Raw genomic sequence first — 115,343 nt, forward strand, 5'->3', positions numbered from 1 at the left:
TGCAGCCATTAGACTCTGAACAAATCAAAGCGGCCATTAAACGGGCGCTTGAGGATGAACACAGAGGCCTCGGTTCGTATGATGTTGCCCTCGACGATGAAGCCCTTGACCATATGGCCCGCGGCTGCGGCGGCGATGTCCGCTCCGCTTTGAATGCGCTCGAGCTTGCCGTATTGTCCACAAAGGAAAACAGCGAAGGAACCATCCGCATTACATTGGAAATCGCAGAAGAATGCCTGCAGAAAAAAAGCTTTGTCCACGACAAAGATGGAGACGCGCATTATGATGTCATTTCCGCTTTCCAAAAATCGATCAGAGGCTCTGATGTCAATGCGGCACTTCATTATCTGGCAAGGCTCATTGAAGCGGGGGATTTGGAAAGCCTTGCACGGAGGCTGCTTGTTATCGCCTATGAAGATATCGGCCTGGCGAGTCCGCAGGCTGGAGGAAGAACGCTTCAAGCTATTCAAACGGCGGAACGAATCGGATTTCCGGAGGCAAGGATTCCGCTCGCCAACGCCGTGATCGAGCTTTGCCTGTCTCCTAAATCGAACTCGGCGATCCTTGCGGTTGACGAAGCGCTGTCAGACGTCCGCTCCGGAAAGATCGGCGATGTGCCGAACCATTTAAAAGACGCCCATTATAAAGGAGCCGCAGAGCTTGGCAGAGGCGTCGAATACAAATATCCGCACAATTACGAGAACGGCTGGGTCAAACAGCAGTACCTGCCTGATCCGCTGAAAAACAAAGTTTACTATCAGCCGAAGCAGACAGGAAAATTTGAGCTTGCGCTGAAACAAGTATATGACAAGCTGATGAAACAAAAATAATAAACAGCCTGTTCCCTTTTCATATGGGGAACAGGCTGTTTATTCTTACACTGAGCTTTAAAGGATGACAAAATCCCAAAACGGCTTTTAGTTTTGGGATTTTGTCAACAATCTTAAACGACAGCACCGTTGCCGTCATTTTTGTATTACTTATCTTTCACCCTTTTGATCGGGATATCTTTCAAAAGCTCCATGATCACATGGCCGCCCATGATCAAGCCTGCGACTGACGGAACAAAAGCATTCGAAGACGGCGGCATCTGCGCTTTGCGAATTTTCGCTTCGTCATTTCCGACGATTTGGCGTACGTCTTCGCGGATCACGATCGGGCTTTCGTCAGAAAAGACGACTTTAATGCCTTTCGTAATGCCTTCCTTGCGAAGCCTCGTCCGGATGACTTTTGCAATCGGATCGGTGTGGGTTTTTGAAATATCGGCCACTTGGAACCTTGTCGGATCTGTTTTATTGGCCGCTCCCATGCTTGAAATGATGTTGATGTCCCGCTTCAGGCACTCTTTCATTAAGTGAATTTTATAATGAATCGTGTCTGACGCGTCGATTACATAATCCGGTTCATAAGCAAAAAACTGTTCATACGTCTCTTCGGTATAGAACATTTTTAAAGCGATGACATCACACTCAGGATTAATATCGGCGATTCTCGCTTTCATTAAGTCAACTTTCGGCTGTCCTACCGTTGAAAGTAAAGCCGGCAGCTGACGGTTGACATTGGTGATGTCAACATCGTCTTTATCGACCATCACGATTCTGCCGACACCAGAACGGGCGAGCGCTTCCGCGGCGAAAGAGCCGACCCCGCCGACGCCTAAAACGGCGACCGTGCTGTTTTTTAAAATATTTAAACCTTCTTTTCCAATCGCTAATTCATTGCGTGAAAACTGATGTAACAAGAATCTCACTCCATCTTTATTAACAGTTACCGATAGTATCTTATCATAATCGGGTGATTAAACAAGCGGTCTATTTCATTTTCCCGTCATATTTTTTCGCTTCGCCTCATAGATTATCCTATGTATAGCCGAAAAAGGCCTTTTCAAGCACAAAAAAAGTCCCGATTGTGCCGTTGTCGTATTCCTTCGTTTTGATCCCGCTCTCGGCAGGTGGGTGTTCTGTTCCAAACTTTGCAAGTCCTCCTGAGCACACGAGTGATAAGAGGCATTTGCTCCATTTGGAAACGTCGAACTCCCAAGTAAAAAAATGTTCGGTCAAAACTAGGTGTACAACAAACACATCAGGACTTTATTTGTTAAAAATGATATCATACGTCCCTTTGATTTTCAATGGGATGTACAGCCGTATATTTTACAATTTACTGTCGAACTTTGCGGTTGATTGACAGGTGCAGCTCATCGAGCTGGGCGCTGTCCACTTCGCTAGGTGCTTCCATCAACAAACAGCTTGCGCTTGCCGTTTTCGGGAATGCGATCGTATCTCTCAGGTTGGTGCGGCCGCTGAGCAGCATCACAAGCCGGTCAAGGCCGAGCGCGATTCCGCCGTGCGGGGGAGCCCCGTATTCAAACGCTTCAAGCAGGAAGCCGAACTGCTCTTTCGTCTCTTCCTCAGATAGACCCAAAAGCGCAAACATTTTCTCCTGAACATCTTTTTCAAAAATACGGATTGATCCGCCGCCCAGCTCATAGCCGTTTAAGACAAGATCATAGGCTTGCGCTTTCATGTCTTCCGGATTCGTGTCGACCAGATCAAGGTCTTCCCGGACAGGCATCGTGAACGGGTGGTGTGCCGCATAGAAACGTCCTTCTTCTGAATCATACTCAAGAAGCGGCCAATCAACGACCCATAAAAAGTTGAACAAGCTTTCATCGATCAGATTCAATTCTTTTCCGAGCTTTAAGCGCAGCGCGCCGAGCGCGTCATTGGCGACTTCCAGCCGGTCTGCGACAAAGAGGATGAGGTCCCCTTCCTTCGCGTCAAGCGCTTCAATGAGCACCTGCTGTTTTTCGCCCTGGAAGAACTTCGCAATCGGGCCTTTCAGTCCGTCCGCTTCGGCTTTCAGCCATGCCAGCCCTTTCGCCCCGTAGTTTGCGGCGAATTCGCCGAGTGCGTCAATGTCTTTCCGCGAATATTTAGATGCAGCGCCTTTAACGTTTATCGCTTTAACCGCGCCTCCGTTTGCCACAGCTGACGCAAACACTTTAAAATCGGAATCCTTTACGTTTTCTGATACATCGGTCAAAAGCATGTCAAAGCGGGTATCCGGTTTGTCGGATCCGTAAAGGTTCATCGCATCCTGATATGACATTCTCGGCAGCGGCAGAGAAATGTCCACACCGTGCGTTTCGAGCATGACTTTCGCCATCATTTCTTCAGCGAGCTTCATGATGTCTTCCTGGTTCATAAATGACATTTCGATATCGATCTGCGTAAACTCCGGCTGGCGGTCGGCGCGCAAATCTTCGTCCCTGAAGCAGCGGGCGATTTGATAATAGCGGTCAAAGCCGGACACCATCAACAGCTGTTTGAAAAGCTGCGGAGACTGCGGCAGCGCGTAAAATTCTCCTTCATGGACGCGGCTCGGCACGAGATAGTCGCGCGCTCCTTCAGGCGTTTTTTTTGTCAACACCGGTGTTTCAATATCGATAAAGCCGTTGTCATCAAGGAAGCTGCGGACGGCTTTTGTAACGTTATGCCGCATTTTTAAGGTGTTGAACATCTCCGGTCGGCGCAAGTCGAGATAGCGGTGCTTCAACCTGATGTCTTCAGACACTTCTGAAGCCTGGTCGCTGATCGCAAAAGGCGGCGTTTTGGCCGCACTCAGCACATTGACCGATTCCGCCTGGATTTCGATTCTCCCGGTTTTCAAGTTCGGATTGACTGTTGCTTCTTCACGGGCAACGACTTTTCCTGTAATGTCAAGCACATATTCGCTGCGGATGCTTTCAGCTGTTTCAAGGGCGTCTTTGGAAACGTCGGGATTAAATACAACCTGCACAATGCCGGTGCGGTCTCTCAAATCAATAAAAATCAAGCCTCCGAGATCGCGTCTTTTTTGAACCCATCCTTTTAAAACGACGGATTCTCCGATCGCCTTCTCCGTTATTTCGCCACAATAATATGTTCGTCCAAACAAAGCGGTCCTCTCCTTTAACTTTCAGTGTTTGTTTTCAAGAAATGGATGAATTCATCAAGGCCGATGGCCTGTTGATCTCCTGTTTTCGCATCTTTGACATTCATTTGATTTTGGCTCAGTTCATCCTCGCCCAAAACAGCGATATATTTCGCATTGAGACGGTCGGCGGATTTAAACTGGCCTTTCATTTTTTTCTGTTCATAGTCGATTTCGGCGGAAATTCCTGCTTCTCTCAATTTATAAAGGAGGGATACAGAATAGTCTTTGGCTTTGTCGCCAAGTGTCACGATATAGCAGTCAATGCCTTCATCCGCTCCGACTTTCACATTTTCCGCGTCCAGTGCGGCGAGAAGACGTTCGATACTCATTGCAAAGCCGATGCCCGGCGCTTTCGGTCCGCCGAACTCCTCGGTAAGGCCGTCATAGCGCCCTCCGCCAGCAAGCGTTGTAATCGCTCCGAAACCTTCGGCATTGCTCATGATTTCAAAAGCTGTGTGATTGTAATAGTCAAGACCTCTCACCAGGTTCGGATCGACCTCAAACGCAATGCCGATGTCGGTCAGATATTGCTGCACTTTCGCAAAATAGGCTTTGGATTCTTCATTTAAGTAGTCAAGAATAGAAGGAGCGGTTTTCAGCAGTTCATGATCCCTGTCTTTTTTACAGTCCAGAATCCGCAGCGGATTTTGTCGGAGCCGTTTTTGACAGTCTGAACAAAACTCGTCGATCCTCGGCTCAAAGTGGCGGATCAGCGCTTCTCTGTGAGCGGTTCGGCTCTCTTTGTCGCCGAGGCTGTTAATGACCAGCTTCAGATTGCTGAGACCCGCTTTCCGGTATACGCTCATCGCCAAGGCAATGACTTCCGCGTCAATCGCCGGATCGTTCGAACCGATCGCTTCGATGCCGAATTGATAAAATTGGCGGTAGCGGCCTGTCTGCGGCCTTTCATAGCGGAACATCGGTCCGATGTAGTAAAGTTTCGTCGGCTGAACCGGATTAGCAAAAAGTTTGTTTTCCACAAAAGAGCGTACTGCAGATGCAGTGCCTTCAGGACGAAGCGTCAGGCTTCTTCCTTTTTTGTCAGCGAATGTGTACATTTCCTTTTGTACGATATCGGTCGATTCTCCCACCCCGCGGGAAAATAGTTCTGTATGTTCAAAAATAGGCGTCCGGATTTCTTTATATTGATACGCATGACACGTTTCTCTCGCAATCTTTTCGACGTATTGCCAGCGTTCCGATTCTCCTGGGAGAATATCTTGTGTTCCCCTTGGAATATTAAATCCCATTTTTAAATCCTCCTCATGACTTAAATGCTTTTTTTCATTTATGGAAATAAAAAAACCCCCGAACCTACTATAAAACCAATAGTAGGGACGAGAGTTATACCCGTGGTGCCACCCTAGTTGGAACGATCAACCCGTTCCCGCTCATGCCTTTAACGCAGGTTCACGTCCGCCGCCTAATTGCTCGCAAGTTCTGCCGGGCTTTCAGCGGGAAACCTTCGGAGTGTTCATTCGGTCAAGATACCGTGCAGACCGCTTTCAGCCCAGGGCGGTTCCTCTCTTTTCACGTACTCTTGCCTACTATTCTCCATCTTCAGTTCAACTCATATGTACACTAATTTATATTATAATACGAGTGTTAAGTGTGCATGTCAACCCTATTTGCGGTTCTTTTTATTCTGAATTGATTCTTTGGACGCGAGCCCCAGCTCAGTCGCCGTTTCTTCCATAAAGCCGGCTTGCTCCGGATCCGCATGATCCTTTAGATGCAGATTTGCATCTTGCTCATGGATCGCTCTGCCCATTCTTTGATTATACCTCACACAACAACATCCTTTTGATATCTTTTTTCTATAGTATAAACAAATCATTTTCATTTTATTAAAAAAACGGCAAGGAATATACGATATAGAAGAAGAAGTAGTGTTCCAAGTTTTTTACCGAAAGGAGGAGATGGGTAACAATATGAAAAAAAGAACAGTATTGATCCTATCGATGATGCTGGCAGCACAAGCAGCCTTTTATACATCGTCAAACACAGCTTCTGCAGCCATCGGGGAAGCCGTGATTGCCACCGATGAAATCAATGTCAGGAGCGGACCCGGACTGAGCCATGAAATCGTCAGCGTCGTCAGCCGGAATGAAAGCTATCCGATTCTTGAAGAGCGCGGGGATTGGGTCCAGATCCAGCTGAACGGCGGACAAAAAGGATGGGTTGTATCCTGGCTGATCAAGAAAAAAAGCCAAGTCTCCAACGGCTCTGATTCAGCGGAGGGAAAAGTCACATCTTCCGAAGCAAACCTGAGAATCAGAAAAGGCCCCGGCACTTCATATGAAGTCCAAGGCGTATTCCCTGAAGGAGAACAGGCTGACCTGCTAAAGACCGACGGAAACTGGGTGAAGATTTCCTATCAGAACATCACTGGCTGGGTCCATTCAGACTATGTCAATCAAGGTTCAGGAGCAAAACAGTCTCAATCGTCTTCATCACGCGCTTCATCAACAAAATCAGGAACGGTCGGCGTATCCACCTTAAATGTCAGAAGCACAGCTTCCCATCAAGGACGGATTATTGCGTCGCTTCAACGGAATGCAAGTGTGACGATTTTAAACGAACAGCACGGCTGGTATGAAATCGAATTTAATGGTCAAAAGGGCTGGGTCGCAAGCCACTATATTCTCGAAGGACCCAAACAGAAAAGCGGAACTTCGGAAACAAGCAGCGGCTCCGGGTCAAAACAGCAGGCCACCATCGTGTATGAAGGCACAAATGTTAGAAGCGGGCCTTCGACATCCTCAGCGATCGTCAAGCGCGCAGGGAAAGGCGAGTCTTACCCGATCGTCTCTGCAAAAGGCGACTGGTATGAAATCAAACTGTCAAACGGCGATTCCGCCTATGTGGCAAACTGGGTCGTTCAGACCGCTGACCAGTCTGGCTCAGCCGGAGATTCGAAAAGCGCAGCACCGCCTTTGGCAAAGCGGTCAAGCGCGAGCGGCACAATCAAAAATAAAACGGTTGTCATCGATGCCGGACACGGAGGACATGACAGCGGGACAATCGGAACGCGGGGGACGCTCGAAAAACGGCTGACCATCAAAACAGCAACGCTTCTTGCCGCAAAACTGAGAGCCGATGGCGTCAACGTCTATATGACGCGGAATGACGATTCTTTCGTCAGCCTTCAGTCGCGGGTCGCGACCTCTCATTATCGAAACGCCGACGCTTTTATCAGCATTCATTATGATAGTTTTCCAAACGCGTCCGTAAGGGGAAATACCGCCTATTACTACAGCCCGTCAAAAGACCGGAAGCTCGCAGCAGACGTGCAGTCCGAGATCGAAAAGCACTCGCCTCTGCCAAGCCGCGGCGTATTATTCGGGGACTACTTCGTATTAAGAGAAAATAAACAGGCCGCCGCATTGTTTGAACTCGGCTACTTGAGCCATCCTCAAGAAGAAGCGGTTGTCAGCACGAACGCTTATAGAGAAAGAGTGACAGACGGCATTAGAAGCGGCTTAGAAAACTATTTTAACTAATAAAAAAGCTCCCAAATGGGAGCTTTTTTATGCTTTCGAATCCATAATAAAGGTGACGGGACCCGAATTTGTCAGCTTGACATCCATCATTTCGCCAAATCTTCCCGTTTCGACAGCAACGCCTTTTGCGCGAAGCATGCTGTTCCACTCCTCGTATAATTGAAGCGCCTGATCGGGCTTTGCCGCTTTTGTAAAATTCGGCCGTCTTCCTTTTTTCGTGTCGCCGTACAAGGTAAACTGAGAAACCGATAAAACGGAGCCTCCGACATCTAAAAGCGACAGGTTCATCTTTTCGCCTTCATCTTCAAAAATCCGCAGATTGACTAGCTTTTCCGCCAAATATGCGGCATCTTCGCTCGTATCCTCATGCGTCACGCCGACAAGCACCATCAAGCCGAGGCCGATTTGACCGACAGTCTCGCCTCCTACCGAAACGCTTGCATCTGTGACGCGCTGAACAACTAATCTCATGACGCTTTTCCTCCTAATTCATCACCCTGCGCACGGAGTAGATATCTTTGATCTGTTTGATCCGTTCAACCACTTTATGCAAATGATTAATATTTTGAATGAAGATGGCCATATGGATCGTCGCCACTTTATTGCGGTCCGATTTACCTGACACAGATGAAATATTTGTTTTTGTCTCATTAACGGCCTGAAGAACTTCATTAAGAAGGCCGCGGCGGTCATAGCCGAGAATTTCGATTTCGACGTTATATTCTTTTCTCCGCTGCGTCTGCGGCTCATGCTCCCATTCTACTTGAATCAGCCGGTCGAGCGCTTCATTTGTTAAAACATTCGGGCAGTCCTCGCGATGGACGGATACACCACGGCCTTTTGTAATGAATCCGACGATCGGATCTCCCGGAACGGGGTTGCAGCATTTTGACAGTCTGATCAGAAGGTTGTCAACGCCTTTGACGCGAACACCCGCTTCGCGTTTTTTCCCTTGGTAAGGTTTCGGTTCAGGTGTTACATCTTGAACGCTTTTCACCTGTTCTTCCTGATCTCTGATTTTCCGTTCTTTTTCCGTCAGACGGTTTGCAACTTGAGCAGCTGTAATGCCGTTATAGCCGACTGCGGCATACATGTCTTCTTCATTGGCAAAATTGAACTTGTCGGCGACTTTCTGCAGATTCTCGACTGTTAAGACGTCCTTCACTTCAAAGTCCAGGTTTTTAATTTCTTTTTCAACCAGTTCTCTGCCTTTTTCGACATTTTCCTCTCTGCGCTGCTTTTTAAAGAACTGGCGGATTTTATGCTTAGCCTGAGATGTCTGCGCAAGGTTGATCCAGTCCTGGCTCGGACCGTACGAATGCTTGGATGTCAGAATTTCTACGATATCCCCTGTGCGCAGCTTGTAATCAAGCGTGACCATTTTTCCGTTTACTTTCGCCCCGATCGTTTTATTGCCTATTTCTGAATGGATCCGGTACGAAAAGTCGATCGGCACAGAGCCTGACGGCAATTCAATGACGTCCCCTTTCGGCGTAAAAACGAACACCATGTCGGAAAACAAATCGATTTTTAGAGATTCCATAAATTCTTCGGCATCGCTCGACTCATTTTGAAATTCCAAAATTTCGCGGAACCAGGAAAGCTTTTTATCAAAGCTTGAATCTTCATTGACATTTTTGCCTTCTTTGTAAGCCCAGTGGGCCGCGATTCCGTATTCCGCAATTTCGTGCATTTCAAACGTCCTGATCTGGACTTCCAGCGGATCCCCCTTCGGCCCGATGACGGTGGTGTGGAGGGACTGGTACATGTTCGGCTTCGGCATTGCGATATAGTCTTTAAATCTGCCCGGCATCGGCTTCCAGCATGTATGAATGATGCCTAGAACCGCGTAGCAGTCCTTGATGCTGTTGACGAGGATCCGGACTGCGAGCAAGTCGTAAATTTCATTGAATTGCTTGTTTTGCATCGCCATCTTTCTGTAGATGCTGTAAATATGCTTCGGCCGGCCGGAAAAGTCCGCTTTAATATTGACCTCTTCGACGCGGCTTTTCACTTCGTTTACGACCTCTTCGACGTACAATTCCCTTTCGGCCCGCTTTTTCTTCATCAAATTGACGATCCGGTAATATTGCTGTGGATTTAAATAGCGTAAAGCGGTATCCTCAAGCTCCCACTTTATTTTTGAAATCCCAAGGCGATGAGCCAGCGGAGCAAATATTTCAAGCGTCTCATTTGAAATTCTGCGCTGCTTTTCCTGCGGCAGGTGCTTCAAGGTTCTCATGTTGTGAAGACGGTCCGCCAGCTTGATCAAAATGACGCGGATGTCCTGAGCCATAGCCACAAACATTTTCCGATGATTTTCTGCCTGCTGTTCTTCCTGTGATTTATATTTAATTTTCCCAAGCTTCGTGACGCCGTCGACAAGCATCGCAACTTCTTCGTTGAATGCTTCCTTTAAATCTTCAAGCGTTACGCTCGTATCTTCCACCACATCATGGAGAAATCCTCCCGCTATTGTGGCGGGGTCCATTTCCAAATCGACGAGGATACCCGCGACCTGGATCGGATGGATAATATAAGGCTCGCCCGATTTGCGGTATTGTTCGCGATGTGCGTCTTCCGCGTACTGATAAGCCTTTTTTATAAAAGCAACATGTTCATCGGAAAGGTAACTTTTCGCCTTCTCAATGACTTGCTCAGCGGTTAATACTTGTTCGTTCGCCATGGAATCACCTTTTTTATAATTGAAAACTGTATTGTAATTATTATCAAGAAAAATGTCACAGATGTAAAGAGAAGAAATTCAAAAGGACTTTTGCCGGCCCCGGAATACTATATGAATAGGAAAAAAAGCACCCGCTTTTTATGAGTGCTTTTTATAGTATAAAATTTGTTTAGTATTGCATCAAGGTTAAAATATCATATCCGTCCAGTTTATTTCTTCCTTCAAGATATGTCAGTTCGATCAGGAAAGCGATTCCGGCTACGACGCCGCCGAGCTCTTCAACCAGCTTGATCGTTGCTTCGATCGTCCCGCCGGTTGCAAGCAGGTCGTCAGTGATCAAGACGCGCTGCCCCGGTTTAATGGCATCTTTATGGATGGTCAGGACATCTTTTCCATATTCCAATCCGTAGTCGACTTTGATGACTTCACGCGGCAGTTTGCCTTCTTTGCGGACAGGCGCAAATCCTACCCCAAGCGAATATGCGACAGGGCAGCCGATGATAAATCCTCTCGCTTCAGGTCCCACGACAAGATCGATCTCTTTTTCTTTCGCATACGTTACAATTTGATCTGTCGCGTAGCGATAGACGTCGCCTTTGTCCATCAATGTTGTAATATCTTTAAATTGTACGCCTTCCTTCGGGTAGTCCGGCACAATTGTCACATACTTCTTCAAATCCATCTGTCTTCATGTCCTCCTCATACTTTATAAGCGACGGCGTTTTCCGCCATCCGCTTATCCAGCCACTGTTTAAGCTCATCCGCCGAAGAATAAATGAGCTTTTGCTCCAATTCAATCAGGCGCTGTTTTTCCCGGTAGGTTTCAGAATCTGTCAGATCGCGCTTTTCGGCATGATAAACAACAGATAAAACACCATTCTCTATTGTAACAAAACCGAGCTCAAAAAACACCTTTGTCATAAAATCAATTGTGTCTTTTGTCCAGCCTTTATGTCTGGCAAGCTCCCCGCCGTATTTCGGCAAGTCAAAAGAACCTCTTTTCAGGAGGAAAGCATAGTACCATTTAAAATATTCCCTAGTTGGAAATGTTGAGAAAAAATGTTCGTCTGATTGATAAAAAATCAGATAAATGCGCTCCAGTTTTTTGCCTTTTATCACTTGGTCAAAGATGTCGAGCGACGGCGGAATATCTATAAATACCGCATAGCGGCTCTCAAGGACGAGACGCTCTGCATCTTCAGAACCGCTGATGACGGTCAGCTCTTCTTCAAGGCCTGTCCCCGCAAGCTTCGCTTTGGTTTCCTCACGGAAGCAGATGCACACCCGTTTCGCAGGATCCAGCTGCAATATTTTTTCTTCCCATGACCGTTTTCCCCGCAGATCAAACAGCTGCCATTCATTGACGGCCGCATCTTTGATCATCAGCTGCGGTTTTTTTCTGTTATTCCACTCGTTAATCGACAGTTCCCCGACAATCGAGATCTTTGCTCCAGGAACGATTCCGTCTTCGATGGCGCCTTTATAAAATCCGATGCAATCAAGCTTGTTCTCGCCGTCTGCCAGCACAAGCTTCAAGTGATTCTTGTTGGCGCCGATTTTCCTGGAATCATCAATTTTAACGTCGCTGACAAGGACGAAGGGCTTCGGATTTCCCGTGCCGAACGGCGCCAGCATGTTCATTTCGGCAATGCTGTCAACCGTGATATCTTCGAGCCGGCAGCACAAATCGACGTCTTGAACGGGAATAAAATCTTCCTCGGTCAGAACCGCTTCAGCCTGACGGTTGATTCTCTCCCTTAGTGCCGAAACATCTTCCAGGTTGAGCGTCATTCCGGCTGCCATCGGGTGCCCGCCGAAGTGCGGGAGAATATCCCGGCACTCCGAGAGATTTTGAAATAAATCAAATCCTTTGATGCTGCGCGCAGATCCTTTGGCAATGCCTTTTTCTTCATCGATACCGAGAACGATGGCGGGCCTGTAATACCGCTCGACAAGCTTTGAAGCCACGATTCCGACGACACCGGGATTCCAGCCCGGCCGCGCCGCGACGATCACCGGCCGGTCAAGCCCTTCCTCCTCGATCATCTGAACGGCTTCCTCTGTCATCTGATTGACGATTTTTTGGCGCTCCTTGTTCAAGGCGTTGATATCTTCGGCCAGCTCTTCCGCTTCTGTTTCGTCTTTTGTGTTCAGGAGGTAAACGGCCGGGTCAGCCTGTTCAATTCTGCCGACCGCGTTTAAGCGGGGCGCAATTTGAAAACCGATGGTCTCTTCATCCGCACTATGTATCTCCGCTCCGGCAATTTTGGTCAGCGCCTTTAATCCGGGGCGCTTCGTTCTCCTGAACTGTTCCATGCCGCGCTTGGCAATCTGCCTGTTTTCATCATGAAGCGGCACAAGGTCGGCAATCGTGCCGATCGCACAAAGGTCGAGCAAATCTTCCGGGAGTTCTCCGTTCAAAGCGTGGGCTAGCTTAAATGCGACACCGACGCCGGCAAGCTCTTTAAATGGATAGCCGCAGCCCGGCTGCTTCGGATGAATGATCGCATAGGCATCCGGCAAAACGGGTCCCGGCTCATGGTGATCCGTAATGATCAAATCGACGCCAAGCTCTTTAGCGACTTCAGCTTCATGAACGGCGGCAATGCCTGTATCAACTGTGATGATCAATGAATAGCCTGATTCTTTGATCCCGCGAAAGGCCGCTTCGTTCGGGCCGTACCCTTCTTTAAAGCGGTCAGGTATATAAAAATCGGCTTGTGCTGAACATTTTTTCAACATTTGCAAAAGGACAGTCGTGCTTGTCACACCGTCCGCATCATAATCGCCGTAAATCATAATCTTTTCTTGATCTGAAATTGCCTGTTTGATTCGCTGTACAGCTTTTTCCATATCTTTCAGCAGATAAGGATCGTGAAAAACTGCATCCTTGCCATTTAAAAATGAAGATGCTTTGTCGGCTGTATCGTAACCTCTCATGACAAGCAATGAGGCGGCAAGGGGAGTAATGCCTAATCTTCCGGCGAGCTGCTCCACCTTTTCTTTGTCGGGCGTTTGCACGTCCCAACGCATTTTTGACGCTAACATAAATTCACCCCTCAACCACACTATTATACTAGAGCAGCATGAGGGGATTCAATTTATTTCGTGCAATCTTTCTAGTCTTTCTGATTTTCAGGGGCCGCCGATTTGGCTTCAAGTTCAGGATACTTTACCCGTTCTTCTCTCTTGAGCGCCTTCAGCTCTTTTTTCAGCCGCATGATCTGGAAAGCGCCGGCCGAGCCGATAATGAGCGCCCCCATCAATACCGATACCAAAATGACCAGGATCAAAGGCCATTCTGCCGTTCCAAAAAGAAAATCAACCTTCACCGGTTCAACATTAATGACCGCGAAAACAGCAACAATTAATGTAAAAATAAGTGCAGAGATTAACGTCCATTGTTTGTTCACCATACCCACTCCAATTCACGCAATATTCAAACATCTCGTTCCGATGCGGTCAACTTTTCTTTCATCAGCCGAGTTAATTCATTTCTTTCCCCGGAAATAACCATGGTGTCACCTTCACTTATCACCGTTTCCGAACCCGGATTCAAAATTTTGCCGCGGTCTTTTTTCACTACAGCTATCACTGTTACATGATAGTGTTCGCCGATACCCAAGGCTCCAATCGTCTCCTGGTCGGCCAGTGAACCGGACTCTATTTTAAACCACTCAATCATAAGCTTATCAAGCGCAGCCTCCACAGATTCCAAAGCTTTTGGTTTATATGCCATTCCGCCAAGTATCGCTGATATTTGCCTGGCTTCATCATCATCAAAACGAATATTAGACACACATTCCTCATCATCATTTTCATGAAAATGATACAGTTCTCTTGTCCCGTCTTCATGGAGAATGATTGTGATCTTATCCGCACTCCGCGTAAATATTTCGATCTTTTTTCCGATGCCTGGGAGTTCGGACTCGCGCATCCTCATAAAAAACCTCCTTATAACAAAGATCCTTTATAAATGGCTTTAACACGCACATTTTTTAGAGTTCAGTCATTATAGCAAAAGACTTCTTGAAGTTCAATCTCAGGATTCAAACAATGTTAAAGGCTGCCCAGCAGTGCGGGCAGCCTGGATAGTTAATTTTCTCCTTGCTTTTGTATAGGCTTTTTAAACTCCCGGCCTTTCCAAACAAGCCATAATTGAGCCGCGATGTAGAGCGATGAATACACTCCACTCAAAAGCCCCACTAACAGCGCAACAGAGAAGTTTGTAATCGATGCAGCTCCGAAGATTAAGAGCGCAATGACGACAATGACGACCGTAAGCACCGTATTAATTGAACGTGTGAATGTTTGCTGCAAGCTTAAATTCACAATATGCGACAAGTCGCTGAAGGTTTTCGGTTTGCGCTTTTTCAAATGCTCCCTGATCCTGTCAAATGTGACGATCGTATCATTTATCGAATAGCCGATGATCGTCAGCACGGCGGCAATGAAGGTAATATCAACCTCAAGCCTTGTGAGACTGAAGACGGCAATGATGAAGAACGCATCATACAGCAATGAAGCGATAGCCGCAACCGCCATCTTGTATTCAAAGCGGATCGATACATACAAAATGAGGCCGATCGACGCGATGATCACCGCATAGAACGCGTTTCTCGCCAGCTCTTTACCAACGGTCGGCGAGACGGTGCTGACATTTGGTTCGCTGCCGTATTTTTCTTTAAAATAATTTTTCACTTCAGCTATTTTTTTCTGATTCGGAACGCCGACAAACCTGGCGACTCCGTGATTATTTTTTTCGCCTGAGAGAACGATCGAGTCCGGCTCCAGCCCGACCTGGTCAAAATCCTTTTCAAGCTCCTGGGCTGTAAGCTTATGATTGCTTTGAACTTCGATTCTCGCTCCGCTTGAGAAATCGATGCCGAGATTCAGCTTAAACACAAGCAAGACGATAAGACCAGCGGCCAGAAGAACGCCCGAAAATGCAAAGAACCATTTACGCTTGCCGACAAAATCCCATTTGGTAAACGGAGTCGGAGGCTCAGTATTTTCGTCTGTCTTGCTGATGTCCAGGATGTCTTTTTTGCGCACTCCAAACCAGCCTTTTTTCCGGTCAAGCCAGCGGCTTTCGACCAGCAGGCCGAGCAGGAAGCGCGACAGGAAGACAGCTGTAACAAAGCTTGTCAAAATGGATAGGATCAGCATGGTCGCGAAGCCTTTGACAGAGCTCGTACCAAATATGAAAAGCACGATTCCGGCAAGCATCGTCGTAATATTGGCATCAAAGATCGTTGCAAATGATCTTCTGTTTCCTGCTTTAAAAGCCGAGCGGACCGATTTGCCGAGCTTCAGCTCTTCTTTTATGCGTTCGTACGTAATGATGTTGGCGTCAACCGCCATCCCGACGCCCAATATAAGAGCCGCGATCCCCGGAAGGGTCAGAACCGCATTCATCCAGTCAAAGATCTGCAGTGTAATGTAGATATAGACAGAAAGCGTAATGACCGCGATAAAACCAGGCAAGCGATAGTAAAGAAGCATAAATAAGAAAATAATAGCAATACCGACGATTCCCGCAAACACGGTATCATTCAAAGCCTGCTCCCCAAACTGCGCGCCGACGGATGTCGAATACTTTTCAACGAGTTTGACAGGAAGAGCTCCCGCATTTAAAATGCTCGCCATATCTTTTGCTTCCTGAATCGTAAAGTTTCCTTCAATCATCACGTCTGACGTGTTCAGCACTTGGCTGACATTCGGAGCGGAGATGTATTTATGATCCGCTTTTTGCGATTCTTTTTTAAAGGAGTCGCCTTTTTTGTAATCAAGCCAGATGACGAGCTGGTTGTTCGGCTTCATATCGAGCACTTTCTTTGTCACTTCGCCAAATTTATCGGCATCCTTCAGCTTGATCGTCACGATCGGCTCATTTGTGTCCTGCTTGAACGACTGTTTAGCGCCGTTTTCGACAAGATCTGAACCGTTCAAAAGCTCTTTGTCATTCGTATCCCTGAACGTAAGCTGAGCCTGTGTGGATAAGATTTCCCGCGCCCTGCTCTGGTTGTCGACGCCGGCAAGCTGAACCCTGATCCGGTTGTTTCCTTCGATTTGGATGTTCGGTTCGCTGACGCCCAACACATTCGCCCGGCGGTTCAGCGCTTCAACCGTACTGATGAGGGCGTCCCTGTCAATTTTGTCGCCCTGTTTGGCAGGCTGGACTTCATACAGAACCTCAAAACCGCCCTGAAGGTCAAGGCCGAGGCTGATGCTGTCTGCAGCCGGCTTCGTGAACATTCCCAGTCCCGTACCGATCAAGAGAACGGTAAGGAAAAACGCAATCAAGCGTCCTTTTTTCATTATGTATTTCCTCCTTAAATCAACCAAAATCTACGGCTACCTCAGCAGCTCATCGAGCATATTCTGCCCTTCTTTGCTGTCGAGTAAATTAGACGTTTTAAATGATTCTACGGTTGCATAGTTCATAAATTCGCCAATTTTCACAGATAAAATATCACCGGCGAGCTGGTGAATTTGAACATCCTTCTTTTTCTTCCATTTCTTATTCAATAAGTATGACCACAATTCCTCTATTTCAATATCGTCATAACCGAGTATCCTGAACTCTTCCGTCTTGCTGTGAAGAAAGGGTTTTAAATGATCCTTGTACAGATCAGCCGGATGTTTGCCCATGCCAAAGCCACGCTCCTTTCACATTTTTTCAGAGAGACTTGTCATGCTTGGACGATGTATGCGCATATCTTATTGTATATGATTAAAGGTTGTTTGAGAAGGCAGGGGACTCTAGAAATGACGAAGCAGACGTTTTTAAAAGGAACGCTCATTTTAATAGCGGCAGGTTTGATTACGAGAATGCTCGGCTTTATCAACCGGATTGTCATCGCAAGGTTCATCGGAGGTGAAGGTGTCGGGCTTTATATGATGGCGGCTCCGACTTTTTTTCTGGCGGTCACCCTCACCCAGTTCGGCCTACCTGTCGCCATCAGCAAGTTGGTCGCTGAAGCGGAAGCGCGCGGAGACCACAGAAAGACAAAGCAGATTTTAGTGATGTCTCTTGCAATTACCGGGACGCTCAGCGCCGTCATTACTCCGGTGTTTCTCATCTACGCCCCGCTGATGGCCGACACGCTGCTCACAGACAAAAGAACGCTTTATCCGCTTTTGGCGGTTACACCGGTCGTTCCGATCATTGCTGTTTCCAGCGTGCTGAGGGGCTATTTTCAAGGAAAGCAAAATATGAGGCCGCTTGCCGTGTCCCAGGTTCTCGAACAAATTGTCCGGATATCGCTTGTCGCCGTATGCACGACGGCATTCCTTCCGCTCGGCATCGAATATGCGGCTGCGGGCGCGATGCTGTCATCCGTGTTTGGCGAGTTGGCTTCACTCCTTTATTTGTTCGTCGCCTTTAAATACAAAAAGAAAATCCGCATCAGAAAACGTTTTTTCCAATCGCTGAAATCTGGACGAACCACGTTTTTCGAGCTGATGAGCGTCTCGCTCCCAACAACGGGCAGCCGTTTTATCGGCAACCTGTCATGGTTTTTTGAACCGATTGTCGTAGCGCAAAGCCTTGCAATAGCAGGGGTCGCCGCTTCCGCCGCAACGAGCCAGTACGGAGAGTTGACCGGCTTTGCCCTGACGCTTCTCACCCTCCCGAGCTTTATCACATATTCTCTGTCTACGGCGCTCGTTCCAGCCATCAGCGAAGGAATCGAACAGAAAAAAATGCAAGTCGTGGAATACAGGCTTGAGCAGGCGATGAGGCTTTGCCTTTTAAGCGGCGGAATATCGGCGGTCATTTTGTTTTCGTACGCAGATGAGCTGGTCAGCGTGATGTACGGGTCGTCAAATGCTGCGATTTATGTGAAAATCATGGCTCCATTCTTTTTATTTTACTATTTCCAAGGTCCGCTGCAGGCCGTCCTGCAGGCTTTAAACCTGGCCGGCGCGGCAATGATGAACAGCCTGGTCGGCGCCGTTGTGAAAACAGGTCTCATTTTTGTTCTCGCTTCACGGCCTTCGCTTGGCATTATGGGGGCTGCGCTGGCGATTTTGACGGGGATCATCCTCGTCACCCTGCTGCACGCCGCAACCGTCAGCAAAGTGCTTCCCATCAGCATTAACCTGAAAGAATATATCGTATCCTTCGGCGTCATTTTGATATCAGGGTGGGGAAGCCTTCTGATGAAAGAACACCTTTTTTTAGACCAGTCCGAGCCGATGCGCCTGCTTTTGTGTGTCGCGGTTACAAGCTTTCTTTACGTCTTCCTTCTGGTCGCCTTCAAGCTGGTCAAAAAAGAAGAAATCCAGCGGTTTCCGCTGTTCGGCCGCTGGATTTCGTAAGCTCTCGCTTTAAGGTTTAAATTCATCCTTTATGTCAATAAAAAAAGAACCTTTATTATATGTGCAATAAGAAATTTTGGAAAGATCGCGGTGTCCTCTTTTTTCAAGCTTTTGCTCAAGCCACTCCCGGTCTTTCCCGATCTTTTCTAATTGTTCTTTTTGAACCATTCCGTCAACAATCAACGGCAGTTCGATCATTTTGTTTGGCCCGTCTTTTGTAAACACTGAAAGCTTCCCGGTCGGCTCCAAAATCGCATATGAAACATCCCCGATTCGTTCCACATTCTTATCTCTCAGCTGTGTCATCAAATCATCGTAATTATAGCGCTGTGTCCTCATGGCGTGTTCATCAATTTTTCCGCGGTCTATGATAATCGTCGGTTTCCCATCGAGAAGCCGGCGGATTTTTTGATTTTTCAATGACAGATATGCAAATATAACCTGGATCAGCGTCAAAACGAGAATTGGAATGATCGTATGGAGAAGGTGGTCATCGAGATTTTCAATGGCCAAAACCGCAATTTCGGCCATCATAATAAAAACGACAAGATCCAATATGCTCAGCTCGCCTATTTCCCTCTTTCCCATCAAGCGAAACAAAATAAAGATGATGAAATACAAAACGACCGTCCGAAACGTAAGAGCTAAAATTTCATCCATTACCGCCCGCCTCCTTCCGCCTATCATGATCATAAACATAGCCTTTGTAAAATTGAGGCTTTTATGTATAAAAGGTCGGGGGAGCTAGTCTATTTGCCAAACGTGCAGAATACATTTAAAAAGACGAGCCCGTCTATATTGAAAGGAGGATCGTGATGAACGAACCAAAACAAGTCGGCAAAGGGATTTTATACAGCTTGGCGGTTATTTTCGCTTTGATGTTTGCGGGAAGCCTGGTCATTTCGCTGCTCCTCACCTTCACATCATTAACCGAAAGTTCATTCAGCTGGTTTATTACCGCCATCTCTTTTATTACCTTGTTCATCGGCGGTTTTATTGCGGGAGGCAAATCGAAGGAAAAAGGGTGGCTGAGCGGAGGGTTGACAGCGCTTTGCTTCTCTCTTACGGTGCTTTTGTTTCAATATCTCGGCTTTGGCGAAGCCTTCAATTTGAAGCAGCTGCTCTATCATTCCGGTTTTTTGGGAGTCAGCATGCTGGGCGGGATTTTCGGGGTCAATCTGCAGGGGAGCCGTGCATAAAGACAGCAAAAAGGGAGCGGATGACCGCTCCCTTTTCTCATGCCCATCAGGCTTCTTTTATGCCATGTCACATCAGGAACAACTGCGGCTTCATCAAGACATAAGGAACGGCGCTAGCGCCGTTTTCACGTCCTACGACAGTCTGATTTCCGATGCTTATGTATCAGCCTTTCGGCTATTCTGCTGACGCCTCTCTGATCGCGCGGCGGTCGAATATCAGACGGGTATTGTCGCCTGTTTTGATGACAACCTTGCTTTCGTCAATTGAATCAACGATGCCGTGCAGGCCGCCGATCGTTACGACCTTATCTCCTTTTTTCAGCTCCTCCTGCATCTGGCGGACAGCCTTCTGCTGCTTTTGCTGCGGACGGATCAAAAGGAAATAAAGAACCGCAAACATTAAAATAATCGGAAGTAATGTTCCAAGCATCTCCATTATTTTTTCACCCCTTTCAAATGGCTTTATCGCTTTCTTCGTTTATGTGTCAGAAACTTTTAGCATTTGGTTTATTAAAACCGTAGCGCTCAAAAAACTCTTCCCGGAAATCACCTAAACGATCTTCACGAATGGCATCTCTGACTTGCCCCATTAATTTTAACAGAAAATAAAGATTATGATAAGAAGTTAAACGAATTCCAAACGTTTCGTTACAGCGGATTAAATGTCTGATATAAGCGCGCGAGTAATTGCGGCACGTATAGCAGTCGCACTGCTCGTCGATCGGTCTGAAATCTCTTTCATATTTGGCATTTTTCACGACGAGACGCCCTTCGCTCGTCATGAGCGTACCGTTTCTCGCTATCCTTGTCGGCAGCACGCAATCGAACATATCCACTCCGCGGATGGCTCCGTCAATCAGAGAGTCCGGTGAGCCGACCCCCATTAAATAGCGCGGTTTATCCGCAGGAAGCAGCGGAGTTGTAAACTCCAGCACACGGTTCATCACGTCTTTCGGCTCTCCGACGGATAGTCCACCTATAGCATATCCCGGAAAATCCAGTGAAATCAAGTCTTTCGCACTTTGTTTTCTCAAGTTTTCGTACTCTCCGCCTTGAACGATTCCGAAAAGCCCTTGCTCGTCAGGGCGTTTGTGAGCTTTCAGGCACCTTTCCGCCCAGCGGCTCGTCCGCTCAACAGACCTCTTCATATAATCGTACTCTGCCGGGTACGGCGGGCATTCGTCAAACGCCATCATAATATCTGATCCGAGGGCGTTTTGGATGTCCATCGCTTTTTCAGGAGATAAAAACAGCTTGTCTCCGTTTAAATGATTGCGGAAATGAACGCCTTCCTCTTCGATTTTGCGGAACTCGCTCAGGGAAAACACCTGAAAGCCGCCTGAATCCGTCAAAATGGCGCGGTCCCAATTCATAAACTGATGAAGGCCCCCCGCCTCTTTGACGATGTCATGGCCCGGTCTCAGCCAAAGGTGGTACGTATTGCTTAAAATAATGCCTGCACCCATTTCTTTCAGCTCTTCCGGCGCCATCGTTTTAACGGTGGCGAGCGTTCCTACGGGCATAAACACCGGCGTTTCAAATGAGCCGTGCGGGGTGTGCACTCTCCCCAGCCTTGCTCCTGTTTGTTTACATGCTTTTATGAACTCATAGCGTATCGGTTGCTGCGACAAATTATGAGCCCTCCAATCTTTTTGAATTTTATTTGATCAACATGGCATCTCCGAAGCTGAAGAAGCGGTATTCGTGTTCCACTGCGGTGCGGTAGGCAGAAAGCACATGCTCTCTGCCTGCGAGCGCGCTGACAAGCATAATGAGGGACGATTTCGGAAGATGAAAATTGGTAATCATCCCGTCAATCGCCCGGAATGTGTAGCCTGGATAAATAAAAATCGATGTCCAGCCTCTCGCTTCCCGGAAGCGGCCGTCATGTTCGGAAGCGATGGTCTCAAGCGTCCTCGTCGATGTCGTGCCGACGGAAATGATTTTTCCGCCTTCCTGTCTGACGCGGTTTAACAATGCTGCCGTTTCTTCCGACATTTCATAAAACTCGGCATGCATATCGTGTTCCTCTACATTTTCCGCACTGACAGGCCGGAATGTCCCGAGCCCGACGTGAAGGGTAATAAACGCAATATGCACGCCTTTTTTCCTGAGCGCATCCAGAATCTCTTCCGTAAAATGCAGCCCGGCCGTCGGCGCAGCCGCCGATCCTTGTTTCTTTGAGTAAACCGTCTGATAGCGCTCTCTGTCATCGAGCTGTTCTTTAATATAAGGAGGCAGAGGCATTTCGCCGAGCGATTCGAGCACCTCGTAAAAAATTCCTTCATAGCGGAATTCAATTTTTCTTCCGCCGTGCTCGAGCTCTTCTGTGCAGACCGCCGTTAGACGGCCGTCTCCAAACGAAAGAACGGTTCCGCGCTTGACCCGCTTTGCGGGCTTGACAAGCGTTTCCCATACGTCCCCTTCCTCCTGTTTTAACAGAAGAACTTCAACCTTTGCGCCCGTCTCTTCCTTGACTCCGTACAAGCGGGCCGGTAGCACCCTCGTATCATTCAACACGATGCAATCGCCCGCGTTCAGAAAATCAATCACGTGCTTAAACGTGCTGTGAGTGATTTCTCCTGTTTTTTTATCCAGCACCATCAGCCTGGACGCATCCCGCTCTTTTAAAGGAACCTGTGCGATAAGGCGTTCAGGCAAGTCAAAATCGAATAATTCTACTTTCATCTTTTTTCACCTTACTCTATCTATAGACTTGAATGTCGCGTCATTTCATTCGTCCGAAAAACGAAAACACCACGGACAGAATGATGCTGATGACAATGCATGTAACAACCGGAAAGAAAAATGTCACGTTTCCCTTTTTTACAAAAATATCGCCGGGGAGCCTGCCGATGACTTGCATGAATAAACCGATGCCAAAAATGACGGCGCCCAGCACCATTAAAATCTTTGGAAATTCAGTCACGGTTCGGAACCTCCATTTTAAAGTGGCTGTATACATCAGGGGTTACGATGCGCCCCCGCGGCGTTCTTTGAATAAAACCGATTTGAAGAAGATACGGCTCATACACATCCTCGATCGTGTGAGACTCCTCACCGATGGTAGCCGAAATCGTATCGATGCCGACTGGACCGCCGCCAAATTTTTCGATCATGCCCATTAAAAGCTTGCGGTCGATATGATCAAGCCCGAGTTTATCAACCTGGAGGCGTTCAAGCGCATCCACCGCCACTTCCTCCGTGATGGAGCTGTTTCCAAGCACCTGGGCAAAATCTCTGACCCTCCTCAAAAGCCTGTTGGCAATCCGCGGCGTCCCTCTTGACCGTCTCGCGATTTCGAGAGCCGAGAGCGAATCGATGTCAACCTCAAACAGCTCCGCCGTTCTGATCACGATGTCTGAAAGCTCGTCACGCGTGTAATACTCAAGCCTTGACAGAACGCCGAACCTGTCCCTGAGAGGCGCGGTTAAAAGCCCGACCCTTGTGGTCGCGCCGACAAGGGTAAAAGGAGGAAGATCGAGCCTCACAGAACGCGCCGACGGCCCTTTACCGATCACGATATCAAGGCAGAAATCTTCCATCGCAGGATACAGCACCTCTTCGATCGAACGGTGCAGACGGTGGATCTCGTCAATAAATAAAACGTCACCTGGCTCCAGAGCCGTTAATATCGCCGCCAAATCGCCGGGGCGCTCGATCGCCGGACCTGACGTCGTTCTGAGATTGACTCCCATTTCGTTGGCGATGATCGCAGCGAGCGTCGTTTTTCCCAATCCCGGCGGCCCGTACAACAAGACATGGTCAAGCGTTTCTTCCCGCATTTTCGCAGCTTCAATGAATACCTTGAGGTTGTCTTTCACTTTTTCCTGGCCGATATACTGAGCCAGTCTTTGCGGACGCAGACTTTGCTCGATCGCTGATTCATGGTTGTCTAGTTCACTTGATACAAGCCGCTCATCCATGATATCACCTTACTTTAACAATTTTTGCAATGCTTTTTTAACGTATTGATCCGTCGAAAGCGCCTCTTCCTTTTTCAAATGAGGCTGGACTTTTTTAATTTCCCGGTCGGAATAGCCGAGCGCTCTTAATGCTTCAAGCGCCTCCTCAAGAGCCGTTTCCGCTTCATGAATTTGCTCCCGCTCTTCATGGTTAAACAGATCGGCCGCGATTTCAGGAACGGCGTCCGCAAGCTTCCCTTTCAGATCAAGGATGATCTGCCTTGCCGTTTTTTTGCCTACGCCGGGGAACTTGACGAGAAACGCTTCATCCTCATTCTCGATCGCTTCAATCACCGCTCCCGGATCGCCGGAAGCGAGGATCGCAAGCGCTCCTTTCGGGCCGATTCCCGTAACATTCAGCATTTTCGTAAACAGCATTTTTTCTTCCCTTGTCGAAAAGCCGTACAGCGCATTCGTATCTTCTCTTACATAATGGTATGTATAGATTGTTTCGTTGCTGTTTTTCTTATAAATAAACGGATTTGGCGTAAAGATCTGATAGCCGATCCCGCCGTTTTCAATGACAATATATTGGGGCGATACATAATCAATCGTCCCTTTTACGAATTCGATCAACGTTCATTCACCTCTTTGACTGCTCTTCATTGTAACACAAAACAGGCAAAGCTAGAATGAAAAAGTTAACATATGTTCGCTAAAAATGGCTTCTGTCTGCAGCTGAAAAAAGACATAACAGCGTCATGTCTTCATATCTTTTACATGATGTTGGCTTCCGGATGATTTTACGGCTTCAATGACATGTTCAAATTCCTTTTTCGTGCGGTATGGGATCCCTTTGCGCAAATCATCCACCATCCGGCTTTCCAGGCGCTTTATATCAATCTGAAAAAACGATTGAATCGGCTCTGATAATATGCCCGGGCGGCCGTGAAAAGTCGAAATCACGCCGTCTTCCGTCACTCCGATATAACCGTTTGTTTTGCTGAGGGGAGAAATGTCGTCCACCTGTTTGCGAAACAGAATAAACCCCTTTTTCTGATCGATGAGCTGCCACCCTTTATAAGCAGCTTTAAAGTCTTCCAGTGTTCGAGCGGCCTCTACTTTATTTTCGATTCCAACGTCCCCGTCCAGATAAACCTTTTCAAGCTGGATTTGAACTTTAGCCGGCTTTTCGGCCAGGGCCTCCAGGTGAAAGCTGAGCGCGGCCAGCAGACTTCCAATAAGCAATAAACCGATTTTGAACTTGCTTTGGCTGTTCATCAATATCACCTTCTTTTTTGCCTTAACGATCATATCCATAGTTTGACCAACGCTTTTAAAAATTAATCTAAAAAAGCAATTAGATGACAACCGGTTTACGAATGTTACATTTTTAAACCAATATGAAGAACTCAAAAGCATTTAAGGTGCAAAACCCCTCGTTCTCATGTATAAACAACATTATAGAGAGTTTTTCGTTTGACCAGCCCTTAAAAAGAAGGTGAGTTCGGCGTGAAAAAGGCGCAAACCTATGCAGAGGCCGTAAAGTATAATACGAAAAAAAAGTTCAATAAACTTATCCAAAAACCCGATGACTTAGAGTTGATCGGGAAAGGCAGGAGCGCATACGTTTTTAAGCTGACTGAAGAGGGCAGGGAAATGGCTCTTAAAGTCTTTTTTCCCGAATTTAAGAACATTGCCGCAAGGGAAGCGGAGATTTACAAAAAGCTTTCTGATTCGAATTATTATCCTGATATATATGAAACAGGGCCATCATATATTTTAATGGAGTATATTAAAGGATACACTTTTTATGAGTGTTTAAACAAAGGCATTCCGATCGATGATGACATGATCTGCGAGGTCGACCGCGCATTGAACGATGCGAAGCGGAAAGGATTGAATCCATCCGATATCCACCTCAGAAACCTGATACTGACGCCGGCTGGGACAATCAAAGTCATCGATGTGGCCAGGTTTTTGCAGACGAAAGAATGCAGACAGTGGGATGACTTAAAAACAGCCTATCAAACCATTTATAAAAAAAGCCGTTTCCCGCAAAGGCTTCCTAAGCTGTGGATGGAATTGATCGCTTATCTTTATAAAAAAAACTGGCTTCAGAAACAATGGGCCGCCAGAAAAAACAAATTTCACCCGTAATTTGAAACTTAAAGAAGGCGCGCCCGTATATGAAATAACCCCATTAAAGTCAGGAAGGGAGAAACAGCTGTTGAAGAAAAAGAAGAAACGAAATGATGATAAATGGGATTATCTTTATCTCGTTGATTTGCTTGAGCCGTTGTTTTATGTGCTGAGGCTGGCAGTAAGAGGACTTGCAAAAATCATAAATTAAACACTCGGGCTTTCGGGTGTTTTTTTTGATGGCCGAGTGATAAGACAAATACAAAACCCCTTCATTTGAAGGGGTTGCTTTTTAATGTTCTTTCAAATTTGCGAGCGGTACTTCCTGCTCGTTCTCCGGCTGGCCGAGCGGAAAAATTCTTGCGGTTTCATTTTGTTCGTTGACATGCTGAATATAAATCGGCCTGCCGTTATAAGTAACATCAACCATGTCGGGTGATTCGACGATTTCCTGGGCACGATGCGTATTCATGCTGACACCCTCCTTTTGCTTTTACTCATAATGTGTACACCCGGCTGCTTTCGTATTCCTTTTGAGCCGGTTTTCTTTCAAGGAGGGGTGATCTTCAGGCTCCCGTAATCAATGAATCTTTACGTACAAAGGCAGATCCGTGTGTCCCATTTCACGCACATAAACAAACAGATTGCCTTTGTGATGAATTTCGTGTCCGATCGCTAGCTGCAGCAGCTGTTCACCGGCTACTTTCCGTCCGAAGACGCCGGTCAAATCGACTTCACGATCCAATTCTTCATCCGTAAAAGATTCAAGCAGCTTTTTTGTTTTTTCTGTATACGTTTTGGCGAGCTCGCTCAGGCTTGACCCTGTTTCTTCCGGCTTCTTTTTAAAAGACTCTCCGTTTCCTTCTTTTGCCGCCGAAGCAAAGGCATAGAAAGATTGCAGCATATGCGTGACAAGTTCCTTCGCTGACATCGACGTTTCAGTCGGTTTGTAATCGAGATGTTTTTCATCAATCTTTTGAATCAGTTCTTCTGTCACCAGGCGGTGGGACATAAATTCCTGAACGATGCGGTCTTTTCGTTCCATTTTTTATTCCTCCTTCGTGTTTTAGCAGTTCATACACAGAATAACACGAGTTTCCATTTTCAGCATCTGTCCTGCAGCACCCTTCGGACCGCCTTGACATATTTGCGGAATGTTCTCGTTTTTGTTTCCTCCCTCTCTTTATAGGAAAAGTCTTCGAAAAACTCTTTCCTTTGAGCCGTGCTGATTTCAAGCTGCACGCTCATTCCTGACTGGCTTTCATTATTGATGTTTTCCTCGGCAGTTCCGGCAAATTTCCCGTCCACTTTGACCAATTCTGCGGAAAAGTCAGACTTTTTCAGAGATTTGACGATGGCTTTTGCCAGCTTTCTGTCCGTTCCTCCCACAAGCGTGTGCGGGCGGTCGCCGGAATAGCCGTGGAATGCGATGGTATAGCGGTGTTCTTTTATTTTCTGCAATGCCAGAGGCTCGTCAAAGTTTGTGCTTGTAATATGAAGATCCGAGTTGTTCTCATCCTTTTTTCCTTCGAATAAATAAGTTGAATAATCATCTTTGAAAGCTCTGACAAGCTCGCTTACTCCGCCTTCTATTCTTCCTCCATGAGGCGAAAAAATTAAACAGTCGCTTCCCGCTTTTTCGTGGTACTCAATGTCATAACCGCTTTTTTCGTGTTCCTGCAATTCCTTGAAATTCATGTATCTGTCCCCGGCCTGGATCTGAAAGTTCTCCCGGGTTGTTTTTTCGAACCACCTGTATGCGCCATTTATCATCACTGCTGCGATCACCAAGTAGATGAGTACTTTTTTCTTCATTGATTATTCCCCTTTTACACTACCTTTCGATTTCTAAGCATGTCCTCCAAGCCTCATTGTATTTTTGGCTTTTTTGTGACACAGTTATTTTACGCTTTAGACATGACGCGTTCAATTATGAATAAGTTTGATAAAAAATAAAAATTTAAATAAAATGATGCTTTTTCATTAGTTTAAAAGATCGATAAATTTTAAGAAAAAAATCTCATAAGAATAGGCGTCTCTTGTTGCACGACTTTCCCTACAGCCTATCCCGCTTGAGAATAAGGCATTCTATCAGAAACGGGGTATACGGTTTGATAAAAGTAACATCTGCGGGGTGCTGATGTTATATTTTCTTTTCATCCCCGTTCTGTTATCCTATTACCGACAATAAAAATGCAGGTGATAAAACATGGAAACAGAATATGAAACAAAAGGCTACGACCTGACAAAAGTTTATGATTACAATCAATATCCGGATGTCCGCCACGGACGGTGCGACAATTGCGATTACACCCTTTTTAAAAGCTCTGTAAAAAACGGGCAGTTTTTGCGTGAATGCCGGCGCTGCGGCATGAAAAAAAGCATTTAGCGTTACAGTACATTCTCATATGTATAAAAAAACTTGCCGACAAGGCTGAATGGAGCTTTGCCGGCAATACACGTCATGCTGTCAAATGCTTAAACATCTTTTTGATCTTTGTTTGTGACGATGCCGTTGATCGATTCACCGATCTTTCCGCTAAGATCAGCATTCAGGCTGTTGATATTTTGAATGTATTCGCTGATGATATTTTTGACCGCTTGATTCATCTCTGCATTTTCACTTTTTGTGAGGTCGGCCTCTCTCAGATCGATGCCGCTGTTTTTCTGAACCAGCTCATTGATGGATTGACCAAATCCCGTGATAAAGCTGTTGATTTTTTCGATGACTTGAGCGGTTTCCTGATCTTGCGCACCCGCGTCTATAGCCGTGAAAGGCTTCTCATTTTCGCGCTGTTCAGCCATTTATAGAACCTCCTCTCATGATGACAGATTCCTTCACAATATATGATGAAAAATCAAATCTTGATTCCGCAGCAGCTTGATACGGCTGCTAAATGGTTGAATGTATAAAAAAACGCCGCGAACCTGGTGCGGCGTCCTTTAATGAACGTTCGTATACACTTCCTGCACATCGTCATCATCTTCAAGTGCGTCAATGAGTTTTTCGACTTTTTCCTGAAGTGTTTCATCGACCTCTGCATAGGTTTGTGGAACCATTGTCATTTCGGCTGTCGCCGTTTCGTAGCCGCGCTCCTCCAAGTTTTTCTTTACTTCTTCAAACTGTTCGGGCTCTGTATAAATCTCGAACAGCTCTTCGCTCGTTTCTAGCTCCTCGGCACCGGCATCAATGACCTCAAGCATAAACTCCTCTTCATCTATCTCAAGATCTTCACGCTCGATTGCAATATATCCTTTCCGGTCGAACATATAAGAAACACATCCTGTTTCCCCCAAGCTGCCGCCGTTTTTGCTGAAAGCAGTTCTGACGTTTGTCGCCGTCCGGTTTTTATTATCTGTCAAACATTTGACCATGACAGCCACACCGCTTGGGCCGTAGCCCTCATACGTAATTTCCTCGTAGCTTTTTCCATCCTGGCTGCCGGAAGCTTTTTTGATGGCGCGGTCGATGTTGTCGTTTGGCATGTTTGCATTTTTGGCTTTATCGATAACGAGACGCAGACTTGCGTTAGATTCGGGATCGGGTCCCCCTTCTTTTGCGGCTACATATATTTCTTTGGCAAGCTTCATGAAAATTTTGCCGCGTTTAGCATCTTGGGCATTTTTTCTTCTCTGAATATTTTTCCATTTAGAATGGCCAGCCATATCTTTCTACCTCCAAAAAAATTCTCGTCTCTATGTACACTTTATACGGTTTTCCCCGTTTTTGTAAAGAAATCGGCCGAACGCTTACAAAAAAATTGCCGGGGCATCCCCGGCAATTCCCTGCTTATTGGTTGCGCAAGCGGTTCAAATTGTTATTCGTCGTGTCTCCGCGATCCCTAATGTTCTGAGGGTCGTCGTTCATTTCGCGCAGCCTTGTAAATGCGCCGTCGTCCTCGACAACTTGAACTGTCCGGTCTCCAGCAAACGTTTTGGCTGCTTTTCTAATTTGAGTTCTCTCATTATTTGTCAGCTGTTTATCTGACCGTACCGCGATGATGACCGTTTCATTCGTTACGACGGCCTGACTCTCGTCAACATAATTCAACTTGTTGACGCGTCCAGTGATATTCCTGGAGATTTTACGGTTTTCCGGTCTGTTATAGCCCGTGTCCGCCGTGTTCACCAAATGATTGTGATAATTCATGTCTCCCCGGCTGAAAGTTCCATCGCCTGTTGGAACGGGATTGCCGTTGCCCGCTCGATTGTTCACGTTCGTTGCACCGTTTCTCCCGTTCATGTTTTCAAGCATTTCTGTAACAGGACCGTCATTATCAAGACCGTTATTACGATCTGCATCATTTGAATAATATCCGATCGGACGCGTATTGTTTCCATTATCTATAGCGTCGTTCGTTCCGCAGGCAGATAGACCAGCTGTCAAAAGCAAAATACCCGAAAACACTTTCAGCTTGCTGTCCAATGGTAATACCCCCCGTGAAAACCGCTGAATTTGAGCATTGCGCTCTTTTTTAGGATGTGCGAGATGTGAAGAGTTACCCTTGACAGTTATAGACAGTCCCGTGAAAAAGCATGAAAGTGTTTATAGCGGCCCACAATAAAAAAGGAACGATAGATCATCGTCCCATTCCGAATCAGTCTTCTTCATCTTCCGGTCTGTTAAACATCTGTCCGCCTGCGGGCTGCTGTCCGTATCCGCCCATACCGTACGGAGCTCCCATTTGCGGCATCTGTCCATATGGCGCTGCACCCGGAAAACCTCCCGGGAATTGGCCTGGCCCGCACCCGCAGTCATCTTCTTTGCCGTGTGCCATATTGGGATCGTGTCCGACGTTTGGCGATGCATATCCCGGAAACGGCTGATAAGGCGCATATGCCGGAGCAGTCATCGGCTGATGATGATATCCGTGATGACCGGCATTGTCATGCCCCATGTTGTCATCACCGTCATATTCAGCAGGAGATACATAGCTAGGCTGAGGCATGTAAGGCATTTGAGCAGGATATGGATACCAAGGGTGGCATAAGCCCGATCCAGGCAGCACCGGTGAAACAGGAATCCAGCAGCCTCCAGGATAGAACGGATAAGGATGCGGATGGTGATGGTGATGATATCCGGCAGCAGCTACATTTGGCATGCCGTGAAACTGCTTATTTTCATCACCTGCTGCACCGACATTCGGCGGCTGCGGAACATTCGGATAATTGACATTTTCCATATGATTCTCCTCCTCATTTGTCCATGGATTATACATGTTGGGGCCTTTCTCTTGATGTTCATAAGGTTTTGGAGGTGCGTACGGCTGATGAAGCTGATTGACGCTTTGATACAAATTTGAAATGTCGCCTTCAGGCAAACTTGACTGCCCGATGTTCGGGACAGGCGGAACATAAGGAACCGAAGGCTTTTCTTTCGGTTTTATATCTTCAACATCAAGCTTACCTTTCGGTTTTTCTTTTGCAAATGGATGTTCCTGCTGTTTTTTCGGTAACTCTTTTCTCATATTGAGCTGTTCTTCTTTTTTGACCGGCACTCCCCCTGACGGTACTTTGATTTTCATGCCCGGCATGATCAAATCTGGATTGCTCAGCTGCGAATTCAGCTTTTTCAGTTCTTCAAAGTCCACTTCATATCTTTCCGCGATTTTTTCCAGAGAATCGCCCTTTTGGACAATATGAATTTTCAACGTTTTCCCCTCCTATGCAAAAACGTGAACGAACAGATGAGAATAACAAATATGCTTCTCCACAAATTTATGCGCATAGCGGAGGGGTTATGATAAAAACTTGTTCTCCAAACATTTAACGGATCGTTAACATCCGATTCAGCGCAAGAATGGCATCTTTTGCGATATCTTGATCAACTTTGATCACGCCTGTCAGTTCACCTTTGTCAATCTGCTCCAGCGACCACAGCAAATGCGGCATGTCGATTCTGTTCATTGTCAAACAAGGGCACATATCTGGATTAAGGGATTCGATTTGTTTATCAGGATGTTCTTGAATGATGCGCGAAACAAGGTTCATCTCTGTTCCAATCGCCCATTTGCTCCCCGGTTTTGCTTCATTAATCGTATCGATGATTTTTTTTGTAGACCCGCTGAAATCGCTGAGTGCGACGACTTCATGGGTGCATTCCGGATGAACGATAACATTAATGTCCGAATCCCGTTCTTTAACACTTTTGATATTCGCCGCGGTAAATTTTTCGTGAACAGAGCAATGCCCCTTCCACAAAATGATTTTTATGTCTTCATAATCGCCGTTATACTCAAGTTTTTCTGCGATGGGATCCCACACCGCCATTCTGCTGAGGGGAATGCCGAGGTCAAATGCCGTGTTTCGTCCCAAGTGCTGATCCGGAAGAAATAAAATTCTCTCCTTTTGCGATAGCGCCCATGTCAACATGCGGGCCGCATTTGAGGATGTCACGGACGCTCCCCCGTTTCTTCCTACAAAAGCTTTGATTTCCGCTGTCGAATTGACATATGTGAGGGGAATGATGGTATCGCCAAACAGCTCTGCAAGCTCTTCCCAGGCGCGATTCGTCTGCTGCATGTTGGCCATATCGGCCATCGAACAGCCTGCGCGCATGTCCGGCAAAACGACAATCTGTTCGTCGGAAGTAAGCATATCGGCTGTTTCTGCCATAAAATGTACGCCACAGAACACGATATATTCCGCTTTTTTATTTTTTTGGGCGACTTGCGCCAGCTGAAGCGAATCTCCCGTCGCGTCCGCAAATTGGATCACTTCGTCTTTTTGGTAGTGATGCCCCGGGATAAACAGCCTTTCTCCGAATTTCTTTTTGATATTCAAAATCCTTCCGGCCATTTCTTCTTCGGTCAATTCTTTATACAGCTCCGGCATCATGCCGGCGTTCCTGTCATGAATCAAGTTTAAAATAGACATCTGTCACCTCTCCAATCCCGCTTATTTTTTCAGATCGACATTCATGCTGATATCAAGGCTTTTCGCCGAATGGGTCAAGTAGCCCAATGAAATACAGTGCACCCCTGTTCCCCTGTATGCGGGGAGATTTTCAAATGAAATTCCGCCTGAAGCTTCCGTCATAATGCCTGCGGGTGTCATTTCCGCAAATGCTTTCACCTTGTCAGGAGGACAATTGTCAAACATAATGATATCGGCTTCAGCCTCAATCGCTTCTTGAAGCTCTTGTTCAGACTCGATCTCCACCTCGATTTTGACCATATGGCCGCACGCTGCCCGTGCTTTTTCAACCGCTTTTGAAATCGAGCCGCAGGCGGCAATGTGGTTGTCTTTAATCATGATGCCGCCGTCCAAACCAAAGCGGTGATTGCAGCCCCCGCCGGTTTTGACCGCGTATTTTTCAAGAATGCGCAGGCCCGGCGTCGTCTTTCTCGTATCGCAAATCGCGATATCCGGATCATTCAGCCTGATAACGGACTGCTTTGTTAAAGTGGCGATCCCCGACATTCTTTGAATGAGATTCAGCACGACCCGTTCGCCGGTCATGAGAGAAGCTGCACGGCCTTTGAGCCGCGCGATCGTTTCTCCTTTATGGACCGCTTCGCCATCTGTTTTCAGCATTTGCACGGCAATCGTTTCATCGAGCAGCCGAAAGCCTTCGAAAATTACTAATTCTCCTGCAAACCATCCGTCATCCTTCGCTGTGATGACCGCTTCGCATTGAAGATTGGCATCGAAAACGGCTTCAGAAGTGAAATCCCCCCAGCCGATATCTTCCTTGAAAAATTCTTTAAGCATGTTCCTAAGTATGAGCCGCTGCATATTTCACAATCCCTTCGTTTTGTCTTATCTTGATCCCGCCTTTTGTGTGAACGATTTGCTTGCCATGCCAGTTTTTATCATCAGGCGCCGGGCGATCCGAACGATAATGGCCGCCTCTGCTTTCTGTACGAAGCAATGCCGAGGCCGTCATCTGCTTGGCGGTCTGCCATAAATGAGCTAATTCAAGCTGTTCTTTTGTGATTTCTTTCACATTCACGATTTGAAAAGGCACTCGCTCAAGCCATTCTTTCGCCTTCGTCAATTCATCCTCCGTTCGCACGATCGCCACATGATCTGTCATGTGTTTTTGAATATCCTTCACATCTGTCAGGGGAACAGAATATGTCACATCCTCAGGCTGAGGAGATTGTCCTCTGACAGGCTCAGGTTTTTGATAAGCTTGTATCCGTTCCGCCGCTCTCCTTCCGAAGACGATGCATTCCAAGAGAGAATTGCTTGCCAGACGGTTGGCACCGTGAAAGCCGGTGCATGCAGCTTCCCCAATCACATAAAGGTGTGGAACCGCCGTTTCCCCCCATCTGTTCACAGAAACGCCCCCCATTAAAAAATGCATGCCCGGTGAAACCGGAAGCCGGCCTTCTTCAATGGAAATTCCGGCTTTTTCGCAAAGAGAGGAAATCGTAGGGAAGCGGCTTTTAAAGTCTGATATGCGGGTAATATCCAAAAATACGCTGCTTCCGCAGGCAAGCTTTTCGTGAATCGCACGAGATACGATGTCCCGCGGCGCTAAATCCTGCATGGGGTGAATCCCTTCCATCACCCGCTGGCCGTTTTCATCAACCAAGACAGCTCCTTCTCCGCGCACAGCTTCTGAAACAAGCCCGTGTGCGCGCCCGTCTTTGACGAGCAATGTAGGATGAAATTGAACGAATTCCAAATCTGCGAGCTCGGCTCCTGCCCGATATGCCAAAGAAATCGCATCGCTTGTCACAGAACGGTTATTCGTGTTGATTTGAAATAGATTTCCGCAGCCTCCTGCCGCCAGCACAACAAAATCGGCTTTCCTGAGAAAAGTCTTTCCCTGGCGGTCTTTCGTCCAGACGCCCGCACAGCGTCCGTCTTCCATCCATAAATCCGCCGCCGTTTCGTATTCTTTCAGTATGACGTGAGGACCGAGCCTTCCGATTAAGTGCCGGATCAGCGCCTGCCCCGTAGCGTCTCCCCCGGCATGCAAAATTCTGTTCATCGAATGTGCGCCTTCTTTGCCGAGGCTGAGCTTTCCGGATTCGTCAGTATCAAAAGGGAAATGCTGAAGAATCAGCTCATCAACAAGGCGCTGGCCGTCTTTAATGGCATCTTGAACCGCTTCGATTTGATTGTGGCCGCATCCGGCATATAATGTGTCGTCCGCATGAGCTGACCAGGAATCGCGAGGCAATACAGCCGAGGCAATTCCTCCCTGAGCGAGGGTTGAATTGCTGTCTTTTACAGATGCTTTTGTCATCACAATCACTTCATAAGACGGCGGAATGGATGCAGCAAAAGACAGCGCAGCGGCACCTGCTCCGACAACAATTATCGTCTGATGAGACATGTCGACCCCTCCTGTAAATTTACATGTGTCTTGACACCTATATTTACATATCGATAAAATAAACTCAAGTATTTTTTATAAAGAATGGGAGACGAGAGCCGTGATTTATCTTGATTATGCAGCGACGACACCGGCGGCAAAAGAAGCCTTGGACGCGTTTCAAAAACTGAGCACAGACGTGTACGGAAATTCGAGTAGTCTGCATGATGCAGGAGGGAAAGCCGAAAGTATTCTGCGCTACTGCCGCCAAAAGATGGCGGAACTTTTATCCGGGGAAGAAGAAGGCGTTTATTTTACGAGCGGCGGCACCGAAGCCAATTTTTTGGCGATTCACTCCATCTTAAATGGACTCCCCGCCGGAAAGCAGCGCTTTTTAATGACCGAAATGGAACATCAGTCGATCCACATTTTGAAGCGGCATCTTGAGATACTGGGCTTTGAAGTCGACTTGATGAAACCGAATGCTTCAGGCATCATCACAACAGAGATACTGGAACGGCACCTCCGTCCTGATACAGGTCTCGTCTCAATTCAGCATGCCAACTCAGAAACAGGCGTCATCCAGCCCCTGGCAAAGCTTTCGGCTTACTTGCATAAGCGGGACGTGCTCCTGCACAGCGACTGCGTACAGACCTTTGCCAAGATTCCGGTCGGCATTGATGAGCTCGGCGCTGATGCCTTATCTGTTTCAAGCCATAAAGTATACGGACCAAAAGGAGTTGGAGCGGTCTATATTCGGCCTGGTGTGAACTGGAAACCCGTCTACCCGGGCACTTTACATGAAAACGGATTGAAGAGCGGCACCGTCAATGTCCCTGGAATCGGCGCTTTCATTACCGCTGCCGAGTTGACAATAAAGCGTATGGATGCCGCGCATCTTAAACATCAGGATCTGCGCGCCCGTTTTCTGGAAAAGGCAAAAGCCCGGAAGCTTCCCGTCTCCCTCGCTGTGCCCGATTCGGCAAATTCGCATGTTCTGCCGCATATTATAGGTTGTTTTTTTCATTCCTTTGAAGGACAATATACTATGCTGGAATGTAATCGGAGAGGAATTTGCATTTCTACCGGAAGCGCGTGTTCAGCCGGCTATCATGAGCCGTCGAATACGATGAAAGCCCTTTTAGTCCCAAGGGAGCTCGCGCTTCAATTCGTCCGAATTTCGTTCGGATGCGATACGACAAGCGAACATGTTGATAAGCTGTTGGACGTTTTTGAAGATATGATGCATGAGAAAGGAGACCATCGGATTGACAGACGGATTAAAACTTACGGGCGCTGAGCGGCGCCAGCAGCTTCTGGCCTGGCTGAAGGAGTCTGAGGCTCCGCTGACAGGAAGCGAACTGGCGAAAAGAGCATCTGTTTCACGGCAGGTCATCGTACAGGACATTTCTTTATTAAAAGCAAAAAACGAACCGATCATCGCAACAAGCCAAGGATACGTGTATTTGCAGTCAGTTCTCGGCAAAAAACAGCCGGTTCAGCGGCTCATCGCTTGCGACCATGAGCCGGAAAAAACGGAAGAAGAGCTGAATCTGATCGTCGACTTTGGCGTAACGGTGAAAGATGTAACGATTGAACATCCTGTCTACGGCGACTTAACAGCTTCGATCAGAGTCAGCACAAGAAAAGAAGTCTCGGACTTCGTCAAAAAAATCTCTTCGACAAACGCCGCTTATCTGTCTCAACTGACAAACGGCACCCATCTGCACACATTGGAGGCAGATGACGAAGAGAAGATCGAACAAGCTTGCGACGCCCTGCAAAAAGCGGGCATCCTCATTCCCGAATAAAGAAAAGGTCCTTTGCCGTCATCAACGCAAAGGACCTTTCTTTATAATGTATACGCATTGTAGGCTCCGAGCATTTTCACCTTGCAGCCCAAAGCTTCAAGCTCAGCTATCGCACCTGGAATCAGCACATCGTCCAGTGCCATTTCAATATCAATAATGAAAAAATAATTGCCGAGACCGGTTTTTGTCGGCCGCGATTCAATTTTAGAAAGATTCAAATTTCTCCAGGCGAAAGCCGACAGCACCTGGTGGAGAGCCCCTGATCTGTCCGAAGGAAGGGTTACCAGCAAAGTCGTTTTCGGCCTTCCCGTCAAGTGCGGATTGACCGGCGGAGATGCCTCGTGATCCGGATGAAGCATCACAAATCTCGTGTGATTGTATTCATAGTCATGCACATCTCTTTTGACGATGTCTAATCCATACGTAGCGGCTGCCATTTCATTGGCAATCACGCCGATGTTCTCGTCCGGATGTTCACTCACGTATTTTGCAGCTGCACCGGTGGATGTCGCATATTCAAACGGAATGGAGCGGAACCGGCTGTGCAAAAATTTATGACATTGCGCGATCGCATGGGAATGGGAATAAACTTTCTGAATGTCTTCCCAAGCCTCTTTTCTTGCAGGATGCACAAGTAAATGCTGACGGATGGGAGCGGTGATTTCTCCGACAATATAAAGGGGCTGTTCGTGGATTAAGTAGTCTATTGTCAGATTCACCGATCCTTCAATTGCATTTTCAAGCGGGACGACAGCCAGATCAATCTCGCCGTTCATCGCCGCATCCATACAGGCGGGTATTGTGTTAAATGCTTGCTGGTCTGCATCTGAAAAGCAGGAGCAGACGGCAAGGTGCGTAAATGTTGCTTCTGGACCTAAATAACCTACTCTCATACTCATGATATATGACATTCTCTCCCTTTAAGCGCCCGAACCTAGTATTTCGACCTTTTCTACGAATTCCAGCTTTCTTAATTTGTTCATCAGCAAATCGATATTTCCATCCATTCCTCTCGTACTGACGGACAGCGTGACATTCGCTCTTCCTTGAAGAGGGATGGTCTGGTGAATCGACAGCACGTTGCAGCCCGATTCAGCCACCACTTGGAGCAGATGGGACAGCGTTCCCGAGCGGTCCTCCAAATGAAAAAAAAGCGTGATAATCTGTTCCTTGACCATCGTATAAAAAGGAAAAACCGCATCTCTGTACTTGTAAAAAGCGCTTCGGCTCAAATCTACCTTTTGGACGGCTTCAGCTACAGATTCCGCTTTTTTCCGCTCAATCAGCTTTTTGACCTCAAGTGTTTTCCGCATTGCCTCCGGCAGCACGTCTTCCCTGACAAGATAAAAGGTCTCCTCTTTCACAGACTTTTCTCTCCTTTTAAAAACCCTGATTCCTTTACATTGATCCAGCAAGCGAAAGGAAAGGCGTTCCTTTCAGCTAAAAGTCGGAGAGCTTGCCTGGCAAACTCTCCGGTATGATCAGTCGATAAATTCAAATTCAAATTCGAGAAGACGGATCGTATCTCCGTCTTTTGCACCGCGGGCCCGAAGCGCGTCATCAACGCCCATTCCGCGAAGCTGTCTGGCGAAACGCTTAACAGACTCGTCTCTTGAAAAATCCGTCATTTTAAATAAGCGTTCAAGCTTGGCTCCGCTGAGCACAAAGGTGCCGTCAGGATCACGGCTGATCTCAAACGGCGCTTCCTCATCCTCAAGCTTATACATGACTCTGTTTTCAGTCATGTCTTCTTCGTCGTAGAGCGGGAATTCCGGTGTCGTTTCCAAACGGTCGGCAATCTCAAACAGCAGATCCCTCAATCCTTGTCTGGTCAACGCGCTGATTGGAAAAACAGGATAATCATCTGTAAGCTTTTCTTTGAATGCCTTCAGATTTTCTTCCGCATCCGGCATATCCATTTTATTGGCGACAATAATTTGAGGACGTTCTGTCAGCCTCAGATTATACTGTTCAAGCTCTTTATTGATGGTCACATAATCTTCATACGGGTCGCGTCCTTCAAGACCCGACATGTCGATCACGTGCACGATGACGCGCGTTCTTTCGATATGTCTGAGGAATTGGTGTCCGAGGCCAACCCCTTCGTGCGCCCCCTCAATCAGTCCCGGAAGATCCGCCATTACAAAGCTGCGTCCGTCTTCCGTTTCGACCATTCCGAGATTCGGATTCAGCGTTGTAAAATGGTAATCGGCAATTTTCGGCTTGGCCGAAGACACGACAGACAGGAGTGTTGATTTTCCAACGCTTGGGAAACCGACAAGACCGACATCGGCCAAAACTTTCAGCTCGAGAACGATATAGCGCTCCTTGCCGGGTTCGCCGTTTTCAGAAAGCTGCGGCGCCGGGTTGGCAGGCGTCGCAAAACGGGTATTGCCTCGTCCGCCGCGTCCTCCTTTTGCGATGACGGCTTCCTGTCCGTGCTCCGTTAGATCAGCGATGACCTGCTTTGTATCATCGTCAATGACAACCGTGCCGGGCGGGACTTTTACAACCATGTCTTCTGCATTTCGGCCGTGCTGGTTTTTAGACATGCCGTGTTCTCCGCGCGTCGCCTTAAAATGTCTTTGATATCTAAAATCCATCAGCGTGCTGAGGCCTTCGTCAACTTTGAAAACGACGTCTCCGCCTTTTCCGCCGTCACCTCCGGCAGGACCTCCTTTTGGCACATATTTTTCGCGGCGGAAAGCAACCATTCCGTTGCCTCCGTCTCCGCCTTTTACGTATATTTTTACCTGATCAACAAACATAATGTCCTCCGTTCTATTCCTAAAAAACCGCTTTACTTGATATGAATTTCAGCGATGCACTCACGGTCTGTTACATCAAGCCGCTTGATTTCATAAAAATCAGCCAGTGAATGATGAAAGTCTTTGATACCGGTCAGCTTTGTGAATACGCCGTGGAAATCCAGAAAGATGACGAGCCGGTCGTCCGGACCGTCCGTCTGCAGCGTGATCGTCAGATGATTGTCGCCGCCTTTCAAAACGGCATCCTCAAAAGTCCCAAACAGCTTTCTGACGAAAACGACGAGCTTCTCTTCATAAGCTGACAAATCTCTGACCTGACCGATCACCTCATATTCAAGCGTCAGCGAATGGGCCATCCAGTTAAATGTAAGCAGCTCATACGCCGCACGCGGGATTTTAAGGTTTGAAAGCTTTGATTCATGCTGAGCTTCGATGACCACTTCATCAATAATTTCAAATACGCGGTCATACTTTTTTAATGTTAAGTTTCCTTTAATCAATTGCAGTTTATTCATCCAGTCGTGCCTTGAATGGCTGAGCAGATGAATAAGCTCATGGGTCAAAGCCTTATCGTCCATCGTCTTTTCTTGTTTTTTCGAAGTTTCTTCCATTTTTGCACTCCCAATCATTTGTTCTCTATTTTAGGAGTCTGATTCAGTTTGTACTTTGAATTATAACAGAGAAGGCAGTATAAATGAAACACGTTTATATACTTTAAAGAAGCAGAATCAGAGCGGAAACCCGGCCTTGTCCAGGGGGCGGGAAGGTGTTTTTCAGCAAGTCACGGTGCTGTATGTAAAAAACTCCGGTCAGAACGACCGGAGTTTCGTTTAAAGGTTAGGCTACAGGATATACGCTCACTTTTTTGCGGTTACGGCCGAAACGTTCGAATTTAACAGTTCCGTCGACTTTTGCATATAGAGTGTCATCTCCGCCGCGCCCAACGTTTTCACCTGGATAGATTTTTGTTCCGCGCTGACGATAAAGGATGGAACCGCCAGATACGAATTGACCGTCTGCACGTTTAGCACCTAGGCGCTTCGCCTCAGAGTCACGTCCGTTCTTCGTTGAACCTACTCCTTTTTTAGATGCAAAAAACTGAAGATCTAATCTTAGCATGTAGCTCACCTCCTATATTTTGTTCGTCGTTACTTTTAAGTAACCTTTGTAGTCTCGTTCGATCGTTTCAAGGGAGACGATCATGCCTTCGAGAAGGAGCTGCGCCTTTTCAAAAGCCTCCCGATCCGTACCGTCCGGGAATCCGAAAGATAAAAATCCGCCGTCTTCCCCGAGGTCAATGACCGGCTCAATGCCCGTCAGCTTCATGACTGCATTGACAGCTCCAAAGGCGACCGCCGATGCCCCTGCACAAACGAGATCCTGACCATGTTCAGCAAAATTCGCATGTCCCGACATTTCAAAGCCTAAGATGTCTTTGTTCGATCGGGCTCTGGTAACCTTTGCATGAATCATATCATACACGCCTTAAGCGTTGATTTTTTCGATTACAACTTTAGTGTAAGGTTGACGATGACCTTGTTTTTTATGTTGGTTTTTCTTCGGCTTGTACTTGAATACGGTAATTTTTTTCGCACGGCCTTGTTTTTCAACTTTGCCTGTTACCGTAGCGCCTTCAACCGTAGGGCTGCCAACTTTAACATTTTCACCGCCGACAAACAATACGTTGTCAAAAGTAACTGTTTCGCCGGCTTCAGCAGCAAGCTTTTCGACGTATACAGTTTGGCCTTCTTCAACTTTGATTTGTTTTCCGCCTGTTTGAATAATTGCGTACATCTCTGCACCTCCTAATAAACTAAGACTCGCCAATCACAGGGGGCTAAGAAAGCACTTAACACCTGTGCTGAGCGGTTGTAGCACGGGTGCTACATCCATAACATTAAAAAATATACCAGAAAAGAGCCCGAGTGTCAATGTCTTTTAGAAGGATGGACGGTCAATAAACCAAAAGCAGATCTTCCATTGAGGAAGTCGTGCGCTTGTCTGTAAAATAAGCGTGGAGAACTTCGTTTTCATCAAGCTGGCTCAGTTTTTGTCCGTCCTTCTCAATAATGATCGGGTGTTTGCAGCCTCGTTTAAACAGGAGCATGACCTCATAAATCTGCTGTTCAGCGCACACCGTGATCGGGGCGAGGCGTCGCACTTCCCTCTCCTTTCCGTAATAGCGCTCAAGCAAAAAACGGATATGGACGTAATGGCGATTGCGATATTCCTGGTAAAGAGATGCAGCCAAAAATACGAGGAGCACCCAAGCGCTCAGCTGTGACGGGGAAACCAACAGAATTGCCGCGATTAAAACAGTACAGCAAAAGCACGACACAGCCAGCATCACCCGCTGTGCTTTCTGATACGGAAGGTGTTTTGAAAACAGCAAAAACAGCAGCTTCCCGCCGTCAAGCGGCCAAACCGGAAACAGATTAATCAAGAGGATGGTCAGATTGTAAAAGGTAAACGTTTCAAATATATGAGGGCTGACGAGCGAATTGACCGCCAAAAGCCATGCAGCAAATTGAAGCCAGATATGCTGAACAGGCCCCGCGGCGATGACGGCCAGCTCTTCCTTTAACGGTCTGTTGCCATGTTCATCGACTTCAAGCGTTCCCCCAAAAGGCAGCAGGAAAATGCCTTTAATTCTCCATGAAAAATAAACGGCAGCAGCAGCGTGGCCAAGCTCGTGGATCAAAATAACGATCATTAAACAAAACAGCGCTTTAATATGTCCTGTCATGATACCGATCGCCATGACAAGCCACAGCAGCGGGTGAATGTGAAGCTTGGTGAAGAGCTCCGTCCATTTATTCAAATGTAATCACCTGTATCGGATCAACAAATTCCTCTCCTTGTTTGATCGCGAAGTAATAGACGCCTTTTTGATTTTTATCCTGCTTAATCGTTCCGAGCTTCGTTCCTTTATCTATAAAATCGTATAAAGCGACATCCGCTTTTTTCAGCTGGCCGTAGTAGGTATAGCTGTTGTCCGCATGCTGCAAAACCACCGTCAGGCCCGTTTCCGGATTTTTGTCCACTTCAATGACATAGCCTTCCTTCATGCTGCGGATCGTTTCGTCTTCTGTTTCTACCTTAATGCCCTGGCCTGAGAATTTCTCCTGAACCTTTCCCATGGCAGGAACAGCGAGATCTTGATTCACCTCGACCTGACCGGATGGTTTGTCACCTTTCGGTTGAAAGAATGCGAGGGGATCGCCAAACTTGGATTCATACCAATTCTGGAGAGCCGCAAATTGGAACTCTTCAGTAAACACCTGGCTGATGACCGGTTTGATTTGGTTTGCGGGTTCAAACTGGCCTTTGTAGGCAATAGCGGACACAAGGACAAGACATGCCGACAGAAGACATTTCATGATGAGCGCATCCGCTTTGACAAGAGGGTGCTTCCCATTTATCAGCAGGGAGCTTCCCTCAGGCGGAGGGAAGTCTCCGGCCTTTTCATCTTCCGAAAAGGCTGTCCATGCAGGCGGCTTGACCGGCAGCTTTTTGCCGCCTGACGAAAAGGGCTGTTTATCCGGCGCCTTCCGCTTTCTTTTCCTGGCCATTCTTTTTCGAATCTCATCTGCTCTATGACTCATAACCCTCATCCTTTACATTCAGGTTCGTTTGTTCAATGATATGTCTTGTCCCAGGCGTTTATGACGGTATATTGACATAAAACCAAAAGGTTTCATATAATAGATAGGAAACCTTTTGGTTTTACTTTTTTCTAGGAGGTCTATTATGAGCAATCAACAATTACCTGATATACATAAACAGGCTGTTTTTCACGCATCGATAGAAAAAGTGTGGGAGGCCGTCGCCACCAGCGAAGGCATCGCCGCCTGGTTTATGCCAAATGATTTCCGTCCGGAGATCGGCTGTGAATTCACCTTGCAGTCTCCGTTCGGCCCCTCCCCTTGCAAAGTGATCGAGCTTGAAGCGCCGCATCGACTCGCTTTCAGCTGGGATACGTCGGGATGGATCGTCACATTTGAATTGAAAGAGCTGTCTGCAGAAAAAACCGAATTTACCCTGATTCATTCAGGATGGGGCGCGCCGGAAGAAACGGTTGCAAAAGCGGGAGAAAAACAAGCGGATGTCCGCAATCGGATGAATGGCGGCTGGGAAGCGATCGTCAATCAAAAGCTGCGTCAGGCAGTTGAAGGCTAGTGACATCATCGGCCGTAAAACATGATGTGTTCCAAGCCGTTTCCGATCCCTCACGGCGAAAGATGCTGAAGCTCCTCGCCGGCAGGGAATTGCCTGTAACAGATATCAGCACTCATTTCCCGATGAGCCGAACGGCTGTTTCAAAGCATCTGAGAATTTTGTCAGAAGCCGGGCTTGTCAGCGGAAGAAAAGTGGGCAGAGAAAAACTGTACAGGCTCCATCCCGAACCTCTCGCGGAGCTGCAGCAGTGGCTCGCCTACTTCGACATGTATTGGGACAATAAGCTTTCCTTGTTAAAGCACAAAGTCGAAAACGATCAATGAAACTGCAAAAAAAGCAATCTCGTTTTGGAGATTGCTTTTTTGCAAGTTAAGCGCGTACGCCGAAAAATGATTTAATCTTTGCGAAAACGCCTTTATTTTCTTCTTCAAACGACTGTAAAGGCACAGATTCGCCCAGCACGCGGCGGGCGATGTTCCGGTATGCGATTGAAGCTTTATTGTTCGGATCCATGACGACAGGCTCCCCGTTATTGGAAGCTTTAATCACTTCGTCATCATCCGCAACAATACCGATCAGTTCGATCGACAAGTGCTGAATGACTTCATCAACATCCAGCGTATCGCCGTTTTTCATTAAGTGGTTGCGGATCCGGTTGACGACAAGTCTCGGCGGCTCAATATTTTCTTCTTTTTCAAGCAGGCCGATGATCCGGTCGGCGTCACGAACAGCGGAGATTTCCGGTGTCGTCACGACAATCGCTTTGTCAGCGCCCGAGACCGCATTTTTATAACCTTGCTCAATCCCTGCAGGGCAGTCGATGACAATGTAGTCGAAGTCTTGTTTGAGCTGCTGGACAAGCTTGACCATCTGCTCGGGAAGAACAGCCGACTTATCGCTTGTCTGGGCGGCCGGGAGCAAATAAAGCAAATCATCGAAGCGTTTATCTTTCACAAGCGCCTGATGGATTTTGCATCGCTCCTCAACGACATCTACCAAATCATATATGATTCTATTTTCAAGGCCCATGACGACATCAAGATTGCGCAGGCCGATATCCGTGTCAACGAGACATACCCGTTTTCCCAAAATGGCCAAGGCGGTGCCAAGATTTGCGGATGTCGTCGTTTTGCCTACTCCGCCTTTCCCCGAGGTTATTACGATAGCTTCACCCAATTTTACATTCCTCCCTCAAGCCTTGTTAAACTAGGTCTTAAATGAGCTAATTGCTGAAGGCGGTCAATGACCATATTCTCATTTTCATCTAAATAAGCACATTCCATGTCGTTCCCTTCTTGGATGTGGTCTGGGGAGCGATTGAGCACATGATTGATACGCAATTGAGTCGGTCTCATATCCGAAGCCGCAATAACAGCTCGTTTATTTCCATTAAAACCGGCGTGGGCAATCCCTCTTAATGAGCCGAGGATGAAAATATTCCCTCCGGCCTTCACCATTCCTCCCGGATTCACATCCCCAATCAGAAGCAAATCACCCTCCGTTTCGAGGACTTGCCCTGAACGGACAATTTTAGCGACAGAAATAATTTCGCTTTCCGCTTTTAAACGGTTTGCTTCATCTTTGGTTATGACTTCACTTTCAATGGAGTGGATGAACAGATTTTGTTTCTCAGTGATCACATCGGTCAGGATCTGTTCTTGCTCCTCGGTCACAAAACGGTGGCCGAGCTTAACGAGCACACTGATTTTCTGGCCTTTTCCATCCATATAATGTTCGAGTGACAGCATATCCTGAAGACCGTACAATAATTCTTCAAAAGAGCATGTGTCATCAAGATGAAGCGTCAATCCATTTTTCGTTCCTTTAATTGTTACGTATTGCTGCTTTTGGGTCTTCACGGTGTTCACCTCAACATCATACTCTTTTCGACATCGGCTCATAAAATCCTCTTTTACTCATTCCTCAGCTCTTTCTTAAGACTGGTAAAAAACCATTTGAACGGGTAAATGAGCAAAAGGCCGCCAACGGCGTTCAGCCCAAGCGTAGGCAGGAGCCTGCCGAGCACAAATTGATGGAACGGCATGATTTCCGGACGTATCAGCATCTGCACGCCATATTGGTAAAATTCAAGAACACAGACGGCGAGCAGCGAAATAAAAATGACGACCAGCGCGTTTGTCTGCAATACTTTGAATGCTTTTGACGATAAATAGCAAATACCGGCAAAACCGAACATATATACACCTAAAAGGTCGGTGTAATTAATATCATATAACAGTCCGAAAATAAATCCATTTGTAATGGCAAAAGGCTGATTGACATAAGCCGTCATAAAAACTAAGACAAGCAGCAGAAAACGCGGGATGAGCTGCTGTTCTTCCGTCACAAAAGGCAGGTTGACAAAATCCGCGTAGACGCTGTCAGATACTAAAACAAACATCATCACGACGGGAAGAAGGAAGCGTTTCACGAACCTTCCTCCTCATCGTCCATCTTGTTGACATCCACCGTATCAAGCGTTCTGTCGACGACGATGACGTTATCAAGGTTATACATATCGGCCGCCGGCTCTACATAAGCGATTTTTGTCAAGCCGTAGGAATCGGGTTCAACCTCTGTCACTTTTCCGATTGTCAGGCCTTTCGGAAAAACGCCGCCCGCCCCGGAAGTTTCGACGAGGTCTCCTTTTTTCACTTCCCTGTCTTCATCAGGCTCAATGATTTCCATTGACAGCGCCTTTTTCTCGGAGTCGTAGCCGTTGATGATTCCGTTGACCGTTTTCTTGCCTTTATTTGCAGCGATAACCGTAGAAATTCTGTTGTTTCTGTCTGTTGCGCTTAAAAGCTGGACGGTGGAAGTGAAATTGTTCACTTTAGTGCTTTTGATTTTTCCGATCAAGTTGCCGTTTTCATCTGTGACCGCCATATCCTTTTCGACGCCGTGCTTAGAACCTTTGTTAATCGTGATCAGGTTCCACCACTCATACTTATCGGGATTTCTGGCGATAACAGTCGCCAGAATCGGCGTGTAGTCTTTAATTGATTTCAAATGGCCGAGCTCTTTTCTTAAAGACTTATTTTCATTTTCAAGCTCTTGCAGCTTTGCCTCGTATTGCGTCTGGCCGTCGAGCTTTTTCCGCAGGCGCTCATTTTCGCTGTACGTATTTTTTAAGTCTTCGATATTTTCAAAGAAGCCCGCAAAAAATTGAGCGGGCGTATGAAAAATCGTCTGGAATACACCAGTTGTATCGCCAATAAATTTTTCGGGCCAAGTTGCATTCCGGTCATTCTTTAACGAAAATCCAATCATTGCCACTAAAATGATGATACAAAGGAGTAAAAGCATCAACCGTTTATTCGTAAAAAACTGCGGCATGATTATACACCTCTTCTATTCCCTGTGTCCTTAATTTTTGCCTTTAAATAGATGAATTTGCTCGAGAGCTTTACCTGTTCCGATCGCTACACAGTCAAGAGGGTCTTCCGCAATTAAAACCGGCATTTTCGTTTCTTCGCTGATGACTTTGTCCAAGTGGCGCAGCAGCGCACCGCCTCCTGTCAGGACGATTCCGCGGTCCATAATATCAGCCGCGAGTTCAGGCGGAGTTTTTTCAAGCGTATTTTTTACGGCATCGACAATTGCAGTCACAGTGTCGCGAAGCGCCGCTGTAATTTCTTTTTCAGTGATTTCAATCGTTTTCGGCAGACCTGTTAAAAGATCGCGGCCGCGGATTTCCATGCTTTCTCCGTTTTCAGAAGCTTCGGCAGAACCAATTTCAAGTTTGATCGCTTCCGCAGTACGGTCACCGATCATCAAGTTATATGTTTTTCTAATATAAGTAATGATTGCTTCATCCATTTCATCACCGGCAACGCGAATAGACTGGGATGTGACGATGCCGCCGAGGGAAATAATCGCGACTTCGGTCGTTCCGCCGCCGATGTCGACCACCATGCTTCCAGTCGGTTCCCAAACAGGAAGATTGGCTCCGATCGCCGCTGCAAACGGTTCTTCAATCGGATATGCATCTCTCGCCCCGGCCTGGCGCGTAGCGTCGATTACCGCACGCTGCTCAACCGCCGTAATTCCCGACGGGACACAAACCATGACATAAGGCTTTCTCGCAAATAAGCCTTTGTTTTTAACAGCTTTGCTAATATAATGTTTCATCATTGTCGCTGTTGTTTCATAATCAGCGATTACGCCATCTTTCATCGGGCGGAGGGCGACGACATTGCCGGGCGTACGTCCGATCATGTTTTTCGCATCGTTTCCAACTGCAACGATCTGCTTTGTATCTGTTTGCAGCGCAACGACGGAAGGCTCCCTGACGACAATTCCTTTACCTTTCACAAAAACAAGCGTATTCGCCGTTCCTAAATCTATTCCAAGGTCTCTCGCACCAATTCCAAACATTTGTATGTATCTTCCTTTCTTAAAACAATATTCCTAAGCAAAAACCCATAAATTCTATTATAGCTTAATTTAATGAAAAAAAAAGTGTTACAAATATCCTTTTTCTTTTAAGCTCACAAATTTTTGATCACCGATGATGATATGATCGAGCAATTCGATTCCAAGCAGCTGTCCGGACTCGTGAAGGCGCTGTGTAACTTCTATGTCTTCGCGGCTTGGAGCCGGATCTCCGGACGGATGATTGTGGACGCAGATGAATGAGGCTGCGGAGCGCTTTAAAGCTTCCTTAAACACTTCCCTCGGATGGACGATTGAAGAGTTCAAGCTTCCTATAAAAATTGTTCGCTTGTGGATCACCTGGTTTTTCGTGTTCAGATACAGGCATACGAAGTGCTCCTGAGACAGAAAGCGCATATCCCCCATTAAAAAATTGGCCGCATCTTCGGGAAAACGGATCACATAACGGTCTTTGCAGGCAAGGCTGTGAATGCGCCGGCCAAGTTCGAGCGCCGCCAAAATCTGCACGGCTTTGGCGCGGCCGATCCCGGAAATGCTTGAAAGCTCCTCAGCGGATGCTTCTTTTAACAAACGGAGGCCGTCAAACGTTTGAAGCAGCCGGCTTGAAAGCTGAAGAACCGATTCTTTTTTCGTCCCGGTTCTGAGCAGTATCGCGAGCAGTTCATGGTTTGACAAACTTTCGGCGCCTGTGTTGAGAAGGCGCTCCCGCGGCCTTTCTTCATCAGGAAAATCCTTTAATTTCAACGGCAGATCGCTTATGATAAACCCTCCCTTTTGATTCCCTTCTCGTTCGGTTTATCAAAAGGAGTGAAGATCGAACGTTTTCAGCATTCTCATCGTTTTGGAAATCGGAAGACCCACAACTGTATAATAGTCTCCCTTTATCTGTTTGACAAAAAGCGCGCCTTTTCCTTGTATTCCGTATGAACCGGCTTTATCAAACGGCTCTCCTGTAGCGATGTAAGCGCTGATTTCCTTTTCTTCAAGAGGCCAAAAAAAGACTTCGGTTTCTTCAAAAAATGTTTCGCATCTCTCGCCGTCCTTAATGCAGACGCCGGTAAGCACTGAATGGGTCTGTCCCGAAAGCATGCTCAGCATCCTTTTTGCATCTTCGGCATCTTTGGGCTTGCCCAAATAAGCCCCGTCATAAAGAACAATGGTGTCGGCGCCAAGCACGACGGCATCAGGATATTGTTCGGCTACTGCACGCACTTTTTGTTCCGCCAACCATTTGACGTTTTCTGCTGGTGAAAAGTTTCGAATTAATTTTTCTTCCGCGTTGCTCGTAACGATGCTGTATGGAATCTGAAGAAGATCGAGGAGTTCCTTTCTGCGGGGTGATTGTGAAGCCAATATGAGCTGTCGGGTCATAAGAAGACATCCTTTCAAAGGTTTTTGCATAGGAAAAAAAGATACCTGTTTTATCCTACCAAAAGAACGCCGCCGCCACAATTTCAGAAAAGTAACTTTTTAATGACAAAAATCGTGAAAATAAAAAAACCAGCGCCTCTGCTGGTTTTTTTATTTTATTTGGCTCAGCAATAGCTGCTGGCTTTTCCAGCCGTTGGCTGCGGTCGGTTTCTCAAGCAGGTTGACGGCTTCCAGTATGCTCTTCTTTACCTCTTCAGATTCTCCTTTTGATTTGGCGCCGTCAAGTTCAGCTTTGACATCAGCTATGTTTTGAGATGTAACCTCCGCGCCGAGAATCGCTTTTGCCGACAGCTCGGCCGCTTCTTTAAAAGGCTCTAGCAAACCGGGCTCGAGTGCAACCGGAAACTCTTTTCCGCCCCACGCTTCAAAATCGTTTTCGATTAATATTTTGCCAATTTCAGATGTCATCTGTTTTTCCCCTGTTATTCCGGCGATCACATAAAATCCGTCGTCTTTGGCAATCGAAACGGCGGCATACCCCTTGTCTGCGATTTGAGAGGCCAGCGTCTCCGCTCCTTCTTTAGATGAAAACTTGCCGGCCTGAACGGCAAAGCTGTGAAAAGATTCTCCCGCTTGTCCGCTATTTTTTTGTCCGCTCTTTTTCTCTTCGGCACCTGAGTCACCGGCTTTTACCGCCTGTCCGTTTTCCGCATCCGCACCCAAGCTGCCGGATGCCGGCACTCCTTCTTTATGGGTTGCGAGATTCAGCGCGAACAGCCCGAGTCCCGTGCCGAGCAACACAGCAAAGATAATGGTTGCAGCAAAGCGCTTCAAAGGAAACGTAAGGGACATTTTCGCTTTTCGGTTGTTTTTAGCCTCGTTTTTCTTTTGATAAGGCGCCACCACTTTGGGATCGTCTTTGTACACGGTTTCTTCTTCGTCTGGAGGCGTCCATGTAAATTCATCTGTTTCAGGTGCGCCGTCCTCTTTTGAAGCCGATATTTCCCGTTCCGCCTTTCTCTTTTCTTCCCAGTTTGAAAAGGTGAACTTCTTTTCTTCATTTCTGTTGGAAAACTCTTTTTCATTTCCGTAGATGGTCTCTTCTCTGCCATTGATCATCACTTTAAGCGGGTCTTCCTGGGGCGCTTTTTTAGCTGAGTTTTTCTTGCTTTTCCGTTTTTTCATGTGGCTTCCCTCGCTTTCCGTTTATTGTTTTATATTGAGATTAGGCGGCAGATTGGCCGCTCTCTATACGATCGGCAGAGGGAAGCCAGAAGGAAGGAGGAGTTCTCCCAAAGGCTGTCCCTCTTATTGTCCACACTTTAACACAGCCTCAAAAAAAAAGAACAAGACTTTTGTCGTCTTGCCCAAAAAGGTTTCGTCAAATTTTTTACCACCGTGCCATTTGAAGGTACCACTCGATCATTGGATTGCCATAGAAACAGCTTATCAGCGTCCCGATCAGAATCGCGGGAGCAAACGGCATAGGTTCATTTTTCTTTAGCTTTCCTGCCAGCAATGCAATCAGACCAAGCACCGTTCCTGCGGCTGCCGAAAGGAAAAAAGCGAGAATGAGGAGGCGGCTGCCGAGCGCCATGCCGAGCACCGCAAACAGCTTTACGTCCCCCCAGCCGATCCCTCCTTTCGTCAAAAGCAGCGTCAAGAGCGGAAGCATGCCGCCGGCAAACGCACCGCTTAAACCGGAATGCCACGGCTCGAGGGGAACAAGAAACCGTCCGACAGCAAAGACAATCAGGAAAAAACAAAGCACAGCATCCGGAATGACCATATGTATCACATCAGATACAAAGACGATCAAAAGCAGGGAAATAAGAGCAAGCACAATCACCAGCTCCCCCTGATGCCCAACCTGCATACCGGCAAACGCAAACAGGATGGCGGCGGAGAGCTCAACTGCCGGATACACGATCGATATCGGGGTTTGACACCCCTTGCACCTCCCCCGCTGCATCAAATAGGACAAAACAGGTATCAGCTCCGCGAGGCCCAGCTTTCTTTTGCAAGCCCGGCAGAGGGAACGCGGAGCAATCAATGATATTTTTTCAGGGATGCGGCGCCCGGCTGAACTAAAAAAGGAACCGAGCACTAACCCCGCCGTAAAAAGGTAAAAGATGAGCATCACTATCAGCCTCGCACTATCAAATTTAACCGCCTCATGGGAAAAAGCGGCTTCCTGAGGCTGTTATTTTAGCAAATATGAAGCGCCTCCGCTTTTCATAAAACATAAAAATGCGCAGTCAGCCGATGGCCAAAAGCGCATTTTTATGTTTTTTATTCAGTTAAAGTTGCCCTGACGGCGGAAATAAAGTAAAGCGACCCGGTAACAACGACCACCGCTTTTTCATCTTCAGCTTGTTCTTCGATATAGCGGAAAACAGAGCCGATGTCTTCATCACATGTTTTATGATCAGCGGTACTTTGCTCAAACAGCTTTTGAGCGGATTCCGCTCTCGGAAAATCAAAAGATGTGAAGTGAATCGATGACGCAAACGATTCGATTTTTCGGATCATGTCTCTGTACGGCTTATCTTTGAGAGCACTAAAGCATACGTGAATATTCCGCCCGTCGAAGTGGGACGTGATCGTCTCGGCCAGCCGCTCTACCCCTTCTTTGTTATGAGCGCCGTCGATATAAACGAGAGGCCTGTTCAATACCTTCTCAAACCGGCCGGGCCATCCCGCCTTATGAATGCCGCGTTTCAGCTCTTCTTCGCTGATGGCCGCATGTTTTTCGGCTGTCAGCCATTCGGCCGCAAGTATGGCCAGAGACGCGTTTTGCCGCTGATGGGTGCCGATCAGGCTTGTTTCAATTCTTTCATAACGATGTAACGGTGTTCTCAGTGAAAACTGCTCTCCATCGGGCAGTGAACGCTCTCCGGACAGCTCGCAATCCTCATGAAGGGATATAAAAGCAGATTCTGTCTCCATCGCCTTTCGCTTTATCACTTCAGCTGCTTCACGCTGATGAACGGCTGTGATAACAGGAACGCCGTGTTTGATGATTCCCGCCTTTTCTGCGGCAATCTCTTTCAGCGTGCCGCCTAATATTGCCATATGGTCATGGCCGATCGAAGTGATGACCGTTAACATCGGCTTCACGACGTTTGTCGAATCCAAACGGCCGCCTAATCCCGTTTCAAAAATAACAAAATCGGTGCGCCGGTATTTAGCAAAATATAAAAATGCACATGCCGTAATAATTTCAAATTCGGTGGCGGCTCCGAATTCGGTTTTTTCAAGCTCAAGGACGAGAGGCCCGACCTCATTAAAGAGCGCCGTCCATTCGTCGTCCGAGATCGGTGCGCCGTCAACGCTGATCCGTTCGTTAAAGGTAATGATATACGGTGATGTGAAGGTGCCTGCTGTATAACCGGCTTCATTTAATACCGTACGGAGAAAAGCGATCGTTGAACCTTTTCCGTTTGTTCCGGCGACATGAATCGCATTAAGCTTTTTCTCGGGGTGCCCGAGCTTTCTCAGAAGCCATTCCATTCGTTCCAAACCCGGCTTCACGCCGAATTTAAGCCTTCCGTTAATCCAGCTGAGTGCTTCATCAAACGTTTTGAACAAGCGAATTCCTTCCCTTCAATTGATGAAGGTGTTTTCCAGCATCTTTAGAAAGACCTGGAAAACACCTCCTTTTTTCGTTGATTAATTTTTCAATTCGGCGATTCTTTTTTCTACAGCTTCACGTTTTGCCGTATAATCGGCTTCTTTCGCCCGCTCTTCTTCAATGACATGTGCAGGCGCCTTTTTCATAAATCCTTCGTTGCTTAATTTTTTTTGAACCCGTTCAACTTCCTTCGTCAGCTTATCGAGTTCTTTTTGCAGGCGGCTGATTTCTTCCTCAATGTTAATCAGACCTTCGAGCGGCAAAATCAGCTCGGCGCCGGATACGACAGCGGTCATCGCTTTACCGACCGCTTGAATATCCGTTCCGATTTGAAGAAGGCTCGGATTCGTAAAGCGTTCTACGTACGAACGGTTTTCTTCAAGTCGTTCGGCGATTTCCGGCGTGCTTGTTTTAATATAAAGCTCAATCTGCTTGCTGAGCGGCGTGTTGACTTCGCTCCGGATGTTCCGTACAGCGCGGATGACTTCAACGAGAAGCTTCATATCCGCCGCTGCTTCGGTGTCCGTATATTCTTTAACAGCTTCAGGCCACTTGGCGACTGTAATGGATTCCCCTTCGTGAGGAAGATGCTGCCAGATCTCCTCCGTCAGGAAAGGCATAAACGGATGCAACAGGCGCATCGTTTGATCCAGCACATACGCTAAAATAGAGCGGGTCGTCTTTTTCGCCGCTTCATCTTCACCGTAAAGCGGAAGTTTAGCCATTTCGATGTACCAGTCGCAGAAATCATCCCAGATAAAATTGTAGAGATGGCGGCCAACCTCGCCGAATTCGTACTTGTCAGCCAGCTGTGTCACAGTTTCAATCGTTTCGTTCAACCTTGTTAAAATCCACTTATCGGCAACTGATTTTTCTCCTGACAGATCAAGCTCTTCGTATGTCATGCCGTCCATGTTCATCAGGGCGAACCTTGATGCGTTCCAAATCTTGTTCGCAAAATTCCATGTTGACTCCACTTTTTCAAAGCTGAAGCGTAAATCCTGCCCTGGAGAGCTTCCCGTCGCAAGGAAGTAGCGCAGCGAATCCGCTCCGTACTTATCGATCACATCCATCGGATCGACGCCGTTTCCGAGCGATTTGCTCATTTTGCGGCCCTGGTCATCGCGGATAAGCCCGTGGATCAAAACATCTTTAAACGGACGTTCTCCGGTAAATTCGATACCTTGGAAGATCATTCTGGATACCCAGAAGAAAATGATATCGTATCCTGTGACAAGGACGTTCGTCGGATAGTAACGCTTGAAATCTTCCTCATCGATATCCGGCCAGCCCATCGTTGAAAACGGCCAAAGAGCGGAACTGAACCATGTGTCAAGAACGTCTTTGTCCTGCTCCCAGTTTTCGGCATCTTCAGGAGCTTCAGCGCCCACATAGATTTCCCCCGTTTCTTTATGGTACCACGCAGGAATACGGTGGCCCCACCAAAGCTGGCGGGAAATGCACCAGTCGCGGATATTTTCCATCCAGTGCAGATATGTTTTTTCAAAACGGTCAGGGACGAAGTTGACTTTTCCTTCGCTTTTTTGCAATTCGATGGCGGCATCGGCAAGCGGCTGCATTTGCACGAACCACTGCGTTGACAAATACGGCTCAACGACTGCTCCGCTGCGTTCGCTGTGGCCGACCGAATGCGTATGTTCCTCAATCTTGAACAGCACGCCCTCTTCCTGTAGATCTTTCACGATCTGCTTGCGGCATTCAAAACGGTCCATGCCTTTATATTGAAGCGCCTTGTCATTCATTGTGCCGTCTTCATTCATAACGAGAATGCGTTCAAGGTTGTGGCGGTTTCCGATTTCAAAGTCGTTCGGATCATGGGCAGGTGTAATTTTGACGGCACCTGAGCCGAATTCCATATCGACGTAGTCGTCTCCGACAATCGGAATTTCTCTTCCTGTGATCGGCAGAATAACCGTTTTTCCGATTAGATGTTTGTACCGCTCGTCTTCCGGATGTACCGCAACCGCTGTATCGCCGAGCATCGTTTCCGGACGGGTCGTCGCAATTTCAATCGAGCCTGAACCGTCTTTCAGCGGGTAGCGCATATGATAGAACGCGCCTTGTACGTCTTTATAGATGACTTCGATGTCAGACAGAGCCGTTTTAGTGGCCGGGTCCCAGTTAATGATATATTCTCCGCGGTAAATCAGCCCTTTTTCATATAGCTTCACAAATACTTCGCGAACCGCTTTAGAAAGCCCTTCATCAAGGGTGAAACGCTCCCTTGAATAGTCAAGGCCAAGGCCGATTTTCGCCCATTGGCTGCGAATAAAATCGGCATATTCCTCTTTCCATTTCCATGTTTCTTCAAGGAATTTTTCGCGGCCGAGATCATAGCGCGTTTTTCCTTCTTCGCGAAGCTTCGCTTCTACTTTTGCCTGAGTTGCAATACCGGCGTGATCCATACCCGGCAGCCAGAGCACGTCATAGCCCTGCATCCGTTTCATTCTTGTCACGATATCCTGCAAGGTGGAATCCCAAGCATGCCCCAAGTGCAGCTTACCCGTCACATTCGGCGGGGGAATGACAACGGTGTACGGTTCTTTTTCAGGGTCGTTTTTCGCTTCAAAAAATTTGCCGTTCACCCAATAGTCGTATCTGTCTTTTTCAACTGCAGACGGATCGTATTTTGTCGGCATCGTCAGTTCTTGATTATCCATTTTCAAACCTCCAACAGTATTAAACGGCTGAACAATAAAAAAGAGCCCTCTCGATCCTGTTAAAAGGACGAAGAGAACTCTCTCGCGGTACCACCTTTTTTCATGAATGCGAAAAAAACGCATTCACGCACTTAAATGGGATAACGGGACTTTCCCGAATTTCTCTACTTTTTGTTCGAGAAATTGCGCTCCTGGGCGACCTTCCAAAAAAGACTGACTGGGAGCCTTTCAGCGAACCGGCTTCCCTCTCTGCAAGCGTCTGTTTTTGTACTCTTCCCATTCAAAGCGGGTGATCATTGACTTTTCAGCACGTACTTTTTCTTTTTCTTATATTACTAAATCTTTTTCATTTTCGTCAATCATCTTTTCCGTTTTTCTCTTGTTTTATACGATACTGGGCCATGCACACAAGCTCCTTTTCCTCATATGATGCTGTAACGATAAGAGAGGAGGCATAAGATGCGAAAAAAATTCAACACACATTCATTCCAGCCGTGGCTGAAGCAAGTCAGGCTTGTTGCTGTTCAAGTCGTCCTCCCGATCACGATCTTCCAGGGCATACGCACGATCATCTTTCCGACCACATTTGATGTCCTCCTTTTGGGCATTCTCATATTCCTTGCGTGCGCCTTTCACCTTGACTGGATATAAGCACGAAAAAAGTCCGCATCATGATGATGGGGACTCTGTTTCTTCCTGCAGTTTTCTGTTTTCTTCCGTCTCGTGAATGCTCATCACAAGCGGTTCGGCGTTTTTCATTTGCCAGTACGCCTTCAAAAGCGTTGTACAGGCTTCTTTTTCTCCGGGCCCCTTCTCAAGGTCGTAGCGGTTCAGCACACCGTATACAGGCCCGGGGTAAGCCATATAGCTGAGGAATAAGCTGATTTCTTCCTCCCGCAAAGGATAGACATTGTGATACGTATAAAACCAGTTTACACATTCCGTGCACATCACGGGATTCGTCTTAAACATTCTTGTAAAAAATACGATGAGATCGTTCGCTGGGGGCCCGTGTCCCGCTTTCTCAAAGTTCGTAAAGTAACCCGTTCCGGTATCGTTATAGAGAAAATGCCGGACGGACAGCTGCCCGTGGTTTAAAACCATTCTCGAAGACTCTTTGTCTTTCATGGTCTCATACCACTCTTCAAGGCGGGCAAGCGCAAAGTCTGCAGCTGATATCGTCTCTTTGAAATACATGGCTGCCTGAAGCTGGAACGGGGACATATACCATTCGTTTTCCGCTCTTGAGATGAATTCTTCATATTTCTGTTTTTGCTGTTCCCATTTCCGTTTTGTCCGTTCATAGTGCCCGAGTATTTCTTCCCGCCTCACACCGAGCTCTTTTTCCGTTCGCTGGTGAAGAAGAGCGATTTCTTTAAACATATATTCGTGTTTTTGGTCAAGCTCTTCCTCTCTTTCAAGGGTAAGCCAAGGCATGAGATAACAGACATCTTCTCCGGCTTGCGTTAAAAATTCGCCCGTGCGGTTTCGATAGACGGGGACAAACTGCCTGTAGCCTTTTTCCTCCAGCATGATCATCTGTTCTGTGAAGCTGGCGTTTCTTGAAGCCGCCAATTTTTTCAGGGCGAATACACCGTGATCCGTATACACTTTCCATACCTTTGGACTGACCGATTCCATATATTCAGGCGTAAGACCGTACTCATTTAAAACAGACTGGATGCCTTCCATCGGCTTCACCACATTTTTATCAATGCATTAGGCATGGCTGTTTTGATAATCCGGTATATAAAGGATCTGTCCCTCTTTTAATTCCTCGTCAAGGGAAAGGGAATTCATCCGGATGAGCTGCTGGACATTAATATCATAGCGCTCGCACAAAAGATCAATGGTATCGTTTTGCTGAACGATGCACATCCTCATTCGAGTAAACTCCTCCTCTCCCTGTTTTGTAAACAGCTTTGTCAAATAGAGAGCATTGTCATTCTCCTTCGCTGACACTTCCTGGTCGTCTGCTGCCGGCATCTCATCTCTTTCTTCTTCAGGCTCCGTCTGCTCATGAAACGAATATTCCGGGATTTCAATGGTATGCCCGGCTTCCTCTTCTTCATCAATCGCTTCTGCTTCCTGTGTCACTTCAACTTCAAACGTCTCAGGCTCCCTGTCATTCTGGTCTTCCTCCAAAAGAGGCGGAACACCGTAGAACGGGGTTTCTTTCGGTTCATCATGAGGTTGATAAGCCCTTTGGAGCGGCTCCGGCTCTTCTTCCGCTTCTTCCCTTTTTAACTCGTATTCTTCCGGCTTCTCTTCCGCTTTCTCCCTTTTTTGCTCATATTCTTCCGGCTTTGCTTCTTTCTCCTCTTTCAGCTCATATTCTTCCGGTTTTGCTTCTACTTTCTCCCTTTTCAGCTCATATTCTTCCGGTTTTGCTTCTACTTTCTCCCTTTTCAGCTCATATTCCTCCGGCTTTGCTTCTACTTTCTCCCTATTTAGCTCATATTCTTCTTCCGGATGTTCAAGAGCGGCGTCTTTTGGATTTTCCATTTCGCGCTTCGTCCGCTCTGCCGCAGACAAAGACGCTGTAAAAAACGGCTTTGTTTCCTCTGTATCGTCTCCGAGAAACGACTGGTAAATCGGAACCGCTTCCGCATCGGTATCAGTTTCTTCTGCTTCTTCATACGGCTGTTCTTCGTCCTGCTCTTCATAAGATCTGTCAAGCTGAATCAAAAATTCTTCCTCTTTACCCTGTTCTTCGTCGTCTGAAGGTGATCTGAAGGCAGGCTCAAGCTCCTCTTCCGGCTGGACTGCCGCAGGCATAGTACGCGGTTCTTCTTCTCCGGCTTCACCGCTTACATTCAAGAGGCCTTCAATCGCCAAATCAGCTTGAATCGTCAACATCCTCGCATCTGTCAGCTGATAATCGAAAGCATCAATAAAAACAAATACGTCGTTTAAATGATTGACCTTGTCTTTCGGGATGGTGATATCCACTGGGAAACAATGCGTCAGCTCTGCGCTGCCGTCCCCTTTCAGCTTTACATCTTCCACAAATCGGCTTGTCGCAGGCAGCTCTGCATATTCCCGGGTTTGATCTATGTTGTATTCGCCTGTCAGCTCTAATGACCCTCGTATGGATACATAATCATTTACTTCCTGAACGGTAATGTCAGGATCCAATGAAATCGATAATAATTCGGATACTTCCTGTCCTTTTTGAAAACAGATTGACTCTTCTACAGAAAATTGCAAACGATTGTTTTGCGGCAAACTGATATCCTCCCTTCACCTAATTTTTAAAATTAGATGTCAGTAAAGATGTATGAGAAAAGCTGGCAGAATATGAACAGAAAAATCATAAGCCGTTACCGGCACCATGCAAAAAAGAGCCGCCGGCAATGTCCGGCAGCCCTTTTCTTTATCTGGAGCGGCTGATTCTTTCGAATACGCGTTCAGCAGCTTGAATCGTATGCTCAATGTCGTCATCCGTATGAGCGGTTGACAAGAACAGCCCTTCAAACTGTGAAGGCGGGAGAAACACGCCTTCATCGGCCATCCCTTTATAATATTCGGCAAACAGTCCGAGATCAGACTGTTTCGCTGTATCATAATTGATGACCGGTTCATTTGTGAAGAAAAAGCCGATCATAGACCCCGCTCGATTAAATGTACACGGAATGCCATTTTTCTCGGCAGCTTCAGAAATTCCTTTTTCCAAACGGTCTGCTTTGCGGGAGAATTCCTGGTAGGATTCAGGAGTCAGCTGTTTCAATGTTTCGAGTCCGGCTGTCATGGCAAGCGGGTTGCCGGACAGCGTGCCGGCCTGATAGATCGGACCGCTCGGCGCAATTTTCTCCATGATTTCCGCCTTTCCTCCATAAGCGCCGACAGGAAGACCGCCGCCGATCACTTTTCCGAGGCAAGTCAAATCAGGCGTCACTCCGAAATAGCCTTGCGCACAGTTGTAGCCCACCCTGAAGCCTGTCATTACTTCATCAAAAATCAGCAGAGCGCCATGCGTCTCAGTCAGCTCGCGAAGCCCTTCGAGGAACCCTTTAACCGGAGGTACGACACCCATATTGCCCGCGACAGGTTCAACGATAACGCCGGCAATGTCCTCTCCGAATTCCTGAAAGACAAGCTTCATGCTTTCCAGATCATTGTAAGGAACGGTAATCGTGTTTTTTGCAATGCTTTCCGGAACTCCGGGACTGTCAGGGAGGCCGAGCGTTGCTACTCCAGAGCCCGCTTTAATCAGCAGGGAATCACCGTGTCCATGGTAGCAGCCTTCAAATTTCACGATTTTGTTACGGCCTGTGTAACCGCGCGCCAGCCGCAAGGCGCTCATCGTCGCCTCCGTACCGGAGCTTACCATCCGAACGATTTCTATGGAAGGAACACGGTCGATGACAAGCTCGGCAAGCTCGGTTTCCAGTTCTGTCGGTGCACCGAAGCTTGTCCCGTGTTCTGCCGTGTTTTGAATTTCTTTCACCACTTTTTCATTGCTGTGTCCTAAAATAAGCGGTCCCCATGACAAGACATAATCGATGTATTCGTTTCCGTCAATATCATAAATTTTTGATCCTTTTCCCCGCTCCATAAAAATCGGGTCCATGTTCACTGATTTAAAGGCTCTGACCGGGCTGTTCACCCCGCCAGGCATAACTCGTTGCGCCTCTTCGAATGCCGCTTTAGACTTCTCATAGCTCCGCATCCTCTAAAACCCCCAGTTCAAATTCTTATTTCGAAATCCATTTTGCCGCATCTTTTGCAAAGTACGTAATGATCAAATCAGCGCCCGCCCGCTTCATGCTTGTCAGCATTTCGAGAACAAGAGCTTTTTCTTCAATCCAGCCGTTTTGGGCCGCGGCTTTGACCATCGCATACTCCCCGCTTACATTGTATCCGACAACAGGCAGGTTAAATTCGTTTTTCACTTCTCTGACGATATCAAGATATGAAAGCGTCGGCTTGACGATCAGGAAATCGGCGCCTTCTTCCACATCGGATTTTGCCTCCCGGAGAGCCTCCCTGCGGTTGGCATAATCCATTTGGTACGTCTTGCGGTCGCCGAACTGCGGACTGCTTCCCGCGGCATCGCGGAACGGGCCGTAAAACGCGCTCGCATATTTTACAGCGTACGACATGATCGGCACATTTGTAAATCCTTCCTGATCAAGCGCATCCCTGATGGCGGCAACGAAACCGTCCATCATGTTTGAAGGCGCAATAATGTCAGCGCCTGCACGGGCTTGGCTGACAGCGGTTTTTGCCAAAAGAACGAGCGATTCGTCATTTAGTATTTCACCGTTTTCCACAAGGCCGCAGTGACCGTGGTCCGTGTACTCGCATAGGCATGTATCTGCGATAACGACAAGCTCAGGAAAGTCTTGTTTAATTTGTGCAATCGCTTTTTGAACGATGCCGTGGTTGTGATAGGCTCCGCTTCCCACATCATCTTTGTGTTCAGGCACGCCGAAGACGATCACAGATTGAATGCCGAGGCCTGCGACTTCCTCCATTTCCTCTTTCAGCCGGTCCAAAGACAGCTGGTATACGCCCGGCATGGACGGAACTTCGCTTTTAACGTTCTCTTCCTCGGTTACAAATATCGGATAAATAAAGTCAGATGCTCTTAACTCGGTTTCTCTTACCAATTTTCGCATACCTGCTGTCGTCCGCAGGCGGCGGTGTCTTTGAAATGATGCTTCCATTTGTCATTCTCCCTTTCTTGAAATGCGGCATATTTCACGCAGCATTCCGTCGATTGTATAGACGTCCGGCATATATGAAGGAATTCCGTAGTCCGACAGCGCCTTCTTTGTCATAGGCCCGATCGTAATAAAAGCCGTACCGTTCTTTTCGGCCCACGTTCTGCTCTCCTCTTTCAAAATGGACATGAATGTATGTACCGTCGAGGAGCTGGTAAATGTCACAAAATCAAAAGACGCGTGTTTTGCTGCTTTCTTAAGCTCCAGAATTCCCTTTTCATCACGAACGGTTTCATACAAAATCCATTCCGAAACTTGAATTCCGAGCGGAGTGAGGGTTTTCTTGATGACGTCCCGAGATAAATTCCCTTTTAAAACGGCCACTTTATCATGACGGCCGGCATTTCGCTTCAGGGCCTCCGCCAAATGTTCAGCCACGTATAACTCAGGCATCAGATCGACAGAAAGACCCCTGTCGCGCAAATACCTGGCCGTTTTTTCACCGACAGCGGCAACCTTGGCCTTTGATGCGAAAGGAACGCTGAACCCGGCGTTCTTTAAATAAGAAAAAAAGAATTTTGCCCCGTTCACGCTTGTAAAAACAAGCCAGTCCGCGCTTTCAAGATCTGTTCGAAAGCGCTGGGCCTGTTCTCGCGGGAGGGCGGGCCGAAACGAAATCAATGACGTTAAAACAGCTTCTCCGCCTAAAGCCTCCACCTTTTCCCTGAAGGATTGGGCTTGGGCTTTATTGCGGGTGACGAGCACTTTCTTTCCCTGTAAAGGAAGATCATGCTTCATTGTCTTCCAGCTCCTGTTTCACACGGTCAATCAGTGCCTTTGCTCCTTTTTCCGACATGACCGCCGCGCATTCTCTGCCGACAGCCTCCGGATCTTTTCCTTTTACTGTTTCTCTGTATGCGGTTTTTCCGTCAGGCGATGCCACAAGACCGGTCAGTTCGATGACGCCGTCTTCGTCCATCGTCGCAAATCCGGCGATTGGCACTTGGCAGCCGCCTTCCATCGCATGAAGAAAAGCGCGCTCGGCCGTGACGGTCAGCTGTGTGTAGCGGTCGTTCAGGCGCGAAAAGAGGGACAGCAGCTCCTCATCCGAGCCTCTGCACTCGATCGCCAACGCGCCTTGCCCAACGGCGGGAAGGCAGCTCTCTGGATCAAGAAATTCGGTGACGACATCGTCCTTCCAGCCCATTCTTGACAGGCCTGCCGCTGCTAAAATAATCGCGTCGTAATCTTCGGTTTCAAGTTTTTTTAACCTTGTATCGATATTTCCCCTGATCCACTTGATCTCAAGGTCGGGACGCATTTGCAAAAGCTGCGCGCTTCTTCTGAGGCTGCTCGTGCCGATAACCGCACCTTGTTTCAGGTCGGCCAGCTTTTGACGGCTTTTTGAAATGAGAACGTCCCTGGCATCTTCCCGTTTTGGAATGCAGCCGACCACCAGCCCTTCGGGAAGCGCCGACGGCATGTCCTTCATGCTGTGAACGGCCATATCAATTTCCCCGGAAAGCATCGCCTGTTCGATTTCTTTGACGAACAGGCCTTTCCCGCCGACCTTTGACAGCGTAACATCCAAGATCCGGTCGCCTTTTGTAACGATTTCCTTTATTTCAAACGTGAAATCCGGATTTAATTCCTCCAGCTTTTTGATCACCCATTTTGTCTGGGTCATCGCCAATTTGCTTCTTCTTGAGCCTACAATGATGTTTCTCATGTTTTCTTCCTCCCAATCCGTCACGGGCAACCGTTTTAACTAACTAAACCAATGAAATTGCGAAAAGCTGCCGAGCAAAAAGAAATTGATTAAAAGAACAAGAAAAGACGCGGTATTCCACATGGCCGCGATCCTTCCCTGCAGCTCTTTGACAATCCTGATAAATAAATAGTATCCGTATAAAAAAAGCAGCACGATCGATCCGAGCACTTTCGGATCCGCCCAGTACAGGGTTTCAAGCGATACATACGACCAGATAATCCCCAGAATCAGACTCAGCAAAAGCATGGGAACGCCGATGAGATTAAGGACATAAGCCATATGATCAAGTTTTGGCAAATCTTCGATTCGTAAGAGCCATTTCCCCCACTTTTTCTTTTTCAATAAACGGTACTGAAAAAGATACAGCACGGAAAAGACAAACGACAATGAAAACGCTCCATACGAAAGAATTGCCATTGTAATGTGGATGATCAAGAGCTCGGACACGAGCCTTCCCGAAAGCTCCGCCGACTGCTGGGCCGTCGGTGTAAACGTGTGGATCGCCGCCATTGAAAAGCCGATGAGATTGGTGAAAAAAACGAGAAATTCCACTTTCAAAAGCTTCGTCAAAACGAGAGACAGCGTGACAAGCACCCACGCGTAAAAATAAAGCCCCTGTGCATTATTCAAAACAGGAAACTGATCTGTGTACTGCATGAAATAAAAAAGGTATACCGTCTGCAGAATCCAGACAATAGAAAGCAACCAGAAGGCCGCTTTTCCCGCCTTCCGGTTGTGCTGTAAAAAGTCTATAAAATAAAAGAGGACGGTGAGCGCGTACAACACGATTGTAACTTCGTTAAGCCTTGCTAACAATGTGTCTGTCATGTCTGTCACTCGCTCGCGATAGAAGTCAAACCCTGCTGGTTTTGCCGCTTAAACGCATGAACCGGCTGGCGTTCGTCTTGATTCTCTCCGTCAGGAAAAGCCGCTTCTTCAATATCAAAAATCTGCGTAAACAGTGCAAGCTTTTCTTCGGCATCAGCTTCTGACGCAAACTCCTTCACTTTTAAAATCGGGTCGCGCAAGAGCTGGTTGATAATACTTTTCGTATGCTTATTTAAAAGTTTTTTCTCTCTTGTGCTCAAGTGAGGGAGCTTCCGTTCGATGCTCTGCATCGTTTCCGCCTGGATTGTCAAAGCTTTTTCCCTGAGAGCAGAGATGACCGGCACGACGCCGAGCGTATTCAGCCATTGTTTAAAAGCGACGATCTCAGCTTCAATAATCAGCTCCACTTCTTCAGCAACGGCCTGACGCTCCTTCAGATTTTCTTCCACGATCCCTTCAAGATCGTCAATATCGTACAGAAAGACGCCTTCCACATCGCTGAGAGCCGGGTCAAGATCCCGCGGCACGGCAATATCCACCATAAAAAGCGGACATCCTTTGCGAAGCTTATTGACATGTTCGATCATCTCTTTTGTGACGACATAGCCGCTTGCGCCCGTTGAACTGATGAGAATGTCGGCTTCCATTAAAGCGCATTGCAGCTCATTTAAGCTTTTCGCCGCGCCTGAAAAACGGCCGGCAAGCTCCTTCGCTTTTGAAAATGTTCTGTTGATCACGGTAACCTGTCCGATTCCGTGGCCGTGCAGGTTTTGAACCGCAAGCTCTCCCATTTTGCCCGCGCCGAGAATCAGCACGTGTTTATCGGAAAGGTCGCCGAAGATTTTCCTGGCAAGCTCGACGGCTGCATAGCTGACGGATACAGCATTTGAAGCAATGTCCGTTTCGGCATGGCAGCGCTTCGCGACGGTGACAGCCTGCTTAAACAAATAGTTGAAAACGGTACCAATTGTCTTCTCTTCCTGAGCCAGCTTAAAACTTGTACGCACTTGGCCTAAAATCTGCGTTTCTCCAATAACCATCGAATCCAATCCGCACGATACGCGGAACAAATGTTCAACGGCTCCGTCGTTTTCATAAAACTTCAAGTAAGGCGAAATGTCCTCTTTGCTTAGTCCGAACCAGTTCGCCAAAAACATTTTCATATAATAACGTCCGGTGTGCAGCTGATCAACGACTGCATACAGCTCTGTCCGGTTGCATGTCGACACGATGATATTCTCAAGTATGCTTTTTTCTTCTTTCAATTGCGACATCGCCTGCCCCAGCTCATCCGGCTGAAAGGTTAACTTTTCACGTATATCAACAGGGGCTGATTTGTAATCCAATCCCACGACAAGTATATGCATAACTCTTGCTTGCACCCCCAACATCTATCTAAATTAGAATGATTATAATATAGAATTTATTATTCAAAACGATTATAACATATATTCACTATTTTCTCTTCCCAAAATGTGAACAGATTTTAAAAAATTGATGTGATATAGTAGAAAATGTGTTTCTATTTCTTTCACTACATCAAGAAGGTGATACTTTGAAAAAGAAATCTGTTTTGCTTCCATTGCTGTTGATAGCCGTGGCTGTCTACGCCTTTCTGCGGTCGGGCCGGATCAGCCTGTTTGACGGACAGGAAGAATGGTCTGTACTTGCGGGGCTCATCGGGCTGGCTCTTTTTTATCAGGGGCAGAAGGAAGCCGATTCCGCCCATTCCTTTGCAGGGCTCTTCATGACAGCGATCGGCGTTTATTTCACATTTAAAGAGGACTATTTCAGCCGCGCGGATGATTTTGCGGTCATCGTGCTGATCCTCGGTGCGGCGCTTCTTGTCAAATCGTTTAAGACGAAAGAATATCAATATGAGAGTCTGCTGATGATCGCAGTCGCCCTCTATCTTTATTTTTTCCGGCAGATTGCCGCCTGGCTGAAGACGGCGAATATCGAGACGGCATATGTAGAAGCTTATTGGCCGGCCGCTTTTATCGCGGTTAGTTTACTTTTATTATTCTTAAAAAGAAAATAGTTTATTCAAGAAAAGCACTTGCATCAATCCCGCAAGTGCTTTTTCTTTTATCTCGCGATCATTTGCTCGATCGCCGACCACGCTTCTTGTTTACCCTTTTTCGTCTCGGAGGAAAACAAGATGAGCTGGTCTTCTTTTTCTATATTGAGCGTCTCTTTGACGACTTTGGCATGCTTTTCCCATTTACCTTTAGGGATTTTATCCGCTTTTGTCGCAATCACGATCACAGGAATTTCATAATGCTTTAAAAAGTCGTACATGATGACATCATCCTGTGAAGGAGCATGCCTGAGGTCGACGATTTGGACGACCGCTTTCAGTTCTTCGCGGGATGTCAAATACGTCTCTATCATACGGCCCCAAGCCTCGCGCTCCGTTTTGGAGACTTTCGCAAATCCGTAACCGGGCACATCGACAAAGTGAAGGACATCGTTAATGATATAAAAGTTTAATGTCTGTGTTTTGCCCGGCTTTGATGATGTCCTCGCTAAGTTTTTACGGTTGATCATTGTATTGATAAATGACGATTTTCCGACATTAGATCTCCCGGCAAGGGCGATTTCCGGCAGCCCCCCTTCAGGGTACTGCTCGGGTTTCACCGCACTGATGACAATCTCTGATTTCGTTACTTTCATTTCTCTTCTCCTACTAGCGCATGCTTTAGAACTTCGTCCAGGTGAGCGACAGGAATGAAGGTTAAGCCTTCCCGCACGCTGTTTGGAATGTCCTCAATGTCTTTTTCATTATCTTTCGGCATAATGACAGTCTTTAAGCCGGCACGGTGTGCGCCGAGCGCCTTTTCCTTCAAGCCGCCGATCGGAAGGACGCGGCCTCTTAACGTGATTTCGCCGGTCATGCCGACATTTCGTGAAACAGGTCGGCCCGTCAGCGCCGAAACAAGAGCTGTCGCCATTGTGATTCCCGCGGATGGCCCGTCCTTCGGAACGGCCCCTTCCGGCACGTGAATGTGAATATCGTGTTTTTCATGAAAATCAGGGTTGATGTTTAACTCTTCCGCTTTTGAACGGACATAGCTGAATGCGGCTTGTGCCGACTCTCTCATGACATCGCCGAGCTTTCCGGTTAAAATGAGCTTGCCTTTCCCGGGGGAAAGAGACACTTCGATGGACAGCGTATCTCCGCCGACCGTCGTGTAGGCAAGACCTGTGACAACGCCGATCTGATCGTCGAGCTCAGCCTGTCCGTACCTGAACATTCTTTTTCCTAAATAGTCTTCAAGGTTTTTGTCCGTGACCGTAATTCTTTTTCTTTCCCCTGATACGATCAGCTTCGCCGCTTTTCTGCATATCGCTGCGATTTGGCGTTCAAGACTTCTGACGCCGGCTTCCCTCGTATAATAGCGAATAACATCAAGGACAGCCTGCTCCCGTATTTGCAGATTGGATTTTTTCAGACCGTGTTCTTTCAGCTGTTTTGGAAGCAGATGGTCTTTGACGATTTCGACCTTTTCCACTTCCGTATAGCCCGCGATCGTGATGATCTCCATACGGTCTCTGAGCGGACCCGGGATTGTGGCCAGGTTGTTCGCGGTCGCAATAAACAAAACCTTTGATAAATCAAACGTCTCTTCAATATAATGGTCGCTGAACGTATGGTTTTGTTCAGGATCGAGCACTTCCAGCATCGCTGAAGCAGGATCTCCCCTGAAATCCGAAGCCATTTTATCAATCTCGTCCAAAAGGAACACGGGATTGTTCTTGCCTGCTTTTTTCATCCCCTGAATAATGCGGCCCGGCATGGCGCCTACATATGTGCGGCGGTGGCCACGGATTTCGGATTCATCCCTCACGCCGCCAAGGGAAATGCGGACAAATTTGCGTCCGAGCGATTTGGCGATCGATTTGGCCAGCGAGGTTTTTCCGACACCCGGAGGTCCGGCCAAGCATAAGATCGGTCCTTTTAACGAGCGGGTCAGCTTTTGGACTGCCAAATATTCGAGAACCCGTTCTTTCACTTTTTCAAGTCCGTGATGTTCTTCATCAAGAATTTGACTGGCGAGATTTAAATCAAGCCTGTCTTCTGTTGCATCATTCCATGGGAGGGAAATAAGCCATTCAATATAATTGCGGATGACAGAACTTTCAGCTGAGCTTGACGGAATTTTTTCGTACCGGTTTAGCTCTTTAAACGCGGTTTCTTTCACATTGTCAGGCATGCCGGCCTGTTCGATTTTCTCAGTCAGCTTTTGGACCTCGCCCGTTTTTCCTTCTTTATCGCCAAGCTCTTTTTGGATGGCTTTCATCTGCTCGCGCAGGTAATACTCCTTTTGCGTTCTTTCCATTGAACGCTTGACGCGCTGCCCGATCTTCTTTTCAATCTCAAGGACTTCTTTTTCGTTGTGAATCAGGTCGATCACTTTGTTTAATCTGGCTTTGACATCGATCGTTTCCAGCACTTCCTGCTTGTCTTTCAACTTAAGCGGCAGGTGGGAGGCGACGATATCGGCCATTCTTCCCGGCTCTTCAATATCTGTCACAGCGGCAAATGTTTCAGCCGATATTTTTTTCGAAATCTTTATGTATTGATCGAAGTGGTCAAGCAATGTGCGCATAAGTGCTTCATCTTCAACATCTTTTTCAGTCTCTTCATCGATTCGTTCGATTTTTACAGACGTATATTCATCTAAATCATGGTACTCAAGAATGCGGGCGCGCTGCAGCCCCTCCACCAAAACGCGGATCGTTCCGTTCGGCAGCTTGAGCATCTGCTTGATTTTTGTATAGGTTCCGAATGTAAAAATCTCGTCTTCATCCGGTTCGTCTATGGATATGTCCTTTTGTGTTGCCAAAAAAATCATATGGTCATTCATCATCGCCTGTTCAAGCGCCTGAACCGACTTTTCACGCCCGACGTCAAGGTGCAAAACCATCGTCGGATAGACGAGTAAACCTCTTAAAGGGAGGAGCGGGATGTTTCGTTTCGTTTCATCTGCCATTTTGACTGACACCTCCGTAACTTTAGTATGAACCATTATAATATACTTTTTTTATCCCTGTACAATTGTAAGCCCGGCGAAATAAAAAGGGTCTCCTGTAGTATACCCTTTCTTTCAGTTCTGAAAAAGGAAAAGATGTCCTCCGCTAAGAAAACATGCCGGCGCCTGTCGGAGAAAACCGGCCCGAAAAAAATCCCCATCTGAAATGATGGGGATTTATACGGATTCTCTTTTCATCTGAGCGCCGTCAGGCATTTCTGAAGGAGGGTTGACCAATGCAAGGTCCAGCACTTCCTGCAAGGTTTTGACGGGAATGATATGTACGCCTTCTATCCGCTTTAAAATCGACTGGACATTTTCGTGCGGAATAATAACCGTTTTTGCCCCCGCATGCTTGGCCGCTTTGATTTTCGGAATCACGCCGCCGATCGGCTTTACCCGGCCGTTCAGGCTGATTTCCCCCGTCATGGCGACAGTATGGTCTATCGGAACCTTATGAATGGCGGAGAAAATGCCCGCCGCCATGGCAATTCCTGCAGATGGTCCGTCAACCGGGATACCGCCGGGGAAATTCACGTGAATATCATAATCCGAAGCTTTTACTCCCATTGTCCGCAATACAGTCATGACATTTTCGACCGACCCTTTCGCCATGCTTTTCCGTCGGATCGATTTTGACTGGTTGCCGATATTCTCTTCTTCTGCGATGCCTGTGATATTAATCGATCCCTTATCAGCAGCCTTGTTGACTGTGACTTCAATTTCGAGCAGCGAACCGCTGTTAGGGCCGTGGACGGCAAGTCCGTTGACGATGCCGACCTGCGGTTTGGAGGCGATTTTTTGTTCATATTTCGGTGTCAGCTGGCTCGAATGGATCACCCATTCGATATCTTCAACCGTCACCTCGTCGCGCTCTTCAGTCAAAGCCATTCCGGCGGCGATTTGCATCATATTGACGACTTCGCGGCCGTTTCTCGCATACCGCGTCAACAGGTCAAGTCCTTCCTCTGCGACTTTCTTCTCAATCTTATCAGCCGCTTTTTTGGCGACCGTTTTTAATTCTTGCTTTTCAAGGTCGCGGAAGAACACTTCCAGACATCTCGACCGAATCGCTGGCGGGATTTCGTCAGGCATCCTCGTCGTCGCGCCGATCAGTCTGAAATCCGCCGGCAGCCCGTTTTGAAAAATGTCGTGGATGTGTTTGGGGATTTGCGTGTTTTCTTCACTGTAATAGGCGCTTTCCAAAAACACTTTCCGATCTTCAAGCACCTTCAGCATTTTATTCATTTGAATCGGATGAAGCTCTCCGATTTCGTCGATGAATAATACCCCGCCGTGCGCATGCGTAACGGCTCCCTGCTTTGGCTGAGGAATTCCGGCCTGCCCCATCGCTCCGGCACCCTGATAAATCGGATCGTGGACCGATCCGATCAACGGGTCGGCGATTCCCCGCTCGTCGAAGCGGGCCGTTGTCGCGTCAAGCTCGACAAAGACGGAATGTTCCTGGAACGGTGAGCGCTTGTTCTTTTTCGCTTCTTCGAGGACAAGCCTTGCAGCTGCGGTTTTCCCTACACCTGGAGGGCCGTAAATAATGACATGCTGCGGATTTGGTCCGCAAAGGGCGGCTTTCAGCGCTTTAATGCCGTCCTCTTGGCCGACGATGTCTTTAAAAGCTGTCGGCCTTACCTTTTCTGATAACGGTTCTGATAAATGGATTGATCTCATTTTCCGGAGCTGCTCCATCTCTTTTTTGGACTCTCTGTCTATCGTAACCTTTTGGGTTCTTTGATTCTTGAGCAGATTCCAAAAATATAATCCGATGATGATCCCGAAAAATAGTTGTACAAAAAGTGCAATGCTCGTCCAGCTCAACTGATGGTCCCTCCTGAAATGGTTTCGTATCTTTAAGTATGTCAGATAGTATTTCCTGATCACGGAGGGAATAAACGTACAGAAAGGGATAATTTTGCTTTTCGAACCGTCACTTTTTTCTGTATGGCGACGGTTTCCAAATGCAAAAAAAGAACCTCCTTTGGCTAGGAGGTTCTCTGCATTATGCTGAAGTTTTTTTGTCTTTATTGACGACCGTGCCGTCTTTCATAATGAGACGCGGCGGTTCGCCGTCAGTGACGGTTTTGCCTGTAATCACGCATTTTTCAATATCCTCGCGTGACGGCAGATCGAACATCACGTCGAGCATGATTCCTTCGATAATGGAACGAAGTCCGCGTGCTCCTGTTTTACGTTCAATTGCTTTTTTAGCGATTTCTGTGAGCGCTTCGTCTTCAAATACAAGCTCCACATCATCCAGCTCAAGCATTTTTCTATATTGTTTAACAAGTGCGTTTTTCGGTTTTGTTAAAATTTCAACCAGCGCTTTTTCATCGAGTGGTTCAAGGCTTGCGATGATCGGGAGACGGCCGATGAATTCAGGGATCAGACCGAAGCGAAGCAAGTCTTCCGGAAGCACTTTGGAAAGAAGCGCTTCTTTTTCAAGATCTTCATGCTTGTTGTCAGAGCCGAAGCCGATGACCTTTTGACCGAGACGGCGCTTGATGATTTGCTCGATTCCGTCAAAAGCTCCGCCGCAAATGAACAGGATGTTCGTTGTGTCAATCTGGATGAACTCTTGATGAGGATGCTTTCTTCCGCCTTGTGGAGGAACGCTTGCAACCGTACCTTCAAGAATTTTAAGCAGAGCCTGCTGAACGCCTTCACCTGATACATCGCGTGTAATTGAAGGGTTCTCGGACTTTCTGGCTACTTTATCGATTTCATCGATGTAGATAATGCCTTTTTCCGCTTTTTCAACATCGTAGTCAGCAGCCTGAATCAGCTTAAGCAAAATGTTCTCCACATCTTCACCAACATAGCCTGCTTCAGTAAGCGAAGTGGCATCTGCAATGGCAAACGGCACATTCAGGATGCGGGCTAGTGTTTGAGCAAGAAGCGTTTTTCCGCTTCCAGTCGGTCCGATCATGGAAATATTACTTTTTGACAGCTCGACATCATCGACTTTGCTGTTCGAATTGATCCGCTTGTAATGATTGTAGACGGCCACGGCAAGGGATTTTTTTGCCTGGTCCTGGCCGATGACGTATTCATCAAGAATCTCGCGGATTTCCTTTGGTTTTGGGACATCTTTGAACTCCACTTCTTCTTCAGAGCCGAGTTCCTCTTCTACAATTTCAGTGCAAAGTTCGATGCACTCGTCACATATATATACGCCTGGTCCGGCGACAAGCTTGCGTACCTGATCTTGTGTTTTTCCGCAAAACGAGCATTTTAATTGTCCTTTTTCCTCGTTGAATTTAAACATTCTTTCACCCCTTATATCCTTGTCATTCCTGTTTCTTCGTTAAAAGAAACATCGCTTGAAAACATTCGTTCCATTATGTATTGCATTTTACCACACTTTCCAAAAAGGCGATAACGTTGTGTTTGCCGTTCGGCATATTCAATATGTATGTTGATCAAAACGACATTATCTATCCTTTCCCAAAGAAAAGATGATAAGTCAAAATTGTATAAAACAAGGCACGAAACATTCGCGCCCTGTTTTATATAAAGTATGATTATGAAACATATTAACGGTTTTCTACAAGAAAATCAATTGCTTTGCGAACTTTTAAGTCCTCTTTCATTCCTTCTGTAGAACCGATTGCTTGTTTGATGTTTTCAACAGGCATGTTGTACGCTTCAGCCATTTTAGAAAGCTCTTCTTCGACTTCTTCGTCAGTGACTTGAAGGTTTTCAGCTTTGGCGATCGCTTCCAGTGTCAGGTTGGATTTCACGCGTTTTTCAGCATCCTCTTTCATTTGCTCTTTCAGCGCGTTTTCATCCTGTCCTGAGAATTGGAAGTAAAGCTCAAGGTTCATGCCTTGCATTTGCAGACGCTGTTCGAATTCTTTCATCATGCGGTCAAGCTCTGTGTCGATCATCGCTTGAGGAATGTCAGCTTCAGCGTTTTCAGCTGCTTTTACGACAAGCTCTTCGCGAAGTTTAGCGTCCGCTTCGTTTTCTTTTGCTTCCTCGAGACGTTTTTTCGTTTTTTCAGTCAGCTCGGCAAGCGTTTCAACTTCCTCATCGACATCTTTCGCAAACTCGTCATTAAGCTCAGGAAGCTCCTTCGCTTTGATTTCGTGGATTTTCACTTTGAATATGGCAGGTTTGCCCGCAAGCTCTTCCGCATGGTATTCCTCAGGGAATGTTACTTCTACGTCTTTTTCAGCACCGGCTTCAAGTCCGACAAGCTGATCTTCAAAACCTGGAATGAAAGAGCCTGAACCGACTTCAAGGGAATAGTTTTCCGCTTTTCCGCCTTCGAACGCTTCGCCGTCTACGAATCCTTCGAAGTCAAGAACAACAGTGTCCCCTTCTTCCACTTTGCCGTCTTCTTTTACAACGAGTTCAGCCTGGCGCTCTTGAAGAGACTTCAGTTCATTTTGAACGTCTTCATCCGTTACGGCAGTATCGTCTTTTTCAATGCCAAGGCCTTTGTATTCGCCAAGTTTCACTTCAGGCTTAACCGTTACCTTCGCAGTGAAGATCAGGTTTTCGCCTTTTTCGATTTTTTCCACATCGATTTCCGGGCGATCAACAGGCTCAATGCCCGCTTCCTCTACCGCTTTCGGATACTCGACAGGAAGCAGGATGTCCAGCGCATCCTGATAAAGCGCCTCAACACCAAAACGCTGTTCAAACAAACCGCGCGGTACTTTCCCTTTGCGGAATCCAGGAATGGATACTTGCTTTACGACTTTTTTAAATGCATCATCAAGGGCTTTATTAAAGGTATCGGCATCTACCTCAACCGTTAAAACGCCTTCGTTTCCTTCTTGCTTTTCCCATTTTACTGACATGTGTTTCCCTCCAAAATCTATTCAGGTTGTGTCGGTTTTCCATTTTAAAACAAACAAACGGCTACGTCCATCGCAAGCTGCCGACTGTGTGCAGCTCATGTGTTTCTGACAGCCATCATTATGTATACAAAGATAAATAATGAACTTTAAGCGGCAAACGGATCAACTTCCGTTTTTCACAAATGCAACCACTATATTATAACACAATGCCCGCTGCTTTCAACATTTACAAATAAGAAATTTCTTCTATGTCTTTGATGAGCGCGCAGGCCTCGTCAAGCTGTCTGTCATTGAATTCATAGAGAATATGAAGCTCCTCTTTATCGATGTCGATCCCGTGCATTTCGTATCCGACTTTATGCAGCGCAGCAGCCCAGAGCTCGCGGTTTGAGTATTTCGGCTGAAACGGATAGAGGACGTAAATATGCCTTCTCCACAGCTCTTCGACCGCTTGGTACAGCGTGGGATTTTCATTCCCCAGCGTGTCATCCAGCACGCTCAGAACATGCTTTAATATCGGCATATCATCCGGCTTGACTGTCTCTGTCGGATTAATTGTCATCGAATCGCCAAATTTTGCGACAAGTGTCGGCTTTTCATGGTCTGACTCGGCCAAAAGCTGGAGAATCATCGTTTTTACGACAGGATGCGCGCTCGGATTTTGCAAAATTGTTTTCAACAAGCCGATATAGCTTGTCAGATTGCGGTCCTTCAGTCCGTGAAGAAGTTTAACCTGCTCTTCCGTGTCATTCAAAAGCCTTTCCTGATCAACCTCCTCCGTCTCGGGAAGGTCTTCGGTGATATCCTCAGGTCCGGGGTCTTCCGTCATCTTGCGGCTGAAATCAAGCAGTTTATAAAACTGTTCCGCGCTTTCAGGAGGCAGCTTATTTTCTTCGAGTACAGCTTCAATCGTTTCTTTTACTTTTTCGTATTGTCTGAGCTGGATTAAAATCGTCATATAGACTTGTAAAACGGTAAAATAATGGCCGTGGCCTTCTTTCAGCATTTTTTCACAGATGCCTTTCGCTTCTTCAAGCTCGCCGATTTCCAGCAGGCAGATGGCCATTCCCAGATAAATATCCGATTCCTCGTCATCATAGCGCTTCGCTTCAGAAAACAGCCTGAGCGCTTCATGGTAATTCTTTTCTTTAAGCGCGGCCATCCCTTTGTGCACTAAACGCTCCTTAACGTTCGGGAACGGGATGATCTTCGAGTTTTTCTTGTCATGCTTCATTTCTAAGTTCCTTTCAGGCACTTATTTTTTAACAAGTGTAACAACCCGGCCCGCTAAACACAAGAAAGAACCGGCGGCAGTATGCTGCCTTCAGCAAAAAAAGCCTCCGATCTATATCGGACAGCTTTTTTATGCTTGCAACCAAGAACTTCTCTGTTTCTCAAATTGTTCGATTTCTTCTTCAAGGAGCAATGTTAAAGAAATTTCATCGTAACCGTTCAGCAGCATCTCTTTCCAATGCGGATCGACCTCAAATGCAATCTGCTGCCCGGCGTGGTCTGTTATCGTCTGTTTTTCAAGATCGACAGTCATCGGCAAAGACTGATGTTCATACTGTTCAGCAAGCACTTTCCACGTCTCATAAGGAAGGCGGATCGGCAGCATGCCGTTTTTGAAACAGTTTTGGTGAAAGATATCGGCAAAAGACGGCGCGATAATGATTTTAAATCCGTAGTCGTCTAGCGCCCATGGGGCGTGTTCCCTTGAAGAGCCGCAGCCGAAGTTTTCGCCGGCGATTAAAATCGAAGCGCCTTTGTATTCCGGCCGGTTCAGCTCAAAATCAGGGTTTGGATCGCCGTTATCCAAATACCTCCAGTCAAAGAAAGCAAAGCGGCCGTATCCCGTTCTTTCGATCCTCTTTAAAAATTGCTTCGGAATGATCTGGTCCGTGTCTACGTTGATTCTGTTTAGCACCGCCGCTATTCCGGTATGGGTCTTTAATGGCTCCATCTTGTCACTCCTCTATACAGCTGTTGTCTCTTGGTAATATTTTCTGACATCAACAAAGCGTCCGTGAATCGCGGCCATCGCGGCCATCGCCGGGCTGACGAGATGCGTCCTGGCCCCTTTGCCCTGTCTGCCTTCAAAATTGCGGTTGGAAGTGGAAGCACAGCGCTCTCCTTCAGGGACAACATCGTTGTTCATGCTCAAACACATGCTGCATCCCGATTCTCTCCATTCAAAACCCGCTTCGATGAAAATCTGGTGAAGCCCTTCATTTTCAGCTTGAATTTTGACGCTTTGCGAGCCGGGAACGACGATCGCTCTGACGCCGTTGGCGACTTTTTGGCCTTTTATCATTTCAGCAGCCTGGCGAAGATCTGTCATGCGCGAGTTGGTGCATGAACCGATAAAGACGTGCTCGATTGTAATGTCCTCGATTTTTTTATATGGTTCAAGACCCATATATTCATATGCGCGCTGCGCTTCTTTTTTATCGTCTTCCTGAGAGAAGGCCTCAGGGCCTGGAATCGCTTCATCAACCGGCAGCACCATTCCAGGGTTGATGCCCCACGTCACCATCGGTGAAATCGCGCTTCCGTCCATCACGATCGTCCGGTCGTAGACCGCCCCCGGATCGGTTCTCAGATTCTTCCACTCTTCTACAGCTTTCTCAAACTCTTCGCCTTTTGGCGCATATTTTTTCGTTTTGACATATTCAAATGTTGTTTCATCCGGTGCAATCAATCCTGCTCTTGCCCCAGCTTCGATTGACATGTTGCACACCGTCATCCGTTCGTCCATCGACATGTTTCGGAATACTTCGCCGGTATATTCAATGACATAACCCGCACCGAATTTAACCCCGTATTTTCCGATGACCGCCAGAATGACGTCTTTAGCCGTCACTCCTTTTTGCAGTTTGCCGTCAACGCGGATTTCCAGCGTCTTCGGTTTTTGCTGCCAAAGCGTCTGCGTCGACAAGACGTGCTCCACCTCGCTCGTTCCGATTCCGAAAGCGAGCGCACCAAACGCTCCGTGTGTAGATGTATGACTGTCTCCGCAAACGATCGTTTTGCCCGGCAGCGTCAGCCCCAGTTCAGGCCCGATGACATGGACGATCCCCTGGTCGACGCTTGACAAGTCTGCGAGGCGGATGCCGAATTCTTCGCAATTCCGTTCGAGCGCACTGACCTGCCGTTTGGCGACATCATCTTTAATCTCAAACCGATTGACAGTCGGAATGTTGTGGTCCATTGTGGCAAACGTATTTTGAGGCCGTCTGACTTTTCTATTCTTTTGCCTTAGGCCTTCAAAGGCCTGGGGTGACGTTACCTCGTGTATCAGATGCAGATCGATATAGAGAAGGTCAGGCTTCCCTTCACCTTTTTTAATCACGTGTTGATCCCAAATTTTTTCGATGATCGTTCGAGGCATCATCTTTCTTCCTCCCTCTACCAATATCCATTTTCCTTAAACGTAAGCGGTCATGATGTTTGAAATGGCATTGTCGTCTGCCAGCGCAGCTTTTACTTCCCCTGTAATCGATTGAGTCGTGGAATGTTCCGATCCTTTTGCCAGGTCCTTCGTCCGCTTACCTGCCCGGAGAACTTGATCAACTGCGTGTTCAACAGCTTTCGCTTCAGCTTCAAGACCGAATGACGTCCTGAGCATCATAGCCGCGGACAAGATCGCCGCAAGCGGATTGGCTATGTTCTGTCCCGCGATATCAGGGGCCGAGCCGTGCACAGGTTCATATAGATGAAGTCCGGAGCTTGATAAGCTTGCCGACGGCAGCATGCCGAGCGACCCGGTTAGCATCGATGCTTCATCGCTTAAAATATCGCCGAACATGTTTTCAGTCACGATAATGTCAAACTGTCCAGGCGTATAAATAAGCTGCATCGCTGCATTGTCGACGAGCATGTGCTCAAGCTTGACGTCAGGAAACTCTTTCGCTACTTCTTCCGCCGTCTTGCGCCATAGTTTGCTTGACTCAAGGACGTTCGCTTTATCAACTGAGGTCACTTTGCCTTTTCGTCTCTGCGCCATTTGGAAGGCCTCCCTGATGACCCTTTCCATTTCCGACTTTTTATAAAACAGCGTGTCAACGGCTTCTTCCTCGCCGTTCTGATTGACGTACTGCTCGCTAGGCTTTCCGAAATACAGGCCGCCCGTCAGCTCGCGAACGATGACAAAGTCAACACCTTCGATATATTCAGCTTTTAACGGAGAAGCTCCCGCAAGGCTTTCAAATACTTTAACAGGCCGCAGATTGGCAAAAAGATCGAGCTGCTTGCGGATGGCGAGCAACCCTTTTTCAGGCCTCAGCTCAGAAGGATTTTGATCCCATTTCGGCCCGCCTACTGCTCCGAGCAAAATGGCGTCCGCAGCTTTGCAGGCGGCGACAGTTTCCTCGGGAAGCGGCGCTCCCGCCTCATCAATTGCCGCTCCGCCGATCAGGCCGTATTCAAATTCGAATTCATGCTGATAATGTTCAGCAACGCTTTTCAGCACATCAACAGCCGCGTCCAATACTTCGGGACCAATTCCGTCACCGGGCAAAAGTGCGATTCGTTTTTTCAAATTCAACAAACTCCTTCCTTATTACTGTTATGATCCTACAGCCGCCTGTTTTGACAATCCTTCCGTATTCGTCTTCAATACGAGATAGCGGTTCACTGCGTTCAAGTAAGCTTTGGCAGATGCTTCGAGAACATCCTGGGCGACTCCGCGTCCTCCGGATTCTTTTCCGTCGATCATCACCCTGACGTATACTTGCGCGAATGCATCCTGTCCCTTGCGATTGGATTGAATCCGGTAATCAAGGAGCTGGACTTCTTTATCCATACAGCGCTTCAGCGTGTTGTACACCGCTTCAACACTTCCCGCTCCGGTCGCCGCTTCCTGGATGATCTGATCCGTTTCCTGATCTTTAAGGGAAACCGTTGCTGTCGGAACCTGCGAGGTGCCGTAATGAACCTGCAGCGAAATAAATTCATAGCCGATTTTGCGGTCTGCCGTTTTCTCCTCGAGAATCAGCGAGATGAGATCTTCATCCGTAAATTCCTTTTTCTTGCCGGTAAGTTCTTTAAAGATGTTAAAAAATTTATTGATTTCTTCTTCTCCAAACTGGAATCCGAGGTTTTGCAGCTTATCTTTAAATGCGTGGCGCCCTGAATGCTTTCCGAGGACAAGCGCATCCGTTTTTACGCCGACAAGCTCCGGAGAAATAATTTCATATGTTGTTTTTTCTTTTAAGAAGCCGTCCTGGTGAATGCCTGATTCGTGGGCAAAGGCATTATCGCCGACGACCGCTTTGTTCCGCGGCACGGCCATGCCGGTCAGTTTGCTCACTAAATCACTTGTCCGCTTAATCTCATTCAGCTGAATCGTTGATTCCGCCTGGTAGAAATCTTTTCGGAGATAGAGGGCGACGGCGATTTCTTCAAGAGAGGCGTTCCCCGCTCTTTCGCCTATGCCGTTGATGACCGATTCGACTTGATCCGCTCCGTTTTCAATCGCAGCCAAAGAGTTGGCGACAGCCATGCCTAAATCATCGTGGCAATGGGCTGAAAGCGTGACTTTGTCAGCATTGCGGGCATTTTCTTTAATATAGCGGAAGATATTTCCGTACTCGGCGGGCGCTAAATAACCGACCGTATCCGGAAGATTGACGACGTCCGCTCCCGCGGCGATCACTTCGCTGACGATCTCGGCTAAAAACGAAAGGTCGGTTCGGCACGCATCTTCGGCAGACCACTGGACGATCGGGAAGCGTTCTTTGGCGTATTTCACCATTGCGACCGCCTGTTCCAGAACCTGTTCGCGCGTTTTTTTCAGCTTATATTTTAAATGGATGTCAGAAGTGGCGATAAAAATGTGAAGCCTTGGTTCAGCCCCGTCTTTGAGCGCTTCCCACGCCGAATCGATATCTCCTTTGACAGAGCGGGCAAGCCCCGTTACCGAACAGTTTTTAATCGTCCTTGCGATTTCTTTTACTGCGTTGAAATCCCCGGGGGATGAAGCGGGGAAACCCGCTTCCATAATGTTGACCCCGAGTTTTTCAAGCTGCTGGGCGATCGCCAGCTTCTCCTGCGTGTTTAAATTAACGCCCGGCGACTGTTCACCGTCACGGAGTGTCGTATCAAAAAAGTTAATTTTTCGCACCGGCTACCACCGCTTCCTTCTTCTTGCCCTGCTTGACAAACGGCATCATTTCGCGAAGCTTTCTTCCGACCACTTCGATTTCGTGTTCGTTTTCGCTTGTATTGATGGCGTTGAAACGCGGACGGTTGACTTGGTTTTCGACGATCCATTCTTTCGCGAATGTACCGTTTTGGATGTCTTTCAATACTTCTTTCATTGATGCTTTTACCTTCTCATCGACGACGCGCGGGCCTGATACGAAATCTCCCCACTGCGCTGTGTCTGAAATCGAATATCTCATGCCTGCCAAACCTTCTTCATACATCAAGTCGACGATGAGCTTCAGCTCGTGCAGACACTCGAAGTATGCGAGTTCAGGCTGATAGCCCGCTTCTGTCAGCGTTTCGAATCCTGCTTTGACAAGGGAAGTCAATCCTCCGCACAGCACCGCCTGTTCACCGAAAAGATCGGTTTCAGTTTCTTCTTTAAATGTTGTTTCAAGAACACCGGCTCTTGCTCCGCCGATCGCTTTAGCATAAGCAAGGGCTTTGTCTTTCGCTTCCCCTGTGACATCCTGATAGATCGCAAACAGCGCCGGAACCCCTGCACCTTGTTCAAACGTTCTTCTGACAAGATGTCCCGGTCCTTTAGGAGCGACAAGGAATACGTCAACATCTGCCGGAGGCACGATCTGATGGAAATGAACGTTGAATCCGTGGGCGAATACGAGTGAATTGCCCGCTTGAAGTCCGTCTTTAATTTCCGCTTCATACACTTTTTGCTGCTGTTCATCCGGAAGAAGCACCATAACGATGTCGGCCTGTTCTGCCGCTTCTCTTACCGTGAAAACTTGATGGCCGTCTTCCTCTGCTTTAGCAAAGGATTTCCCTTTTCTGACGCCGACAATGACGTCCACTCCGCTTTCTTTCAGGTTCAGTGCGTGCGCATGGCCTTGAGAGCCGTATCCGATTACCGCTACTTTTTTGCCTGCCAATACGTTTTCTTTGATATCACCGTTATAATATACTTTTACCATTTCAATCTCTCCCTTTTTATGTTTTATACAATTGATATTGTTTTAATAGAGGACGGCTTTTGCTGGGTTCCCCTCGCAAAGGCCGTGGTGCCTGTTCTGGCAACCTCTTTAATCCCGTATGGTTTCAACAGTTCGATCAGGGCTTCGATCTTGCTTGATTCCCCCGTCACTTGAATCACGACGCTGTCTTTTGCGACATCGACGACAGTCGCCCGAAACGGTTCAATGACGCCGTTTATTTCCGCCCTGCTCGACGGAGGGGAAACCACCCTGATTAATGCCAGCTCTCTTTGGACGATCGATTGATTTGTAATATCCGTGACTTTCAGTACATCAATCTGTTTGTTTAATTGTTTTGTCAGCTGTTCCGTTTCTTTTTCATCTGCCACATGCACGACAAACGTGATCCTGGAAATCCCCGCTGTTTCGGTGTGGCCGACGGTAATGCTTTCAATGTTGTAATGCCGTTTTGTAAACAACCCTGTAATTCTGTTTAAGACGCCGCTTTGATTCAAAACCGTCAGCGTGATGATTCTTTTCAAGGTTTCACCCCCACCATTTCGTGCAGCCCTTTTCCAGGCGCAACCATTGGAAATACTTTTTCAGCTTGTGCAACCTGAACATCGATGACCACCGGTTCATTCGACGTTAGCGCCGCTTCCAGCTTTTCTTCCGCTTCTTTTTCAGATGTGATTCGGACACCTTTGATGCCGTATGCTTCAGACAGCTTGATAAAATCAGGCTGTGATGCGAACTTGGAGTGTGAATAGCGCTCATCGTAAAAGATCTCCTGCCATTGCCGGACCATTCCGAGGCAGCGGTTGTTTAAGACCACGACTTTGATCGGAAGGTTCAGATCGCGAATGACGGACAGCTCCTGCAGTGTCATCTGGAATCCTCCGTCGCCGAGTATCGATACAACTGTCGCATCCTTATCCGCAAGCTGTGCCCCGATTGCCGCCGGAAGTCCGAAGCCCATCGTGCCGAGCCCGCCGGAAGTGACCCACCTGTCGGCTTTTTGGAACTGATAAAATTGCGCGGCCCACATTTGATGCTGTCCGACGTCCGTCGTTAAAATAGCTTCGCCTTTTGTATAGCGGTGGATATATTCGATCAGCTTCTGCGGTTTGAATCCCTCTGCTTCATTCTCTTCATACCAGAGCGGATATTCGTTTTTCCAGTCCGCAAGCTGCTTTTTCCATTCATCGGAAGCGCTCGGTTTGCCGTTTTGCTTGATCAGCTCTGTCAGTACAAGCTTGCTGTCGCCGACAACCGGAATGTGCGTATGAACGATTTTGCCAATTTCAGCCGGATCGATGTCAATGTGAGCGACTTTCGCATATTTTGCAAAATGCTTCAAGTTCCCTGTGACCCGATCATCGAATCTCGCACCGATGCTGATTAACAGATCGCTTTCATACAGAGCCATGTTGGCCGCATACGTTCCGTGCATTCCGGCCATCCCGAGGAAAAGCGGATGGTCGGCTGGAAATCCTCCCAAGCCTAACAGCGTATGCGCCACCGGAATTTGCTGCTGTTCGACATAATTTTTTAATTCTTCTGACGCTTTCCCGTGCAATACGCCCGCGCCCGCTAAAATTACCGGCTTTTTCGCTGCACTGACCGCTTCCACAAGCTTTCTGATCTGCAGATAATTCGGTTCCTTCGTCGGCTGATAGCCAGGAAGGTGAATCTCATGGTCGTAGCGGAATTCTCCTTCTACAACGGCGATGTCTTTAGGAATATCGATTAAAACGGGGCCCGGTCTTCCTGTTGTTGCGATATGAAATGCTTCTTTAATAATTCTCGGCAGATCTTCTGCATGGCGAACCTGGTAGCTGTGCTTTGTAATCGGCATCGTAATTCCGATGACATCAGCTTCTTGAAATGCGTCAGATCCGATAACCGAGGTCGCAACCTGACCGGTGAATACGACGAGAGGCAATGAATCGATCATCGCGTCGGCCAGACCCGTTACAAGGTTGGTCGCTCCCGGACCGGATGTGGCGATGACGACACCCGGTTTCCCCGAAATCCTCGCATATCCTTCGGCTGCGTGGATAGCGCCTTGTTCATGGCGCGTTAGTACATGAAACATCCCCGATCCGTAGAGTTTGTCATAAATCGACAGGACCGCACCGCCGGGATACCCGTAGATCACTTCGACATTTTCCTTTTTTAAAGCCTCAATCAGCATTGACGCCCCTGCCATTGTTTGTGTACATTGGGCATTTTCAGCATCCAACTGTACATTCGTCCCCATTTTTCTTCCTCCTTATCAAGTGATCATCATCACTGTTCATTCACGTGGTTTTTTAAAAATAATTCATGTATATATGCCGCAAAGCATGTTTCCAATCTGCTTTTGCAGCTAAAAAAAGCCTTCCCGCCCACTGTTGACGCTGCACACCTTGCAGGCCAAAGGGGCGAAAAGGCTTTTCTTTCCGCGGTACCACCCTTGTTCGCGGCTTTCGAAAGCCGCCTTATGGATAATCGCTTATCCGGTTTAATAACGAGTGAACCTTCGTGACGTTCACCCGGCCAGCCTTACTAAACTTGGAAGTCGTTCAGGCTGACACTCAGAGGGGAGTTCACAAGCGGAGGCCGTCACCGGTTTCCAGCAATCTCGGCTCTCTGCAGGCGGCGTTTCCGCTGTTACTTATCCTCTTCAACGTTTGTCTTTATTCAACTGACACTTAAGCTTTGATCTTCGAGGCTGACTTTTATCCCTTCACGGACGACGCGCTCGCGGAACTTTTCAAGCATCCGGTTTGTGTGGACTCCCGGTTTGCCGTCCCCGATCTTGCGGCCGTCAACTTTAACGACCGCGATGACTTCTGCAGCCGTTCCGGTTAAAAACACTTCGTCGGCTGTGTATACGTCATGGCGGGTAAACGGCTCCTCCTTCACTTCATAGCCGAGCTCCTGCGCTATTTCGATAATGGCATTCCGAGTGATTCCTTCAAGCGCTCCGATATAGCCCGGAGGCGTCAAAAGCTTTCCGCTTTTATAAATAAATACGTTATCCGCAGAACCTTCGGCGACATAGCCTTGATCATTGAGCATGAGCGCTTCTGTCACGCCCGCCATGTGCGCCTCGATCCGGACAAGAATATTGTTTAAATAGTTCAGCGATTTCACTTTAGGGCTCAGCACATCAGGTCTGTTTCTTCTTGTCGGAACCGTAACGATGTCAATTCCCGTTTCATATAAGTGTTTCGGGAATATTGCCAATGGTTCGACAATTATAATGACACTCGGGTGTGAACAATTGTTTGGATCGAGTCCGAGGTCACCTGCTCCTCTTGAAACGACCAAGCGGATGTAAGCGTCTTTAAGCCCGTTTTTTTCGACTGTTTTGAGAACGTGCTGTGTCAGTTCTTCCTGCTGATATGGAATCTCCAGCATGATCGATCTCGCAGAATCGTAGAGGCGGTCCATGTGCTCTTTCATTCTGAAGATGTTGCCGTCGTATACCCTGATCCCTTCAAACACGCCGTCCCCGTATAAAAATCCGTGATCATAGACTGATATTTTAGCGTCTTCTTTTTTAACGAGTTTGTCGTTTAGGAAGATCCACTGGTCTTTCTGGTCCCCCATCCCTCTAGCACACCTTTCTGTTGTAAATGAACGCTTTAAACGGTTAAAAATCGATGATGCGGGAACCCGTTTTCCCGCTGTCATTCCCGGGAAAGATGAAAAGTTTTCAAGTGATTTGTTCTTTTGTTTGAACTCATATTACGCCCCTTTACATGCAGTGTCAACCGTATTTTTTAAAATTATTAGACAATTTCGATTAATCAATCTACTTGTATACGCTTACATGATTGATATAAAAGGAAATGCAAAATTGAAAAACAATTTGAAATTTTTTATGCAATCTATAAAGATTACATAAAAAAACTGGTGTTTTATACAGTTTTGTTAGATTTTATGACTGACAACTTTTTGAAATTTCATCCCGGAAGGTTAGATTTTTTACCACATTTGTGTACAGACTCCATTTTACGATTTTTTACATAAACTGCTGTTAATCCAAATAGAAACGGGTGAATATGATGTACCGCACCTTTCCTCCATACTCTGATCCCCGCGTGCGCCAATACCCGGGATACTTCGGTTATCCGACTACTTATGTCTATAATCCTTCAGCACACGGGCCCTATACCTATTATCCGTACGGCGGAGTGTTCACCACTCCGACTCTCGGATTCAGCATCAGCTATCCGGGAATTTCCGTTCCCGCTGTGCACGGCTTTACCGGTGGATTCAGAGAAGATTAACAAAGCACAAAAAAGAGAGAGCATTTTGCTCTCTCTTTTTACGGTTAAACGACTCCCTGAGCGATCATCGCATCCGCCACTTTAATAAATCCGGCTATATTGCAGCCGTCAAGCAGATTGCCGGGACGTCCGTATTCTGAAGCCGCTTCAACGCTTCTCTTGTAAATATCGGTCATGATCATTCTGAGCTTCTCATCCGTTTCTTCCGCCGTCCAGTGGAGCCGTGCGCTGTTCTGCGCCATTTCGAGCGCTGAAACGGCCACACCGCCGGCATTTGCAGCCTTAGCCGGCCCGAAAAGAACCCCCGCATCCAAAAAGCGTTTGACGGCGCCCTCTTCAGACGGCATATTCGCCCCTTCTCCGACGGCTTTGACCCCATTTGAAATGAGCACTCCGGCAGCCTCTTCGTCAATTTCGTTCTGGGTCGCGCACGGAAGCGCGATATCGCACGGAATAGACCAAATGCCGGAGCATCCTTCGAAATAGTGTGCTTCCGGATGCTCGCTGACATACTCGCGAATCCTTCCGTTCCCGCTTTCTTTAAGCCGCTTCACCGTCTCAAGGCTGATGCCTTTTTCGTCATAGACATAGCCGTCAGAATCACTGCAGGCCACTACTTTTCCGCCGAATTGAGCGGCTTTTTCCATCGCATACAGCGCGACATTGCCTGAACCGGAGACGACAACGGTGCTGTTTTCAAAACGCAGCCCCTGATCCTTCAGCATTTCTTCTACGAAATAAACCAGACCGTACCCTGTCGCTTCTTTCCTCGTCAAACTGCCCCCGTATTCAAGGCCTTTGCCTGTTAACACACCTGCATCATAGCGGCCCCGAATCTTTTTATACTGTCCGAACATAAACCCGACTTCCCTAGCTCCGACACCAATATCACCGGCAGGGATATCCGTGTCCGGTCCGATATGTCTGTACAGTTCATTCATGAAGCTTTGCGTAAAACTCATGATCTCCCTGTCAGACTTGCCCTTCGGATCAAAATCAGCCCCGCCTTTTCCGCCGCCGATTGGCTGGCCGGTCAAAGAATTTTTAAAAATTTGTTCGAAGCCCAAAAATTTAATAATGCTCGCATTTACAGAAGGATGAAAACGGATGCCGCCTTTATACGGACCGATTGCGCTGTTAAATTGAACCCGGTATCCCCTGTTAACCTGGATATTGCCTTCATCATCGACCCACGGCACCCTGAAGGTGATCATCCGTTCAGGCTCTGCAATCCTTTCAAGAATGCGGTGTTCGATATACTTTGGATGTCTTGCCAATACAGGGACGAGGGAATCGAAAATTTCTTTTACAGCTTGAAGAAATTCGCTTTCGTGAAGATTTCGCTGCCGCACTGTCTCGTATGCTTTTGTCACATAATCTCTCGCCGTCTGAACATTTGTTTGCTCCATTTTTTCTAGCGTTTGCATCTTTCTTCAGCTCCCTTTCTAAAATAAAAGCAGAACGAACGTTGTAAGATTTTCTACATGGTAAATTTTACAACCAATGCCCCATTTACATCAATCTGAAAAACAGATTAAACCATTGCTGAATTGAGATGTATAACAAAAAGCGAGAATAGACGGGTATTAAGATAGAAGAACCATTCTTAAATGCTGAGGAGAAAAGAACCAACAAACCATAAAATACCATAACATCCGAAAGGTTTTTTCTGTGCTTTTCGTTGCGATCGGCGCATTTGCCCGTTGTACTCTCGGCAGAAAATGAGCATCTTCTCCCGTTCTTAAAATGAATCCTACTGCACAAAACGAAAACACATAGCTCTTCTTTTTCATGGCAACAATAAAACTAAAACAGGGGTGATCTGATGGACGACAAAAAAGAACTGTCAAACGTTGAAACACAAAGAAACTTTTTAACGGCAGAAGAATTTCCTGAAGGAGCGTATGGAGCTGCCCAGGGCAAAGACAAGCCTGTTGAAAACAAAAACACGCCATGGAAGGAAGGTCAGCAGTACTACAGCAATTTCACATATGAATTCCGCAACCTCCACCAAGGAATGCCGCGACAGTACCCCGGGGCGCATCCAACCCATGACGAAAAGGATCAAAACGAGGAATGACCGATATAAAAAAGAGCCGTGCTAAACGGCTCTTTTAAGCTTTTTTATTGGAGGGGCTGCTGGAAATTTTGATTGTGCTGCTGGTTTTGTTGGTTTTGCTGACCCTGTTGACCTTGCTGTCCTTGCTGGTTAAATGATTGCTGCGCCTGCTGAAGTGCCTGGCTCATTTGGTTCATGGCCTGGTTTGTCTGGATTCCTTGAAGAGCCTGATTCAGCTGCTGAACAGCCTGCTGAATGCTTTGCTGAATTTGCTGATCCGTCTGCTGCATTTGCTGCTGAGATTGGGAGCTGAATTGCTGAATTTGCTGCTTCAGCTGATTGATTCCCTGGCTCAATTGAGAGCTCTGCTGGCCGCTTTGGCCCTGCTGCTGTGACCCCATTTGATTAACAGTTTGCTCCAGCTGGGCAAGCTGCTGCTGGATATTTCCGAATTCCTGAGCAAGTTCGGTATCCGTGATGTTCACTCCGAGCAGCTGCTCATGCTTTTGTTTTTGTTGCTTTTGTTTTTGCTGCTGGTTTTGCTGTTGTTTTGTCATGACAACATCCTCCTTAAAATTGATCACACCCTTTATCTTTTTCATTTTGTTCGAAATGATGAAAGGGAATTTTTAGGGTGTTGTTATTTGAAGAAAAAGGCCATTCAGAGAACTACTCTCACCTCAAGATACAAATGGAGATGTTCTTGGAAGAAGTATAGAAAGAGGATTAGGTACCTCAGAAGTTGTTATAAATAAAAAAATGGAGTGTATATTTTAATAGGATATCCAATAAATAATGGAGTTTTAAATCCGCTCCCAATCCACTCCCAAAACATATTTTCAAACCAAAAATAGAGCAGAAGTTCCCATCAAATAAAAAAACCTCAAACCCTTGTATACCAAGAAGTTTGAGGCTTTTTTCAGAGACGTCCCAGGAGAGATTCGAACTCCCGACCGACGGCTTAGAAGGCCGTTGCTCTATCCTGCTGAGCTACTGGGACATGATGTTGTTTTGTTTCGCTTTAACTATCAGCGACAAGATTTATTATATGCGGATCGGGACATAAAGTCAACAACTTTTTAGAATTTTTTTCTTCACGAGGAAGAAAAAAATTCTTCCTCATGAATGTGCTGGCAGTTGGACATGGTTCGTCAGGCTTTCGACTTCCCGGCCGTCCAAGTCGTAAAAGCGGACCGTTGCATTGTCTTTGTCAATGTTCAGTATAGCATAAGTTTTTTCTTTCCGCACCCGCGGAAGGCGGATGCTGCCGGGGTTGATCAGCAGTTTTCCGTCCATCAGTTCGCTTCCCGCGATGTGGGAATGGCCGAAACAGATGATATCGGCGCCGAGTTCTTCAGCGCGGTAGTATACATTTAAAAGCGACTGTTTAATGCCGTATAAATGCCCGTGTGTGAAAAAAAGCTTTTTTGATCCGACGGGAACGACAACTTCGTCTTTAAACTCCCCGTAAAAATCGCAGTTTCCTTTTACCGTTAAGTAAGAGGAAAGCGCGGGATGGGAAGGATCCAATTCGGAATCCCCGCAATGGATCATGAGATCTGTTTCCTTCCCGTGCCGCTCAGCGATCATTTCCAGTTCGTCTTCAAGGCCGTGGCTGTCACTGACAATCAGAACCTTCATGATCGGCCCTCCTCCTTTACGCTTGGTCCAATAGAGCGGACAGTTTTTTCAGTGCTTCCGCTCTGTGGCTGATTTTGTTCTTTTCGCCGCTTGAGAGCTCGGCCATCGTTTGATCTTTGTCTTTGACGAGAAAAACCGGGTCGTAGCCGAAGCCGTTTGTGCCGCGCGGTTCTTCGGTAATGTATCCTTCCACAGAACCTTCGACCGTTTTCGTTTCCTGTCCTGGAATGCATAATGCGAGCGCGCATCTGAACCTCGCGGAGCGGTCTTCTTTTTCCACCCCTTCAAGCTCTTTCAATAGCTTTTTCAGGTTGGCGAGATCGTTTTTCTCTTCTCCTGCATAGCGGGCCGAGTATACGCCGGGGCTGCCGCCGAGGTAGTCGACAGACAGGCCTGAGTCATCGGCAATTACGATTTTACCGGTTTCTTTCGAAATCGTTTCCGCTTTAATCACCGCGTTTTCTTCAAACGTCTGCCCGGTTTCTTCGATTTCGGGCGTATAGCCGATGTCCAGTAGAGATTTGACATCGTAGCCTCTCGGTTCGAGCATCGCTTTGAATTCCCTGACTTTTCCTTCGTTTTTCGTGGCAATGATGACTTCTTTCATCGTGTATCAAGCCTTTCTCATGTTATTGTTGAATGGCTGATGCAACGTCGCCGAGCACTTCTTTCTGCTTTTCGATGAGTTCGGCGATCCCTTTTTCAGCCAGTTCTAAAAGCCCGTCCAATTCACTTCTTGAGAATGTCGCTTCCTCTCCTGTTCCCTGAAGTTCGACAAAGCGGCCTTCTCCTGTCATGACGACGTTCATATCCACCTCTGCCGCAGAATCTTCCTGGTAGTTCAAATCAAGGATTAATCCTTTTTCCTTATCGATTCCCACTGAAGTGGCAGCCAAAAAGTCAGTGATCGGCATCGCCTTCAGCGTGCCTTTTTCGACAAGTCTTCCGACGGCAAGCGCCATGGCCGTAAATGCTCCGGTGATCGACGCGGTTCTCGTGCCTCCGTCAGCCTGAATGACGTCGCAGTCGATCCAGATCGTCCGCTCACCGAGCTTTTCCAAATCAACGACCGCCCGCAAAGCTCGTCCGATCAGCCGCTGAATTTCCATCGTCCGCCCGGAGATTTTCCCTTTTGACGATTCCCTGATCGTCCTTTGGTTCGTGGCCCGCGGCAGCATGCTGTATTCCGCGGTGATCCAGCCCTTCCCTTCTCCTCTCAAAAAGGGCGGTACGCGGTCTTCCACAGACGCGTTGCATATCACCTTTGTCCCGCCGACTGTGATCAGGACCGATCCCTCGGGATGCGTAATGAAGTCGAGGTCCATTGTGACAGGGCGCAGTTCATTGTTTTCTCTTCCATCGTATCTCATTTTTTACCTCCGATTGTATGTACATAAACCTTTCACAATCATTCTGCTCTTCCAAAAAGCTGAATAAAGAAAGAGGCAGCTTTAATCGCTTACCTCTTTTTTTATAGTATATCAAAAATCTCTGCTTAAAAACTACCTGTGTTCACCTTGCTCGGTCTTGAAACCGGCTTGGAAAGCTTTTCTCCTTTTTCATTGACGAGCTCGGATTTTCCGTTCACAGTAACCGACACACTTTTCACATCAGGCAGTTCGGTTAATGTCAGCACAATACTATTTAACACTTCATCCGATATCACTTTCTTCTCGCCGTCGGCGCTCCCGTAGATCGCTTCGTTAAAGTCGAGAGTCACATGGCCGTCTTCAATCTTCGGCTCGTTTTCAAGCTTGACATCGCCCTGGAAATCGGAAAGCAGGCCGCTTTTATTGCCCGGTCCTTCCGTCAGCTCTTTAATCGCCGCCGTCACCTGGTCTTTTTCTTTTGCAGACGTCCGTTTCGTTACAGGAACATAGTATGTGCCTTTGTCCGATTCAGCCAAATAATAGACGGTGACCGGCTGTGTCGCTGTTATATCGGTCACACCCGCCGTATCGAGGTTGATGCCGTCCTCGCGGCTGAGATCTTCTGAAATCGGCGTGCCGTTAACAGGCATTTCTTTCAAATCATGGCCGTTCATGCGGATCTTCACTTTATCAATCGAGTTAAACTGTGTTAACGTCCATGTAATCGCCTGTACGATTTTTTGCTCGTCTTCTGCTTTATAGTTTTTAAATTCATTTGAAAAGTCAGCGATCGCTGTTCCGTCTTCTTTAATATCAACATTGACCGCTGTATCCGCCGGCAGCACGGCTCTGAATCCGTTTGGCATGATGTTTGAAACAGGGCCGCCTTCAACGAGGTATTCAAGCGCTTGTTTAGCCGTACCTTCCTGCTTTGGCAGCGGCAGCGTCTGCGCTGTCACATAGCCGTTCTTATCAATGAGATAAAGCTCTCTCATGACCGTATCGCTCGTTTGAGCCGCTTTATCGTCGCTTGTCGTTTTGCTGCCTTTGTCTTCTGTTTTATCTTTGGTTTTGTCTGTTTTGTCTTGCTCCTTCTCCTCTTTTACATATGTGATGTCCTGCGGCGGATCTATCTCCTCTGAGGCTTGATCTGACTGAAATATTCCGCACCCGGAAAGAAGCAGCGCGGAGGCCGTAACCGAAACCGCGATTCCTTTCATTCCTTTTTTCAGCATACTTTTCCCTCCTAAGGCAGTTTGTACTATTATGTATACGAGCCCGTTTTTGAATTAGACCGCTTTTTAAAAAAATCCCTCTGAATACAAAAAACCTTTTCTTTTAAAGAAAAGGCTCATGAAAAAAGCTGCCGTTTGCTTGTGCGGCAGCTTTATTTTATAGCGGTTTCCTGAAGAGAAATGCTTTCCACATTTTTCACTTCGTATCCAAACCAATCATTTGCAATTTTTGTGAAGCGGGCGCGCTCCCCGGTTGTTAAAAACAAGTGTTCCGGCGGTTCACCCGTTTTGCTTAATAAACTATTGTATGACAAGATCGTGCTGACTTCCCTGGCCGTTTCATCTCCGGAGGAAATGATGTTGACGCGCTCTCCCATATAGCGCTGAATCGGCTCTTTTAAAATCGGATAATGCGTGCATCCGAGAATCAGTGTATCGATTGATGAATCCCTGAGCGGGTGCAGTGACGACCTGACGATTTCATCAGCCGTCTCATCCAAAAATTTACCGCTTTCCACAAACGGGACAAACATCGGGCAAGCCAGATTTTCTACCGTTAAATCTCCGTTCAGCGAAAGAAGCGCTTCTTCATATGCGCCGCTTTTGATCGTGTTTTCTGTTCCGATCACGCCGATTCGCTGGTTCTCCGTCACTTTAATCGCGGTTCTGGCTCCGGGCTGCACAACGCCGATGACCGGGATCGCGACTTCTCTGCTGATTTCTTCAAGTGCGATGGCCGTCGCTGTATTGCAGGCGATCACGAGCATTTTAATATGGTGGCGGGATAACAAATAATTTGTCATTTCCCATGTATATGACAGGACTTCTTTTCTGTCCCGGGGTCCGTACGGACACCTTTTCGTATCTCCAAGATATATAATTTTTTCTTTCGGCAGCTGCCTCATGATTTCTTTTGCAACGGTTAAACCGCCGACTCCCGAATCGATGACTCCTATCGGTTGATCCAACAAAATCGCCTCATTTTCTGTTCATTTCCTGCTGAAGTTTAATTAATAATTTTTCAAATGCGGCTGTTTCTTCCTCGGAAAACGCCTCTAACATGTCTTCCAAATAGTCCTGCCTTTTTTGAATGACCTCCTGGATGATCCGCTCTCCTTCCGAGAGAAGATGAATGCGGACTACGCGCCTGTCGGACGGATCTTTCACCCGTTCAACGAGGTTGTTTTTCTCCATTCGGTCAATTAAATCCGTCGTGGTGCTGCACGCCAAGTACATCTTTTGTGATAACTCGCCGATCGTCATATCCCCGTATTCATACAGCCATTGAAGACCGACAAACTGGGGAGGGGTAATCGTATATTGGGTGAGAATTTCTCTTCCTTTTTGTTTGATGATGCCCGCAATATGGCGGAGTGATTTTTCAATATCCGCTATGTGATTCAAAGAAGCATTCGAATTCATTTTCTCTACCTCGCTCGACTCGTTGTTTTGTTTTCAAAACACTTGAGTCTATTTTCCTTCTTTTCTACACAAATTGCAAGACTTCAACATGAATATACAAATTGCACCTCAAAACAAATAACCGGTTCCCTTCTTGTTACAAGAAGGAACACCGGCTCAATTTAGAGCTCTAGCTCACCCATTCGAAGAAGTTCAACAACAGCTTGCGAACGGCCTTTCACTCCCAATTTTTGCATCGCATTGGAAATGTGATTACGTACAGTCTTTTCACTTATAAAGAGCTCGCTTGCGATTTCCTTTGTTGTCTTGTCTTGAACGAGCAATTCGAACACTTCTCTTTCTCTTTTTGTTAGCAGCGGCTTTGATTGAAACTCTTTCTCCTTCAAGTATTGTAACCCTCCTTGCTAAGGTGAGAGCTGATCTGAAACGAATGGGTTTCGATATAGTCGTGATATCATATGAAACATACGCAAGGTCGGTGACGTTTCTGACGGAGAAAAGGGTTCCCTCAAACACCTATTTTTCAGATCATGACACAGGCATCGTTTCAGGGCTGAACTTCTAAGGAAGACATTTTAAAATCCAGGCGATCAGCCGCCATCTTTTCGTAATATATGCGTGCGTTTTCTTTTTCTGCACAGCACTGATGATTTGTGCAGCCGCTTTTTCGGGCGAAGCCGTCCAAAACAGGTGATCACCTTTTGCAAGAGCCGTGTCCACAAAGCCCGGCTGAATTTCGGTGACCACGATTTCATCATACCCAAGTTTTTTCACTTTTTGACGGAGCCCTTTTAAGTAATTAGAAACGAATGCTTTTGAAGCGGCGTAGGTGACGGCCCCTCCGTTTCCTCTCAGCGCGGCAATGGATGAAATGCCGACTAAATGCCCTTTCCCATTTTTGATAAAATGCTCCATCAACACGTTCGAGCAGGACACAAATCCTGTCATATTGACATCGATCGTTTCCTTTTCTTTGCTCCAATCCATTTCGCTTTCCAAATATCCAACACCTGAACAGATGAAGACTGCATCTGCCCAATTCATCTCATCAAGCAGTTCTTTCAACAGTATAGGCGAGCGTTCGCTGTCGGCTGTATCGATCTTTTTAATGTATGAAGGTCCAGGGAGGTCGTCGCGCAATTTGGCTAGCAGTTCATACCTTCTTGCAGCAAGACCGACCTCCACTCCTGCGGCTGACAGCTGCTTGGCAAGCGCCTTGCCAATTCCGGAACTCGCGCCGATGATCATCGCTTTTTTCATTTTCTTCTCCCTGTCAATTATTTCTCAGGAAATGAGTGATTGCCAAGCAGTTTTGCTTTTTGTTCATCTGTCCATTTCACCGGTTTACCCGTATCTTTCGCAATTTGCACCATAACCGCCACCCCTGTAAAGCAAAGGTCACCTTCCCCATTTTTCGCCGCATAGTGGAGGGTGAGGGAAGCGTTGCCGACAGATGCTGTTTTGACGCCGATTTTCAAATGTTCATGAAGCATGACCTGCTGAAAATAATCGCATTGCTGGCTCGCCACGACGGGAATGGCCGCGCTCTTCCCGTCTGAAAGGCGGTCCATGACGCCCAGGTGCTTGAAATAGGAAATCCTCGCTTCCTCGAAATAGACAAACGGTGTGACATTGTTCATATGACCGAACATGTCCGTTTCTGAAAAACGGACGGATACTTCATCAAAAAAAGAAAATGACTGACACCATGTGTCAAACGGTTCTTCAATATATCCCGGCAGCTTCATTGTTTTTCATCCCCTTTGGTCATAAAAACACCTCTTCGGCTTGAAGAGGTGCATTTTTTCGTGTTATTCCGTGTTGTCGCTTCCGAAGAAGTTTTTAAACGCCTGAACGGTCGTATCCCTGTTTAATGCAGCGATTGAGGTTGTGAGCGGGATGCCTTTCGGACATGACTGCACGCAGTTTTGCGAATTTCCGCATTCGGCCAGTCCGCCGTCTCCCATAATCGCTTCAAGCCGTTCCGATTTGTTCATCGCTCCTGTCGGATGGCTATTGAATAAGCGGACTTGCGAGAGCGGTGCAGGCCCCATAAAGTTTGTTTTATCGTTCACGTTTGGACAAGCTTCAAGACATACGCCGCAAGTCATGCATTTTGACAGCTCATACGCCCACTGCCGTCTTCTTTCCGGCATTCTCGGTCCCGGTCCGAGGTCATATGTGCCGTCGATCGGCACCCATGCTTTGACTTTCTTCAATGAATCAAACATGCGGCTCCGGTCCACTTGAAGGTCGCGGACAACCGGGAATGTTTTCATCGGTTCAAGGCGGATCGGCTGCTCAAGCTGGTCGATCAGGGCTGTACAGGACTGTCTCGGCTTGCCGTTGATCACCATCGAGCAAGCGCCGCACACTTCCTCAAGACAGTTCATATCCCACGCAATCGGCGACGTTTTTTCCCCTTTCGTATTAACCGGGTTCCTTCTGATTTCCATCAAAGCGGAAATGACGTTCATATTCGGACGGTATGGAATTTCAAACTCTTCCTGGTAAGGACTAGAATCCGATGTATCCTGACGAGTGATGATAAACTTGATTGTCTTATTTTCACTCATGATTTCGCCACCTTTTTCTTCGAGTAATCCCGTTTACGCGGTGCGATTAATGAAACATCGACATCCTCATAATGGAATTTCGGGGCTTCAAAATCGCCTGCATGTTTCGCCATTGTTGTTTTCAGCCATTCCTCGTCATTACGTTCAGGGAAATCCGGTTTATAATGGGCGCCGCGGCTCTCATTCCGGTTGTATGCCCCGAGCGTGATCACCCGTGCCAATTGCAGCATGTTGTGCAGCTGGCGTGTGAATACGGCGCCCTGGTTGCTCCATTTTGCCGTATCGTTGATATTGATGTTTTGGTAGCGCTCGGCAAGCTCTTGGATTTTTTCATCCGTTTTCAGCAGCTTGTCATTGTGGCGCACAACCGTCACGTTATCTGTCATCCATTCGCCGAGCTCTTTATGAAGGACATATGCATTTTCATTGCCGTCCATTTTCATAATGTCAGCCCACTTTTCTTCTTCCTTTTTGACGCAGCTGTCGAAAACGGAAGAAGACAGATCTTCTGCGGATGTTTCAAGACCTTGAATATATTCAACGGCTTTCGGACCTGCCACCATGCCGCCGTAAATGGCTGACAAGAGCGAGTTCGCGCCCAGGCGGTTTCCGCCGTGCATTGAATAATCGCATTCCCCTGCGGCAAACAGTCCTGGAATGTTGGTCATCTGATTGTAGTCGACCCAGAGTCCGCCCATTGAGTAGTGGACTGCAGGGAAAATCTTCATCGGCAGCTTGCGCGGATCGTCACCCATGAATTTTTCATAGATTTCAATGATTCCGCCCAACTTGATGTCCAATTCCTTCGGATCTTTGTGGGAAAGATCGAGATATACCATGTTTTCGCCGTTGATGCCGAGCTTTTGTCTGACGCATACATCAAATATTTCACGCGTCGCAATATCCCGCGGCACAAGGTTTCCGTATGCCGGATATTTCTCTTCGAGGAAATACCAAGGCTTGCCGTCTTTATACGTCCAGACTCGTCCGCCTTCACCGCGCGCCGATTCGCTCATCAGACGGAGCTTGTCGTCTCCCGGAATGGCGGTCGGGTGGATCTGGATGAATTCTCCGTTCGCATAGTAAGCGCCCTGCTGGTAAACGATCGAAGCGGCTGATCCGGTATTGATCATCGAGTTCGTCGATTTTCCAAAGATGATGCCCGGTCCCCCGGTCGCCATGATGACTGCGTCTGAACGGAACGACTCGATTTCCATCGTCGTCAGATTTTGGGCGACGATGCCCCGGCACGCATTGTCATCATCAAGCACGGCTCCGAGAAACTCCCAGCCTTCATATTTCGAAACAAGCCCTTCTACTTCAAAGCGGCGAACCTGCTCATCCAGCGCGTACAAGAGCTGCTGTCCGGTCGTCGCCCCCGCATATGCCGTTCTGTGATGCTGGGTTCCCCCGAAGCGCCGGAAGTCAAGCAGCCCTTCAGGTGTTCTGTTAAACATGACGCCCATGCGGTCAAGCAAATGAATAATCGACGGCGCCGCATCACACATCGCTTTGACCGGCGGCTGGTTGGCCAGAAAGTCGCCTCCGTAAACGGTATCGTCAAAATGCTCCCAAGGGGAGTCGCCTTCACCTTTTGTATTGACCGCTCCGTTGATTCCGCCCTGCGCACATACGGAATGTGAGCGCTTAACGGGAACGATCGAAAATAGTTTTACATTTGTTCCTGCTTCCGCAGCTTTAATGGTCGCCATCAGACCCGCAAGTCCTCCGCCGACAACGATGATGCTTGAATTGCTCATGCCTGCCCCACTCCCTCTAGTAATCTAGTTCTTTTACACAAATGCCAAAATCGCTCTCAGCCCTACATAGGACAACACAACAAAGACTCCCATTGTCACAAACGTGGCGATTCGCTGTGAGCGAGGAGAAACGGTGATTCCCCAAGTGACAGCAAACGACCATAAACCGTTTGAAAAGTGGAAGATTGTTGAGAGGACACCTACAATGTAAAAGCCGAGCATGATCGGGGAGCTCAAAATATCAGCCATCATGTCAAAGTTTACTTCTGCCCCCATTTGGGCGGCAATCCGTGTTTGCCACACGTGCCAGCTGACAAAAATCAAGGTAACGATTCCTGTAATCCGCTGCAGAACGAACATCCAGTTTCTAAAAAAGCCGAATCTGTTCGCATTGTTTTTCGCTGTAAAAGCTATGTATACTCCATAAACAGCATGATAAATCAGCGGAAGGAAAATCACGAAGATTTCCAAGACGTACCTGAACGGCAGGTTTTCCATAAAGTGAGCGGCGTTATTAAACGCCTCCTCTCCGCTTGCCGCAAAATGGTTGACAACCAAATGCTGGATTAAAAATATGCCTACCGGTATGACGCCAAGCAAAGAATGCAGTCTTCGATAAACAAACTCTCTGTTCCCGGCCATTGCTTTACCCCCTAGTTGAAAAGTGCAGTAAAAATGAAAGGTCTCCTATCCCCCGTCCTGTTTCAAATATCGCACTTTGTTAAGTTTTTATGACAATTTCATTTTACTCCTATGAGAAATAGGCGTCAAGAAAACGCGTACATAAATTGAAAATTTCTAAAATTTAATCATATTTTAGAAAATTTTATTTTATCAAAATATAAATATATCAGATTTTTTTCTTCCTAATTGCATGTCCCCGCTGTAATCTTTCACCCCATTTAAGCTATAATAAACGGAGAAAAGAGGGGAGACATTGGATATGAACAAATATGAAGCAAACTTAGCGCAATTAAAAGAGCTGGAAGTCTCCGCATATGGCTATGAGTTGATCAGGGAAGTGCTGCTTCCCGATATGCTGGGACAAGACTACGCAGATATGATGTACTGGGCGGGAAAAAAGCTCGCCCGCAAGTTCCCGCTTGAATCCAGGGAGGATCTTCCCGCTTTCTTTCTGGATGCAGGCTGGGGAACGCTTACGATCGCCCATTCAAAAAAACAGGAGCTTGAGTTTGAGCTCGAAGGCCCGCTGGTCTCAAACCGCCTCAAATATCAAAAGGAACCCTGCTTTCAGCTAGAAGCCGGATTTATCGCCGAGCAAATCCAGCTGATGAACGAACAAATTGCCGAATCGTATGAACAAGTGAAAAAAAGAGCCGGAAAAGTTGTTTTAACTGTAAAATGGGATTTGAAAGACCCGGCATAACCATGCAAAAAAGGCGGAGACTGCAAAAGTCCCGCCTTTTTCTTTTTAAATGACTGCTGTCTGCTTTGACAGTTCAAAAGCATCATGCAGCGCTTCAACGGCTTTCACCATATCGCCTTCGTTGACGACAGTCGAAACTTTGATTTCGGATGTGCTGACCATTTTGACCTGGATGTTTTTTTCCGCCAGCACAGCGAACATTTCTGCTGCTACTCCCGGGTTGGAGATCATGCCTGAACCGACGATCGAGACTTTGGCCAGCCTGTTTTCCGTTTCAATCTGTTCATAGTCGAGCGCGTCTTTGTATTCTTCGAGAACTTCGACCGTCCGTTTTAAGTCTTCCGTTTTCACGGAGAAAGAAATCGACGTTTGGCTTGTGCTTGTCACTGATTGAATGATGATGTCAACGTTGATGTTCTGTTTAGCGAGCGTTGTAAAAATCGTTGACAGCGTCGTCAAGCCGCTCGCCAGGCCGCATACGGTCACGCGTGTGATCTGATCTTCAAATGCAATGCCTCTTACAATTAAATTTTGTTCCATTGATGATTCCTCCTCGATTAATGTGCCGGCTTCTTTTTCGGTGCTTGAACGGACTTCCAAAGGCACCTGATAGTTTTTCGCGAACTCAACAGCTCTCGGATGCAGAACGCCTGCTCCAAGATTGGCAAGCTCAAGCATTTCATCGTAGGAGATTCCGGCCAGCTTCCGCGCTGTTTTCACATAGCGGGGATCGGTTGTGAAAACCCCCGGTACATCGGTGTAAATGTCGCATTTATCGGCTTTCAGGGCAGCTGCGAGGGCAACGGCTGTCGTATCTGATCCGCCTCTGCCGAGCGTTGTGATTTCACCTTCCGCTGTCGTCCCCTGGAATCCGGCGACAACGGCGATTTTCCCTTCACTCAGACGCTCTTTCAGCTTGCCTGTATCAATGTTCGTAATTCTTGCGTTGCCGTGAATATTTTCGGTTTCGATGCCGGCCTGCCAGCCTGTATAGGAAACCGCATCATACCCTTTGTTCTGCAAAGCCATTGTCAACAGCGAAATTGTTACCTGTTCTCCTGTTGTCAGCAGCATATCCATTTCCCTGCTGCTCGGCTGTTCGGTAATTTCCTTAGCAAGCGCGACGAGGGAATCCGTCGATTTGCCCATCGCTGAAACGACGACGACAACATCATGACCGCGCTGTTTTTCTTCGATGACGCGGTTTGCGACATTCAATATTTTTTCCACTGATCCTACTGAAGTTCCGCCAAATTTTTGGACGATGAGACCCATCAAATACCACCCTTTTTGTTTTCGTTCGTGCTTGTTTATGTATGAAGAGGAAAACTTGACCGGCGGGCTGTACGTTTTTTCGTACAAAAAAAGCAATGAGAGAAATTCCCTCATTGCTTTAACCAACAAAAATGCCGATGATTTTAACAACGAGATAGCCCTCCAAGAAATGATTTCTTGACAGCCTTACATTTATTCAATGTAAAGCCAGCAGGAAAAACGAATGGATTTTTTCCCCGCTTCGGCGACGCTCCCCTTTCAGCTTTTTTCATCGGAATCCATCTTCCTCATCAAGCCTACTCTTGAAGTTCGCACCTCTATCTTCACCATATCACACGATCTTATTATGAAATTAGTACAAATTCTATCAGATTCTTTTTAAAAGTTCAACATTATTTTTTCAAAGCCTCTTCAATCAGCTGCGCCGTCTTCAGGGGGATGCCGAGCTTGCGGATATCTTCGGCGCTCGCTTCCTTCATTTTCTTAACGGAACCGAAATGTTTTAACAGCAGTTTTTTCCGCTGTTCGCCGACGCCCGGTATGCCGTCGAGCACCGATTGAAATGCGCTTTTTCCTCTGAGCTGCCTGTGGAAGCTGATCGCAAACCTGTGAACTTCATCCTGAATGCGCTGAAGCAGGTAAAATTCCTGGCTGTTCCGCTCAAGCTGGACGATCTCAAGGGGGTCGCCGATCAAAAGGTTGGAAGTTCTGTGTTTATCATCTTTCACCAGACCGGCAACAGGGACATCGAGCCCCAATTCATTTTCCAAAACGTCAAGGGCGGCAGACACCTGGCCTTTTCCGCCGTCGATCAATACTAAATCAGGCAGCGGCAGATTCTCTTTCAGCACCCTTGTATATCTTCTTCTGATGACTTCGCGCATTGACCCGTAGTCGTCAGGGCCTTCAACCGTCTTAATCTTATATTTGCGGTACTCTTTTTTATGCGGTTTTCCGTCGAGAAAGACGACCATCGCCGAAACGGGGTCCGTTCCTTGAATATTTGAATTATCAAACGCTTCAATTCGGTACGGCGTGTAGATGCCCAGTGCTTTGCCGAGCTTTTCAATCGCGCCGATCGTCCGCTCTTCGTCCCGTTCAATGAGCGAAAACTTCTCTTTCAAAGCGAGCTTTGCATTTTTATGGGCAAGGAGCAGCAGGTCTTTCTTCGCTCCCCTTTTCGGCTGGCGCACGTTCACGTCCAAAAGCTCCTCAATCATGTCCTTATCGACGCTGTCTGGAACTAAAATTTCCCTTGGGAGGAAATGGTTGTTTTTTGAGTAAAATTGCCCGATGAACGTCAAAAACTCCTCGTCTGCTTCCCTGTATAAAGGAAACATGCTGACATCTCTTTCAATCAATTTGCCCTGCCTGATAAAGAAGACCTGGACGCACATCCAGCCCTTGTCATACGAATAGGCAAATACATCGCGGTCAACCATGTCATTCAGCATCATTTTCTGTTTTTCCATCGTTGACTCGATATGGGCCATTTGATCGCGGAATTCTTTCGCCCGTTCGAACTGCAGGTTTTCCGAGGCTTCGAGCATTTTTGCTTCAAGTTCTTTCTTGACTTCATTGTATCCGCCCTTTAAAAAGCGGGTGATTTCTTCTGTGAGCTGTCGGTTTGTCTCCTCAGACACATCATATACGCATGGCGCCAGACATTGTCCGAGATGATAGTACAAACAGACGCGGTCCGGCAGTTTGGCGCACTTTCTGAGCGGATAGAGGCGGTCCAGCAGCTTTTTTGTTTCCCTCGCAGCCTGGACATTGGGATACGGCCCGAAATAGCGGCCTTTGTCTTTTTTGACCTTCCTCGTGACAATCAGCTTCGGATGCCGCTCGTTCGTGATTTTAATAAACGGGTAGCTTTTATCATCTTTCAGCATCACGTTATATTTCGGGTCGTACTTTTTGATTAAATTCATTTCAAGAATGAGCGCTTCGATGTTCGAGGAGGTGACAATGTATTCAAAATCTTCAATTTCACTGACAAGACGCTGTGTTTTGGCATCATGGGACCCGCTGAAATAGGAGCGGACCCTGTTTTTTAAGATTTTCGCTTTCCCGACGTAGATGACGGTATCCTGCCTGTCTTTCATCAAGTAGCAGCCAGGCTGATCCGGGAGAAGGGCCAGCTTTTCTTTGATTTTTTTGTTCATCAAAAATCCTTCCTTGTTTCGGCGTTTTTTCTTCATTTCAGTTTACCATGACCGACCGTACGTTCGCTACAATTGGAGAAGGAAGATGGCGCGTTGTAAGAAAAAAGCGATCCCTTTGGAATCGCCTTTTTCACAGGTTTCTATTTTACAAATGTTTGTTGACCAGTTCTTCAAGGGCTTCTTTCGGTTTAAAGCCGACAGATGTTTCAACCACTTCGCCGTCTTTTAGTATGAGGAGAGTCGGGATGCTCATCACGCCGTATTTGCCGGCAGTTTCTTGGTTTTCGTCAACATCGATTTTTACGATTTTCAGTTTGTCTCCCATTTCTTGATCAAGCTCTTCAAGTACCGGCGCGATCATTTTGCAAGGTCCGCACCAAGGAGCCCAGAAGTCGGCAAGAACTACGCCTTCACTTGTTTCAGATGAGAATGTTTGATCAGTTGCTTTTACGATAGCCATTCTTTCATTCCTCCAATTGTGAAATTATGCTTTTTAGTATAGCATCTCCCTTTGGTTCACGCTAACATAATGCTTGATTATACATTTCCCTATCTGTGCAGTTTTACACATCGGGATTTTAGCCTTTCTAAAAATGTCCTTATTCCATGTTATTTTGCAAAAGGCGGAAATGTGCCTATGTAAAAAGCCGGCCATTTCAGGCCGGCTTTTGATCAAGTACTGACGCTCAGCTTTTTAAATTCCTCCGTGAGCAGCGGAACGATTTCAAATAAGTCGCCGACGATCCCGTAGTCGGCAATTTTAAAGATGTCGGCTTCCGGATCTTTGTTGATGGCAACGATGATTTTGCTGTTTGACATCCCTGCGAGGTGCTGAATCGCTCCTGAAATGCCGCAGGCGATATATAAGTCTGGAGTTACGACTTTGCCGGTCTGGCCGATTTGAAGCGAATAGTCGCAGTAGTCTGCGTCACAGGCTCCCCTTGAAGCGCCGACCGCGCCGCCCAGTACGTCGGCAAGCTCCTGCAGCGGTTTAAAGCCTTCCTCGCTTTTGACGCCGCGGCCGCCGGCTACGATGATTTTCGCTTCAGACAAATCGACGCCTTCGGACGTTTTTTTGACAATGTCCTTGATAACCGTTCTGATGTCCCGAATATCCGCTTCGATGCTTTCGACCGCTCCCGTTCGCGTCTCATCTTTGTCGAGCGGGGCGATATTATTCGGTCTGATCGTTGCAAAAATCGTTTCATCTTCGGAAATGATCCGCTCAAACGCTTTGCCTGAGTAGATCGGTCTTGTAAACACGATGTTGCCGCCGGCTACTTCTACGTTGACGGCATCTGATATCAGCCCTGTTCCCATACGGGCTGCAAGCTTCGGCGACAAGTCTTTGCCCATTGACGTATGGCCGAAAATGATCACGTCCGGACTTTCGCGCTCAATGATCGGCATAAAGGCTTGAACATAGCCGTCAGACGTATAGTTTTTCAAGAGCGGGTTTTCGGCTGTAAGCACTCTGTCAGCGCCGTAATGGATCAGTTGTGCCGCATCGCTTGAAACGCTTTCACCGAAGAGAACACCGATCACCTCTCCCCCTTCGGCAACCGTTTTTCCTGCGGCTATCGCTTCGAATGTCACATTTCTCAACGAACCGTCCCTGAACTCTCCCAATACGATAACTTTTTTGCTCATGTCCATTTCCCCCTGTATTTTAATGACCGTGTTTTTGCTCCCTTCGGCTTCAAACGACCTTTGCTTCGCTTCTCAGCAGTGATACAAGGTCTGCCGCCTGCTGTTCCGGCTCCCCTTCAAGGATTTTCCCGGCTTCTTTTTTCGGAGGCAGGAACCGTTCGATCGTTTTTGTTTTGGCGGCCACGTCTTCCTCGTCGATGTCCAGATCATCAAGTTCAAGCTCCTCAAGAGGCTTTTTCTTCGCCTTCATGATTCCCGGAAGTGACGGATAACGCGGTTCGTTCAACCCCTGCTGTGCAGTCGCTACGATTGGAAGCGACGTTTGGATCACTTCAAGGTCACCCTCGGCGTCGCGTTCCGCTTCAACATCTCCGCCGTTTACCGTCAGCTTTGTAATCGTCGTGATACAAGGGATGCCGAGCAGCTCGGCCAAACGAGGCGCCACCTGTCCCGATCCCCCGTCGATCGCCACATTCCCGCCGAGTATCATGTCATACTCGCGGTCTTTCAAATAGTTGTATAGGATGGCTGACGCCGTATATTGGTCCGCTTCTTCCAGATCGTCTTCAATGTTGATCAAAACGGCTTTGTCGCACCCCATCGCCAGAGCCGTCCTGAGTTCTTTTTCAGCTTCTTCCTCGCCGACTGTGACAACCGTAATCTCACCGCCGTGCTTCTCCTTCAGCTGAAGCGCTTCTTCAATGGCGTACTCATCGTACGGGTTGATGATGAATTCCGCTCCATCCGTGCTGATTTCCCCTTGTTCAATCTGAATTTTCTCCTCTGTATCAAACGTGCGCTTCATTAAGACATAAATGTTCATGTTCTATTCATCCCCTTTGTTTTCACGTTTGTTATTTCCCTTTAAAATGCGGCTTCCGCTTTTCAAGAAATGCCTGAATCCCTTCCTTCGCATCCTCCGATTGGAACACTTCGCCGAAGTATTTTCCTTCCAGCTTGAGGCCGCCTTCATACGAATACACTTTGCTCGAATTCAGGAGTTCAATGACATAAGCCATCGTCTGCGGACTTTTTTCAGCGAATTTTCGCGCGAGCTCTTGTGCCTTTTGCAGCACTTCTTCTTCATTCGCCGCCAAAATCGTGACAAGGCCGTATTCAAAAGCTTCCTTGCCGGATATCGGCTCTGATGTCCCGATCATTTCAAGCGCTTTGGCGGTGCCCACATACTTCGGAAGGCGCTGCGTTCCCGCAAAGCCGGGAATGATTCCGAGATTCAGTTCGGGAAGGCCGAGCTTAGCGCTCTCCTCGGCAATCCGGATGTGGCATGCCATTGCAAGCTCCAGACCTCCTCCAAGAGCAGCTCCGTGAATCGCGGCGATCACGGGCTTTGGAAAAGATTCTACTTTTTCGAAAATCTGCTGGCCTTTATCAGCCAAATTTGCATAATCAGACCCGTCCATCAATGATGTAAACTCTTTAATGTCAGCGCCTGCCGAGAAAAATCTTCCTTCCCCGTGAATCACGACGCTTCTGACATCCTGACGTTCTGAAAGCTCCTCAAGACATGCGGAAAGGTCTTCAAGCACTTGCGTCGATAGCGCATTTGCCGGCGGGTGCTGAATCGTAATGGTTGCGATATAGTCGTCTACGGCGTATGTTAATGCTGCCATTTTATTTCTCCTCCTTCGTCTTTTGGCTGCCGAACCCATGGATCAGCAATTCATGAATGCTGTCTGCCAGCTTTGGCAGATCGTATTTTTGATCATTCATCACCCAGGTTGTAACCGTCTCATCCACCGTACCGAAAATCATCTGCTTCGCCAGGCGGACATCAAGCGTGCTCTTAAATTCTCCCGCTTCTTTTCCTTCGGTGATGATGTCTTCCAGGATCGTCAAGTACCCTTTGAGAATCTCATTGATTTTCAGCCTCAGCTCAAGATTCGACTGCCTCAGCTCAAGCTGGGTGACAATCGCGAGGTGGCGATCGCTGCTGAGCAGTTCAAAGTGCTTTTTGATGAACAGCGTGAGCTTTTCTGTCGCCGAATTTGTCACTTCCATTTCTTCGTTCATCTGCTCGATAAACTGTCCCATTTTCTCTTTGAATAGCGAGATGAGAATATCTTCTTTGTTTTTAAAATAAAGATAAATGGTGCCGTCCGCCACTCCGGCCTGCTTGGCGATTTTCGAAACCTGCGCCTGATGGTATCCGTTTTCTGCAATCACAATGACAGCTGCGTCGATAATCTGCATATACTTTGGTCTCTTTTGTTTCAATTGGCTTCGTTCCTTTCAAATTAATGAATGAATACTCATTCATGAGTTTATCGTAAATAAAAATGGACGCTTTGTCAAGAAGCTAAACTCAAATCGCACCACAAAAGCATGCCGTCAAAATCGACGGCAGACTTCGCTTTTTCAGACGCCGGTTTTTTCTTCTTGAACGAGCGCTCTTCTTAAAATCTTCCCGACTGCCGTTTTCGGCAGTTCGTCCCTGAACTCGTATACTTTCGGCACTTTATAAGGAGCCAGACGCGATCTGGCATATTCGTCCAATTCCTTCTCCGTTATTGTAACATGATCTTTCAGCACTATAAAAGCCTTAACCGTTTCTCCTCTGTATTCATCAGGGATGCCGGCAACAACCGCCTCCTGAACGGCTTCGTGCTCATAGAGCACCTCTTCGATTTCACGCGGGTAAATGTTGTATCCCCCGGCAATGATCACGTCTTTTTTGCGGTCGACAATATAAAAGAAGCCGTCTTTATCCATGTAGCCGATGTCCCCTGTAAAAAACCAGCCGTCCCTTAGACTTTGAGCGGTTTCTTCATCATTGTTCCAGTAGCCCTTCATCACCTGCGGTCCTTTGACGGCGATTTCTCCATGCTCATAAGGTCCGAGAAAACCGCCGGTTTCTTCCGAATAGATAGCCGCGTCTGTACCAGGCCAAGGACAGCCGATACTGCCCGCTTTATTCAAATCCCAAATAAAATTGGCGTGAGTGACGGGCGAGGTTTCAGACATTCCGTAACCTTCGACAAGCCTTCCGCCCGTTACCTTTTCAAACTGCTGTTTGACTTCAACAGGAAGCGCTGCAGATCCGCTCAAACAGCTCTTAATTGATGACAGATCAAATTGGTGAAGACTAGGATGGTTCAACAGGGCGATATATATCGTCGGTGCCCCCGGAAATATCGTCGGCTTTTCTTTATCGATCGTTTTCAGCGCTGCGCGCGCGTCAAATCTCGGCAGCAGAATCATTTCATACCCCTGCCTGATCGTGAAATTCAAGACGGCCGTCATTCCGTAGACGTGAAAAAACGGGACGATCCCCAGCACCTTCTCCTCCCCTTTATTCAATTGATAAAACCAGGCATCGCACATCTCCATATTGGCTAGTATGTTGCGGTGGCTGAGCATGACGCCTTTTGGCGTGCCTGTCGTGCCTCCGGTATACTGCAGGACGGCAATGTCGTGGGCCGGATCGATTTCAATCCCCGGCGGACCGCTTGGAACGGGGCGTTTCATGATGGTTCGGAAGAGGTGTGTCGTCTCATTTTCATTGATCTCAACCGACATTTGATTCTCTTTTTTTTGCACGATTGGGTACAGCAGATTTTTAGGGAAAGGCAGGTAATCTTTTATGCTTGTCGCAATGATGTGCCGGATATTTGACAGCGCTTTCATTTTATATGCTGCCGGGTACAGCATGTCAAGCGTAATGATGATGGTTGCCCCGCTGTCATGAAGCAGATGTTCAAGCTCCCTTTCCGTATACAGCGGATTTGTCTGGACGACGATGCCGCCGGAGAAAAGAACGCCGTAATACGCGATAACCGCCTGCGGGCAGTTCGGCAGCATGATCGAGACTCTGTCTCCTTTTTGAATGCCGAGTGACAGCAGGTAATCTGCCATTTTTAAAGCGTCCTCATAAACTTGCCGGTACGAACATTTTTTTCCGAGAAAATGAATCGCTGTTTTTTCAGAAAACTGTTGGGCGGATTGTTGCAGGATGGAATGGAGTGTTTGATCTTCAAATTGCAGCTCGTGAGGAATTTGTTCGGGATAATGACGCAGCCACGGTTTTTCAGTCGGCATAAGCTCCCCCCTTTTAAACAATATATTCTTGATTTCAGTATATCAAAACAATATTCAGAAAGTAATGATATTTTTTCTTTTTAAAAAAGGCGCCCTTTTAAAGGACACCTTTTTCAAGCATAAAAGATCATATAAATCAGGCCGATAACCACAAATACCCCAGCTGTGAAAAACAGGACTTTCGCTAATTTCTCCATGTTGATCCCCTTTAGATACCCGAAGCCACGACAAATGACAGGCCGACTGAAATGACGAATGAAATGAAGCCGACTGCGCGGTTGTCGTTTTCAATCTCCTTGTCAATTTTAAAGCGCGGCGTCAGAAATTCAAAAATGAAGTAGCCGATCAAAAGCAGGATAAAACCGAACAGCCCCCACCCCATCATTTGCAGCAGGGAATTATGCTGGCTGATCGATTTTTGCAGCACGTTGGCGATGCCTAAAATTTTTCCGCCTGTTGCCATCGCGACCGCCATGTTTCCTTTTTGAATCTCCTCCCAATTTTTATAGGTGGTGACGAGTTCAAACACAGATAAAAATATCACAAGACACAAAACGGAAACGCTGTAGTACGCGGCAATTTCCACAAGGTTGTTCTCCCAAAACTCTTTCATCCTTCTAGACTCCCTTTTTTATTTTAATTCGACAATGGTGACGCCTGATCCTCCCTCTCCCGCTTCGCCGAACCGGGAGTTTTTCACATTGCGGTGGGATTTCAAGAGGTCCTGAACGCCTTTTCGGAGGGCGCCGGTTCCTTTTCCGTGGATGATCGAGACTCTTGGATAGCCCGCAAGCACCGCATCATCCAAGTATTTTTCAACCCGGTGAAGCGCATTTTCATACCGCTCCCCTCTAAGGTCGAGTTCGAGCGAGACGTGATAATCTTTTCCTTTGACGGCGGCGATCGTTTTTTGTTTTTCGGGTTCAGGTGCCGATTTCAGGAATTCCAGATCCTTTTCCTTAACCTTCATTTTCAGAATGCCGATTTGAACATTCCATTCGGCCGCACCCGTTTTTTCGAGCAGCGTCCCTTTTTGGCCAAAGGTTAAAACCTTGACTTCATCGCCCGGTTTTAATTCGCGCTTATCCGTTTTTTTCTGAGCCGGCTTTTTCGCTTTTTCAAACGAAGGCACCGCTTCTTCAAGGCGTTTTTTCGCCTCGATCAGCTCATGGTCTTTAAATGCTTTATGGTCTTCCTTGATCATGCGGAGCGACTGGATGATCTCGTCTGCTTCTTTCATCGCTTCTTTGACTTTTTCAGCGGCTTTTTGCTCCGCTTCTTCATAGAGCCTTTCTTTTTTCTCCTGCCATTCGCTGATCTGCTGCTGGAGGTCGCGGTGAAGGGCTTCAGCCTCGGCGCGGATGGCTTCTGTCTCGTTCAGCTCCGCCTCGGCGCGCTTTTTGCTGTCTTCCAGCGATGCGATCATCGTATCAACTTCATTATGCTCGGCCGTCATCTCCGCTTTTGCGCGGCCGATCAGGTAATCAGGGAGCCCGAGTCGCTTCGAAATTTCGAACGCATTGCTTCGGCCGGGCACTCCGATTAACAGCTTGTAGGTCGGCGACAGTGTATCGATATCAAATTCGACGCTTGCATTAATGACATTTTCGCGATTGTAGCCGTATGCCTTCAGCTCAGGGTAATGAGTCGTGGCAATGACGCGCGCGCCAGTCTGGCACACCTCGTCAAGGATGCTGATCGCAAGGGCCGCGCCTTCCTGCGGGTCTGTCCCGGCGCCGAGCTCGTCAAAAAGCACAAGGCTGTTTTCCGTCATGTCTTTCAAAATATCGACGATGTTGACCATATGTGACGAGAACGTACTTAAGCTTTGTTCGATTGACTGTTCATCGCCGATATCGGCAAATACTTGATCAAATATGGCGGTTTCTGATCCTTCTTCCGCCGGTACGTGCAATCCCGACTGCGCCATAATGGTCAAAAGCCCGAGCGTTTTAAGCGTCACCGTTTTACCGCCCGTGTTCGGGCCCGTGATGACAATTGTCGTATACTCTCCGCCGAGCTCAATATCATTCGGAACGACTTCATCCAGGGGCAAAAGCGGGTGGCGGGCTTGAATCAGGCGGACATATCCGTCAGCATTGACAGCCGGTTTAACCGCTTTTGTCGCTTTGGCGTATTTTGCTTTTGCAAAAATAAAGTCCAGCGTCTGAAGCACTTTGACATCGTGAAAGAGTTCATTTGTGTGCTCTGCCGTCTTTTCTGTCAGGACGCGCAAAATCCGTTCAATCTCCTGTTTTTCGTTTACTTTCGCCTGGCGAAGCGCATTGTTCATATCGACAATCGCCTGAGGCTCGATAAACAATGTCGCGCCGGAAGACGACTGATCGTGCACGATTCCTCCGTAGCTTGATCTGTACTCCTGTTTGACAGGGATGACGAAGCGGTCGTTGCGAATTGTGATGATCGTATCCGACAGCATTTTTTGCGCAGATGAAGAACGCAACATTGACTCCAGCCGGTCCCTGATTCTTGATTCAAGCGTCCGCAGTTGCGTCCTGATTCCCCTTAACGTCTCAGATGCATGGTCTAGCACTTCTCCATGATCATCGATGCACGAATTGATGTCTCTTTCCAATTCGGAAAGCGGAATGAGCTTTTCTGCATATTGGTGAAGACAAGGAATCTCAACCCCGTCTTCGAACAGGCCTTCGAGAAAATGCTTCATCTGTTTTGCTGCGTATAGCAGACCCGATATTTCGGTCAATTCCGCCGGGCTTAAAATGCTGCCGATTTCCGCCCTTCTTAACGCTTTTCTAATGTCGGTAAGGCCTCCGAAAGGGGCGTTTCCTTTTAAACGCAGGACGGTTCCTGCTTCATCGACTTCTTCCAGCAGCTTTTTGACTTCTTCGAGCGAACGGGAAGGTTTGAGTTCCAAAAGCATTTCCTTCCCTAAAGAAGATGCCGCATGCTCTGTGAGCTGTTCTTTTACTTTATGAAATTCAAGTGCTGATAGCGCTTTTTGCTGCAACGTCCATTAAACCTCCTTAAGATCGATGGCGCGACAAAAATGCCTGGACTTCTTCAAAGGAGCGGGTATTTAATACATTGGCCTTTGGCGTCCATCCTTTTCTCGCTGCCGTAACGCCCGTTTTCATATCGTCAAGCATCGCTGTGTTGTGGGCATCCGTATTAATAACGAGTGTCACTCCGGCAGCATTCGCTTTCATCAAGTGTTCCATCCTGAGATCGAGCCGCGCTGGATTTGCGTTCAGTTCCAAGGCTGTATTCGTTTTCTTCGCAAGCTCGATCAGCTGGTCAATATCGACTTCATAACCCGCCCTTCTTCCGATCAGACGGCCGGTCGGATGAGCGATAATGTCAACGTGCTGATTCATCAGTGCGGTTTCAAGCCGCTTCATGATGACATGCTGCGGCTGTGAAAAGCTTGAATGGATCGAAGCAATGACAAGGTCCATTTCCGCCAGCAGCTCATCGTCATAATCTAGCGTTCCGTCAGGCAGGATGTCCATTTCCACGCCTTTAAAAATATGAAAATCGGTCAATTCCTTATTCAGTTCATCAATTTCCTTCGCCTGCATGCGCAGGCGCTCAGGCGTCAAACCGCCTGCCACTTTTAAATACTGGGAATGGTCTGTGATCGCCATATAGCGGTACCCTTTTGCCATGCAGGCTTCCGCCATTTCCCTGATCGAAAAAGCACCGTCGCTCCAAGCCGAGTGCATATGAAGGTCTCCTTGAATATCCTCGGCGGAAACGAGTCCGATGTCATCGCGGTAGTCCTCAACTTCTCTTCCTGTCTCCCGCAGTTCGGGCGGAATAAACGGAAGCCCGAAATGGGCGAAAAACTCTTGTTCGCTTGAGAAGGTTTTAATTTCTCCAGTTTCAACGGTTTCGACGCCGTATTCACTGATTCTTTCGCCTTTTTCTTTGGCAAGCTGGCGCATTTTGATATTGTGGTCTTTTGATCCGGTAAAATGATGGAGCGTCGTTGGGAACTGTTCCTCCGTCACCAGCCGGAAATCCGCACTGATTTCGTATTCAAAGGCAAATGTGAGAGACACTTTCGTATCTCCTGCGGCAATGACCTCCTTGATGTTCGAAAGCTTCAGGAGTCCTTCCCGGACAAGTTCCGGATCAGTGACAGCCATAATGTAATCGAGGTCTTTCACCGTTTCTTTGGCACGGCGCAGGCTTCCGGCCCGCGAAAACTTGATGAGGCCCTGGAGCCCTTCAAGTTGTTCTTCGATGATGTCAGCGACAGCCAAAGCGACCGCGATCGGGTACCGTTCAGGGCGTTTCCCCGCTTCACCTAAAGCCTGCAGGATTTTTTCTTCCGTTTTTTTGCCGAATCCGGCAAGCCCCTGAACCTTTTGCTGTTCGCATGCCTCTTTTAAAGACGCCGCATCACAGACACCGAGCTCCTGATAGAGCTTGGCGATTTTTTTGCCGCCGAGGCCCGGCAGCTTCAAAAGCGAGACAAGTCCTTCCGGAACCTCTTCCTTTAATCGTTCCAGCGTACCGGACGCTCCCGTGTCCATATATTCCTTGATGACGGCATACGTGCCTTTGCCGATCCCGGACAGGGACATTATATCATCGATTTCCGAGAGGCTCCGGTCGTCTTGTTCAAGAGCTGCCGCAGCCTTTCTGAAAGCGGATATTTTAAACGGGTTATCCCCTTTTAGTTCCATATATATCGCAATCGTTTCAAGCAATTTGATGATATCTTTTTTATGCATGTTGTTCACCCCTTGTTTCCCCTCGTTCATCCTGCTTCAATCATACAAATTTTTGGCTGATCCTACAACAAACAGGCCTATTCGACAGTTTCCGGGGTTCTCAAGAGCCCCGAAAAAAAACTTCCCTACAAACAGAGAAGTTTTTACAAAGATCCGTACTGATGCAGCAGATTGTTTAACATGTTTGATAAAAACGGTGTTTTATGAATGATCAAGTCAGCCATCACCGAACCGGCCATCATGTTTTGCAGAACATCGATCGGCAGAAGCGTTCCGATGAACAGAACGACAAACACGAACAGATAGATCTCCGCAAAACCGAGCACGGCTCCAAGTACTTGGTTGATCTGTTTGAGAACCGGTATGCTTGCAACGGCATCCAGAAACGATGCGGCAATTCTCAAAAGGATAATCGTCAGGAAAAAGAGAATCAAAAACGCAATCATATTGTAATAAGCGCCTTCAAGGCTTCCGTTTACAAACGCCAGCGCAGACTGGCCGCCCGTAAAGTCGGGAGACGGAATCCAGCCGAGCTTAGGTGCAAGGTCGCCGTAATAGGTTGCGGCCACAGCGATCGCTGCGATAAACGTAACCAAACGGATAAACTGGCGGATAAACCCTCTTTTGAGTCCAATAAACAAACCGGACAAAAGCAAAATGATAATGATGATATCTAGCATCGTGATGTTCAATCCTTTTCTTTAATTTGTCCTTTTAATCTCTCAAGCTCTTCCTTCAGCTTCAAATAATCGTGAACCACATTTACAGCCGTCAAAACGGCCAGTTTATTTATATCAAGATACGGATTTTTTTCGTTGATTTCTCTCATTTTATCATCCACAATCGAGGCAACGTGCCTCATATGGCTCTTGCTCTCATCGCCGATAATTGTGAATTGCTGACCGTAGATGTCAACTGTTGTTTTCGTTTTTTGACCATCAGACAACGTTTCTCCTCCATTCCAATTATGCGAGAATCCTAGTCTATATCATAACATGTTTAGAGATTGAATGGAAAGACGAGCCCTCCGCTGTTATGATACACTTATAAAAACAATGATTTAGCCTGTTTAAGCAGCTAATAAAGGAGATTAGAACGTGTCACATTCTGTTTTAAAAGTTCCCCCGTCTGTTATTGAACGGATGCAAAGCCACTACGGGCCTCACATGACTTCCCTTTCCGTACAGGGCGCGGTTTTCCAGGCCAAACCACAGGGCTGCACCATTACAGCATACCGGTCGGGGAAGGTGCTGTTCCAAGGAAAAAACGCGGAAAAGGAAGCAGAGCGCTGGACGGCGGATGCTGAAACACCGGCTGCCCAAAAGCCCGCATCCAAAAAAAGCATCCCGTCCGTCTATCAGCCGCCTGAAGGCATCGGTTCCATGTCTGTGATCGGCTCCGATGAAGTCGGGACAGGCGATTATTTCGGTCCGATCACCGTCGCGTGCGTATACGCTGACAAGGTAAAGCTGCCGCTGTTAAAGGAACTCGGTGTTAAAGATTCAAAAAACTTAAAAGATCCGCAAATCGTTCAGATCGCGCGCGACTTAATCAAGACAGTTCCTTACAGCCTGCTCGTCTTGAGAAATGAAAAGTATAATGAAATGCAGGAAAAAGGGATGAGCCAGGGAAAAATGAAGGCCCTTCTCCACAACCAGGCGATCGGCAACCTTCTCAAAAAATTGGACGGAACCCAGCCTGAAGCGATTTTAATTGACCAGTTCGCAGAACCTGCCGTCTATTTTAAACACCTGGCCGGCAAAAACGCCATCAAAGAACGTACATATTTCAGCACAAAAGCGGAAGGCATCCATCTTTCAGTTGCAGCGGCTTCGATCATCGCACGCTATTCATTTTTAATGGAGATGGATAAGCTTTCGAAAGAAGCCGGGATGACGCTCCCGAAAGGAGCGGGTCCGCTCGTCGATGAAGCGGCGGCAAAGCTGATCAAGAAACACGGCGAAGCAGCGCTCGGTCATTTCACGAAACGCCATTTTGCGAACACACAGAAAGCGGTGCGCCTGGCGTCGAAAAACTGAATACACCAAAAAGCGGGAACTCCTGACTATCAGGGTTCCCAGCTGTTTTAGCAGGAAGCTCGAGAGACCAATTCACGGAGTTCCAAGGAGTATTTCCGCTTGTGGCTATATCCCGCATTCATCCCGGCTCTTCGCAATGAAACTTACGAATTCTTTCTTCGATCCATTCACAGTAAATATTTGAAACGGAATCGTGTATTGTCTTGACAGGACGTAATGAACTTCATGCTCTTACCATCATTGATTTTATCTCCTGATTAATATAATGAGATGAGGCTTTTCTTAATCATGATATGTTCTTAGTTATATTAGAATCACGGAAATCTTCCACATATATATGGATGCGCTTATCCTACGGGAAAGGGCCTATGAGCCCGACAAGATTAGGGAGGAAGATGAAGAGGCTGCAAACATTGCGTGCTGAGATTATGGCCTATTGGCATCCCGGCATTATAATCAAGTAAAAAGCAGACCCGTCGGCCTGCTTTTTTATGTATACTGTTCTGCCTCGGATTCTCATTATCGATTGGAATGAATTTAATATCCGGCAGAAGCCATTCCTAATACAACACCAAATAAACCACAAGCGA

Annotated in this window: 117 protein-coding genes, 1 tRNA gene, 1 other RNA gene, 1 riboswitch and 4 other annotated features (2 of these 124 running past the window's edge); of the genes, 17 read left to right on the plus strand and 102 right to left on the minus strand. The window is 47.3% G+C overall.

Annotated features, from left to right (window positions below; translation table 11 throughout):
- On the plus strand, positions 1 to 830 hold the 3' portion of the coding sequence (locus MKZ04_RS09870; protein ID WP_023855383.1) for a replication-associated recombination protein A. It extends 436 nt beyond the left edge of the window; the window shows 830 of its 1,266 coding nt (coding positions 437–1,266); the start codon falls outside the window, past its left edge; its stop codon occupies positions 828 to 830.
- A 146-nt stretch (positions 831 to 976) separates the two neighbouring features.
- Here the strand turns inward: MKZ04_RS09870 and MKZ04_RS09875 are convergent, their stop codons facing one another.
- The 5 genes from MKZ04_RS09875 to MKZ04_RS09895 form a co-directional block, all read right to left on the minus strand.
- The gene (locus MKZ04_RS09875) at positions 977 to 1,741 is read right to left on the minus strand and encodes a tRNA threonylcarbamoyladenosine dehydratase (RefSeq protein WP_025811059.1); all 765 of its coding nucleotides are present in this window, start codon (positions 1,739 to 1,741) and stop codon (positions 977 to 979) included.
- 154 nt (positions 1,742 to 1,895) lie between these two features.
- A non-coding RNA gene (ssrS, locus tag MKZ04_RS09880) (6S RNA) lies at positions 1,896 to 2,092 on the minus strand.
- Between the two features lie 68 nt (positions 2,093 to 2,160).
- Positions 2,161 to 3,939: an aspartate--tRNA ligase gene (gene aspS, locus MKZ04_RS09885; RefSeq protein WP_341045802.1), complete on the minus strand. Its 1,779-nt coding sequence runs from the start codon at positions 3,937 to 3,939 to the stop codon at positions 2,161 to 2,163.
- A gap of 14 nt (positions 3,940 to 3,953) precedes the next feature.
- Entirely contained in the window at positions 3,954 to 5,228 is a 1,275-nt protein-coding gene (gene hisS, locus MKZ04_RS09890) for a histidine--tRNA ligase (protein ID WP_023855387.1), read from the minus strand.
- An 80-nt stretch (positions 5,229 to 5,308) separates the two neighbouring features.
- Positions 5,309 to 5,548: a binding site (T-box leader), on the minus strand.
- 54 nt (positions 5,549 to 5,602) lie between these two features.
- Entirely contained in the window at positions 5,603 to 5,767 is a 165-nt protein-coding gene (locus MKZ04_RS09895) for a YrzK family protein (protein WP_023855388.1), read from the minus strand.
- Between the two features lie 142 nt (positions 5,768 to 5,909).
- Here MKZ04_RS09895 and MKZ04_RS09900 point away from each other — a divergent pair, with 142 nt between their 5' ends.
- Positions 5,910 to 7,481, plus strand: a complete 1,572-nt coding sequence (locus tag MKZ04_RS09900) for an SH3 domain-containing protein (protein ID WP_023855389.1) — start codon at positions 5,910 to 5,912, stop codon at positions 7,479 to 7,481.
- Positions 7,482 to 7,508: 27 nt separating this feature from the next.
- Here the strand turns inward: MKZ04_RS09900 and dtd are convergent, their stop codons facing one another.
- From dtd to MKZ04_RS09940, 8 genes are all read right to left on the minus strand, one after another.
- The gene (gene dtd, locus MKZ04_RS09905) at positions 7,509 to 7,952 is read right to left on the minus strand and encodes a D-aminoacyl-tRNA deacylase (RefSeq protein ID WP_020452409.1); all 444 of its coding nucleotides are present in this window, start codon (positions 7,950 to 7,952) and stop codon (positions 7,509 to 7,511) included.
- Between the two features lie 13 nt (positions 7,953 to 7,965).
- On the minus strand, positions 7,966 to 10,167 hold the full coding sequence (locus tag MKZ04_RS09910) for a RelA/SpoT family protein (RefSeq protein ID WP_023855390.1): 2,202 nt from the start codon (positions 10,165 to 10,167) through the stop codon (positions 7,966 to 7,968).
- A gap of 169 nt (positions 10,168 to 10,336) precedes the next feature.
- Positions 10,337 to 10,849: an adenine phosphoribosyltransferase gene (locus MKZ04_RS09915; protein WP_023855391.1), complete on the minus strand. Its 513-nt coding sequence runs from the start codon at positions 10,847 to 10,849 to the stop codon at positions 10,337 to 10,339.
- Between the two features lie 17 nt (positions 10,850 to 10,866).
- Positions 10,867 to 13,215 carry a single-stranded-DNA-specific exonuclease RecJ gene (recJ, locus tag MKZ04_RS09920; protein WP_023855392.1) on the minus strand — a complete coding sequence of 783 codons (2,349 nt, stop codon included), beginning with the start codon at positions 13,213 to 13,215 and terminating at the stop codon, positions 10,867 to 10,869.
- Between the two features lie 71 nt (positions 13,216 to 13,286).
- Complete coding sequence (locus tag MKZ04_RS09925) at positions 13,287 to 13,580, minus strand: LapA family protein (RefSeq protein ID WP_341045805.1); 294 nt, start codon at positions 13,578 to 13,580, stop codon at positions 13,287 to 13,289.
- 26 nt (positions 13,581 to 13,606) lie between these two features.
- Entirely contained in the window at positions 13,607 to 14,110 is a 504-nt protein-coding gene (locus MKZ04_RS09930; protein ID WP_035338453.1) for a cation:proton antiporter regulatory subunit, read from the minus strand.
- 152 nt (positions 14,111 to 14,262) lie between these two features.
- Entirely contained in the window at positions 14,263 to 16,488 is a 2,226-nt protein-coding gene (gene secDF / locus MKZ04_RS09935; RefSeq protein ID WP_023855395.1) for a protein translocase subunit SecDF, read from the minus strand.
- 36 nt (positions 16,489 to 16,524) lie between these two features.
- Positions 16,525 to 16,821: a post-transcriptional regulator gene (locus MKZ04_RS09940; RefSeq protein ID WP_023855396.1), complete on the minus strand. Its 297-nt coding sequence runs from the start codon at positions 16,819 to 16,821 to the stop codon at positions 16,525 to 16,527.
- 117 nt (positions 16,822 to 16,938) lie between these two features.
- Here MKZ04_RS09940 and spoVB point away from each other — a divergent pair, with 117 nt between their 5' ends.
- Positions 16,939 to 18,492, plus strand: a complete 1,554-nt coding sequence (spoVB, locus tag MKZ04_RS09945; protein ID WP_026579144.1) for a stage V sporulation protein B — start codon at positions 16,939 to 16,941, stop codon at positions 18,490 to 18,492.
- 9 nt (positions 18,493 to 18,501) lie between these two features.
- On the opposite strand, the gene MKZ04_RS09950 is transcribed toward spoVB, so the two are convergent.
- Positions 18,502 to 19,152: a DUF421 domain-containing protein gene (locus MKZ04_RS09950; protein WP_020452417.1), complete on the minus strand. Its 651-nt coding sequence runs from the start codon at positions 19,150 to 19,152 to the stop codon at positions 18,502 to 18,504.
- A gap of 155 nt (positions 19,153 to 19,307) precedes the next feature.
- Here MKZ04_RS09950 and MKZ04_RS09955 point away from each other — a divergent pair, with 155 nt between their 5' ends.
- Positions 19,308 to 19,691, plus strand: coding sequence for a TIGR04086 family membrane protein (locus tag MKZ04_RS09955; protein ID WP_020452418.1), 384 nt, complete (start codon positions 19,308 to 19,310; stop codon positions 19,689 to 19,691).
- A 175-nt stretch (positions 19,692 to 19,866) separates the two neighbouring features.
- Here MKZ04_RS09955 and yajC read toward each other — a convergent pair whose 3' ends face one another.
- From yajC to MKZ04_RS09990, 7 genes are all read right to left on the minus strand, one after another.
- Positions 19,867 to 20,130: a preprotein translocase subunit YajC gene (gene yajC, locus MKZ04_RS09960; RefSeq protein ID WP_341047120.1), complete on the minus strand. Its 264-nt coding sequence runs from the start codon at positions 20,128 to 20,130 to the stop codon at positions 19,867 to 19,869.
- Between the two features lie 46 nt (positions 20,131 to 20,176).
- The gene (gene tgt / locus MKZ04_RS09965; protein WP_020452419.1) at positions 20,177 to 21,322 is read right to left on the minus strand and encodes a tRNA guanosine(34) transglycosylase Tgt; all 1,146 of its coding nucleotides are present in this window, start codon (positions 21,320 to 21,322) and stop codon (positions 20,177 to 20,179) included.
- A 28-nt stretch (positions 21,323 to 21,350) separates the two neighbouring features.
- Entirely contained in the window at positions 21,351 to 22,379 is a 1,029-nt protein-coding gene (gene queA, locus MKZ04_RS09970) for a tRNA preQ1(34) S-adenosylmethionine ribosyltransferase-isomerase QueA (RefSeq protein WP_020452420.1), read from the minus strand.
- A 40-nt stretch (positions 22,380 to 22,419) separates the two neighbouring features.
- Complete coding sequence (locus MKZ04_RS09975) at positions 22,420 to 22,620, minus strand: DUF2905 domain-containing protein (protein ID WP_003183984.1); 201 nt, start codon at positions 22,618 to 22,620, stop codon at positions 22,420 to 22,422.
- Complete coding sequence (gene ruvB / locus MKZ04_RS09980) at positions 22,613 to 23,617, minus strand: Holliday junction branch migration DNA helicase RuvB (protein ID WP_023855398.1); 1,005 nt, start codon at positions 23,615 to 23,617, stop codon at positions 22,613 to 22,615. The genes MKZ04_RS09975 and ruvB overlap by 8 nt, the downstream gene beginning before the upstream one ends.
- 9 nt (positions 23,618 to 23,626) lie before the next feature.
- A complete protein-coding gene (ruvA, locus tag MKZ04_RS09985; protein WP_023855399.1) occupies positions 23,627 to 24,232 on the minus strand; it encodes a Holliday junction branch migration protein RuvA in 606 nt (201 codons plus the stop codon).
- A 123-nt stretch (positions 24,233 to 24,355) separates the two neighbouring features.
- Entirely contained in the window at positions 24,356 to 24,877 is a 522-nt protein-coding gene (locus MKZ04_RS09990; RefSeq protein WP_144498724.1) for an intercompartmental signaling factor BofC, read from the minus strand.
- Positions 24,878 to 25,108: 231 nt separating this feature from the next.
- Between MKZ04_RS09990 and MKZ04_RS09995 the strand changes: the two genes are divergently transcribed.
- A complete protein-coding gene (locus tag MKZ04_RS09995; protein WP_020452425.1) occupies positions 25,109 to 25,756 on the plus strand; it encodes a protein kinase family protein in 648 nt (215 codons plus the stop codon).
- A gap of 70 nt (positions 25,757 to 25,826) precedes the next feature.
- Positions 25,827 to 25,949, plus strand: coding sequence for a hypothetical protein (locus MKZ04_RS10000; protein WP_023855401.1), 123 nt, complete (start codon positions 25,827 to 25,829; stop codon positions 25,947 to 25,949).
- Between the two features lie 81 nt (positions 25,950 to 26,030).
- On the opposite strand, the gene MKZ04_RS10005 is transcribed toward MKZ04_RS10000, so the two are convergent.
- From MKZ04_RS10005 to MKZ04_RS10015, 3 genes are all read right to left on the minus strand, one after another.
- Positions 26,031 to 26,210 (minus strand): small acid-soluble spore protein H, encoded by a 180-nt coding sequence (locus MKZ04_RS10005; RefSeq protein ID WP_023855402.1) that lies wholly within the window; start codon positions 26,208 to 26,210, stop codon positions 26,031 to 26,033.
- A 108-nt stretch (positions 26,211 to 26,318) separates the two neighbouring features.
- Positions 26,319 to 26,783, minus strand: coding sequence for a DinB family protein (locus MKZ04_RS10010; RefSeq protein WP_023855403.1), 465 nt, complete (start codon positions 26,781 to 26,783; stop codon positions 26,319 to 26,321).
- A gap of 59 nt (positions 26,784 to 26,842) precedes the next feature.
- On the minus strand, positions 26,843 to 27,553 hold the full coding sequence (locus MKZ04_RS10015) for a poly-gamma-glutamate hydrolase family protein (RefSeq protein ID WP_023855404.1): 711 nt from the start codon (positions 27,551 to 27,553) through the stop codon (positions 26,843 to 26,845).
- 394 nt (positions 27,554 to 27,947) lie between these two features.
- Here MKZ04_RS10015 and MKZ04_RS10020 point away from each other — a divergent pair, with 394 nt between their 5' ends.
- Entirely contained in the window at positions 27,948 to 28,127 is a 180-nt protein-coding gene (locus MKZ04_RS10020) for a hypothetical protein (RefSeq protein ID WP_003183993.1), read from the plus strand.
- An 89-nt stretch (positions 28,128 to 28,216) separates the two neighbouring features.
- Here the strand turns inward: MKZ04_RS10020 and MKZ04_RS10025 are convergent, their stop codons facing one another.
- The 7 genes from MKZ04_RS10025 to nadB form a co-directional block, all read right to left on the minus strand.
- Positions 28,217 to 28,543, minus strand: a complete 327-nt coding sequence (locus MKZ04_RS10025; protein WP_197407181.1) for a hypothetical protein — start codon at positions 28,541 to 28,543, stop codon at positions 28,217 to 28,219.
- A 138-nt stretch (positions 28,544 to 28,681) separates the two neighbouring features.
- Positions 28,682 to 29,404 (minus strand): YebC/PmpR family DNA-binding transcriptional regulator, encoded by a 723-nt coding sequence (locus tag MKZ04_RS10030; RefSeq protein WP_023855406.1) that lies wholly within the window; start codon positions 29,402 to 29,404, stop codon positions 28,682 to 28,684.
- Between the two features lie 124 nt (positions 29,405 to 29,528).
- Positions 29,529 to 30,164 carry a YhcN/YlaJ family sporulation lipoprotein gene (locus MKZ04_RS10035; RefSeq protein ID WP_023855407.1) on the minus strand — a complete coding sequence of 212 codons (636 nt, stop codon included), beginning with the start codon at positions 30,162 to 30,164 and terminating at the stop codon, positions 29,529 to 29,531.
- Positions 30,165 to 30,336: 172 nt separating this feature from the next.
- The gene (safA, locus tag MKZ04_RS10040; protein WP_023855408.1) at positions 30,337 to 31,389 is read right to left on the minus strand and encodes a SafA/ExsA family spore coat assembly protein; all 1,053 of its coding nucleotides are present in this window, start codon (positions 31,387 to 31,389) and stop codon (positions 30,337 to 30,339) included.
- A gap of 115 nt (positions 31,390 to 31,504) precedes the next feature.
- The gene (gene nadA, locus MKZ04_RS10045) at positions 31,505 to 32,614 is read right to left on the minus strand and encodes a quinolinate synthase NadA (RefSeq protein WP_023855409.1); all 1,110 of its coding nucleotides are present in this window, start codon (positions 32,612 to 32,614) and stop codon (positions 31,505 to 31,507) included.
- 21 nt (positions 32,615 to 32,635) lie between these two features.
- Entirely contained in the window at positions 32,636 to 33,475 is an 840-nt protein-coding gene (gene nadC / locus MKZ04_RS10050; RefSeq protein WP_026579140.1) for a carboxylating nicotinate-nucleotide diphosphorylase, read from the minus strand.
- A complete protein-coding gene (gene nadB, locus MKZ04_RS10055; RefSeq protein WP_341045812.1) occupies positions 33,456 to 35,030 on the minus strand; it encodes an L-aspartate oxidase in 1,575 nt (524 codons plus the stop codon). Before nadB ends, nadC begins: the two co-directional genes overlap by 20 nt.
- A 100-nt stretch (positions 35,031 to 35,130) precedes the next feature.
- Here nadB and MKZ04_RS10060 point away from each other — a divergent pair, with 100 nt between their 5' ends.
- Both MKZ04_RS10060 and MKZ04_RS10065 read left to right on the plus strand, forming a co-directional pair.
- Entirely contained in the window at positions 35,131 to 36,309 is a 1,179-nt protein-coding gene (locus tag MKZ04_RS10060; protein WP_026579138.1) for an IscS subfamily cysteine desulfurase, read from the plus strand.
- Positions 36,278 to 36,820, plus strand: a complete 543-nt coding sequence (locus MKZ04_RS10065; RefSeq protein ID WP_020452437.1) for a transcription repressor NadR — start codon at positions 36,278 to 36,280, stop codon at positions 36,818 to 36,820. The genes MKZ04_RS10060 and MKZ04_RS10065 overlap by 32 nt, the downstream gene beginning before the upstream one ends.
- A gap of 41 nt (positions 36,821 to 36,861) precedes the next feature.
- Here the strand turns inward: MKZ04_RS10065 and pheA are convergent, their stop codons facing one another.
- The 9 genes from pheA to MKZ04_RS10110 form a co-directional block, all read right to left on the minus strand.
- Positions 36,862 to 37,713 (minus strand): prephenate dehydratase, encoded by an 852-nt coding sequence (gene pheA / locus MKZ04_RS10070; RefSeq protein ID WP_025811045.1) that lies wholly within the window; start codon positions 37,711 to 37,713, stop codon positions 36,862 to 36,864.
- Between the two features lie 27 nt (positions 37,714 to 37,740).
- Positions 37,741 to 38,184, minus strand: a complete 444-nt coding sequence (locus MKZ04_RS10075) for an ACT domain-containing protein (RefSeq protein WP_023855415.1) — start codon at positions 38,182 to 38,184, stop codon at positions 37,741 to 37,743.
- Between the two features lie 117 nt (positions 38,185 to 38,301).
- A complete protein-coding gene (gene obgE / locus MKZ04_RS10080; protein ID WP_020452440.1) occupies positions 38,302 to 39,588 on the minus strand; it encodes a GTPase ObgE in 1,287 nt (428 codons plus the stop codon).
- 32 nt (positions 39,589 to 39,620) lie between these two features.
- Positions 39,621 to 40,199 carry a sporulation initiation phosphotransferase B gene (locus tag MKZ04_RS10085; protein ID WP_020452441.1) on the minus strand — a complete coding sequence of 193 codons (579 nt, stop codon included), beginning with the start codon at positions 40,197 to 40,199 and terminating at the stop codon, positions 39,621 to 39,623.
- 226 nt (positions 40,200 to 40,425) lie between these two features.
- Positions 40,426 to 40,707 (minus strand): 50S ribosomal protein L27, encoded by a 282-nt coding sequence (gene rpmA / locus MKZ04_RS10090; RefSeq protein WP_003184023.1) that lies wholly within the window; start codon positions 40,705 to 40,707, stop codon positions 40,426 to 40,428.
- A 12-nt stretch (positions 40,708 to 40,719) separates the two neighbouring features.
- A complete protein-coding gene (locus MKZ04_RS10095) occupies positions 40,720 to 41,061 on the minus strand; it encodes a ribosomal-processing cysteine protease Prp (protein WP_020452442.1) in 342 nt (113 codons plus the stop codon).
- Between the two features lie 12 nt (positions 41,062 to 41,073).
- Complete coding sequence (gene rplU / locus MKZ04_RS10100; protein WP_003184027.1) at positions 41,074 to 41,382, minus strand: 50S ribosomal protein L21; 309 nt, start codon at positions 41,380 to 41,382, stop codon at positions 41,074 to 41,076.
- Between the two features lie 12 nt (positions 41,383 to 41,394).
- Positions 41,395 to 41,469 (minus strand) — a sequence feature (ribosomal protein L21 leader region).
- 73 nt (positions 41,470 to 41,542) lie between these two features.
- On the minus strand, positions 41,543 to 42,409 hold the full coding sequence (locus MKZ04_RS10105) for a M50 family metallopeptidase (protein WP_020452443.1): 867 nt from the start codon (positions 42,407 to 42,409) through the stop codon (positions 41,543 to 41,545).
- Positions 42,402 to 43,193 (minus strand): peptidoglycan DD-metalloendopeptidase family protein, encoded by a 792-nt coding sequence (locus MKZ04_RS10110; protein WP_023855419.1) that lies wholly within the window; start codon positions 43,191 to 43,193, stop codon positions 42,402 to 42,404. The genes MKZ04_RS10105 and MKZ04_RS10110 overlap by 8 nt, the downstream gene beginning before the upstream one ends.
- Positions 43,194 to 43,338: 145 nt before the next feature.
- Between MKZ04_RS10110 and MKZ04_RS10115 the strand changes: the two genes are divergently transcribed.
- Positions 43,339 to 43,767, plus strand: coding sequence for an SRPBCC family protein (locus MKZ04_RS10115; protein ID WP_149169228.1), 429 nt, complete (start codon positions 43,339 to 43,341; stop codon positions 43,765 to 43,767).
- Positions 43,767 to 44,090 carry an ArsR/SmtB family transcription factor gene (locus MKZ04_RS10120; RefSeq protein WP_149169229.1) on the plus strand — a complete coding sequence of 108 codons (324 nt, stop codon included), beginning with the start codon at positions 43,767 to 43,769 and terminating at the stop codon, positions 44,088 to 44,090. The genes MKZ04_RS10115 and MKZ04_RS10120 overlap by 1 nt, the downstream gene beginning before the upstream one ends.
- A gap of 46 nt (positions 44,091 to 44,136) precedes the next feature.
- Here the strand turns inward: MKZ04_RS10120 and minD are convergent, their stop codons facing one another.
- From minD to MKZ04_RS10175, 11 genes are all read right to left on the minus strand, one after another.
- Positions 44,137 to 44,943 carry a septum site-determining protein MinD gene (gene minD, locus MKZ04_RS10125; RefSeq protein WP_020452447.1) on the minus strand — a complete coding sequence of 269 codons (807 nt, stop codon included), beginning with the start codon at positions 44,941 to 44,943 and terminating at the stop codon, positions 44,137 to 44,139.
- A gap of 2 nt (positions 44,944 to 44,945) precedes the next feature.
- Positions 44,946 to 45,626 (minus strand): septum site-determining protein MinC, encoded by a 681-nt coding sequence (minC, locus tag MKZ04_RS10130; protein ID WP_096748468.1) that lies wholly within the window; start codon positions 45,624 to 45,626, stop codon positions 44,946 to 44,948.
- Between the two features lie 53 nt (positions 45,627 to 45,679).
- Positions 45,680 to 46,198 (minus strand): rod shape-determining protein MreD, encoded by a 519-nt coding sequence (gene mreD / locus MKZ04_RS10135; protein WP_341045819.1) that lies wholly within the window; start codon positions 46,196 to 46,198, stop codon positions 45,680 to 45,682.
- Positions 46,195 to 47,103 carry a rod shape-determining protein MreC gene (gene mreC, locus MKZ04_RS10140; RefSeq protein ID WP_020452450.1) on the minus strand — a complete coding sequence of 303 codons (909 nt, stop codon included), beginning with the start codon at positions 47,101 to 47,103 and terminating at the stop codon, positions 46,195 to 46,197. The genes mreD and mreC overlap by 4 nt, the downstream gene beginning before the upstream one ends.
- A 30-nt stretch (positions 47,104 to 47,133) precedes the next feature.
- Positions 47,134 to 48,144 carry a rod shape-determining protein gene (locus MKZ04_RS10145; RefSeq protein WP_003184042.1) on the minus strand — a complete coding sequence of 337 codons (1,011 nt, stop codon included), beginning with the start codon at positions 48,142 to 48,144 and terminating at the stop codon, positions 47,134 to 47,136.
- An 87-nt stretch (positions 48,145 to 48,231) separates the two neighbouring features.
- Positions 48,232 to 48,906 (minus strand): RadC family protein, encoded by a 675-nt coding sequence (gene radC, locus MKZ04_RS10150; RefSeq protein ID WP_020452451.1) that lies wholly within the window; start codon positions 48,904 to 48,906, stop codon positions 48,232 to 48,234.
- A 54-nt stretch (positions 48,907 to 48,960) separates the two neighbouring features.
- Positions 48,961 to 49,533 (minus strand): Maf family protein, encoded by a 573-nt coding sequence (locus tag MKZ04_RS10155; RefSeq protein ID WP_020452452.1) that lies wholly within the window; start codon positions 49,531 to 49,533, stop codon positions 48,961 to 48,963.
- Between the two features lie 150 nt (positions 49,534 to 49,683).
- A complete protein-coding gene (locus tag MKZ04_RS10160; RefSeq protein WP_096748262.1) occupies positions 49,684 to 50,718 on the minus strand; it encodes an SPOR domain-containing protein in 1,035 nt (344 codons plus the stop codon).
- Positions 50,719 to 50,923: 205 nt separating this feature from the next.
- A complete protein-coding gene (locus tag MKZ04_RS10165; protein WP_341045821.1) occupies positions 50,924 to 51,673 on the minus strand; it encodes a prepilin peptidase in 750 nt (249 codons plus the stop codon).
- A 152-nt stretch (positions 51,674 to 51,825) separates the two neighbouring features.
- Positions 51,826 to 53,124 (minus strand): bifunctional folylpolyglutamate synthase/dihydrofolate synthase, encoded by a 1,299-nt coding sequence (locus tag MKZ04_RS10170; protein WP_328038251.1) that lies wholly within the window; start codon positions 53,122 to 53,124, stop codon positions 51,826 to 51,828.
- Between the two features lie 81 nt (positions 53,125 to 53,205).
- Entirely contained in the window at positions 53,206 to 55,848 is a 2,643-nt protein-coding gene (locus MKZ04_RS10175; RefSeq protein ID WP_328038252.1) for a valine--tRNA ligase, read from the minus strand.
- Positions 55,849 to 55,908: 60 nt separating this feature from the next.
- Positions 55,909 to 56,141, minus strand: a binding site (T-box leader).
- Between the two features lie 166 nt (positions 56,142 to 56,307).
- Here MKZ04_RS10175 and MKZ04_RS10180 point away from each other — a divergent pair.
- Entirely contained in the window at positions 56,308 to 56,499 is a 192-nt protein-coding gene (locus MKZ04_RS10180) for a hypothetical protein (protein WP_020452457.1), read from the plus strand.
- An 18-nt stretch (positions 56,500 to 56,517) separates the two neighbouring features.
- Here the strand turns inward: MKZ04_RS10180 and ysxE are convergent, their stop codons facing one another.
- From ysxE to hemA, 8 genes are all read right to left on the minus strand, one after another.
- Entirely contained in the window at positions 56,518 to 57,540 is a 1,023-nt protein-coding gene (gene ysxE, locus MKZ04_RS10185) for a spore coat protein YsxE (RefSeq protein ID WP_025811041.1), read from the minus strand.
- Positions 57,541 to 57,567: 27 nt separating this feature from the next.
- Positions 57,568 to 59,076, minus strand: coding sequence for a LysM peptidoglycan-binding domain-containing protein (locus tag MKZ04_RS10190; protein ID WP_149169231.1), 1,509 nt, complete (start codon positions 59,074 to 59,076; stop codon positions 57,568 to 57,570).
- 148 nt (positions 59,077 to 59,224) lie between these two features.
- Positions 59,225 to 60,520, minus strand: a complete 1,296-nt coding sequence (hemL, locus tag MKZ04_RS10195) for a glutamate-1-semialdehyde 2,1-aminomutase (protein WP_149169232.1) — start codon at positions 60,518 to 60,520, stop codon at positions 59,225 to 59,227.
- Between the two features lie 25 nt (positions 60,521 to 60,545).
- A complete protein-coding gene (hemB, locus tag MKZ04_RS10200) occupies positions 60,546 to 61,520 on the minus strand; it encodes a porphobilinogen synthase (RefSeq protein WP_149169233.1) in 975 nt (324 codons plus the stop codon).
- A gap of 3 nt (positions 61,521 to 61,523) precedes the next feature.
- Positions 61,524 to 62,315: a uroporphyrinogen-III synthase gene (locus MKZ04_RS10205; protein ID WP_271725458.1), complete on the minus strand. Its 792-nt coding sequence runs from the start codon at positions 62,313 to 62,315 to the stop codon at positions 61,524 to 61,526.
- The gene (gene hemC / locus MKZ04_RS10210) at positions 62,305 to 63,246 is read right to left on the minus strand and encodes a hydroxymethylbilane synthase (RefSeq protein WP_020452463.1); all 942 of its coding nucleotides are present in this window, start codon (positions 63,244 to 63,246) and stop codon (positions 62,305 to 62,307) included. The genes MKZ04_RS10205 and hemC overlap by 11 nt, the downstream gene beginning before the upstream one ends.
- 39 nt (positions 63,247 to 63,285) lie before the next feature.
- Positions 63,286 to 64,116, minus strand: coding sequence for a cytochrome c biogenesis protein (locus tag MKZ04_RS10215; RefSeq protein WP_020452464.1), 831 nt, complete (start codon positions 64,114 to 64,116; stop codon positions 63,286 to 63,288).
- Between the two features lie 5 nt (positions 64,117 to 64,121).
- Positions 64,122 to 65,483 carry a glutamyl-tRNA reductase gene (hemA, locus tag MKZ04_RS10220; RefSeq protein ID WP_020452465.1) on the minus strand — a complete coding sequence of 454 codons (1,362 nt, stop codon included), beginning with the start codon at positions 65,481 to 65,483 and terminating at the stop codon, positions 64,122 to 64,124.
- Positions 65,484 to 65,671: 188 nt separating this feature from the next.
- Between hemA and MKZ04_RS10225 the strand changes: the two genes are divergently transcribed.
- On the plus strand, positions 65,672 to 66,157 hold the full coding sequence (locus MKZ04_RS10225) for a hypothetical protein (protein ID WP_020452466.1): 486 nt from the start codon (positions 65,672 to 65,674) through the stop codon (positions 66,155 to 66,157).
- 47 nt (positions 66,158 to 66,204) lie between these two features.
- Here the strand turns inward: MKZ04_RS10225 and yihA are convergent, their stop codons facing one another.
- The 14 genes from yihA to ilvE all read right to left on the minus strand — a co-directional run bounded on the left by yihA (position 66,205) and on the right by ilvE (position 84,714).
- The gene (yihA, locus tag MKZ04_RS10230) at positions 66,205 to 66,792 is read right to left on the minus strand and encodes a ribosome biogenesis GTP-binding protein YihA/YsxC (protein ID WP_025811037.1); all 588 of its coding nucleotides are present in this window, start codon (positions 66,790 to 66,792) and stop codon (positions 66,205 to 66,207) included.
- The gene (gene lon, locus MKZ04_RS10235; protein WP_020452468.1) at positions 66,789 to 69,113 is read right to left on the minus strand and encodes an endopeptidase La; all 2,325 of its coding nucleotides are present in this window, start codon (positions 69,111 to 69,113) and stop codon (positions 66,789 to 66,791) included. The genes yihA and lon overlap by 4 nt, the downstream gene beginning before the upstream one ends.
- A gap of 216 nt (positions 69,114 to 69,329) precedes the next feature.
- A complete protein-coding gene (gene lonB, locus MKZ04_RS10240; RefSeq protein ID WP_020452469.1) occupies positions 69,330 to 70,985 on the minus strand; it encodes an ATP-dependent protease LonB in 1,656 nt (551 codons plus the stop codon).
- A gap of 181 nt (positions 70,986 to 71,166) precedes the next feature.
- Complete coding sequence (gene clpX, locus MKZ04_RS10245; RefSeq protein ID WP_003184083.1) at positions 71,167 to 72,432, minus strand: ATP-dependent protease ATP-binding subunit ClpX; 1,266 nt, start codon at positions 72,430 to 72,432, stop codon at positions 71,167 to 71,169.
- A gap of 268 nt (positions 72,433 to 72,700) precedes the next feature.
- On the minus strand, positions 72,701 to 73,975 hold the full coding sequence (gene tig, locus MKZ04_RS10250) for a trigger factor (RefSeq protein ID WP_039072898.1): 1,275 nt from the start codon (positions 73,973 to 73,975) through the stop codon (positions 72,701 to 72,703).
- Positions 73,976 to 74,201: 226 nt separating this feature from the next.
- Entirely contained in the window at positions 74,202 to 75,209 is a 1,008-nt protein-coding gene (ddcA, locus tag MKZ04_RS10255; RefSeq protein WP_023855434.1) for a DNA damage checkpoint antagonist DdcA, read from the minus strand.
- Between the two features lie 129 nt (positions 75,210 to 75,338).
- Positions 75,339 to 75,938 carry a 3-isopropylmalate dehydratase small subunit gene (gene leuD / locus MKZ04_RS10260; RefSeq protein ID WP_026579127.1) on the minus strand — a complete coding sequence of 200 codons (600 nt, stop codon included), beginning with the start codon at positions 75,936 to 75,938 and terminating at the stop codon, positions 75,339 to 75,341.
- Between the two features lie 12 nt (positions 75,939 to 75,950).
- Positions 75,951 to 77,369 carry a 3-isopropylmalate dehydratase large subunit gene (leuC, locus tag MKZ04_RS10265; protein ID WP_095290840.1) on the minus strand — a complete coding sequence of 473 codons (1,419 nt, stop codon included), beginning with the start codon at positions 77,367 to 77,369 and terminating at the stop codon, positions 75,951 to 75,953.
- Between the two features lie 33 nt (positions 77,370 to 77,402).
- A complete protein-coding gene (leuB, locus tag MKZ04_RS10270; protein ID WP_035339329.1) occupies positions 77,403 to 78,515 on the minus strand; it encodes a 3-isopropylmalate dehydrogenase in 1,113 nt (370 codons plus the stop codon).
- Between the two features lie 27 nt (positions 78,516 to 78,542).
- Positions 78,543 to 80,099 (minus strand): 2-isopropylmalate synthase, encoded by a 1,557-nt coding sequence (locus MKZ04_RS10275; RefSeq protein ID WP_095290838.1) that lies wholly within the window; start codon positions 80,097 to 80,099, stop codon positions 78,543 to 78,545.
- Entirely contained in the window at positions 80,086 to 81,114 is a 1,029-nt protein-coding gene (gene ilvC / locus MKZ04_RS10280) for a ketol-acid reductoisomerase (protein WP_020452476.1), read from the minus strand. Before ilvC ends, MKZ04_RS10275 begins: the two co-directional genes overlap by 14 nt.
- A gap of 23 nt (positions 81,115 to 81,137) precedes the next feature.
- The gene (gene ilvN, locus MKZ04_RS10285) at positions 81,138 to 81,656 is read right to left on the minus strand and encodes an acetolactate synthase small subunit (RefSeq protein WP_020452477.1); all 519 of its coding nucleotides are present in this window, start codon (positions 81,654 to 81,656) and stop codon (positions 81,138 to 81,140) included.
- Positions 81,653 to 83,377, minus strand: a complete 1,725-nt coding sequence (gene ilvB, locus MKZ04_RS10290; protein WP_079289276.1) for an acetolactate synthase large subunit — start codon at positions 83,375 to 83,377, stop codon at positions 81,653 to 81,655. The genes ilvN and ilvB overlap by 4 nt, the downstream gene beginning before the upstream one ends.
- Before the next feature lie 156 nt (positions 83,378 to 83,533).
- Positions 83,534 to 83,795: a binding site (T-box leader), on the minus strand.
- 4 nt (positions 83,796 to 83,799) lie between these two features.
- Positions 83,800 to 84,714, minus strand: coding sequence for a branched-chain-amino-acid transaminase (ilvE, locus tag MKZ04_RS10295; protein WP_023855438.1), 915 nt, complete (start codon positions 84,712 to 84,714; stop codon positions 83,800 to 83,802).
- 458 nt (positions 84,715 to 85,172) lie between these two features.
- Here ilvE and MKZ04_RS10300 point away from each other — a divergent pair, with 458 nt between their 5' ends.
- Positions 85,173 to 85,397, plus strand: a complete 225-nt coding sequence (locus MKZ04_RS10300; protein ID WP_081691800.1) for a hypothetical protein — start codon at positions 85,173 to 85,175, stop codon at positions 85,395 to 85,397.
- Positions 85,398 to 85,441: 44 nt separating this feature from the next.
- On the opposite strand, the gene gdhA is transcribed toward MKZ04_RS10300, so the two are convergent.
- Complete coding sequence (gdhA, locus tag MKZ04_RS10305; RefSeq protein WP_103750219.1) at positions 85,442 to 86,824, minus strand: NADP-specific glutamate dehydrogenase; 1,383 nt, start codon at positions 86,822 to 86,824, stop codon at positions 85,442 to 85,444.
- A gap of 398 nt (positions 86,825 to 87,222) precedes the next feature.
- Between gdhA and MKZ04_RS10310 the strand changes: the two genes are divergently transcribed.
- Positions 87,223 to 87,477, plus strand: coding sequence for a hypothetical protein (locus MKZ04_RS10310; RefSeq protein WP_020452482.1), 255 nt, complete (start codon positions 87,223 to 87,225; stop codon positions 87,475 to 87,477).
- 44 nt (positions 87,478 to 87,521) lie between these two features.
- Here the strand turns inward: MKZ04_RS10310 and MKZ04_RS10315 are convergent, their stop codons facing one another.
- The 14 genes from MKZ04_RS10315 to MKZ04_RS10380 form a co-directional block, all read right to left on the minus strand.
- A complete protein-coding gene (locus tag MKZ04_RS10315) occupies positions 87,522 to 88,013 on the minus strand; it encodes a hypothetical protein (protein WP_031304790.1) in 492 nt (163 codons plus the stop codon).
- 369 nt (positions 88,014 to 88,382) lie between these two features.
- Positions 88,383 to 88,456 (minus strand) — tRNA-Arg (locus MKZ04_RS10320).
- Between the two features lie 119 nt (positions 88,457 to 88,575).
- On the minus strand, positions 88,576 to 89,097 hold the full coding sequence (locus MKZ04_RS10325) for a YfcE family phosphodiesterase (RefSeq protein ID WP_025811025.1): 522 nt from the start codon (positions 89,095 to 89,097) through the stop codon (positions 88,576 to 88,578).
- A 16-nt stretch (positions 89,098 to 89,113) separates the two neighbouring features.
- The gene (locus tag MKZ04_RS10330) at positions 89,114 to 89,704 is read right to left on the minus strand and encodes an XTP/dITP diphosphatase (RefSeq protein WP_020452485.1); all 591 of its coding nucleotides are present in this window, start codon (positions 89,702 to 89,704) and stop codon (positions 89,114 to 89,116) included.
- Between the two features lie 22 nt (positions 89,705 to 89,726).
- Positions 89,727 to 90,467 (minus strand): ribonuclease PH, encoded by a 741-nt coding sequence (gene rph, locus MKZ04_RS10335; RefSeq protein WP_020452486.1) that lies wholly within the window; start codon positions 90,465 to 90,467, stop codon positions 89,727 to 89,729.
- Positions 90,468 to 90,592: 125 nt separating this feature from the next.
- Positions 90,593 to 91,702 carry a GerMN domain-containing protein gene (locus MKZ04_RS10340; protein ID WP_039072902.1) on the minus strand — a complete coding sequence of 370 codons (1,110 nt, stop codon included), beginning with the start codon at positions 91,700 to 91,702 and terminating at the stop codon, positions 90,593 to 90,595.
- Positions 91,703 to 91,854: 152 nt separating this feature from the next.
- Positions 91,855 to 92,673 (minus strand): glutamate racemase, encoded by an 819-nt coding sequence (gene racE / locus MKZ04_RS10345; protein ID WP_096748267.1) that lies wholly within the window; start codon positions 92,671 to 92,673, stop codon positions 91,855 to 91,857.
- A 7-nt stretch (positions 92,674 to 92,680) separates the two neighbouring features.
- Complete coding sequence (locus MKZ04_RS10350) at positions 92,681 to 93,124, minus strand: MarR family winged helix-turn-helix transcriptional regulator (protein ID WP_003184148.1); 444 nt, start codon at positions 93,122 to 93,124, stop codon at positions 92,681 to 92,683.
- 161 nt (positions 93,125 to 93,285) lie between these two features.
- Positions 93,286 to 93,510, minus strand: coding sequence for a spore germination transcription factor GerE (gene gerE, locus MKZ04_RS10355; protein ID WP_003184172.1), 225 nt, complete (start codon positions 93,508 to 93,510; stop codon positions 93,286 to 93,288).
- 175 nt (positions 93,511 to 93,685) lie between these two features.
- A complete protein-coding gene (locus tag MKZ04_RS10360) occupies positions 93,686 to 94,384 on the minus strand; it encodes an SDR family NAD(P)-dependent oxidoreductase (RefSeq protein ID WP_026579118.1) in 699 nt (232 codons plus the stop codon).
- Between the two features lie 17 nt (positions 94,385 to 94,401).
- Positions 94,402 to 94,872, minus strand: a complete 471-nt coding sequence (locus MKZ04_RS10365) for an acyl-CoA thioesterase (protein ID WP_023855446.1) — start codon at positions 94,870 to 94,872, stop codon at positions 94,402 to 94,404.
- A gap of 63 nt (positions 94,873 to 94,935) precedes the next feature.
- Positions 94,936 to 95,700: a succinate dehydrogenase iron-sulfur subunit gene (gene sdhB / locus MKZ04_RS10370; protein ID WP_020452491.1), complete on the minus strand. Its 765-nt coding sequence runs from the start codon at positions 95,698 to 95,700 to the stop codon at positions 94,936 to 94,938.
- Entirely contained in the window at positions 95,697 to 97,460 is a 1,764-nt protein-coding gene (sdhA, locus tag MKZ04_RS10375; protein WP_020452492.1) for a succinate dehydrogenase flavoprotein subunit, read from the minus strand. The genes sdhB and sdhA overlap by 4 nt, the downstream gene beginning before the upstream one ends.
- 33 nt (positions 97,461 to 97,493) lie before the next feature.
- On the minus strand, positions 97,494 to 98,102 hold the full coding sequence (locus tag MKZ04_RS10380; protein WP_023855447.1) for a succinate dehydrogenase cytochrome b558 subunit: 609 nt from the start codon (positions 98,100 to 98,102) through the stop codon (positions 97,494 to 97,496).
- 301 nt (positions 98,103 to 98,403) lie between these two features.
- On the opposite strand from MKZ04_RS10380, the gene MKZ04_RS10385 reads away from it, so the two are divergent.
- Positions 98,404 to 98,847 (plus strand): YslB family protein, encoded by a 444-nt coding sequence (locus tag MKZ04_RS10385; RefSeq protein WP_020452494.1) that lies wholly within the window; start codon positions 98,404 to 98,406, stop codon positions 98,845 to 98,847.
- Positions 98,848 to 98,892: 45 nt separating this feature from the next.
- On the opposite strand, the gene MKZ04_RS10390 is transcribed toward MKZ04_RS10385, so the two are convergent.
- The 13 genes from MKZ04_RS10390 to zapA all read right to left on the minus strand — a co-directional run bounded on the left by MKZ04_RS10390 (position 98,893) and on the right by zapA (position 113,660).
- Positions 98,893 to 100,122 (minus strand): aspartate kinase, encoded by a 1,230-nt coding sequence (locus tag MKZ04_RS10390; RefSeq protein ID WP_341047122.1) that lies wholly within the window; start codon positions 100,120 to 100,122, stop codon positions 98,893 to 98,895.
- Between the two features lie 147 nt (positions 100,123 to 100,269).
- Positions 100,270 to 100,450, minus strand: a riboswitch (Lysine riboswitch).
- Between the two features lie 64 nt (positions 100,451 to 100,514).
- Positions 100,515 to 102,287, minus strand: a complete 1,773-nt coding sequence (gene uvrC, locus MKZ04_RS10395) for an excinuclease ABC subunit UvrC (protein WP_023855450.1) — start codon at positions 102,285 to 102,287, stop codon at positions 100,515 to 100,517.
- Positions 102,288 to 102,432: 145 nt separating this feature from the next.
- Complete coding sequence (gene trxA / locus MKZ04_RS10400) at positions 102,433 to 102,747, minus strand: thioredoxin (protein WP_020452497.1); 315 nt, start codon at positions 102,745 to 102,747, stop codon at positions 102,433 to 102,435.
- Between the two features lie 212 nt (positions 102,748 to 102,959).
- Positions 102,960 to 103,937, minus strand: a complete 978-nt coding sequence (locus MKZ04_RS10405) for an electron transfer flavoprotein subunit alpha/FixB family protein (RefSeq protein ID WP_039072904.1) — start codon at positions 103,935 to 103,937, stop codon at positions 102,960 to 102,962.
- Between the two features lie 49 nt (positions 103,938 to 103,986).
- Positions 103,987 to 104,760 (minus strand): electron transfer flavoprotein subunit beta/FixA family protein, encoded by a 774-nt coding sequence (locus MKZ04_RS10410; RefSeq protein ID WP_020452499.1) that lies wholly within the window; start codon positions 104,758 to 104,760, stop codon positions 103,987 to 103,989.
- A gap of 31 nt (positions 104,761 to 104,791) precedes the next feature.
- Positions 104,792 to 105,568 (minus strand): enoyl-CoA hydratase, encoded by a 777-nt coding sequence (locus MKZ04_RS10415; RefSeq protein ID WP_020452500.1) that lies wholly within the window; start codon positions 105,566 to 105,568, stop codon positions 104,792 to 104,794.
- A 1-nt stretch (position 105,569) separates the two neighbouring features.
- On the minus strand, positions 105,570 to 106,172 hold the full coding sequence (locus MKZ04_RS10420) for a TetR/AcrR family transcriptional regulator (protein WP_020452501.1): 603 nt from the start codon (positions 106,170 to 106,172) through the stop codon (positions 105,570 to 105,572).
- Between the two features lie 141 nt (positions 106,173 to 106,313).
- The gene (locus MKZ04_RS10425; protein WP_328067311.1) at positions 106,314 to 107,993 is read right to left on the minus strand and encodes an AMP-binding protein; all 1,680 of its coding nucleotides are present in this window, start codon (positions 107,991 to 107,993) and stop codon (positions 106,314 to 106,316) included.
- Between the two features lie 208 nt (positions 107,994 to 108,201).
- Positions 108,202 to 108,606 (minus strand): DUF350 domain-containing protein, encoded by a 405-nt coding sequence (locus tag MKZ04_RS10430; protein WP_003184198.1) that lies wholly within the window; start codon positions 108,604 to 108,606, stop codon positions 108,202 to 108,204.
- Positions 108,607 to 108,624: 18 nt separating this feature from the next.
- Complete coding sequence (locus MKZ04_RS10435; protein WP_341045844.1) at positions 108,625 to 110,982, minus strand: endonuclease MutS2; 2,358 nt, start codon at positions 110,980 to 110,982, stop codon at positions 108,625 to 108,627.
- 16 nt (positions 110,983 to 110,998) lie between these two features.
- Positions 110,999 to 112,714, minus strand: coding sequence for a DNA polymerase/3'-5' exonuclease PolX (polX, locus tag MKZ04_RS10440; RefSeq protein ID WP_341045846.1), 1,716 nt, complete (start codon positions 112,712 to 112,714; stop codon positions 110,999 to 111,001).
- 143 nt (positions 112,715 to 112,857) lie between these two features.
- Entirely contained in the window at positions 112,858 to 113,394 is a 537-nt protein-coding gene (locus tag MKZ04_RS10445) for a CvpA family protein (protein WP_023855455.1), read from the minus strand.
- Between the two features lie 8 nt (positions 113,395 to 113,402).
- Positions 113,403 to 113,660: a cell division protein ZapA gene (gene zapA / locus MKZ04_RS10450; RefSeq protein WP_020452506.1), complete on the minus strand. Its 258-nt coding sequence runs from the start codon at positions 113,658 to 113,660 to the stop codon at positions 113,403 to 113,405.
- A gap of 151 nt (positions 113,661 to 113,811) precedes the next feature.
- Between zapA and rnhC the strand changes: the two genes are divergently transcribed.
- On the plus strand, positions 113,812 to 114,753 hold the full coding sequence (gene rnhC / locus MKZ04_RS10455; protein ID WP_341045849.1) for a ribonuclease HIII: 942 nt from the start codon (positions 113,812 to 113,814) through the stop codon (positions 114,751 to 114,753).
- A 537-nt stretch (positions 114,754 to 115,290) separates the two neighbouring features.
- Here rnhC and MKZ04_RS10460 read toward each other — a convergent pair.
- Positions 115,291 to 115,343 carry the 3' portion of a hypothetical protein gene (locus MKZ04_RS10460; protein ID WP_020452508.1) on the minus strand. The gene runs 175 nt beyond the window's last position, so 53 of the gene's 228 nt are visible here — the last part of the coding sequence; the start codon falls outside the window, past its right edge; its stop codon occupies positions 115,291 to 115,293.

The organism is Bacillus sp. FSL W7-1354 (assembly GCF_038002405.1).
In the GTDB taxonomy this organism is placed as follows: domain Bacteria; phylum Bacillota; class Bacilli; order Bacillales; family Bacillaceae; genus Bacillus; species Bacillus paralicheniformis.

Excerpts from the sequence above, each read along its gene's own strand:
- hisS (WP_023855387.1), bottom strand. The coding sequence starts at position 5,228 with ATGGGATTTAATATTCCAAGGGGAACACAAGATATTCTCCCAGGAGAA.
- MKZ04_RS09900 (WP_023855389.1), top strand. The coding sequence starts at position 5,910 with ATGAAAAAAAGAACAGTATTGATCCTATCGATGATGCTGGCAGCACAA.
- dtd (WP_020452409.1), bottom strand. The coding sequence starts at position 7,952 with ATGAGATTAGTTGTTCAGCGCGTCACAGATGCAAGCGTTTCGGTAGGA.
- MKZ04_RS09910 (WP_023855390.1), bottom strand. The coding sequence starts at position 10,167 with ATGGCGAACGAACAAGTATTAACCGCTGAGCAAGTCATTGAGAAGGCG.
- MKZ04_RS09915 (WP_023855391.1), bottom strand. The coding sequence starts at position 10,849 with ATGGATTTGAAGAAGTATGTGACAATTGTGCCGGACTACCCGAAGGAA.
- recJ (WP_023855392.1), bottom strand. The coding sequence starts at position 13,215 with ATGTTAGCGTCAAAAATGCGTTGGGACGTGCAAACGCCCGACAAAGAA.
- MKZ04_RS09930 (WP_035338453.1), bottom strand. The coding sequence starts at position 14,110 with ATGAGGATGCGCGAGTCCGAACTCCCAGGCATCGGAAAAAAGATCGAA.
- secDF (WP_023855395.1), bottom strand. The coding sequence starts at position 16,488 with ATGAAAAAAGGACGCTTGATTGCGTTTTTCCTTACCGTTCTCTTGATC.
- MKZ04_RS09940 (WP_023855396.1), bottom strand. The coding sequence starts at position 16,821 with ATGGGCAAACATCCGGCTGATCTGTACAAGGATCATTTAAAACCCTTT.
- spoVB (WP_026579144.1), top strand. The coding sequence starts at position 16,939 with ATGACGAAGCAGACGTTTTTAAAAGGAACGCTCATTTTAATAGCGGCA.
- MKZ04_RS09950 (WP_020452417.1), bottom strand. The coding sequence starts at position 19,152 with ATGGATGAAATTTTAGCTCTTACGTTTCGGACGGTCGTTTTGTATTTC.
- MKZ04_RS09955 (WP_020452418.1), top strand. The coding sequence starts at position 19,308 with ATGAACGAACCAAAACAAGTCGGCAAAGGGATTTTATACAGCTTGGCG.
- queA (WP_020452420.1), bottom strand. The coding sequence starts at position 22,379 with ATGAAAGTAGAATTATTCGATTTTGACTTGCCTGAACGCCTTATCGCA.
- ruvB (WP_023855398.1), bottom strand. The coding sequence starts at position 23,617 with ATGGATGAGCGGCTTGTATCAAGTGAACTAGACAACCATGAATCAGCG.
- MKZ04_RS09990 (WP_144498724.1), bottom strand. The coding sequence starts at position 24,877 with ATGAACAGCCAAAGCAAGTTCAAAATCGGTTTATTGCTTATTGGAAGT.
- MKZ04_RS10005 (WP_023855402.1), bottom strand. The coding sequence starts at position 26,210 with ATGAATACGCATCGTGCCCAGGAAATCGTCGAATCACCCGACATGGTT.
- MKZ04_RS10010 (WP_023855403.1), bottom strand. The coding sequence starts at position 26,783 with ATGGAACGAAAAGACCGCATCGTTCAGGAATTTATGTCCCACCGCCTG.
- MKZ04_RS10015 (WP_023855404.1), bottom strand. The coding sequence starts at position 27,553 with ATGAAGAAAAAAGTACTCATCTACTTGGTGATCGCAGCAGTGATGATA.
- MKZ04_RS10020 (WP_003183993.1), top strand. The coding sequence starts at position 27,948 with ATGGAAACAGAATATGAAACAAAAGGCTACGACCTGACAAAAGTTTAT.
- MKZ04_RS10025 (WP_197407181.1), bottom strand. The coding sequence starts at position 28,543 with ATGGCTGAACAGCGCGAAAATGAGAAGCCTTTCACGGCTATAGACGCG.
- MKZ04_RS10030 (WP_023855406.1), bottom strand. The coding sequence starts at position 29,404 with ATGGCTGGCCATTCTAAATGGAAAAATATTCAGAGAAGAAAAAATGCC.
- nadA (WP_023855409.1), bottom strand. The coding sequence starts at position 32,614 with ATGTCTATTTTAAACTTGATTCATGACAGGAACGCCGGCATGATGCCG.
- nadC (WP_026579140.1), bottom strand. The coding sequence starts at position 33,475 with ATGCAGCGGCTCATACTTAGGAACATGCTTAAAGAATTTTTCAAGGAA.
- nadB (WP_341045812.1), bottom strand. The coding sequence starts at position 35,030 with ATGTCTCATCAGACGATAATTGTTGTCGGAGCAGGTGCCGCTGCGCTG.
- pheA (WP_025811045.1), bottom strand. The coding sequence starts at position 37,713 with ATGAGAGTAGGTTATTTAGGTCCAGAAGCAACATTTACGCACCTTGCC.
- obgE (WP_020452440.1), bottom strand. The coding sequence starts at position 39,588 with ATGTTTGTTGATCAGGTAAAAATATACGTAAAAGGCGGAGACGGAGGC.
- MKZ04_RS10085 (WP_020452441.1), bottom strand. The coding sequence starts at position 40,199 with ATGGAAGAAACTTCGAAAAAACAAGAAAAGACGATGGACGATAAGGCT.
- rpmA (WP_003184023.1), bottom strand. The coding sequence starts at position 40,707 with ATGCTAAGATTAGATCTTCAGTTTTTTGCATCTAAAAAAGGAGTAGGT.
- MKZ04_RS10095 (WP_020452442.1), bottom strand. The coding sequence starts at position 41,061 with ATGATTCATGCAAAGGTTACCAGAGCCCGATCGAACAAAGACATCTTA.
- rplU (WP_003184027.1), bottom strand. The coding sequence starts at position 41,382 with ATGTACGCAATTATTCAAACAGGCGGAAAACAAATCAAAGTTGAAGAA.
- MKZ04_RS10110 (WP_023855419.1), bottom strand. The coding sequence starts at position 43,193 with ATGAGTCATAGAGCAGATGAGATTCGAAAAAGAATGGCCAGGAAAAGA.
- MKZ04_RS10115 (WP_149169228.1), top strand. The coding sequence starts at position 43,339 with ATGAGCAATCAACAATTACCTGATATACATAAACAGGCTGTTTTTCAC.
- mreC (WP_020452450.1), bottom strand. The coding sequence starts at position 47,103 with ATGCCGCAGTTTTTTACGAATAAACGGTTGATGCTTTTACTCCTTTGT.
- MKZ04_RS10145 (WP_003184042.1), bottom strand. The coding sequence starts at position 48,144 with ATGTTTGGAATTGGTGCGAGAGACCTTGGAATAGATTTAGGAACGGCG.
- MKZ04_RS10155 (WP_020452452.1), bottom strand. The coding sequence starts at position 49,533 with ATGACCCGACAGCTCATATTGGCTTCACAATCACCCCGCAGAAAGGAA.
- MKZ04_RS10160 (WP_096748262.1), bottom strand. The coding sequence starts at position 50,718 with ATGAAAAAACGGAAAAGCAAGAAAAACTCAGCTAAAAAAGCGCCCCAG.
- MKZ04_RS10165 (WP_341045821.1), bottom strand. The coding sequence starts at position 51,673 with ATGCTCATCTTTTACCTTTTTACGGCGGGGTTAGTGCTCGGTTCCTTT.
- MKZ04_RS10175 (WP_328038252.1), bottom strand. The coding sequence starts at position 55,848 with ATGGATAATCAAGAACTGACGATGCCGACAAAATACGATCCGTCTGCA.
- MKZ04_RS10180 (WP_020452457.1), top strand. The coding sequence starts at position 56,308 with ATGCGAAAAAAATTCAACACACATTCATTCCAGCCGTGGCTGAAGCAA.
- ysxE (WP_025811041.1), bottom strand. The coding sequence starts at position 57,540 with ATGGAAGGCATCCAGTCTGTTTTAAATGAGTACGGTCTTACGCCTGAA.
- hemL (WP_149169232.1), bottom strand. The coding sequence starts at position 60,520 with ATGCGGAGCTATGAGAAGTCTAAAGCGGCATTCGAAGAGGCGCAACGA.
- hemB (WP_149169233.1), bottom strand. The coding sequence starts at position 61,520 with ATGGAAGCATCATTTCAAAGACACCGCCGCCTGCGGACGACAGCAGGT.
- MKZ04_RS10205 (WP_271725458.1), bottom strand. The coding sequence starts at position 62,315 with ATGAAGCATGATCTTCCTTTACAGGGAAAGAAAGTGCTCGTCACCCGC.
- hemC (WP_020452463.1), bottom strand. The coding sequence starts at position 63,246 with ATGAGAAACATCATTGTAGGCTCAAGAAGAAGCAAATTGGCGATGACC.
- MKZ04_RS10215 (WP_020452464.1), bottom strand. The coding sequence starts at position 64,116 with ATGACAGACACATTGTTAGCAAGGCTTAACGAAGTTACAATCGTGTTG.
- hemA (WP_020452465.1), bottom strand. The coding sequence starts at position 65,483 with ATGCATATACTTGTCGTGGGATTGGATTACAAATCAGCCCCTGTTGAT.
- yihA (WP_025811037.1), bottom strand. The coding sequence starts at position 66,792 with ATGAAAGTAACGAAATCAGAGATTGTCATCAGTGCGGTGAAACCCGAG.
- lon (WP_020452468.1), bottom strand. The coding sequence starts at position 69,113 with ATGGCAGATGAAACGAAACGAAACATCCCGCTCCTCCCTTTAAGAGGT.
- clpX (WP_003184083.1), bottom strand. The coding sequence starts at position 72,432 with ATGTTTAAATTCAACGAGGAAAAAGGACAATTAAAATGCTCGTTTTGC.
- tig (WP_039072898.1), bottom strand. The coding sequence starts at position 73,975 with ATGTCAGTAAAATGGGAAAAGCAAGAAGGAAACGAAGGCGTTTTAACG.
- ddcA (WP_023855434.1), bottom strand. The coding sequence starts at position 75,209 with ATGAAGCATGACAAGAAAAACTCGAAGATCATCCCGTTCCCGAACGTT.
- leuD (WP_026579127.1), bottom strand. The coding sequence starts at position 75,938 with ATGGAGCCATTAAAGACCCATACCGGAATAGCGGCGGTGCTAAACAGA.
- leuC (WP_095290840.1), bottom strand. The coding sequence starts at position 77,369 with ATGATGCCTCGAACGATCATCGAAAAAATTTGGGATCAACACGTGATT.
- ilvC (WP_020452476.1), bottom strand. The coding sequence starts at position 81,114 with ATGGTAAAAGTATATTATAACGGTGATATCAAAGAAAACGTATTGGCA.
- ilvB (WP_079289276.1), bottom strand. The coding sequence starts at position 83,377 with ATGGGGACGAATGTACAGTTGGATGCTGAAAATGCCCAATGTACACAA.
- ilvE (WP_023855438.1), bottom strand. The coding sequence starts at position 84,714 with ATGGGGGACCAGAAAGACCAGTGGATCTTCCTAAACGACAAACTCGTT.
- MKZ04_RS10300 (WP_081691800.1), top strand. The coding sequence starts at position 85,173 with ATGTACCGCACCTTTCCTCCATACTCTGATCCCCGCGTGCGCCAATAC.
- gdhA (WP_103750219.1), bottom strand. The coding sequence starts at position 86,824 with ATGCAAACGCTAGAAAAAATGGAGCAAACAAATGTTCAGACGGCGAGA.
- MKZ04_RS10310 (WP_020452482.1), top strand. The coding sequence starts at position 87,223 with ATGGACGACAAAAAAGAACTGTCAAACGTTGAAACACAAAGAAACTTT.
- MKZ04_RS10315 (WP_031304790.1), bottom strand. The coding sequence starts at position 88,013 with ATGACAAAACAACAGCAAAACCAGCAGCAAAAACAAAAGCAACAAAAA.
- MKZ04_RS10325 (WP_025811025.1), bottom strand. The coding sequence starts at position 89,097 with ATGAAGGTTCTGATTGTCAGTGACAGCCACGGCCTTGAAGACGAACTG.
- MKZ04_RS10330 (WP_020452485.1), bottom strand. The coding sequence starts at position 89,704 with ATGAAAGAAGTCATCATTGCCACGAAAAACGAAGGAAAAGTCAGGGAA.
- rph (WP_020452486.1), bottom strand. The coding sequence starts at position 90,467 with ATGAGATACGATGGAAGAGAAAACAATGAACTGCGCCCTGTCACAATG.
- MKZ04_RS10340 (WP_039072902.1), bottom strand. The coding sequence starts at position 91,702 with ATGCTGAAAAAAGGAATGAAAGGAATCGCGGTTTCGGTTACGGCCTCC.
- MKZ04_RS10350 (WP_003184148.1), bottom strand. The coding sequence starts at position 93,124 with ATGAATTCGAATGCTTCTTTGAATCACATAGCGGATATTGAAAAATCA.
- MKZ04_RS10360 (WP_026579118.1), bottom strand. The coding sequence starts at position 94,384 with ATGAAAAAAGCGATGATCATCGGCGCGAGTTCCGGAATTGGCAAGGCG.
- MKZ04_RS10365 (WP_023855446.1), bottom strand. The coding sequence starts at position 94,872 with ATGAAGCTGCCGGGATATATTGAAGAACCGTTTGACACATGGTGTCAG.
- sdhB (WP_020452491.1), bottom strand. The coding sequence starts at position 95,700 with ATGAGTGAAAATAAGACAATCAAGTTTATCATCACTCGTCAGGATACA.
- sdhA (WP_020452492.1), bottom strand. The coding sequence starts at position 97,460 with ATGAGCAATTCAAGCATCATCGTTGTCGGCGGAGGACTTGCGGGTCTG.
- MKZ04_RS10380 (WP_023855447.1), bottom strand. The coding sequence starts at position 98,102 with ATGGCCGGGAACAGAGAGTTTGTTTATCGAAGACTGCATTCTTTGCTT.
- MKZ04_RS10385 (WP_020452494.1), top strand. The coding sequence starts at position 98,404 with ATGAACAAATATGAAGCAAACTTAGCGCAATTAAAAGAGCTGGAAGTC.
- MKZ04_RS10390 (WP_341047122.1), bottom strand. The coding sequence starts at position 100,122 with ATGGGTCTCATCGTCCAAAAATTTGGCGGAACTTCAGTAGGATCAGTG.
- uvrC (WP_023855450.1), bottom strand. The coding sequence starts at position 102,287 with ATGAACAAAAAAATCAAAGAAAAGCTGGCCCTTCTCCCGGATCAGCCT.
- trxA (WP_020452497.1), bottom strand. The coding sequence starts at position 102,747 with ATGGCTATCGTAAAAGCAACTGATCAAACATTCTCATCTGAAACAAGT.
- MKZ04_RS10405 (WP_039072904.1), bottom strand. The coding sequence starts at position 103,937 with ATGAGCAAAAAAGTTATCGTATTGGGAGAGTTCAGGGACGGTTCGTTG.
- MKZ04_RS10410 (WP_020452499.1), bottom strand. The coding sequence starts at position 104,760 with ATGAACATTTATGTCTTAATGAAGCGCACGTTTGATACAGAGGAGAAA.
- MKZ04_RS10415 (WP_020452500.1), bottom strand. The coding sequence starts at position 105,568 with ATGGCAGCATTAACATACGCCGTAGACGACTATATCGCAACCATTACG.
- MKZ04_RS10425 (WP_328067311.1), bottom strand. The coding sequence starts at position 107,993 with ATGCCGACTGAAAAACCGTGGCTGCGTCATTATCCCGAACAAATTCCT.
- MKZ04_RS10430 (WP_003184198.1), bottom strand. The coding sequence starts at position 108,606 with ATGAAAGAGTTTTGGGAGAACAACCTTGTGGAAATTGCCGCGTACTAC.
- polX (WP_341045846.1), bottom strand. The coding sequence starts at position 112,714 with ATGCATAAAAAAGATATCATCAAATTGCTTGAAACGATTGCGATATAT.
- MKZ04_RS10445 (WP_023855455.1), bottom strand. The coding sequence starts at position 113,394 with ATGCTAGATATCATCATTATCATTTTGCTTTTGTCCGGTTTGTTTATT.